This window comes from Kitasatospora sp. NPDC001683, from assembly GCF_053596495.1.
Genome location: NZ_JBSFGK010000033.1, coordinates 1 through 84856 on the forward strand (window position 1 = coordinate 1; position 84856 = coordinate 84856).

At 73.0% G+C, this 84856-nt stretch carries 71 protein-coding genes, 5 pseudogenes and 1 riboswitch; of the genes and pseudogenes, 43 read left to right on the top strand and 33 right to left on the bottom strand.

Annotation, left to right across the window (positions count from 1 at the left end; translation table 11 throughout):
- The 9 genes and pseudogenes from ACWCYO_RS19345 to ACWCYO_RS19385 all read right to left on the bottom strand — a co-directional run.
- Positions 1-84: pseudogene (locus ACWCYO_RS19345) on the bottom strand (class I tRNA ligase family protein); the annotation flags it as partial.
- Between the two features lie 6 nt (positions 85-90).
- Positions 91-1173 carry a glycerate kinase gene (locus tag ACWCYO_RS19350; protein WP_449784864.1) on the bottom strand — a complete coding sequence of 361 codons (1083 nt, stop codon included), beginning with the start codon at positions 1171-1173 and terminating at the stop codon, positions 91-93.
- Positions 1170-1988, bottom strand: a complete 819-nt coding sequence (locus tag ACWCYO_RS19355; RefSeq protein ID WP_449784865.1) for a sugar phosphate isomerase/epimerase family protein — start codon at positions 1986-1988, stop codon at positions 1170-1172. Before ACWCYO_RS19355 ends, ACWCYO_RS19350 begins: the two co-directional genes overlap by 4 nt.
- Entirely contained in the window at positions 1988-3136 is a 1149-nt protein-coding gene (locus ACWCYO_RS19360) for a dihydrodipicolinate synthase family protein (protein WP_449784866.1), read from the bottom strand. Before ACWCYO_RS19360 ends, ACWCYO_RS19355 begins: the two co-directional genes overlap by 1 nt.
- The gene (locus ACWCYO_RS19365; protein WP_449784867.1) at positions 3136-4287 is read right to left on the bottom strand and encodes a Gfo/Idh/MocA family protein; all 1152 of its coding nucleotides are present in this window, start codon (positions 4285-4287) and stop codon (positions 3136-3138) included. The genes ACWCYO_RS19360 and ACWCYO_RS19365 overlap by 1 nt, the downstream gene beginning before the upstream one ends.
- 137 nt (positions 4288-4424) lie before the next feature.
- Positions 4425-5405: a hydroxyacid dehydrogenase gene (locus ACWCYO_RS19370; protein ID WP_449784917.1), complete on the bottom strand. Its 981-nt coding sequence runs from the start codon at positions 5403-5405 to the stop codon at positions 4425-4427.
- Between the two features lie 122 nt (positions 5406-5527).
- Positions 5528-6442 carry a carbohydrate ABC transporter permease gene (locus ACWCYO_RS19375; RefSeq protein ID WP_449784868.1) on the bottom strand — a complete coding sequence of 305 codons (915 nt, stop codon included), beginning with the start codon at positions 6440-6442 and terminating at the stop codon, positions 5528-5530.
- On the bottom strand, positions 6439-7386 hold the full coding sequence (locus ACWCYO_RS19380) for a carbohydrate ABC transporter permease (RefSeq protein WP_449784869.1): 948 nt from the start codon (positions 7384-7386) through the stop codon (positions 6439-6441). Before ACWCYO_RS19380 ends, ACWCYO_RS19375 begins: the two co-directional genes overlap by 4 nt.
- An 11-nt stretch (positions 7387-7397) precedes the next feature.
- Positions 7398-8741: an ABC transporter substrate-binding protein gene (locus ACWCYO_RS19385; protein WP_449784870.1), complete on the bottom strand. Its 1344-nt coding sequence runs from the start codon at positions 8739-8741 to the stop codon at positions 7398-7400.
- Positions 8742-9031: 290 nt separating this feature from the next.
- Between ACWCYO_RS19385 and ACWCYO_RS19390 the strand changes: the two genes are divergently transcribed.
- A complete protein-coding gene (locus tag ACWCYO_RS19390; RefSeq protein ID WP_449784871.1) occupies positions 9032-10969 on the top strand; it encodes a DUF2264 domain-containing protein in 1938 nt (645 codons plus the stop codon).
- Between the two features lie 5 nt (positions 10970-10974).
- Complete coding sequence (locus ACWCYO_RS19395) at positions 10975-11754, top strand: sugar phosphate isomerase/epimerase family protein (RefSeq protein WP_449784872.1); 780 nt, start codon at positions 10975-10977, stop codon at positions 11752-11754.
- Positions 11755-11779: 25 nt separating this feature from the next.
- Here the strand turns inward: ACWCYO_RS19395 and ACWCYO_RS19400 are convergent, their stop codons facing one another.
- A complete protein-coding gene (locus ACWCYO_RS19400; RefSeq protein ID WP_449784873.1) occupies positions 11780-12847 on the bottom strand; it encodes a substrate-binding domain-containing protein in 1068 nt (355 codons plus the stop codon).
- 244 nt (positions 12848-13091) lie between these two features.
- Here ACWCYO_RS19400 and ACWCYO_RS19405 point away from each other — a divergent pair, with 244 nt between their 5' ends.
- The 7 genes from ACWCYO_RS19405 to nagA all read left to right on the top strand — a co-directional run bounded on the left by ACWCYO_RS19405 (position 13092) and on the right by nagA (position 19845).
- Positions 13092-14222 (top strand): LacI family DNA-binding transcriptional regulator, encoded by a 1131-nt coding sequence (locus ACWCYO_RS19405; protein WP_449784874.1) that lies wholly within the window; start codon positions 13092-13094, stop codon positions 14220-14222.
- Positions 14223-14360: 138 nt separating this feature from the next.
- Positions 14361-14525 (top strand): hypothetical protein, encoded by a 165-nt coding sequence (locus ACWCYO_RS19410; RefSeq protein WP_449784875.1) that lies wholly within the window; start codon positions 14361-14363, stop codon positions 14523-14525.
- 78 nt (positions 14526-14603) lie between these two features.
- Positions 14604-15482, top strand: a complete 879-nt coding sequence (locus ACWCYO_RS19415) for an SIS domain-containing protein (protein ID WP_449784876.1) — start codon at positions 14604-14606, stop codon at positions 15480-15482.
- Positions 15479-16552 (top strand): ROK family protein, encoded by a 1074-nt coding sequence (locus tag ACWCYO_RS19420; RefSeq protein WP_449784877.1) that lies wholly within the window; start codon positions 15479-15481, stop codon positions 16550-16552. The genes ACWCYO_RS19415 and ACWCYO_RS19420 overlap by 4 nt, the downstream gene beginning before the upstream one ends.
- A complete protein-coding gene (locus ACWCYO_RS19425; protein WP_449784878.1) occupies positions 16549-17493 on the top strand; it encodes a 1-phosphofructokinase family hexose kinase in 945 nt (314 codons plus the stop codon). Before ACWCYO_RS19420 ends, ACWCYO_RS19425 begins: the two co-directional genes overlap by 4 nt.
- Positions 17484-18347 (top strand): class II fructose-bisphosphate aldolase, encoded by an 864-nt coding sequence (locus ACWCYO_RS19430; protein WP_449784879.1) that lies wholly within the window; start codon positions 17484-17486, stop codon positions 18345-18347. Before ACWCYO_RS19425 ends, ACWCYO_RS19430 begins: the two co-directional genes overlap by 10 nt.
- 337 nt (positions 18348-18684) lie before the next feature.
- Entirely contained in the window at positions 18685-19845 is a 1161-nt protein-coding gene (gene nagA / locus ACWCYO_RS19435) for an N-acetylglucosamine-6-phosphate deacetylase (RefSeq protein WP_449784880.1), read from the top strand.
- Positions 19846-19929: 84 nt separating this feature from the next.
- Here nagA and ACWCYO_RS19440 read toward each other — a convergent pair.
- The 3 genes and pseudogenes from ACWCYO_RS19440 to ACWCYO_RS19450 form a co-directional block, all read right to left on the bottom strand.
- Positions 19930-20043: pseudogene (locus ACWCYO_RS19440) on the bottom strand (IS630 family transposase); the annotation flags it as partial.
- Positions 20044-20197: 154 nt separating this feature from the next.
- Positions 20198-20476, bottom strand: a pseudogene (locus tag ACWCYO_RS19445) (hypothetical protein); the annotation flags it as partial.
- A 1170-nt stretch (positions 20477-21646) separates the two neighbouring features.
- Positions 21647-22615, bottom strand: coding sequence for a pirin family protein (locus ACWCYO_RS19450; protein WP_449784881.1), 969 nt, complete (start codon positions 22613-22615; stop codon positions 21647-21649).
- 120 nt (positions 22616-22735) lie between these two features.
- Here ACWCYO_RS19450 and ACWCYO_RS19455 point away from each other — a divergent pair, with 120 nt between their 5' ends.
- The 3 genes from ACWCYO_RS19455 (at position 22736) to thrS (ending at position 25635) form a co-directional block, all read left to right on the top strand.
- Positions 22736-23224 carry a carboxymuconolactone decarboxylase family protein gene (locus ACWCYO_RS19455; protein ID WP_449784882.1) on the top strand — a complete coding sequence of 163 codons (489 nt, stop codon included), beginning with the start codon at positions 22736-22738 and terminating at the stop codon, positions 23222-23224.
- A 171-nt stretch (positions 23225-23395) separates the two neighbouring features.
- The gene (locus ACWCYO_RS19460; RefSeq protein ID WP_270150763.1) at positions 23396-24130 is read left to right on the top strand and encodes a leucine-rich repeat domain-containing protein; all 735 of its coding nucleotides are present in this window, start codon (positions 23396-23398) and stop codon (positions 24128-24130) included.
- A 230-nt stretch (positions 24131-24360) separates the two neighbouring features.
- Entirely contained in the window at positions 24361-25635 is a 1275-nt protein-coding gene (gene thrS, locus ACWCYO_RS19465) for a threonine--tRNA ligase (protein WP_449784918.1), read from the top strand.
- A gap of 307 nt (positions 25636-25942) precedes the next feature.
- On the opposite strand, the gene ACWCYO_RS19470 is transcribed toward thrS, so the two are convergent.
- Complete coding sequence (locus tag ACWCYO_RS19470; RefSeq protein WP_270140729.1) at positions 25943-26353, bottom strand: VOC family protein; 411 nt, start codon at positions 26351-26353, stop codon at positions 25943-25945.
- A 67-nt stretch (positions 26354-26420) separates the two neighbouring features.
- Between ACWCYO_RS19470 and ACWCYO_RS19475 the strand changes: the two genes are divergently transcribed.
- Positions 26421-26897, top strand: coding sequence for a MarR family winged helix-turn-helix transcriptional regulator (locus tag ACWCYO_RS19475; RefSeq protein WP_270140728.1), 477 nt, complete (start codon positions 26421-26423; stop codon positions 26895-26897).
- Positions 26898-26899: 2 nt separating this feature from the next.
- Here ACWCYO_RS19475 and ACWCYO_RS19480 read toward each other — a convergent pair whose 3' ends face one another.
- Positions 26900-27514: a C40 family peptidase gene (locus ACWCYO_RS19480; RefSeq protein ID WP_449784883.1), complete on the bottom strand. Its 615-nt coding sequence runs from the start codon at positions 27512-27514 to the stop codon at positions 26900-26902.
- A 194-nt stretch (positions 27515-27708) separates the two neighbouring features.
- Here ACWCYO_RS19480 and ACWCYO_RS19485 point away from each other — a divergent pair, with 194 nt between their 5' ends.
- The 4 genes and pseudogenes from ACWCYO_RS19485 to ACWCYO_RS19500 all read left to right on the top strand — a co-directional run bounded on the left by ACWCYO_RS19485 (position 27709) and on the right by ACWCYO_RS19500 (position 32907).
- Positions 27709-28152 (top strand): RidA family protein, encoded by a 444-nt coding sequence (locus ACWCYO_RS19485; protein ID WP_449784884.1) that lies wholly within the window; start codon positions 27709-27711, stop codon positions 28150-28152.
- Positions 28153-28884: 732 nt separating this feature from the next.
- The gene (locus tag ACWCYO_RS19490) at positions 28885-29607 is read left to right on the top strand and encodes a ScbR family autoregulator-binding transcription factor (RefSeq protein ID WP_449784885.1); all 723 of its coding nucleotides are present in this window, start codon (positions 28885-28887) and stop codon (positions 29605-29607) included.
- A gap of 186 nt (positions 29608-29793) precedes the next feature.
- Positions 29794-31860 (top strand): annotated as a pseudogene (gene ligA, locus ACWCYO_RS19495) (NAD-dependent DNA ligase LigA).
- 255 nt (positions 31861-32115) lie between these two features.
- Positions 32116-32907, top strand: coding sequence for a putative protein N(5)-glutamine methyltransferase (locus tag ACWCYO_RS19500; RefSeq protein ID WP_449784886.1), 792 nt, complete (start codon positions 32116-32118; stop codon positions 32905-32907).
- A 118-nt stretch (positions 32908-33025) separates the two neighbouring features.
- On the opposite strand, the gene ACWCYO_RS19505 is transcribed toward ACWCYO_RS19500, so the two are convergent.
- Both ACWCYO_RS19505 and ACWCYO_RS19510 read right to left on the bottom strand, forming a co-directional pair.
- Entirely contained in the window at positions 33026-33454 is a 429-nt protein-coding gene (locus ACWCYO_RS19505) for a PPOX class F420-dependent oxidoreductase (RefSeq protein ID WP_449784887.1), read from the bottom strand.
- A gap of 245 nt (positions 33455-33699) precedes the next feature.
- Positions 33700-35097 carry a pyridoxal phosphate-dependent decarboxylase family protein gene (locus ACWCYO_RS19510; protein ID WP_449784888.1) on the bottom strand — a complete coding sequence of 466 codons (1398 nt, stop codon included), beginning with the start codon at positions 35095-35097 and terminating at the stop codon, positions 33700-33702.
- A 152-nt stretch (positions 35098-35249) separates the two neighbouring features.
- Between ACWCYO_RS19510 and ACWCYO_RS19515 the strand changes: the two genes are divergently transcribed.
- Positions 35250-35456, top strand: a complete 207-nt coding sequence (locus ACWCYO_RS19515; RefSeq protein ID WP_449784889.1) for a hypothetical protein — start codon at positions 35250-35252, stop codon at positions 35454-35456.
- Positions 35457-35774: 318 nt separating this feature from the next.
- Here ACWCYO_RS19515 and ACWCYO_RS19520 read toward each other — a convergent pair whose 3' ends face one another.
- From ACWCYO_RS19520 to ACWCYO_RS19550, 7 genes are all read right to left on the bottom strand, one after another.
- Positions 35775-37757, bottom strand: coding sequence for a HEAT repeat domain-containing protein (locus ACWCYO_RS19520; protein ID WP_449784890.1), 1983 nt, complete (start codon positions 37755-37757; stop codon positions 35775-35777).
- A gap of 11 nt (positions 37758-37768) precedes the next feature.
- Positions 37769-39046, bottom strand: coding sequence for an MFS transporter (locus ACWCYO_RS19525; RefSeq protein ID WP_449784891.1), 1278 nt, complete (start codon positions 39044-39046; stop codon positions 37769-37771).
- Positions 39047-39078: 32 nt separating this feature from the next.
- A complete protein-coding gene (locus ACWCYO_RS19530; protein ID WP_449784892.1) occupies positions 39079-39672 on the bottom strand; it encodes an ArsR/SmtB family transcription factor in 594 nt (197 codons plus the stop codon).
- A 126-nt stretch (positions 39673-39798) separates the two neighbouring features.
- Complete coding sequence (locus tag ACWCYO_RS19535) at positions 39799-42642, bottom strand: poly(A) polymerase (RefSeq protein ID WP_449784893.1); 2844 nt, start codon at positions 42640-42642, stop codon at positions 39799-39801.
- On the bottom strand, positions 42642-44426 hold the full coding sequence (locus tag ACWCYO_RS19540; protein WP_270140705.1) for an RNA ligase family protein: 1785 nt from the start codon (positions 44424-44426) through the stop codon (positions 42642-42644). Before ACWCYO_RS19540 ends, ACWCYO_RS19535 begins: the two co-directional genes overlap by 1 nt.
- A 183-nt stretch (positions 44427-44609) precedes the next feature.
- Positions 44610-45965 carry a M1 family metallopeptidase gene (locus ACWCYO_RS19545; protein ID WP_449784894.1) on the bottom strand — a complete coding sequence of 452 codons (1356 nt, stop codon included), beginning with the start codon at positions 45963-45965 and terminating at the stop codon, positions 44610-44612.
- Positions 45966-46098: 133 nt separating this feature from the next.
- On the bottom strand, positions 46099-46491 hold the full coding sequence (locus tag ACWCYO_RS19550) for a cupin domain-containing protein (protein ID WP_270140703.1): 393 nt from the start codon (positions 46489-46491) through the stop codon (positions 46099-46101).
- A 52-nt stretch (positions 46492-46543) separates the two neighbouring features.
- On the opposite strand from ACWCYO_RS19550, the gene ACWCYO_RS19555 reads away from it, so the two are divergent.
- A complete protein-coding gene (locus ACWCYO_RS19555; RefSeq protein WP_270140701.1) occupies positions 46544-47536 on the top strand; it encodes a GlxA family transcriptional regulator in 993 nt (330 codons plus the stop codon).
- A gap of 229 nt (positions 47537-47765) precedes the next feature.
- On the opposite strand, the gene ACWCYO_RS19560 is transcribed toward ACWCYO_RS19555, so the two are convergent.
- The gene (locus ACWCYO_RS19560) at positions 47766-48587 is read right to left on the bottom strand and encodes a class I SAM-dependent methyltransferase (RefSeq protein WP_449784895.1); all 822 of its coding nucleotides are present in this window, start codon (positions 48585-48587) and stop codon (positions 47766-47768) included.
- A 75-nt stretch (positions 48588-48662) separates the two neighbouring features.
- Here ACWCYO_RS19560 and ACWCYO_RS19565 point away from each other — a divergent pair, with 75 nt between their 5' ends.
- Together ACWCYO_RS19565 and ACWCYO_RS19570 are read left to right on the top strand one after the other, a co-directional pair.
- Complete coding sequence (locus tag ACWCYO_RS19565; protein WP_449784896.1) at positions 48663-49265, top strand: TetR/AcrR family transcriptional regulator; 603 nt, start codon at positions 48663-48665, stop codon at positions 49263-49265.
- 97 nt (positions 49266-49362) lie between these two features.
- A riboswitch (SAM riboswitch) is annotated at positions 49363-49505 on the top strand.
- Positions 49506-49714: 209 nt separating this feature from the next.
- Complete coding sequence (locus ACWCYO_RS19570) at positions 49715-50428, top strand: IclR family transcriptional regulator (protein ID WP_270150761.1); 714 nt, start codon at positions 49715-49717, stop codon at positions 50426-50428.
- A gap of 17 nt (positions 50429-50445) precedes the next feature.
- On the opposite strand, the gene ACWCYO_RS19575 is transcribed toward ACWCYO_RS19570, so the two are convergent.
- The gene (locus tag ACWCYO_RS19575) at positions 50446-50589 is read right to left on the bottom strand and encodes a hypothetical protein (protein WP_449784897.1); all 144 of its coding nucleotides are present in this window, start codon (positions 50587-50589) and stop codon (positions 50446-50448) included.
- On the opposite strand from ACWCYO_RS19575, the pseudogene ACWCYO_RS19580 reads away from it, so the two are divergent.
- Positions 50581-50895: pseudogene (locus ACWCYO_RS19580) on the top strand (zinc ribbon domain-containing protein); the annotation flags it as partial. The gene ACWCYO_RS19575 and the pseudogene ACWCYO_RS19580 sit on opposite strands and share 9 nt — an antisense overlap.
- 75 nt (positions 50896-50970) lie before the next feature.
- Here ACWCYO_RS19580 and ACWCYO_RS19585 read toward each other — a convergent pair.
- Positions 50971-52587, bottom strand: a complete 1617-nt coding sequence (locus ACWCYO_RS19585; protein ID WP_270140696.1) for a sialidase family protein — start codon at positions 52585-52587, stop codon at positions 50971-50973.
- A gap of 415 nt (positions 52588-53002) precedes the next feature.
- Complete coding sequence (locus ACWCYO_RS19590; protein WP_449784898.1) at positions 53003-53752, bottom strand: FadR/GntR family transcriptional regulator; 750 nt, start codon at positions 53750-53752, stop codon at positions 53003-53005.
- A 215-nt stretch (positions 53753-53967) separates the two neighbouring features.
- Between ACWCYO_RS19590 and ACWCYO_RS19595 the strand changes: the two genes are divergently transcribed.
- The 5 genes from ACWCYO_RS19595 to ACWCYO_RS19615 are packed head-to-tail and all read left to right on the top strand — an operon-like array spanning position 53968 to position 59741.
- Complete coding sequence (locus tag ACWCYO_RS19595; protein ID WP_449784899.1) at positions 53968-55533, top strand: amino acid permease; 1566 nt, start codon at positions 53968-53970, stop codon at positions 55531-55533.
- Positions 55530-56888, top strand: a complete 1359-nt coding sequence (locus tag ACWCYO_RS19600) for a glutamine synthetase family protein (RefSeq protein WP_270140692.1) — start codon at positions 55530-55532, stop codon at positions 56886-56888. Before ACWCYO_RS19595 ends, ACWCYO_RS19600 begins: the two co-directional genes overlap by 4 nt.
- On the top strand, positions 56885-57598 hold the full coding sequence (locus ACWCYO_RS19605; protein WP_449784900.1) for a gamma-glutamyl-gamma-aminobutyrate hydrolase family protein: 714 nt from the start codon (positions 56885-56887) through the stop codon (positions 57596-57598). The genes ACWCYO_RS19600 and ACWCYO_RS19605 overlap by 4 nt, the downstream gene beginning before the upstream one ends.
- Complete coding sequence (locus ACWCYO_RS19610) at positions 57595-58968, top strand: aldehyde dehydrogenase family protein (RefSeq protein ID WP_449784901.1); 1374 nt, start codon at positions 57595-57597, stop codon at positions 58966-58968. The genes ACWCYO_RS19605 and ACWCYO_RS19610 overlap by 4 nt, the downstream gene beginning before the upstream one ends.
- Positions 58969-58973: 5 nt before the next feature.
- On the top strand, positions 58974-59741 hold the full coding sequence (locus tag ACWCYO_RS19615) for a 3-oxoacyl-ACP reductase (RefSeq protein WP_449784902.1): 768 nt from the start codon (positions 58974-58976) through the stop codon (positions 59739-59741).
- A gap of 173 nt (positions 59742-59914) precedes the next feature.
- Here the strand turns inward: ACWCYO_RS19615 and ACWCYO_RS19620 are convergent, their stop codons facing one another.
- Positions 59915-60214, bottom strand: a complete 300-nt coding sequence (locus ACWCYO_RS19620) for a hypothetical protein (protein ID WP_449784903.1) — start codon at positions 60212-60214, stop codon at positions 59915-59917.
- A 374-nt stretch (positions 60215-60588) separates the two neighbouring features.
- On the opposite strand from ACWCYO_RS19620, the gene ACWCYO_RS19625 reads away from it, so the two are divergent.
- Positions 60589-61884: an esterase/lipase family protein gene (locus ACWCYO_RS19625; protein WP_449784904.1), complete on the top strand. Its 1296-nt coding sequence runs from the start codon at positions 60589-60591 to the stop codon at positions 61882-61884.
- A gap of 11 nt (positions 61885-61895) precedes the next feature.
- Entirely contained in the window at positions 61896-62924 is a 1029-nt protein-coding gene (locus ACWCYO_RS19630) for an alpha/beta fold hydrolase (protein ID WP_270140685.1), read from the top strand.
- A 448-nt stretch (positions 62925-63372) separates the two neighbouring features.
- Here ACWCYO_RS19630 and ACWCYO_RS19635 read toward each other — a convergent pair whose 3' ends face one another.
- Positions 63373-63786 (bottom strand): MMPL family transporter, encoded by a 414-nt coding sequence (locus ACWCYO_RS19635; protein WP_270150759.1) that lies wholly within the window; start codon positions 63784-63786, stop codon positions 63373-63375.
- Positions 63787-64067: 281 nt separating this feature from the next.
- Here ACWCYO_RS19635 and ACWCYO_RS19640 point away from each other — a divergent pair, with 281 nt between their 5' ends.
- Genes ACWCYO_RS19640 through ACWCYO_RS19675 form a run of 8 tightly spaced genes read left to right on the top strand, consistent with a single transcriptional unit; the run spans position 64068 to position 72067 of the window.
- Positions 64068-65750 (top strand): ABC transporter substrate-binding protein, encoded by a 1683-nt coding sequence (locus tag ACWCYO_RS19640; protein WP_270140684.1) that lies wholly within the window; start codon positions 64068-64070, stop codon positions 65748-65750.
- Positions 65747-66628, top strand: coding sequence for an ABC transporter permease (locus tag ACWCYO_RS19645; RefSeq protein WP_449784905.1), 882 nt, complete (start codon positions 65747-65749; stop codon positions 66626-66628). The genes ACWCYO_RS19640 and ACWCYO_RS19645 overlap by 4 nt, the downstream gene beginning before the upstream one ends.
- Positions 66625-67617 (top strand): ABC transporter permease, encoded by a 993-nt coding sequence (locus ACWCYO_RS19650; protein ID WP_449784906.1) that lies wholly within the window; start codon positions 66625-66627, stop codon positions 67615-67617. The genes ACWCYO_RS19645 and ACWCYO_RS19650 overlap by 4 nt, the downstream gene beginning before the upstream one ends.
- Positions 67614-68426, top strand: a complete 813-nt coding sequence (locus tag ACWCYO_RS19655; RefSeq protein ID WP_405000584.1) for an ABC transporter ATP-binding protein — start codon at positions 67614-67616, stop codon at positions 68424-68426. Before ACWCYO_RS19650 ends, ACWCYO_RS19655 begins: the two co-directional genes overlap by 4 nt.
- Positions 68423-69388: an ABC transporter ATP-binding protein gene (locus ACWCYO_RS19660; protein ID WP_449784907.1), complete on the top strand. Its 966-nt coding sequence runs from the start codon at positions 68423-68425 to the stop codon at positions 69386-69388. The genes ACWCYO_RS19655 and ACWCYO_RS19660 overlap by 4 nt, the downstream gene beginning before the upstream one ends.
- On the top strand, positions 69385-70668 hold the full coding sequence (locus ACWCYO_RS19665) for an alpha/beta fold hydrolase (protein WP_405000583.1): 1284 nt from the start codon (positions 69385-69387) through the stop codon (positions 70666-70668). The genes ACWCYO_RS19660 and ACWCYO_RS19665 overlap by 4 nt, the downstream gene beginning before the upstream one ends.
- Before the next feature lie 22 nt (positions 70669-70690).
- On the top strand, positions 70691-71863 hold the full coding sequence (locus ACWCYO_RS19670) for a M6 family metalloprotease domain-containing protein (protein ID WP_270140677.1): 1173 nt from the start codon (positions 70691-70693) through the stop codon (positions 71861-71863).
- Between the two features lie 45 nt (positions 71864-71908).
- The gene (locus ACWCYO_RS19675) at positions 71909-72067 is read left to right on the top strand and encodes a hypothetical protein (RefSeq protein ID WP_270140675.1); all 159 of its coding nucleotides are present in this window, start codon (positions 71909-71911) and stop codon (positions 72065-72067) included.
- Here ACWCYO_RS19675 and ACWCYO_RS19680 read toward each other — a convergent pair.
- Positions 72058-73032, bottom strand: a complete 975-nt coding sequence (locus tag ACWCYO_RS19680) for a LysR substrate-binding domain-containing protein (RefSeq protein WP_449784908.1) — start codon at positions 73030-73032, stop codon at positions 72058-72060. The two genes, ACWCYO_RS19675 and ACWCYO_RS19680, sit on opposite strands and share 10 nt — an antisense overlap.
- Positions 73033-73050: 18 nt before the next feature.
- Positions 73051-74331 (bottom strand): citrate synthase, encoded by a 1281-nt coding sequence (locus ACWCYO_RS19685; protein ID WP_449784909.1) that lies wholly within the window; start codon positions 74329-74331, stop codon positions 73051-73053.
- A gap of 143 nt (positions 74332-74474) precedes the next feature.
- On the opposite strand from ACWCYO_RS19685, the gene ACWCYO_RS19690 reads away from it, so the two are divergent.
- Entirely contained in the window at positions 74475-75626 is a 1152-nt protein-coding gene (locus ACWCYO_RS19690) for a citrate synthase/methylcitrate synthase (protein WP_449784910.1), read from the top strand.
- 349 nt (positions 75627-75975) lie between these two features.
- On the opposite strand, the gene ACWCYO_RS19695 is transcribed toward ACWCYO_RS19690, so the two are convergent.
- The gene (locus tag ACWCYO_RS19695; RefSeq protein ID WP_449784911.1) at positions 75976-76110 is read right to left on the bottom strand and encodes a hypothetical protein; all 135 of its coding nucleotides are present in this window, start codon (positions 76108-76110) and stop codon (positions 75976-75978) included.
- 793 nt (positions 76111-76903) lie between these two features.
- On the opposite strand from ACWCYO_RS19695, the gene ACWCYO_RS19700 reads away from it, so the two are divergent.
- The 5 genes from ACWCYO_RS19700 (at position 76904) to ACWCYO_RS19720 (ending at position 84697) form a co-directional block, all read left to right on the top strand.
- Positions 76904-78799, top strand: a complete 1896-nt coding sequence (locus ACWCYO_RS19700) for a putative Ig domain-containing protein (RefSeq protein ID WP_449784912.1) — start codon at positions 76904-76906, stop codon at positions 78797-78799.
- 136 nt (positions 78800-78935) lie between these two features.
- Complete coding sequence (locus tag ACWCYO_RS19705; protein WP_449784913.1) at positions 78936-79394, top strand: hypothetical protein; 459 nt, start codon at positions 78936-78938, stop codon at positions 79392-79394.
- Positions 79395-79525: 131 nt separating this feature from the next.
- Positions 79526-80503, top strand: coding sequence for an ABC transporter ATP-binding protein (locus ACWCYO_RS19710; protein ID WP_449784914.1), 978 nt, complete (start codon positions 79526-79528; stop codon positions 80501-80503).
- Positions 80500-81879 carry an ABC transporter permease gene (locus ACWCYO_RS19715; protein ID WP_449784915.1) on the top strand — a complete coding sequence of 460 codons (1380 nt, stop codon included), beginning with the start codon at positions 80500-80502 and terminating at the stop codon, positions 81877-81879. The genes ACWCYO_RS19710 and ACWCYO_RS19715 overlap by 4 nt, the downstream gene beginning before the upstream one ends.
- A gap of 67 nt (positions 81880-81946) precedes the next feature.
- On the top strand, positions 81947-84697 hold the full coding sequence (locus tag ACWCYO_RS19720; RefSeq protein WP_449784916.1) for a bifunctional YncE family protein/alkaline phosphatase family protein: 2751 nt from the start codon (positions 81947-81949) through the stop codon (positions 84695-84697).
- Positions 84698-84856: the final 159 nt, after the last annotated feature.

Genomic DNA, 84856 nt, shown 5'->3' on the forward strand with positions numbered 1-84856 from the left:
GTACGGGTAGCCGTACTGGGCGAAGGGCATGGAACCCGAGTCGTACCAGGCGTCGATGACCTCGGGCACGCGGGTGGCGGCTCGCCGTGTTCAGTTCCGTACGCCGGCTTCGGTGGCGAGTGCGGCGCCGGCCCGGTGGAGCCAGTGGGCCGCGTGTGCGCGAGCCGAGGAGGAACCACCGGCGAGCCGGGTGAGCGTCAGTACGCTCTCGTCGGGCGACTCCCCGGCGACGATCCGGGCGGCGACCCCGGCCCGCTCGGCGCGCGACAGGACCTCGCCGACGACTTTGCCGAACAGGCTGGTGGTGTCGAACCTGCCCTCGCCGGTGACGACCAGGTCGGCCCCGGCCAGCGCCTCGTCCAGGCCGAGCAGGTCGGCGACGGCGGCTGCGCCGGGTGTGACGGTGGCGTCCCAGGCGGCCACCAGGCCGTAGGCCGTGCCGCCGGCCGCGCCCGCTCCGGGCTGCTGCGGGTCTCCGCCGAGCATCTCGGTGAGGCGGGTGAGGCCCTGTTCGAGCCGCTCGATGTCGGCGGGGGAGGCACCTTTCTGGGGGCCGTAGACGGCGGCGGCGCCGTCGGGGCCCAGCAGCGGGTTGGCGACGTCGGAGAGCAGTCGCACGCCGCCGGCCGGCGCGGACCGGAACCGGCCGCGGTCGATCCGGTGAGCGCGTCGCAGTGCACCACCGCCATCGGGGAGGGGCAGGCCGTCGGCGTCGAGCAGGTGCAGGCCGAGGGCCGCCAGCAGGCCGGTTCCGCCGTCGGTGGAGGCGGAGCCGCCGAGGGCGACCATGAGCCGCCGCGCGCCTGCGTCGAGGGCGGCGGCGATGAGCTCGCCGGTGCCCCGGGTGGTGGCGGTGAGCGGGGCGGACCGTGCCATGAGCGGCAGGCCGCTGACGGTGGCGAGTTCGACCACGGCGGTGCCGTCCGGAAGGAGCGCGTACTCGCCCTCCGCCGGGCGGCCGTCGGGGCCGGTGCAGCCGACCACCCGGGTCAGGGCGGTTCCGGTGTGGGCGGCCGCGACGGCGGCGAGAGTGCCTTCGCCGCCGTCGGCCATGGGGCGGATCACCAGGTGATCGTCCGGTCTGACGAAGCGCCAGCCGTCGGCCAGCGCCTGAGCCGCGTCGGCGGCGGTGATGGTTCCCTTGAAGGAGTCGGGCGCGAAGACGACCTTCACGCGGTCTCCACGTGGGCGCGGTGGCGCTCGATCATCGTCCGCAGGGTCTGCTCGCCAGGGGTGTCCCAGACCCGCTCGTTGAAGATCTCGACCTCGATCCAGCCGGTGTAGCCGGCGTCGGTGACCATGGCGGTCATCGCGGCGAAGTCGATGTGGCCGTCGCCGACGTGGCCCCGGCCGAGCAGCGCGTTGGCGGGCAGCGGAAGGGTCCAGTCGCAGACCTGGTAGGAGGCGATCCGGTTTCCGGCGCGGGCGATCTGCTCCGCCAACTGCGGGTCCCACCAGAGGTGGTAGCTGTCGACGACCACGCCGACCTGCTCGACCGGGAACTGCTCGGCGAGATCGAGCGCCTGGCCGAGGGTGGAGACCACCGCACGGTCGGCGCAGAACATCGGGTGCAGTGGCTCGATCGCCAGACGGACCCCGAAGTCGCCTGCGTGGGGCGCGAGTTCGCCGAGGAGTTCGGCCACCCGGGCCCGCGCGCCGGCCAGGTCGCGGCCGCCCTCGGGCAGGCCGCCGACCACCATGACCAGGGTGTCGGTGCCGAGTTCGGCGGCTTCCTCCATCGCGCGGAGGTTCTCCGCCAGGGCGGCCCGGCGGCCCTCGGGCCCCTGGGCGGTGAGGAAGCCGCCGCGGCACAGGGTGCTCACGGCGAGGCCCGCGTCGCGGACCAGCTTGGCGGCCGTTGCGACGCCGGTCTCGGCGACCTTGTCCCGCCACAGGCCGATCGCCGGGATCCCGGCGTCCACGCAGCCCTGGACGGCCTCGGGCAGGCTCCAGTGCTTGGTGGTGATCTGATTCAGCGACAGCTTCATCAGGCCTGCACCCCTGCCACGGCGAGGAACCGGCGCATCCGGTGGACGGCGAGGTCAGGGTCGGGCAGGACACCGGCCGCGTCGGCGAGCCGGAACAGCTCCACCAGGTGCGGGACGGAGCGACCGCTCTGCGCGCCGGCCACCATCGTGAAGTGGTCCTGGTGGCCGGCCAGCCACGCCAGGAACACGATGCCGGTCTTGTAGTGGTACGTCGGTGTGGCGAACAGGTGCCGGGCCAGCGGCAGGGTCGGGGCCAGCAGCGCGTCGTAGCGGTCGAGGTCGCCCGCGTCCAGCGCGTGCAGGGCGGTGGCGGCCTTGGCGGCGATCGGGTCGAAGATGCCCAGCAGGGCATGGCTGTGGCCGAGTTCGTCGCCCCGGATGAGCTGTGGGTAGTTGAAGTCGTCGCCGGTGTAGAGCTTGACGCCGTCGGGCAGGGCGCGGCGCAGGGCGACTTCCCGGTCCGCGTCCAGCAGCGAGATCTTGATCCCGTCGACCTTGTCGGTGTGCTCCTTGATCAGGGCGAGCACGGTGTCGGTGGCCTGGTCCAGGTCGGTAGAGCCCCAGTAGCCGGCCAGGGCGGGGTCGAACATGTCGCCTAGCCAGTGCAGGATGACGGGTTGCTGGGACTGGGTGAGCAGGCGGCCGTAGACGCGCAGGTAGTCCTCGGGGCCCTCGGCCGAGGCGGTGAGCGCCCGGCTGGCCATCAGGACGGGCTGGGCACCGGCCTCCTCCACCACGGTGAGCTGCTCCTCGTACGCAGCCGTGATCTCCGGCAACGAGGCTGCGGGGGTTTGGAGTTGGTCAGTGCCGACGCCGCAGGCGAGCTTGCCGCCGACGGCGCGGGCCTCGGCGCCGGAGCGGGTGATGAGCTCCTTGGTGGCGGCCCAGTCGAGGCCCATGCCGCGCTGGGCGGTGTCCATGGCGTCGGCGATGCCGAGCCCGAGCGACCACAGGTGGTGGCGGAAGGCGAGGGTGGCGTCCCAGTCGACGGAGGCGGGCTCGCCGGGGGCGTTGTGGCCGAGCGGGTCGGCGACGACGTGGGCGGCGGCGAAGGCGGTGCGGTAGGCCGGGGCGGTGCCGGGCAAGTCCAGCGGGTCGGGGGTGCTCAGTCGGAAGGCGCCGATGCCGGGGAGGTTCAGCTCGGGCATCAGATCTCCAGCTCGGGCACGTCGAGGCGGCGGCCCTCGGCGGCGGAGCGCAGGCCCAGCTCGGCGAGCTGGACGCCCTTGGCGCCTTCCAGCAGGTCCCAGTGGTACTCGGAGTCGGTCGTCACGTGCTTGAGGAAGAGCTCCCACTGCACCTTGAAGCCGTTGTCGAACTCCTCGTTGTCCGGCACCTGCTGCCACTGCGAGCGGAAGGACTCGGTGGCGGGGAGGTCCGGGTTCCACACCGGCTTCGGGGTGGCCGCGCGGTGCTGGAAGCGGCAGTTGCGCAGGCCTGCCACGGCGCTGCCCTCGGTGCCGTCCACCTGGAACTCGACCAGCTCGTCGCGGTCGACGCGTACCGCCCAGGAGGAGTTGATCTGGGCGGTGATGCCGCCCTCCAGCTCGAAGACGGCGTAGGCGGCGTCGTCGGCGGTGGTCTTGTAGGTGCGGCCCTGCTCGTCGACGCGCTCCGGGATGTGGGTGGCGGTGTGGGCGTAGACCGAGCGGATCGGGGCGATGATGCCTTCCAGCACGTACTGCCAGTGCGGGAACATGTCGAGGACCATGCCGCCGCCATCCTCGGCCCGGTAGTTCCAGGACGGGCGCTGGGCGGACTGCCAGTCGCCCTCGAAGACCCAGTAGCCGAACTCGCCGCGCACGGACAGGATCCGGCCGAAGACGCCGCCGTCCACCAGCCGCTTGAGCTTCAGCAGGCCGGGCAGGAACAGCTTGTCCTGCACCGCGCCGTTGCACACCCCGGCCTCGCGCGCCAGCCGGGCCAGCTCCAGGGCGGCCTCGACGGATTCGGCGGTCGGCTTCTCGGTGTAAATGTGCTTGCCGGCGGCGATGGCCTTGCGGATCGCCTGCTCCCGGGCCTCGGTGACCTGGGCGTCGAAGTAGATCTCGGCGAGCGGGTGGGCCAGCGCCTCGTCGAGCGAGGTGGTCCAGTGGGCGAGGCCGTGGCGCTCGGCGAGCTCCTTGAGCTTGGGCTCGCTGCGGCCGACCAGGATTGGCTCGGGCCACAGCGCTTCGCCGTTCCCGAGGGCGAGGCCGCCCTGCTCGCGGATGGCCAGGATGGAGCGGACCAGGTGCTGGCGGTAGCCCATCCGGCCGGTGACGCCGTTCATGACGACGCCGATCACTCTACGGGACATGGGGCGGTTCTCCTCGTGTGGTGCGAAGTCTCGGAAGGTGGGACCGACGCTGCGGTGAGCGCTTCGCGGATCGGAAGCGGAATCCCGCCGGGGGCTTGCAGCGTCCCCGGCGGGGGGTCGGGCGGCACGACGATCCGTCAGGCCGTGCGGTGGACCGATTCCGGCAGGACGGGGTGCGTGAAGGGCAGACCCGCTGTGTAGCAGGCGAGTTCGTCCGCCGCGGCGGCGGCCATCCGGTGCAGTTCGTTGCCGAGCGAGCCGGCGATGTGCGGGGTGAGCAGGACGTTGGGCAGGTCATAGAGCGGTGAGTCGGCGGGCAGCACGAAGGGACTGGTGACGTCGAGTACGGCACTCAGGCGGCCGGTCACCAGCTCCTCGATCATCGCGTCCTGGTCGATCAGCGACCCGCGGGAGGTGTTGACGAGTGTCGCGCCGTCGGGCATCAGCGCCAGCATCCGGCGGCTGATCAGGTGCCGGGTGGCTGGGAGTTCGGGGGCGTGGACGCTCACCACGTCGCTGAGGGCGCAGAGCTCGTTCAGTGCCACGGAACGGGCACCGAGTGCGGCCGCCTCGTCCTGTTCCACGTAGGGGTCGTGGAGCAGCAGTTCGAGGTCGTACGGCTGGAGCAGCGCCATGACGCGCCGTCCGATCTGGGATGCGCCCACGATGCCGACCGTCCGGCGGTAGTTGCCGATGTCCGGATTGGCGGCCTGCCAGTCGTGCGGAGCGCGGAGCCGGCGGTAGTCGGCACTGAGCCGCAGGACCTGCTTGTTGGCGAACAGGATGGCGGCGACGGTGTACTCGGCGACCGGCAGGGCGTTGGCCCACGCCGCCGAGGTGACCTGGATGCCGCGTGCCCAGCAGGCGTCGGTGATGTGGTGCTTGACCGAGCCGGCGGCGTGGAGGACGGCGCGCAGCCGGGGTGCGGCGGTGAGCACGATCTTGTCGATCGGCGGGCAGCCCCAGCTGCTGACGATGACCTCGGTCTCGGCGAGGGCGGCCAGGGCTTCGGGGGTGCTGAAGTCGTCGAGGACGAGCGTGGGGTCGAGGTCGGCGAGGCTGGTGAGCCGTTCCAGTGTGCGGGGGGCGATCAGGTGGCGGGCGAGCCCTGGGTGCATGGCCAGCAGGGCGCGGGGTCGGGTCCGTCCGGGCGGGGCCGGCTCCGTGTCGTCGGTGGACGCGGTCTTCGTGGTGGACACTCGATTCTCCTGGGTGTCTTCGAAGTGGCCTGGAGGGACGGTCACTTGACGGCACCTGCGGTGAGGCCGGCCTTCCAGTGGCGCTGCAGGGCGACGAAGGCGACCACGAGCGGGATCACCGCGAGCAGCGAGCCGGTCACGACCAGGGGGTAGAAGGTGGGCTCGGCGTGGGTCTGGGTGTTCCAGGAGTAGAGGCCGAGGCTGACCGGGAAGAGCCGGTTGTCGGAGAGCATCACCAGCGGCAGGAAGAAGTTGTTCCAGATGGCGGTGAACTGGAAGAGGAACACGGTGACGAAGCCGGGCATCACCATCTTCAGGCCGATCGACCAGAAGGTGCGCAGTTCGCCCGCGCCGTCCATCCGGGCGGCCTCCAGGACCTCCCCGGGAACGTACCCGGCGCAGAACACCCGGGAGAGGTAGACGCCGAAGGGGTTGACCAGGCTGGGGATGAAGACGGCCCAGAAGGTGTTGACCACACCGGCCTTGGAGGCGAGCAGGTACATCGGCAGCGCGAGCGCCGTGGTGGGCACCAGCACGCCGAGCAGGACCAGTCCGAACAGCTTCTCCTTGCCGCGGAAGGCGTAGACCTCGAAGGCGTAGCCGGCGCAGACGCAGACGAAGGCGCAGAGCAGGGCTCCGAGCCCGGCGTAGAGCAGGGAGTTGAGGTACCAGCGGAAGTAGATCCCGCCGTCGGCGGTGGCCAGGTCGTGCAGGTTCTGCCCGAGCTGGAAGTTGGACGCGGTGAGCGCGTTGCCGCCCAGCAGGTCCGGGGTGTTCTTGGCGGCGGCGGTGACCAGCCAGCCGAGCGGCAGCAGGGTGTAGAGCGTGAACAGCAGCAGGGCGCCGTTGACGGCCGCCTTGGACAGGCTCCACGGCCGCCGCGCACTCCTGCCGGGCACGGGAGTCGGCTGGGGCGTGTGCGCGGCGGCCTGCTCGGGGGGAGAGAGCGTGGTCATGCGGTGGCCTCCGCCCGGCGATCGGATCGGCCACGGGTGGCCCGGGTGACGATGAAGGACAGCGCGGCGGCCACCAGTGCGAGCAGCACGGACGAGGCCGCGGCCAGGCCGTAGTCGTTGCGATCGAAGGCCGCGGTGTACGCGAACATGTTGGGCGTCCAGGAGCTGACCACTGCGGGCGCGGTGCGGTAAAGGATCATCGGCTCGGTGAACAGCTGGAGCGAGCCGATGACGGTGAACATGCCGACCATCGTGATCGAGGCACGGATCAGCGGGATCTTGATGCTGAGCGCGGTGCGCAGCGGGCTCGCACCGTCGACCACGGCGGCTTCCAGGACCTCGCGGGGGATGGCCTGCAGCGCGGCGTAGAAGATCACCATGTTGTAGCCGGTCCACTCCCACACCGCCATGTTGACCACGGCGGGCAGCGGGTGGCCGAGCAGGTCCGGATGGCTGCCGGCCGAGTTCAGCGCGTCGATCACCGGGCTGATGCCGGGGGTGTAGAGGTAGGTCCAGATCAGCGCGGCGATGATGCCCGGCACGGCGTGCGGCAGGAACAGGGCCAGCTGGAAGAATCGCTTGGCCCGCGCGAGGACGGAGTCCAGCAGCAGGGCCACCAGGAGCGACAGGCCGAGCATGACCGGGATGTAGAGCAGGCAGTACTCGACGATGGTCAGGAAGCCGGCTCGGTAGGCCGAGTCGCCGAGCGCGCGGGCGTAGTTGCCGAGACCGGTGAAGACCGTCTCGGCGTCGCCGAAGCCCAGGCCGGAGCGGTGCTCGGTGAACAGGCTCAGGTAGACCGCGTAACCGATCGGGAACAGCATCACGGCGGTGAAGAGGAGGAAGAACGGGGTGAGCAGGAGAGCGGGGGCCCCGATCCTCCCGCGCCGCCTGACGGTGACGGCGCGGGAGGGGGCGGTGGTGCGGCCACGCGGCGTGGCCACCGGTCGATTCGTCACTGGGCGACCTTGAGTCCGCGGTTCTTGAGCTCGGCGACGGTGGCCTGCTGGGAGGCGTCGACGGCCGCGCTGACCGTGCCGCCGCTCGCGAGCTTGGCGAAGGCGTCCTTCATGGTGTTGTTGGTGACGCTCATGGCCGGGCCCCATTGCCAGTTGGGCTTGATGGTCTTGGAGGCGTCGACGAAGACAGAGTAGATGTCCTGGCCGCCGTAGAAGTCGGTCTTGAACGCCGCCTTGGCGGTGGCGATCAGCTCCGGGTCGGCGGGGAACAGCGAGGAGGTGCCGGAGGCGATCCGGGCCTGGATACCCTCGGGCGTGGTGGTGGCCCAGGTCGCGAACTCCACGGCCGCCTTGGCCTTCTTGCTGTCCTTGGAGACGGCGAAGGTGGTGCCGCCGAGCATGCCGCCGGCGGGCTGGCCGTCCCAGGACGGGATCGGGGCGACGGCCCACTTCCCGGTGGCCTCGGGGGTGCTGGCCAGGGTGGACTGGAGTACGCCGCCGCCCCAGGCAGCGCCGAGGTACGCGGCGGTCTCGCCCTTCTGCAGCGAGGCGGTCCACTGCTGGCTGAACGAGGGCTGGACGCGCACCAGGTCGTCGGAGATCAGCTGCTGCCAGTAGTCGGCGACGCGCTTGGTCTCGGGGGAGCCCACGTTGACGCTCCAGGCGCCGTTGACGGCACCGAACCAGTGCGCGCCGTTCTGCCAGGACAGCGCTTCGAGGGTGCCCGGGTCGTCGGGGAAGAAGGTGCCGATGCGGGTGTTCGGGTCGGTCTGCTTCAGCTTCTCGGCGTCGGCGCGGTACTCGTCCCAGGTCTTCGGTGGGGTGCTGATGCCGGCCTTGTCGAAGAGGTCCTTGCGGTAGAACAGCGCCTGCGGAGCGGCGTCCAGCGGGAGACCCCAGCTCTTCCCGGCGAGGGTGGTCAGCTCGACGGACTGCGGCAGGTACTTCGACTTGAGGCTGTCCGGGACGAGCTTGGTGATGTCCTGGACAGCGCCCTGGCTGACGAAGTCGGGCAGGGCCGCGTACTCGACGTTGAACAGGTCCGGGGCGTTGCCGGCCTTGACCGCGTCCGAGATCTTCGCGTAGCCGCCGGAGATGCCGGACGGGATCTGCTGGAAGTTGACCTGGACGTCCTTGTGCGAGGCGTTGAACGCGTTGACCACGTCCTGGGTGCCCTTGGCCCATCCCCAGAAGGTGATCGTGACCGGGCCGGAGCTCGCGGTGCTGTCGCTGGAACCGCTGCTGCCGCAGGCCGCGACGAGCGAGAGGGAGAGCGCGCCAAGGGTGGCGGCGGCGAGGCGCGCTCTGCGCGAGCGGGCGGTGGTGGGGGTGGTCGACATGGCTCGGCTCCTGAGGAGGGGGCAGTGTGCCGGGAGTGCCGAGCATTGAACGGTCAACGGTCGGCGAGGTGTCGCTATCCTGCGACCAGCTTCGATCAGAGTCAAGAGTATTGGATCAAATGATCCGATGTGATCTGATTGTGACCGCTCCCTGGATCACTAATTGGCTGGCCACCTCAACTTCGGTGGATCACTGGCGGGATGAGGTTGATCATTCGGTCGATCTGCCTTGACCAATGATCTGGGTGTTTCTAGATTCGACCAGCCCGCCCCGACAAGGAGCACAACACATGCCCTCGATCGCGCTTCCGCCCGAAGACCGGACACTCAGTCCGCACACAGGATGGACCAGGGCTCACTGGGAGGCCGTCGCGGACGGTCTGCTGGCCGCCGCCGGGCGGTTCGCGGGCCCGGAGCACGCCCTCCTCGATCTCCCCGGCGAACGGCCGAGCATCTCGGGGCGGCGTTCCGACGCTCTGGAGGGCTACGCCAGGACTTTCCTGCTCGCGGCCATCCGGGTGGCCGGCGCGGGCGGCGAGGACCCGGACGGCGTGCTGCGGAGGTACGCCGAGGGACTCGTCGCCGGCACCCGGACCCCGACCACCGAGGGCGACCTCGCCGACGGGGACCTGATCTCCTGGCCGCTGATCGCCGAACGGCGCCAGGCCCTGGTCGAGGCCGCCTCCATCGCCCTCGGCCTGCGCCTCACCCGTCCATGGCTCTGGGACACCCTCGACGAGGCGACCCGCGAACAGGTCCGGGCCTGGCTCGCTCCAGGCCTGGAGCACTCACCGGTCGACAACAACTGGTGGCTCTTCCCCGCGATGGTGGGCGCGTTCCTGGTGGAGGCCGGGCTCGATCACGACGGCTCCGCCCAGAGCGCCGTCGACCGCGGGCTGGAGCGGATCGAGCAGTGGTACCTCGGCGGCGGCTGGTACACCGACGGCCGCCCCCGCGCCTTCGACCACTACAACGGCTGGGCCTTCCACCTCTACCCCGTCCTGCACGCCCATCTGAGCGGCGACCAGGGACTGCTCGCCACCTACGGCCCCCGGCTCGCCGCATACCTGGACGGCTACTCCCGCACGTTCGGCGCCGACGGCGCCCCGATGCACCAGGGCCGCTCCCTTGCCTACCGCTTCGCGGCCGCGGCGCCGCTCTGGGCAGGCGCCCTCACCGGGCACACCCCACTGTCGCCAGGCGCCACCCGCCGCCTCGCCTCCGGAGCACTGCGGCACTTCGTCGACGGAGGGGCGCTCGACACCAACGGCCTGCTCTCGCTCGGCTGGTTCGGCCCGTACCCGCCCATGATCCAGGAGTACTCCGGCCCCGCCTCGCCGTACTGGGCGAGCAAGGGCTTCCTCGGCCTGCTGCTGCCCGCCGACCACCCGGTGTGGACGGCAGTCGAGGATCCGGGCCCGGCCGAGACGGCGGACGCGGTCGTCGCACTCCCACAGCCGGGGTGGCTGATCCAGTCCACCGCGACGGACGGCCTGGTCCGCCTGCACAACCACGGCAGCGACGACCAGCCCGCCGACCAAGTGCTCCCCGACAACCCGCTCTACGCCCGCCTCGCGCACTCCACCGCGACCGGGCCGGCCTTCGACTGCATCCCGGACAACCACGTCGGCCTGGTGGTCGACGGCGAGCTCAGCGAGCGCGGCCGGATCCGACCGCTCGGCGCCGGGGACGGCTGGGCCGCCTCCACGCACCACCCGCGCATCGGCGGCCGCGAACTGCCCGGCGTCACCATCACCTCCCTGGTCCTCGCGGCCGGCGCCGACGAGATCCACGCGCACCTCGTCAGCGGCGCCGAACCGGGCACCGAGGTCCGGCACAGCGGCTGGGCGGCGGCCGGCGCCGCGACGGAGAAGCAGTCGGACGGCCTGCGTGCCCGGGTGACCGCCACCGACCCCGAGGGCGTGCGGGTGACCTCCGTCGTGGAGAACATCCACGGCTTCGCCTCCGCAGGCTGCTCCCGGCTGCCCGGCGGCACCGCGTTCGGACCGGCGGCCGCAGTACCGGTGCTCACCGGCAGCATCGGCGCCGACACCGCCCTGTTCGTCAGCGCGGCCAGGCTGGACCGATCCGCGCCCGGGCCCTCCCGGGAGCTCCGCGTGCACGTGGACGGCAACCGGATCCATGTGCACTGGCCGGATGGCGCCGAGCACGAGGCCGTCCTCGCGCCCGGCGAGGTCACCGTCACCACCGTCCACCCGGAGGCCTGAGCGGCATGCGTCTCGCCTTCTCCACTCTCGGCGTGCCGGGCCGCCCGCTCGCCGGCGTCCTCCGACTGGCGACCACGCACGGCTGGGCCGGCCTGGAACTGCGCTGCGCGCCCGGCGAGCCGGTGCACCCGGAGCTGACCGTCACCGAACGGAGGGCGGCCGCTTGGGCGTTCGCCGTCACCGGCACCACGCCGCTGACCCTCGCGGGCTACACCGGCGTAGCGGCCCCCGGCGACGATGCCGAGCCGATCGGTGAGCTGTTGGAGCAGTTGCGCCTGGCCGCCGATCTCGGCGCCCGGAACGTCAGGGTGTTCACACGCGGCGGCGACGGGCCGGCGGCCGAGGCCGACGAGCGCGCGGCGGCCCGGCTCACGGCCGTGGCCGACACGGCGCGGTCCCTGGGCGTACGGATCCTGCTGGAGACCCACGACTCGCACCGCGGCGGGCGGGACGTGGCCCGGGTGCTGGACCTGGTGGGCCACCCGTCCGTCGGTGCGCTGTGGGACGTGATGCACACGTACCTCGCGGGCGAGTCGCCTGCGGAGTCCTACGCCGCCCTCGCGCCGCATCTCGGGTACGTCCAGGTCAAGGACATCGCCGGCCCGGACGACCTCGCCCCGCTGCCGCTCGGCGCGGGCGTGCTGTCCCTCGCCGAGTGCGTGGGCCTGCTGCCCTCCGACTGCTGGGTGTCCTGGGAGTACGAGGCGCCGTGGTTCCCGTCGGCCGCGCCGCTCGACGGTCTGCTCGGGCCCGGGGCGGCCCTCCTGTCCCGGCTGTCCGGCTGACGGACCGCCGGGCGCGGAGGCGTGCTCAGCCGGCCTGGCCGTTGGCGGCGCCTCCGCAGGACGTCCGGACTTTGAGCTCCGGCAGCAACTGGACGTGGTGGACCGGCAGTTCAGGACTGTCGATGCGGCGCAGCATCAGCTCGACCGCCGCTGCGCCCACCGCGCGCTTGGGCGGGGCGACGGCGGTCAGCGGCGGCGCGGCGAGCGCCGCGAAGACGTCGTCGTACGAGATCAGTGCCAGGTCGTCGGGCGCGCGCAGCCCGCGGGCGCGCAGCAGCGGCGCCAGCTGGATGGCCTCCTGGTCGTTGTGGACCAGGAACGCCCGCACGCCCCGGGTGACGGCCTCGGCGATCCGCGTGGCGAGGATGTCCGTTTCGATTCCGGGGCGGTTGATGTCGATCACCGGCTGCGGCTTGAGCCCGAGCAGCCGGACGCCCTCCTCGTAGCCCGCTCTCACCTGGCCGGCCGTCCAGGAGTCGAGCCGGGCGGCCAGCGCCACGGACTCGTGCCCGAGCGAGTGCAGGTGCCGCAGGGCCAGCAGAACGCCGTGCCGGTGGTCCGAGCCGACCGAGTCCAGCTCGGCGGCGGCGCTGTTCGCAGGCGCGAGGCGCTCGACGAGGACGGCGGGCACCGGCAGGTCGTGCACCCAGGCCGTGTCGGCGGGACCGGTACCCGGGCTCCAGTTGGGGCTCAGCAGCAGGCCGTCGAGCCCGGCGTCCAGCAGCTGTTCCGCCTGGGCGCGGTCGTCCGCCGACTCGTACGAGGCGATGCCGAGGACCAGCCTGGCTCCGGCCCCGGAAGCTGCGGAGCGGGCCCCGTCGATGATCTCGTCGAAGTACGAGCCGATCGTGGGCACCAGCATGCCGATCACCCGATCGCGGCCCTCCTGGCCGGGGGACGAGGTGTCGTGGGGGAGCGAGACGGCGCCGTGCGAGCGGCGCAGGAGGCCGGCCTCGGCGAGAGCCGCCACATCCCGGCGCACGGTGACCGGGGCGGTGCCGATCCGGGCCGCCAGATCCATCACCCGCACCGTGCCCAGCTCGCGGACGGCCTCCAGGATCCGAGCCCGCCGCTCCTCCGCAGTGATGGTCATGGCTTCCCTTCCCCTCGCCTGGCACACCGAGGCAAGATGGTGCGCCGTCCTGACCACTTAAGTATCACTTGCTCAGGTGCTGATCGAGCACACAGTAGGCGACTGGCCCCGTAGCCGGAAGGCCTGGCCAGGGCGAGTGCCGTCCGACGGCGAGGCACCGCCTCGCGAACTCCCGGAAGATCCCGGCAGGAGCGGCACCCGCAGTCGCGTAGGCGTCCGACACGTAATGGACAGGGGAGTGCGCATGACCGGATCGGCTCGCCGACCGGTGGAGGCCACGGCCCCGGAGGCCAGAGAACTGAAGTTCCGCATGCTCGCGGGCCGCCTGCGCCGGGAGATCGGCGAGGGCCTCTGGCCGCCGGGCAGTCGGCTGCCGACCGAGCAGGAGCTCGCCAGGGCGCACGGGGCCTCCGTGAGCACCGTCCGCCGCGCCGTCGCCGAGCTGGTCGCCGAGGAGCTGGTGGTACGCCGCCAGGGCTCGGGCACCTATGTCCTCGCTCCGAAGGCGGGCAGGGCCCGCTCCACCCTGATCGGCGTCATCGTTCCCGACACCGCCTTCTACTACCCCCGTGTCCTGGAGGGCATTGAGGAGGAGCTCGCGGCGGCGGGTGCGCGGCTTGTGATCGCCTGTTCGAGCTATGACCAGGCCCGGGAGATCAGAGCCGTCGCCGACATGCTCGACGCGGGCGCCGAGGGTCTGCTCCTCGCGCCCACCCTGGCCGGGCCGGAGACTCCCGAGGCCTATCTGACCCGGCTGGCCGGACTTCCGGTACCGGCGGTCCTGGTGGAACGGAGGGGAACGAGCCTCGGGGACGCCACCGAGAGCGTCTGCACCCACCACGAGGCCGGTGGCTACGACGCCGTCCGCCACCTGGCCCGGCTCGGCCACCGGACCATCGGCCTGGTGCTGCGGCTCGACAGCCCGACCACCGAGCCGGTGAGACGGGGTTTCCACCAGGCCGTCCGCGAACTCGGCCTTCCGGGCACCGAGTTCGGGGCCGCACTGGAGGAGTGGAGCCCTGCCGCGGCCGACCGTTGCCTGGCCGGGCTGCACCAGGCAGGTGCCACTGCTGCGGTCTGCTTCGGGGACCGGCAGGCGGCCCTCCTGGAGGCCGCCGCCCGTCGGGCCAGGCTGCGTGTTCCGGATGACCTGGCCCTGATCGCCTACGACGACGAGATCGCCGACATCGCCGAGATCCCGCTCACTGCCGTGGCGCCGCCCAAACACCTGTTGGGCCGCACCGCGGCCGCGGTGCTGCTGAACCGGCTGGAACACCCGGAGGACCCTCGTCGGCAGGTCCTGCTCCGGCCGACGATCACCGTCCGTGACTCCTGCGGAGCCGCTCGGTCGAAGCTCGCGCCGGTCCCGGACTGACCTGCGCACCCGCTCGGCGGGTCAGCACCGCACCGTCCCACGTCGGGGCCCTCAGCACGGTCGGCAGCCGGACAGGTCGTGCTCGACGACTCCGCGAGTGCCGGTTGACCAATCCGGCCCGGTCTGTGGTCAGGCGCGGTGCACGTCGATGCGGAGGAAGGCCAAGGGGACACCCAACTCGTCCGGCGCACCCTGGCCGGGATCGAGATACCGCCGGACGCGCCGACCCTCGCGAAGGCGCGCCTGCCGAGCCGCCGTACCGTCGCCACTCCTCTCGCACTGCGACACGGGATCACCACCTGATCAGTATTGCTCATTTCTGATTGATAGGAGTATAACCAGATCAAGTTCGATCACATGATCTGATTCGGGAGAGACGCCATGAGCCATGTAGCCCACGAGATCGCCAGCCAGCCGGAGTGCTGGCGCCAGGCCATGGAGCTCACTCCGCCTGGCCTCCCCGAGCCCGGAGAGCGCGTGGCCGTTCTCGGCTGCGGCACCTCGCTGTACATCGCCCAGGCGTACGCGGCCCTGCGGGAGGCCGCCGGCCTCGGGGAGACCGATCCCTTCGCCGCCTCCGAGTTCCCGGCGAACCGCCGCTACGACCGAGTGGTGGCCATCACCAGGTCCGGCAACACGACCGAGGTGCTGACCGCCCTCGGCGAGGCCCGCTCGGCGGGCATCCCCACGACCGCGATCACGGGCGATCTCGCGACCCCGGTCAGCTCGGCCGCCGACACCGTCGTCGACCTGGAGTTCGCCGACGAGAAGTCAGTGGTGCAGACCCGCTTCGCCACCACAGCCCTGGTGCTGCTCCGCGCCCACCTGGGCCTCGTGCCGACCGACCTGCCGGAGCAGGCCGCGCAGGCCGTGCTCGCCGGACTGCCCCACGGTGCCGTCGAGGCCCGCCAGTTCACCTTCCTCGGCACCGGCTGGACGGTAGGCCTGGCCAACGAGGCCGCGCTCAAGCTCCGCGAGGCCTCCAGCGCCTGGACCGAGTCCTACCCGGCGATGGAGTACCGGCACGGCCCGATCAGCGTCACCGGGCCCGGCAGCGTCGTCTGGTTCTTCGGCGAGCCTCCGGCCGGCCTGCTGGACCAGGTCGTCGCGACCGGTGCCGTAGCCGCGGTCTCCCCGCTGGATCCGCTGGCCGATCTGATCCGCGCCCAGCGGCTGGCCGTCGAACTCGCCGAGAGCGAGGGCCTCGACCCCGACCAGCCGCGCAATCTCACCCGATCGATCATCCTGGCTCAGCCATGACCGAGCGCAGCGAGGGCACCGGGGACGCTGTCGAGCGCGGCGAGGGCACCGGGGACGCTGTCGAGCGCGGCGAGGGCACCGGGGACGCTGTCGAGCGCGGCCGGGCTCGCGGTGATGCCCCCGTCCTCGCTCTCGACCTCGGCGGCACCCAGCTCAAGGCCGGCGTGATGGCGGCGGACGGCTCCCTGATCCACACCGAGCGCCGCCCCACCCGCGCCGAACGCGGCCCGGACGCGGTCATCGACACGCTGCTCACCTGTGCCTCCGACCTCGCCGAGCGGTACCGGCCCGCAGCGGCAGGCATCGTCGTCCCAGGAATCGTCGACGAACCGTCAGGCGTGGCCGTCTGCGCCGTTAACCTCGGCTGGCGCCGGATACCGGTACGGCAGTGGCTGGCCGAAGAGCTCGGTGTACCGGTCGCGTTCGGACACGACGTCCGGGCCGGCGCTCTCGCCGAGGCCAGACTCGGCGCGGGCCGAGGCTGCGACTCGTTCCTGTTCGTCCCGGTCGGCACCGGTATCGCGGCCGCTGTCATGCACAACGGACAGGCACTCGCCGGCGCGCACGGGGCGGCCGGCGAACTCGGCCACCTGGTGGTGCGGCCCGACGGCGAACCCTGTCCCTGCGGAAGCCGGGGCTGCCTGGAGACCCTCGCCTCCGCCTCCGCCATCGCCCGCCGTTACCGCCACGCCACCGGCGAGGACGGAGTCAGCGCCAAGGACGTCCACGAGCGCGCCCAGGCCGGGGACGCAGCGGCAGCCGAGATCTGGTGCGACGCCGTCGACGCGCTTGCCGACGGACTGACCGCCGGGATCACCCTCTACGACCCCCAGGCCGTCGTCGTCGGAGGTGGCCTGGCGAGGGCCGGCAAGCCCTACTTCGATGCCCTGAAGGCCGCTATCGCCAAGCGACTCACATTCCAGAGTGGACCGAGGATCGTCCCTGCCTCACTCGGTCACCAGGCCGGCTGCCTCGGAGCCGCCCTGCTCGCCCAGGACCTGCAACGGGCGGCCGGAGCCACATCGGCCGGACAGCCACCACGGCGACGGGCCGCCAGGAGGGCCGGATGATCCTCACCGTCACGCTCAATGCAGCACTGGATGTCACCTACCGGTTGGACCGGTTGCGACCACATGCGAGCAACCGGGTCCGCGGGACAGCCGCGCGGGCCGGCGGCAAGGGCGTCAACGTCTCTCGCGTCCTGCACGCCCTCGGTCAGGAGACGGTCGTCACCGGCCTTGCCGGCGGACCCGTCGGGGAGGCCGTGCGCCGTGACCTCGCGGCAGCCGGGTTGACCGATCGGCTCGTGCGGATCGCGGCCGAGACCCGCCGCACGGTCGCCGTCGTCGACGAAGCCGAGGGCGACACGACCATCCTGCTGGAACCCGGGCCGGTGGTCTCGGCAACCGAGTGGGCGGGCTTCCTCGACCTTTACGATCGGCTGCTCGCCCGCGCCTCGGCCGTCGTGCTCTCCGGCAGCCTGCCCGGCGGCATGCCCACCGACACGTACGCCGTCCTGACCCGGCTCGCGCACGCCCATCGCGTGCCCGCCATCCTCGACGCCGACGGCGAGGCCCTGCGTGAAGGTCTCGCCGAGGCACCCGCGATCATCAAGCCCAACGTCCATGAACTCGCCGCCGCGAGCGGGAGTACCGACCCCCGTGCCGGTGCCGAGGCGCTGCGGGCCGCCGGCGCGCAGTCGGTGGTCGCCTCCCTCGGGTCCGACGGCCTGATCGCCACGACCCCGCAAGGCAGTTGGCACGCCCGCCCGCCGCAGGCAATCGCAGGTAATCCGACCGGTGCCGGCGATGCGGCCGTCGCGGCCCTCGCCCTTGGCCTGATCACCGGCAACCCGTGGCCCGACCGGCTCATCCAGGCGGTGGCCCTGTCCACCGCCGCCGTCGCGGCCCCGCTGGCCGGCGACTTCGACGCCGAGGTCCACCGCCGCCTGCTCGGCGAAGTGACCGTCCAACGCCTCACCACCCGTCAAGGAGAATCTCCATGCCCCTGACCGGAACCGGCGAGATCGTCGCCACCGCCGTTGCCGCAGGCTGCGGCGTCGGCGCGTTCAACGTCATCCAGCTCGAACACGCCCAGGCCATCGTCGCCGGCGCCGAGGCTGCCGGATCCCCCGTGATCCTCCAGCTGAGCGAGAACGCCGTCCGCTACCACGGCGCGCTCGGCCCGATCGGCGCCGCCGTTCTGGCAGTCGCCCGAAAGGCCGATGTGCCCGTCGCCCTCCACCTGGACCACGCGACCTCCGTCGAGCTGGTCCACCAGGCCGTCGAAATCGGCTTCACCTCGGTCATGTTCGACGCCTCCGTCCTGGAGTACGCCGAGAACGTGCGGACCACAGCCGAGATCGTCGGCTACTGCCACGACGCCGGGGTGTGGGTGGAGGCGGAGCTCGGCGAGGTCGGAGGCAAGGACGGCGTCCACGCCCCCGGCGCGCGAACCGACCCCGCGGAGGCCGCCGCCTTTACCGCCGCCACCGGCGTCGACGCACTCGCCGTCGCCGTCGGCACGTCCCACGCCATGCTGAGCCGGGACGCCGTGCTCGACTTCGACCTGATCGCCGCCCTGCGCGCCGCCGTCACCGTGCCGCTCGTACTGCACGGCTCCTCCGGCGTCGCCGACCGCCACCTCACCGCCGCCGTCGACCACGGCATGACCAAGGTCAACATCGCCACCCACCTCAACCAGGTGCTCACCACCACCGTCCGCGAGGCCCTCACCGCCGACCCCCGCCTGGTGGACACCCGCCGCTACCTCGGCGCCGGCCGCACCGCGATGGCGGCCGAGGTCACCCGCCTCCTCGGCGTGCTGCGGGCTCCGACCCGGAGTTGCCCGCCGCTCGCCTCCTGACGGGAAGAACAGGCGTAGCTGATGCGGCGTCAAACCTCCCGGCTCATGCAAGGACGGCTGCCGAGTGGCGCGCCCGTCCCTGGAGCCGGACCGGGCGCGAACGCGACGGTCCGCGCGCCGCTGCTGCGCAGGAACGCGTGGTCCGGTACGCGCCTCCATCACGTCGTAGGTGGCGCAGCTCTCCTGGACCGGTCCGGTGCACGGCCTTTCCATTGTCAACAATCGGCGCACACACTACTTTTCCTGGACCTATGAAGATATACAGGCGCAATCGCACGTCCAGACGGCCATCTGCTCGCGGCAGGGAACGGAAGAGGTCGTGATCGTCACGGATCGCATGACCCTGGCCAGTGCCTGTCTGATCCTGCCCGGCGGCGTCATCGAGGGTGGCCGCCTGGCCGTCGAGGGCGACCGGATCGCCGCCATCACGAGCGGCGAGAGCGAGCCGGGCGACCTGGACCTGACCGGCTACACCGTGGTGCCCGGCTTCGTGGACCTGCACGTTCATGGCGGCGGCGGCGCCTCCTACGCCTCCGGCATCGCCGAGGAGGCCCTGCGCGCCGCCCGCACCCACCTCGAACACGGCACCACCACCACGATGGCCTCCACCGTCACCGGCGAGATCGACGACCTCGCCCGCCAGGCCGCCGTCCTCTCCGAACTCGTCGAGGACGGCGTCCTGGCCGGCATCCACTTCGAGGGCCCCTTCATCTCCCCGGGCCGCTGCGGCGCCCACCGCCCCGACCTGCTCCGCGACCCCGACCCGGCCCTCGTCCGCAAGCTCGTCGACGCGGCCCGCGGCCACGCCAAGATGGTCACCCTCGCCCCCGAACTCCCCGGCGGCCTCGACTCGGTGCGCATGCTCGCCGACCTCGGCGTCATCGCCGCCGTCGGCCACACCGACTCCGACTACGCGACCACCCTCGAAGCCGTCGAGGCCGGCGCCAGCGTCGCCACTCACCTCTTCAACGCCATGCCCGGCATCGCCCACCGCGCGCCCGGCCCGATCGTCGCCCTTCTCGAAGACGAGCGGGTCACCGTCGAACTCATCAACGACGGCGTGCACCTGCACCCGTCCGTCCTCGACCTCGCCTACCGGACCGCCGGCCCCACCCGCGTCGCCCTCATCACCGACGCCATGGGCGCCGCCGGCATGGGCGACGGCCTCTACCCCCTCGGCCCCCTCCAGGTCCGGGTCAAGGACGGCGTCGCCATGCTCCCAGACGGCAGCTCCATCGCCGGCTCCACCCTCACCCTCGACCAGGTGCTCCGAAGAGCGGTCACCGCCGCCAGGTTGACACTCCCGCAGGCCGTCGAGTCGCTCTGCGCTACCCCGGCCCGGCTGCTCGGCCTCTCCGACTCGATCGGCTCGCTGGAGACCGGCAAGCTCGCCGACCTGGTCGTACTCGACTCCGACAGCTGCGACCTGGTCGCCGTGATGCGCCACGGTCGATGGGTCCTCGGCGGCGACAAGTTCCCCACCGTCAAGTCCGCTTGACAAGGTATGTCGCACGCATGCCGCCCAGGCACGGCCTGGGCCGCGAGACCCAGCCACCGGCCCGGCCCGATCCTGTGACCCGAAGTAAGTCGGGGGATGCCACTCGGACGGGACCTGCTCGGCCCGGCACGACCCGACCGTGGGACGGATGCCGAGCGGATCGAACTCGTCGAACGCGAAGACCCGGTCGGGAAGGCGCCTCCCTCGCCAGAGATGAGCTGTAGCGCCCATCCTGCTCTATGGCTCCGGCATCCGAGGCCACATCGGCAGGACGCCGAGGATCGACGGGTTGGCCGACACGGGCCCTTTACGCGGTGCACGTGCCTCGTCCGCCCTGGAGTCACACCGGCAGTCACACTCCTGGCCACTGCTGCTGGAGAACCGTGGCGAGTTCCACCGTGGCCAGGTACCACCAGAAGATCCAGTCAAGGAACACCGGATCATAATCATCTTGCGGAGAGGCGTCACGGTGACGGATCTCGAACCTGTTGGCGATCTGGAAGAGAGCGCCGTCGTCAGGCTTTCCGAGCTCGCCACGAATGAGGTCGCGCTGCTCCTCGAGTATCCCTGCCAGGTTTATGATTGCCGAACGCTTCTCCTCGACGGCCGCTCCGCATCCCCGATAGAGGGCAAATCTCGTCCAAGCAGTATCCCCAAAGGCGGTTCGCATGGCGGACGCTCTGCCCCGGAGACGAAGGATCGCTGCTGCGCTCGGCACCATCAGAAGCGATTCCTAATCCGAGTGACACTCCGGGTGAAAGGAATTATCGACTGATGAGCATTAATTCACGGGGTGTGAATACTGCGGATCGTTTGGCTGGGTTCGGCTGGTGGCCACGCCGGGGTCGGGAACGGAATGAGGCGCCCGAGGGCGCTGGTCGCGACATCATGGGGGCGTGAGGCAAATCACTCCCGAACTCCCCCTCGCTCGCTGCCTCTCACGCGCCTCTCACGGACTGGGTGTCATGATGTGTCATCAGGCGCCATGCCCGATGGACGAGATAGGCCCTGACCTGCGGGATTCGGACTGGTGAACGCCGGTCGGACGCCCTTTCGACCGCTGGGGGTCAAGTGGTTCTCGGAGAGTGGTAGGTTTCCGGGCCGTTTTGGTGTTTCGGTCTGTGGGACAGGGGTCCTGTCGCCAGGGCCGGCCGGTCGGTCGTCCGAGTCCACGCTACGAGGTCCGGGCCCTCGTGGGGTCTGGACCTGCGGATGAGAGGGTTTCGTTGGTGCGGCCGGCGGCGTAGTCGTCGATGTTGCGGGCGGTGGCGTCGATGATCTGGCTGACGGCGGTGTGGGTTCTTCGTAGATGTCGAGGCGCATGGTGGCTGTCTCCTCCGGCATGCCCTCCGGGGTGGTGACCGTCCTTCGGCAACTGGCGAGGGGCGTGCCGGGGTGTCCGCAGGCCCTCACAGCGGCACCCTCCGGGTGTGCTGCCGCTGCGGGTATGAGCCGTCGAACATTGCGAACCGGAAGGACTGCGAGTCCTGGCACGGGGCAACGTCGCGGCAGTGCGGTCGGCACCGAATCGACGATCCGGGCTGGGCGCCGTGGTGGCGACTTCCCCAGGCTCCGCGAGTGCGTGACGTGGACCGTCCTGAAAGGCCTGACGGAGCGTCAGTAAAGTCAGCATTGGGTCAGCATTGGTCCTGGCAGGCGCTGTCACAGATGGTCGAACCGTGTCATGCGTCGAGGGCGGAGGCGGGTGCCGACAGGGCCGCTTCGGGGTGGGCGTAAGGGGGCTCGGGCTCGGGGGTGCGGTGGACCCGACCGCCGCACCCCCGATCGGCAAACACCCAGGTCAGCGCGCGCGTCCGCGCGGTTTCAGGGGGATGGCGGGAAGCTCCGGGGCAGGCAAGCGGTCGCCCGGATAGCCCTGGACTCCGCCGAATCGGTCGGGGTTCTCGGAGGCCATCCAGTCTTCGCGGGCTCGTGTAATGTCTTCGTTCGACCGGCCGATGAAGTTCCACCACATGACGATCTGCTCCTCGAAGGGCGTGCCGCCGAGGAGGATGAGGCGGGCGGGGGCGTCGGTGGTGTTGGTGACGGCCAGGGTGCTGGGACCGGGGGAGAGGTAGCCGAGGTCGCCGTGGTGGAGGACGGTGGCGGTGTCGGCGAGGCGTACCTCGCCGCGGTCGACCAGGACGCCGTGTTCGAAGGCGGGGTCGACGGTGAGGATGACGGTGGCGTGCGGGTGGAGGGTGAGTTCGGCGCCGAGGAGTGGGGTGAAGGTCGGCACGGGGGAGGTGCGGCCGGCCAGGGTGCCGAGGAAGACCCGGGCCTCGCCGCCGTCCAGGGCGACCGGCTCGGGTGCGTGGTGGTGGAAGTCCCGTGCGGTGTCGCGGTGTTCGTCGGGCAGGGCGACCCAGAGCTGGACGCCGTGCAGCACCGTGGTCGCGGGGGTGGAGACCTCCGAGTGGCAGATGCCGTGGCCGGAGGTCATCAGGTTGAGCTCGCCGGGGCGGACGAAGGCGTGGACGCCGAGGCTGTCCCGGTGCTCGATCTCGCCGGTGAAGAGCCAGCTGACGGTCTGCAGGCCGGTGTGGGGGTGCGGGGCGACATCCATGCCGCCGGTCCGGGCGACGTCGTCGGGGCCGTAGTGGTCGACGAAGCACCAGGCGCCGATCAGCCGGCGGGAGCGGTGCGGGAGGGTGCGGCGTACGGTCATCGCACGCGGTCCGCCGAGCGGGACGTCCCGGGCGGACAGCACCTCGACGTACGGGTCCTGCGGCTGGGCGGTGAGGTGCGGCTCGGTCTCGGCGGTGCTCATGGCTGTGGGCCCTCCCATGGCGGATGTCGCTTCCATGTAGTTCTAGATTCAACTATTATGGCACGGCAGCGCGCCGACCGGCAGCGCGCCGATGGTGTCCGTGGGAGTCGAGGAGTTCAGGTGAGTGACGTGACGGTGGTCCCGGCGGATCGGCGGGTGTTCATCGACAAGCAGAGCCCCAAGGCCTACAAGGCGCTGCTCGCGGCCGCCGAGGTGGCGCGGGCGGGCGCGGCGGAGGCCGGGCTGGACCGGCGGCTGGTGGAGCTGGTCAATCTGCGGGTCTCGCAGATCAACGGCTGCGCCTACTGCCTGAACGTGCACACCCGGGCCGCGCTGCGCGAGGGCGAGACCACCCAGCGGCTGGGCGTGCTCCCGGCCTGGCGGGACACCGAGCTGTTCACCGCGCGGGAGCGGGCCGCGCTGGCGTTGGCGGAGGCGACCACGAACCCGTCGGACGCCGCCGCGCAGCACGCCGCCTACGCGCTCGCGCGCGAGGCGCTGACCGAGGAGGAGATCTCGGCGGCGGTCTGGGTGGCGATCACCATCAACTCCTTCAACCGGGTGTCGATCATGAGCAAGCACCCGGTCCGCCCGACTCCGGGGATGTAGGGCGGACCGGGCGGGCGTTGGCCGGTGGGTCCCTCCCGGTGGATCTCGGATCGCGGGCCGGTCGGCTCCCCCGTTCGGCGTAGTGCCTACGGTGGTGGGAGCGCACGCCGGGGGCGCGCGTGGGTGGGGGCCACGGGGTGGCGGTGACGGAGAATGGCGGGCGTGACAGACATGACGCTCAACCTGTGGCGGCAGCCGCTCGGTCCGGCGGCCGGCGAGGTGCTCACCACGGTGTGGGATCGCGACGACCTGACCGTGCTCATCCTCGCCGAGGGCGCGCTCTCCGAACTCCCGCCCGGCATCAGCCGGTTGCTCAGGCTCCGCACCCTCGACCTGGGCCACAACCTGTTCGCCGAGGTGCCCGCCGAACTGACCGCGCTCACCTGGCTCCGGGACTTCCTCTACCTGCACGACAACCAGCTGACCGCCCTGCCGGACTCGATCGGGCGGCTCACCCGGCTGCGCTACCTCAACGTTGGCGAGAACCGGATCTCCGAACTCCCGTCCAGCATCGGGAAGATGGCCGAGCTGGTCGAACTGCGCGCCCAGCACAACCGGCTCACCGCGCTGCCGGAGTCGATCGGCGCCCTCGGCGAGCTGCGCGAACTCTGGCTGCGCGGCAACCGGTTGACCGCCCTGCCGGCCTCCTTCGGGCTGCTGTCCGAACTGCGCGAGCTGGAACTGCGGGAGAACGCCCTCGCCGAGTTCCCCGCCGTCCTCGCCCGGCTCCCGCGGCTGCGCCGCATCGACCTGCGCGGCAACGACATCTCCGGACTGCCGGACTGGCTGGCCGACCCGGCCGTGCTGCCCGCGCTGGAGAAGCTCGACCTGCGGTGGAACGACGTCCAGGTGCCGGACCGGGTGCGGGACGCGCTCGCCGAGCGCGGCTGCGTCGTTCTGCTGTGACCTTGCCCATGAAGATCAACACGGGCGGCGAGGACCTGCTACCGTGGAACGCATGAAGCGCGCTGCACTCGTCACGACGACGCCGGAGAGAGTCCCGGCGCGCTGACTGCTGACCAAGTCCGAAGCCCCGGGGCGAGTGCCCCGGGGCTTCGTCGTTCCCGGCTCCACTCGCCCGCGGATCCCGAGTGGAGACCACCCTCATGAACGACCAGTCCATGAACGACCAGTCCATGAACGACCAGCCCGTGAACGACCAGCCCGTGAACGATCGGCCCGCGCACGACCACCGCAAGCTCGGCCGCGAACTCGACCTGTTCGACACCGACCCGCTGATGGGCTCCGGCCTGCCCTACTGGCTGCCCGACGGCGCCGCGATCCGGCACACCCTGGAGGAGTTCATCCGCGGCCGCGAGCGTCGGGCCGGCTACCGCCACGTCTACTCGCCGGTGCTCGGCAAGCGCGAGCTGTACGAGATCTCCGGCCACTGGGACCACTACCGCGACGACATGTTCCCACCCATGGAGCTGGGCTCGGAGGAGATGGTGCTGCGCCCGAGCCTGTGTCCGCACCACGCGGTGATCTTCCGCTCCCGCCCCCACAGCTACCGGGAACTGCCCTTGCGGATGGCCGAGTTGGGCGGAATGTACCGTTCCGAGCTATCCGGCGTGCTGGGCGGGCTGACCAGGGTCCGGGCGATCCAGCTGAACGACGCCCACGTCTTCTGCACCCCCGAGCAGGCCGCCGACGAGGCCGTCGCCGCACTGGAGTTGATCCGCGAGGCGCACCGCGCGCTCGGCGTCGTGCCGGTCCGCTACCGGCTCTCGCTGCCCGGCGAGGGCGGCAAGTACGTGGCCGATCCCGGGCTCTGGCGGCGCGCCACCGCGCTGCTGACCGACGTGCTGGAGCGCTCCGGAGTGCCCTTCGAGGCGGCCGAGGGCGAGGCCGCGTTCTACGGTCCCAAGATCGACGTGCAGATCGCCGACGGCGCCGGGCGCGAGTTCACCCTCTCCACCGTGCAGATCGACTTCCACCAGCCCGAGCGCTTCAGCCTGCACTACATCGGCCCGGACGGCGCCAAGCACCGCCCGGTGATGGTGCACCGCAGCGTGATCGGCAGCGTCGAGCGGGTGGTCGCCCACCTGATCGAGTTGTACGGCGGGGCGTTCCCGGCCTGGCTCGCACCCGTCCAGGTGGTGCTGCTGCCGATCTCCGACGCCGAGCTGCCGCAGGCCGAGCGGCTGCGGCAGCGCTGCCTGGACCTCGGGCTGCGGGCCGAGGTCGCCGGGCCCGAGCACGGCAGCCTCGGCGCCCGGATCCGGGAGGCCCGGCTGGTGCCCTACCAGGCGGTGATCGGCGCCAAGGAGGCCGTGGACGACCGGGTCGCGCTGCGGGTGCGGGACGGCCGCCGGCTGGAGCCGATGCCGGCCGAGGAGGCGTGGTCGCGGATCGGCGCGCTGGTCGCGGGCTGCAGCGCCGAGCTGTGGCGGGACGCGCCCGGCCGGTGAACCGGGGGCATGCGTACGACTGGTGCGGTGCACGGCGTGTCGGCGGTGCCGGGGGCCGCGGCCGCCCGTCGGGAGCGCGGCGGCCGAGTCCACGGCCGCCGCTGTTCCCATGGTTCCGGAGGTACCCATGCGTAGGCCGCGCAGGTTCGTCGCTCCCGTCCTCACCGCCCTGCCTCGCCCTCGCCGGGGCGGTGGCCGCCGCCCCGGCGGGCTCGGCCGGGCTCCGCCCACTGCCCGTACCCCGGGCGTCGTCGGCCGGCGGGGAGTGCGCCTGCGGCGGCCGCGCCTGCGCACGGAGCTTCCGGGGTCAGTACGACTGCAGCTCGATCAAGTGCCCCTCGGGGTCGCGCAGATGGGCGCTGCGCAGGGTGGGGCCCCACTCCGGGCGGTCGGTGGCCGGGGCGGCGAGGACGCCGCCGTGTTCGAGGCAGAGGGCGAGCGCCTTGTCCACGTCGTCGACCCGGAAGACCAGCATCGCGGCGTCCTGGACGGGGGCGGTGGGCCGGGCGGGCAGTCCGGTGGTGCCCAGGGCGGTGGCCATCGCGGTGCGGTCGTAGAGCACCAGGACGGCCTGCTCGTCGACGTCCCAGTTGGCGTAGGGGCCCTCGGGCGCGCCCTTGACCAGGGTGGCGCCGGTGAGCGCGGGGAGGACTGCGCGGTAGAAGCCGAAGCACTCGGCGAAGCGGGTGACGAGCAGGCGCGGGTAGAGGGCGTCCACGGTCGAACTCCTGGGTCGAAAACAGTGGGTCAGCACCCACTATAGGGATGGACCCTAGAATGGCGCCATGGCCTCCGAGACCCCCGACCCGTCCGGCGGACTGCCGCCGACCCTGCTGGACCTCAGCACCTTCCTGCTCGCCCGGATCGGCCGCACCGCGCGCGCCCGGCTCGCCGACCAGCTGGCCGAACGCGGCCTGCGGCTCTGGGACATGGCGGTGCTCGCGGCGCTGGCCGACTTCGGGCCGCAGGCGCAGCGGGACCTGGTGCAGCGGCTGGGCATCGACCCGAGCGACCTCGCGAAGGTCGCCGACCAGCTGGGCGCGGCCGGGTACGTCGAGCGCGGCCGGGACGCGACGGACCGGCGACGGGTCTCGGTCTCCGTCACCGCCGCCGGGCGGGCGCTGCTGGCCGAACTGGAGGCGCGGGCCCGGGCGGTGCAGGACGAGGTGCTGGCGCCGCTGGACCAGGGGGAGCGGCGGGTGCTGCAGGAGCTGCTGCGGCGGGTGAACGAGGGGATGGCGGTGCGGCGGGGCGCCGTCTGAGCTCAGGCGGTCGGCGGCCCGGGGCGGCGGCCGCCCGCGAACTCGCCTGCCCAACGCGGGACATCGAGCACCTTCTCGACCCGCGCGACCAGCGTGCCGGTCCGTTCGGCGTGGATCATCGCGCCGTCGCCCGCGTAGATGCCGACGTGGTGCAGCGGGGCGTCGGGGCGGGAGAAGAACAGCAGGTCGCCGGGGGCGAGGGCGTCGCGTTCGACCGGCGCGCTGCGGTTGAACTGGGCGACGGTGTAGTGCCCGAGCTCGACGGTGCCGTGGCTGGCGCGGTACCAGCAGTAGAGGGACAGGCCGCTGCAGTCGAAGCCGACCGTGCTCTCGCCCAGGCAGACGCCGTTGAGGTAGCCGTTGTCCGCGTCGCAGAAGCCGAGGCCCGGGCCCAGCCGGTCGCCGCCGCCCCAGGCGTACGGGACGCCGATCTGCGCGGCGGCGACGGCGGCGACCCGGTGTCCCAGGGTCGCGGCGGGTTCGGACGGCCGTGCGGCGTGGGCGGGTTGGGCCGCGGGAGCCAGGGCCGGGACGAGGCCTGCGCCGAGGGCGAGGCCGAGCACGCGGCGGCGTCCGACTCCGGAGGCCTGGTCGCGGTCGGGCGGTTGGGGCTCCATCGGTCGACTCCCGGGGGCTGGTGGCGGCGTTGGTGGCGGTGGCGGTCGCGCCATTGGCGTGGGCGGGCACCAGGATTGCGGTCCGGAGGCTCCGTCCGCCATCACCCGCAACGGTGAATCGTGGGCACACGGGCCTTGGCGGGGGCGGGAGTTCGCCGGAAAACGGTTTGACGGTCGTTCGTGAGGGGCCAACGATGAGCGCGAACGTTCGGTTGCACCCCCCGGAGGTCCTCATGAGCAGCGCCGTCAAGCTGGTCCGCAGCACGCGGCTGACCCAGGCCGTCGACTACGCCTACGCGGCGGTCGTCGACGCGCCGGCCCGCTCGCTCTGGCTCGCCGGTGCCTGCCCGCTGGACGAGGACGGGCGCACGGTCGCCGTCGGTGACTACGAGGCGCAGGCGCACCAGGTGATGCGCAATCTGATGACCGTGCTGGAGGATGCCGGCGCGGGGCTCACGGACATCGCCCGGACCACCGTGTACGTGGCCTCCAGCGATCAGGCGGACCTGGTGAAGGTGTGGAACGTGTACCGGGAGTACCTGGGGGAGCACGACGCCCCCAGCACACTGCTCGGCGTCGCGGTCCTCGGCTACTCGGACCAGTTGGTGGAGGTGGAGGCGGTGGCCGTGCTGCCATGACGGCCGGGCGGGGAGCCGATCCGTGGGGCGGACGCGGGGCGGGGCGGCCCCGCGAGTCCGTGCGCCGGAGGACGGCTCGGTCCACGCGGTGTACGGCGTCGGGGGCTAGAACGCGAACTGGGCCTGCACGCCCGGCGATTCGGGCCGTCTGGTCTTCACCATCACCAACGACACCGACCGCGAGGGACCCGGCATCGTCTCCGCCAACTCGGCGGGCGAGGACGCGCCCAAGGTCATGTACTGGGCCCAGGCCCCCGACGTCCTCAACATCGTCCGCCAGCGGCTGAATCCGCACATCTGACGGTTTCCGGCACCAGGGACTTCGGGGGGCTCGGGGGCGGCTCGGGAATCGAAGTGTTCCGGCGTTCAGGAGGAGGCCGCGGCGAGCAGGGCAACGCTACTCCCCTCCTCGCGTCCTCGACCGTTTGGTTGTGGAGTCGCCCGAGGGGTGGTTTCGAGGTCGATGTGATCAGTAAATAAGAAACCGATCGTTCGGTTTCTGGTTGAGGATGGCGGAACGGCAGTGGTGTTCGTCGGCGGGCTGCCCGGGAGGTCCGGCTGCCCACCGCCTAGTGGAGAGATGACTGTTCGTCAGAATGAGAAAGAGGGGGTGGGGGAGCAGGTTCAGCTTGAGCTGACGCCCCGACAGCACCTTGTCGCCCGTGGCCCGCCCGCCGCTAAGATACGGGGTATTTGGTTTTCTCTTCCGGAGCACAGGGCGGGGTGGTTGCGGTGGTACGGCAGGAAAGGGCGCTCCGGACGCGTCGGCTGATCCTGGAGGCCGCGGCGTCGGTCTTCGACGAGTTCGGCTACGAGGGCGCCACCATCGGGGAGGTGGTCTCCCGGGCGGGCGTGACGCGCGGTGCGGTGTACTTCCACTTCGCCTCGAAGCGGGATCTCGCGCAGGGTGTCGTCGAGGAGCAGTTCGTCCAGGACGGAGTGCCGGAACGGAGCTGCAAACTCCAGGAGTTCGTGGACACCGGGATGGTGATCGCGCACCTGATGCCGCGTGACCCGCTGCTCAGCGCGGGTGCCCGGCTCTCGCTCGGCCAGGACGTGTTCGACGACTTCGGCGGCGGCGCGATCCCCGGCTGGATCAGCCGGATGGAGGCGCTGCTGGCCGCCGCCGGCGAGCGCGGTGAACTGCTACCGCACGTCGTCCCGGCCGACACCGCGTGGCTGTTCATCGCCGCCTGGACGGGTGTGCAGATCCAGTCGCAGAAGCTCTCCGGCCGGGCCGACCTCGAGCGGCGGGTGTCCGGCCTGTTCCAGCACCTGATGCCGAGCGTCGCGGTGCCCGGCGTGCTCGGCTCGCTCCAGATGGGCCCGGACCGCGGTGCCCGGGTGGTCGCCGAGGCCGCGGCGGCCCGGGTGGCGGAGGGCGGCGGCGGGGAGTCGTCGACGGAGCCGCGGGGCGCTGCGGAAGCGGTCGCGGCCGGGATCGGCGTGGGCTGACCGTCCCGTGCGCGGGGCGAGGTATCGACCCGCACGGGTGCGCGGGGCGCGGTGCCGATCCGCCGACTGCCGGGCGCGCCCGCCGCGGGTGGGTCGAATGCGGGCGGGGCGAATGCGAGCGGGGCGAATGCGAGCGGGGCGAATGCGAGCGGGTCGAATGTCAGTGCGGCTCGCCATGATGGCGTTATGAAGGACGCAGCCACCACGGCCACCCCCGCCGCCCTCGCCTCCCCGGAGGCCTACGCCGACACCGTCGCCACCGCCGTACGGGCCGCCGCAGCCTACTACGCCGACGGCTCCACCCCGCTCGGGGACGACGAGTACGACGCCCTGGTCCGGGTGATCGAGGCCTACGAGCGCGAGCACCCCGACCAGGTGCTGCCCGAGTCGCCCACCGGCAAGGTGGCCGGCGGCGCGGCCGTCGGCGACGTCCCGCACAGCACGCCGATGCTCTCGCTCGACAACGTCTTCTCCGCCGAGGAGCTGGAGTCCTGGGCCGCCGGGCTGGAGCGCCGGCTCGGCCACCCGGTCGCCGCCTGGTGCGTCGAACCCAAGCTGGACGGCCTCGCCGTCGCCGCCCGCTACCGGGAGGGCCGCCTGCACCAGGTGCTCACCCGGGGCGACGGCCTGGCCGGGGAGGACATCACCCACGCCGCCGACGCCGTGCTCGGCCTGCCCGCCCGGCTGGCCGAGCCGCTCGACGTCGAACTGCGCGGCGAAGTGCTGCTCACCCATGCACAGTTCGAACAGGCCAACGCCGTGCGCACCGCCCACGGCGCCACCCCCTTCGCCCACCCGCGCAGCGGCGCCGCCGGCACCCTGCGGGCCAAGGACCGTCCCTACCGGGTCGAGCTCACCTTCTTCGGCTACGACGCCCACGGCCTGCCCGGCCTCGGCCACGCCGAACTGCTCACCCGCCTCGCCGAACTCGGCGCCAACACCGCCGCCAGCACTCCGGCCGCGCCCCTGCGCTGCGCCACCCTCACCGAGGCCGAGTAGCGGATCGAGGAGATCGCCGCAATGCGCGCCGCGCTGCCGTTCGGGATCGACGGCGTGGTGGTCAAGGCGGACGCGGTCGCCGACCAGGAGGCGGCCGGCTCCGGCTCCCGGGCGCCGCGCTGGGCGGTGGCCCGCAAGCTGCAGGCCCAGCACAAGGTCACCCGGCTGCTCGGCGTGGAGTGGAACGTCGGCCGCACCGGCATCATCGCGCCCCGCGCCGTGCTCGACCCAGTGGTGATCGACGGCGTCACCGTCACCTACGCGACCCTGCACAACCCCGCCGACATCGAGCGCCGCGGACTGATGATCGGCGACCAGGTCTTCGTCTACCGTGCCGGGGACGTCATCCCGCGAGTGGAGGCGCCGCTGGTCGACGAGCGCACCGGAGCCGAGCAGTCGATCGTCTTCCCCGAGGTCTGCCCGCGCTGCGGCGACGCCATCGACCGCGCGGAGCAGCGCTGGCGCTGCGTGCGCGGCCGGGGCTGCCAGGCCGTCGCCTCGGTGATCTACGCGGCCGGGCGCGACCAGCTCGACATCGAGGGGCTCGGCGGCACCCGGGCCGTCCAGCTGGTCGAGTCCGGGCTGGTCGCCGACCTCGCCGACCTGTTCACCCTGACCAGGGACCAGCTGCTCACCCTGGAGCGGATGGGCGACACCAGCGCCGACAACCTGCTCGCCGCCATCGAGACCGCCCGCACCCGTCCGCTGAACCGGGTCTTCTGCGCCCTCGGCATCCGGGGCACCGGGCGGACGATGTCGCGCCGGATCACGGCCCATTTCGGCAGCATGGCCGCGATCCGGGCCGCCGACGCCGAGGCGCTGGCCGGCGTGGACGGCATCGGGGTGGAGAAGGCGGCCGTGATCGTCGCCGAACTCGCCGAAGTGGCAGGGCTGTTGGACCGGCTGGTGGCGCAGGGGGTGGGGACGCAGGTGTCCGAGCCGGCCGTCGCGGCGGCACCGGCCGGGGCTGCCGCGGCTGCCACGGAAGGGAGCGCGGCGGCCGGTCCGCTGGCGGGGCAGAGCGTCGTGGTGACCGGCAGCATGACCGGCGTGCTGGCCGAACTCTCCCGCAACGAGATGAACGAGCTGATCGAGCGCGCGGGCGGCAAGGCCTCCTCCTCGGTGTCCAAGCGCACCAGCCTGCTGGTCGCGGGTGAGAAGGCGGGCTCCAAGCGCACCAAGGCGGAGGAGCTCGGGGTGCCGATCAGCACCCCGGAGGAGTTCGCCGTCCTGGTGGCCGACTTCCTCGGCTGAGCCGGGTGCCGACGAGCCGCCAGCTGCGCCCGCAGCTCGAGCAGGCGCGCGGGTGCGGTAGGGTGACCGACGCTGAACACGACCACGAGCCAGGGAGGTGAGACCCATTACCGGTATGTCCGAGCGGGTGCTCCCGGAGCGCGGCCGTGCGGGCGCACCGCGCGCGTAGCGCGGGCGCACCGACGCGGCGTCGGCCCTGGCGGGAGCCCTGACGGAAGTCCTCCGTTCTCCTCCCGTCCTCCCCAAGGGGTCCCCTTGCGCGTCTTCACCTCCGCTGCTCTCCGTTCCTCGGTCGTCTCCCGACTGCGCGCCGCCGGTTGCGTGTTCGCCGAGGACGAGGCACGGATCCTGCTCAGCACCGCCGCCACCACCGCCGAACTGGCCGCCATGGTCCGGGCCCGCGCCCAGGGCCGCCCGCTCGAACACGTCGTCGGCTGGGCCGAGTTCGCCGGTCTGCGGATCGCCGTCGACCCCGGCGTGTTCGTCCCGCGTCGGCGCAGCGAGTTCCTGGCCGCCGAGGCCGCCCGACTCGCCGGCCCCGGTGCGCTGGTGGTCGACCTGTGCTGCGGCAGCGGTGCGCTCGGCGCCGCCGTCGCGGCGACAGCCGGCCACCCGATCGAGCTGTACGCCGCCGACGTCGACCCGGTGGCCGTCCGCTGCGCCCGCCGGAACCTGGCCGGAACGGGCGCGCTGCTCTTCGAGGGCGACCTGTTCGCCGCCCTGCCCGAAGCGCTGCGCGGCCGGGTGGAGGTGCTGATCGCCAACGTCCCGTACGTACCGACCGGCGACCTCGAGCTGCTGCCGCCCGAGGCCCGGCTGCACGAGGCGCGGCCCGCGCTGGACGGCGGGGCGGACGGGCTGGACGTGTTGCGCCGGGTGGCCGCGGCGGCGCCGCGGTGGCTGGTGGCCGGCGGGGCGCTGCTGTTCGAGACCAGCGAGCGGCAGGCGGCCGGCGCGCTGGCGGTGGCGCGGGCGGCGGGTCTGGCGGCGGCGGTGAGCCGCGAGGAGGAGCTGGACGCCACGGTGGTCACGGCGATCCTGGGCTGACCTGCGAAGGGGTCCTACGAGGGTTTCCGTGAGGATTTCCGTGAGGGTTTCCGCGAAGTGCCTGACGCGGCGCCCGCGTCCGGCCACCGGACCCCCGTGCCGGTGGCCGGACGGCCGGTCAGATCCTGGCGCCGTACACGTGGTCGACCGGAATGGTGAGCAGCACCCGGCGGTCGGCGACCATCGTCTCGCGGTACTCCGTCCAGTCCGGGTGCTCCCCGGCGGCCCGGCGGTAGTAGTCCACCAGCGCCTCGACCTCGGGCCCGTTCGGGTCGGTACCCGGACCGGTGAGGGTGGCGACGCCCTCGGCGGTGGCCCAGGACCGCCCGTCCGGCCCGGTCACCTCCAGGCTGACCCGCGGGTCCCGGCGCAGGTTCGCGGTCTTCGCCCGCCCCTCCGTGGTGGAGATCAGGATGACGTTCGCCTCGCGGTCGTAGAACGGCATGATCGGGGAGAGCTGGGGACGTCCGTCCGCCTTGATGGTGGCGAGGACGCCGAGGCGGCTCTGCGCGAGCAGGGCGTACGGGTCGTGAGCAGTGGCGGTCATGGAGCAATCATCGGGCTTCACACCGGTGTGAAGGTCAAGTCCCGACGGGCGTGTTGCACCTGTTGGCCCCGAAAGGCGGGAATCCGCGGAACCGCCGGTGGCGGCCGCCGTCCGGGGCTGGCGAGCCTGTCGGATTCGGCGGGCGGCGTGTACGGGGACGGGCGCATCCGTGAGCGGTCGCGGACGGCACGGGTCGGGCGGTCACCGGCCCGGACCGGCCGGTGACCGCCCGAACCTCCTGCGCGTCAGGCGGTCTCGAGCTTGTGGACGGCCCCGGCGAGCGCCTCGGCCGTCCGTCGCACATCCGCCTCCGTGGTGCGCCAGTTGCTGAACGCGGCGCGCAGGGCGGGCCGGCCGGCGTAGCGGGTGGGAGTGAGGAAGGCCTCGTCGGAGAGCTCGGTGGCGAGGGCGGCGAGGCGCTCGGGGGTCGGGTCCTCGGCGAGGGTGAAGCAGACCACGTTGAGGCGGACCGGGGCGAGCAGTCGCAGGCCGTCGATGGTGCCGATCGCCTCGCCGAGCGCGTGGGCGCCGGCGATGCAGCGCTCCACGATCTCCCGGTGGCCGGCCCGGCCGTAGGCGCGCAGGGTGAACCAGGCGGCCAGGGCGCGCAGGCGGTGCGAGTTCTCCGGGGTGAGGTGCACCAGGTCGGGGTGGTCGCCGATCGGGCCGAGGTAGGCGGCGGCGTTCTGGAAGACCCGGGCCTGGAGGTCGCGACGGCGGGTGAACTGCACGGCGCTGTCGTAGGGCACGTTGAGCCACTTGTGCAGGTCGACGCAGACCGAGTCGGCCAGGTCCAGTCCGGCCACCAGCTCGGCGTGCTCCGGCGAGAGGGCCGCGAAGGCGCCGAAGGCGGCGTCGACGTGCAGCCAGAAGCCGTACCGCTCCCGCAGCTCGGCGATCGCGCGCAGGTCGTCGAAGTCGACGGTGTTCACGGTGCCCGCGTTGGCGACCACGACGCACGGGCCGTCGGCCTCGGCGAGCGCCCGCTCCAGCGCGGCCACGTCCACGGCCTCCCGGCCGGGCAGGGCGGGGACGGTCGTCAGTGCCGTACGGCCGAGGCCCAGCACGGACAGCGCCTTGGACACGCTCGAGTGCGCACTGCCCGACAGCACCCGCACCCGGCCCAGAGCGGCCACCCCGTCCTCGGCCACGTCCACCCCGAGCCGCTCGCCCAGCCACTCCCGGGCGATCGCCAGGCCGACCGTGTTGGACATGGTGGCGCCGCTGACGAGGGTGCCGCTGTGCGCGGCGGAGAGCCCGAAGAGCTCGCGCAGCCAGCCGATGGTCTCCCGTTCCAGGTGCTGACCGGCCGGGTCGAGGGAGGAGTTGGAGTTCTGGTCGGCGGTCGCGGTCAGCCAGTCGCCCACCAGCGCGGCCGGGGTGGCCCCGCCCGTCACGAATCCGAAGTAGCGCGGCCCGGCACTGGCCGACAGCCTCGGCTCCCAGCGCTCGGCGAACTCCGCCAGGGCCGCCCGCAGACCCCCGCCCTCCTCGTGCAACGCCCCCGCCGGCGTCGGCCGGTCCGCCTGCGGCGGGATCACCGGCCGCTCGTCGAGTCCGGCGAGGAAACCGACCGCCCGCTGCCGGGCCTCCTCCAGGAGGGCGGGCAACTGCTCGAGGTCGGCGGCGAGGTCGGGGTGCATGGCGGTTCTCCGTTGATCGATGGTCAGGCCGAGGGTAGTGCGGGACGCGGATCGTGTCGCAGGCCAATTCGCAGCCGGTGGCCTGGGCGGATCTCCGGCGGCCGCTGAGACGTGCTGAGGCGGTCGTCGCGGGGGAGGACCGTGGCGCGGACGTGCCGGACGTGCGGGACGTACCGGATGTAGCGGATGTAGCGGACGAGCGGGCGGCGGACGTCCTGCTCGCCTGGGAGCGGTTGAGCGCCCGCTGCGGGCGGGCCCAGGCGTACTGGTACGGCGCGCAGAACGACGGCTCGGCGGTCCTGGCCGCCGAACGGGGTGTGGTCGTACCGCGGTTCGGCGTGTTCCGGGTGAGGAGGTGAGCCACCTGGAGCTGGGTGCGTCACTGGCCTACGAGCAGCGGCGGCGTGGCCGAGTCGGGGCTGCCCGCGCTGGCGGCGGGGCGGGTGGACTCCGAGGAACAGGCGGACGAGTGGGAGTGGGAGCTGCTCGAGCTGGCCCCGGGCTGGCGGGTGAGTTGAGCCTCGACCCCAGGTCGATCGGGCCGACGACACCGGTGCGCGGGACGGGCGTGCTGGCGCTCACGGAGGCCGGCCGGAGGCTGGGGGCGTAGCCGTGGCGAGCGGTGCGGGAGAGTTCGCTGGATGGCCACATGACCGCGCGGACCGGACAGCTGACGGTCAGTGGGCTGGTCCACGGTGCGCGGGGGCGAGCAGGTCGGTGATGGCGGCGCGGACGGTGTCGTCCTCGACGAAGGCGGGCCAGCCGGTGGAGGTGGTGAGGCGTTCGTCGCGGGGGAGGGCCTCGGCGAGGACGGTGACGGCGGGGTGGGCGGCCGGGCCGATGCGGGCGAGGTGGCGGACGGCGGCGAGCATTGCCGGGAGGTAGCTGCCCTGGAGGAGGGGGCGGCAGACGGCGAGCAGGGCCGGGACGGTGGTGTCGGCGTCGCCGGTGGCGGACCACAGGGCGTGGGCGGCCTCGACGCTGGTCCAGTGGTCGGGGTCGGCCGTCAGTTCGCGCAGGCGGTCCGCGTACGGGGCGGCGTACGGGCCGAGGTCGGCGAGGCGGCGCAGGGCCGGGGCCGGGAACCGGCCCTCGGTGGCGGCCGGGCCCAGGAGGGCGAGGGCGGGGCCGGGCTCGCCGCCTACCCGGTAGGCGGACCAGGCGGCCAGAGCGGCGTCGCGCCCGCCGGCGGCGGCGCGGGAGCGCAGGGCGTCGTGCGCCGCGTTGCCGGCGGGGCCGATGCCCGCCAGCGCGGTCGCGGCGTGCGTCCAGGTGGACTCGCCGTCGAGCAGGGCGAGCAGGTCCGGCAGCGCGGCCTCCGCGACCGGGCCCCAGGCGGCGAGCACCTCGCAGAGGGAGCGGACCAGCAGCGGGTGGTCGGCGCGCAGCCGGACGCCGATCGCGGGGACGAGCTCCTCGGCGTGCTCCCGCAGTGGGATCAGCCGTTCGTGGAGGGCGGGGAGATGGGGCCAGTGCGAGTTGCCGAGCCGGGAGTGGCGGCTGGAGGAGCTGTCGAAGCCGAGCCGGGGGCCGGTGAGCCGGTCGACGAGGGCGGGAACGCAGCGCGGGTCGCCCATCCGGGCGAGCGCCCACACGGCCGCGTCGGCGACGGTTCCGTAGCTCCGGAACGTCCCGGGGTCGTCCAGGAGTTCGGCCACCGCGTCGCGGTGGTCCGCCGCGGCTGGGCCGAGGCAGGCCAGCAACTCGGCGGCGCGGTAGCGCACTTCGGGCACCGGGTCGGCCAGCCGGGCGGCGATGTCCGGCAGTAGCAGGGGTGTTGGCGAGCGCCGGTGGGAGAGCAGCGCGCCGGCCACGGACAGCGCGCTGGCGCGCTGCTCCGGGTCGGGGTGGTCGGCCAGCAGCCCGAGGGCGTACGAGGGCGACGGGCCCGGGTAGAAGTCGGCCGTCCAGGACTGCATTCCGAAGACCCCGCAGCCTGCCGCGCTGGTCTGCCGCCACAGCTCCACGCTCGGGTCGCGGAGCGCCTCCAGGACGACGTCGAGGTGCCGGGGCGCGAGTCCGGGGTCGGTCGGGGCGAGGGCGTGGACGGCGGCCAGCCGGAGCTGGGGCTCGGGGTCGTCCAGCAGTCCGTGCAGGAGGGCGAGGGTCTCGGCGCCCCGGTGACCGGTCGGCTGCTGTCCTGCGGCGTGTCCGAGCGCGAGGACGAGGTCGAGTCGGGTGCCCGGGTCCTGTTCGGCGTCCCAGCACGTGAGCAGGGCCGGCAGGGTGAGCTCTCCCGGGCTGGCGCACCGGCCGAGGGTGTCCGCGACGACGCGGCGGATCGCGGGGTCCGGATCGGCGAGCAGCCGCAGGAGCTCGGGCAGTGCGCGCTCCCAGGCCGGGCCCCAGGCCCGGTCGACCCGTTCCTCCGCGACGAGCGCGGCCGTGTCGCAGAGGTTCGTCAGCAGCTCCAGGACGTCCAGCCGGATCGGACTCTCCGGTCGGGCGGCCAGTTCGACCAGGTACGGGAGCGCGGCGGGGGCGGCGGAGCAGATCCAGCCGCCCTGGTGGAAGACCGCGGCGTCCAGTCTTCCGACGGCTTCGGCGGCGTCCTGCCGGTCCGGCCCGGCACAGCGGCGCAGCAGGCCGGGTACGTCCCGCGCAGAGCCGTGGTTGTGGCGCAGCGCCGCCCAGTCGATCGCGTCCAGTTCCTCCCCCATGGTGCGGGACTCTACCGTCGGGGCAGTTCGGCCCGCCGGACCGTCGGGGAGGCGAGGGCGTAGGCGGCGCCGAGGCAGGAGAGGCCGCCGCAGCCGAGGAACACCGGGGCGGCGCCCCAGGCGCCGATGGCGGCGCCGACCAGCGGGTAGCTGAGCGGGGCGAGGCCGACCGTGGTGAGCATCACGACGGAGGTGGCCCGGCCGAGGTAGGCGGGGTCGGCGGTGGTCTGGATGAGGGCGCCGTCCAGGCTGCCGAAGACACCAGCGCTCAGTCCGACGAACGCGGCCAGCACGGCGGCCGACCACAGGGCGGGGACCACGCCCATGGCACCCGCGCCGAGGCTGCCGAGCAGCAGGGTGGTGGCCATGGTGAGGCCGGCCCGGGGCAGCCAGCCGGCGACGGCGAGCAGGGCGGCGCTGGCGGCGGCGCCCGCGCCGAAGCAGGCGACGATCAGGCCGAGGCCGGACGGGCCCCAGCCGCGTTCGGCGTTGAGGAGCACCATGCCGACGTTGAGGGTGCCGGTGAGGCCGAGTTCGCAGATGGCACCGACCAGGACCAGCGGGCCGAGCAGGCGGTGGCGGCGGAGGTAGCGCAGGCCGTCGAGCAACTCGGCGCGGGCGGTGCCGGGTCCGTCGGGCGTGGCCTGGTTATCGGGCATGGTCTGGTCGTCGGGCGAATCCAGGGGCCGGATCCGGACGGACAGCAGCAGGGGCAGCGACAGGGCGAACAGTCCGCCCGCGACGGTGAAGGCGACGGCCGGACCGCCGAGGCCCATGGCCAGGCCGCCGATCGGCGGGCCGGCGATCTGGCTGAGGCGCATCGCGAGGGAGCGCAGGCCGGTGACGCGGGCGAGCTGGTCGGGGCTGGTGATCCGGGGCGGGAGGGCGCCGACGGCGGGGACGAACAGGGCGTCCACGGCGCCGAAGACCAGGGCGACCGCGACCAGCAGCCATAAGGCGGGCGTGGTCAGGGCGACGGCGGCGGCGACGGAGAGGATGAGCAGGCAGCGCAGGGTGTCGCTGCCGAGGATCACCCGGCGGGGGTCGAGGCGGTCGGCGACCACCCCGCCGCCGAGCATCAGCACCGCCCGGGGCAGCGCACCCGCGGCCATCACCAGGCCGACCTCGGTGGGGCCGGCGGTCTTCTGAACGGACCAGCCGAGGGCGAGGAAGTAGACGGTGTCGCCGACCAGGGAGGCGGTGTAGGCGGTGAGCCAGCGCAGGACGTTGGCGTCGCGGTGCGCGGGGACGGCGGGGCGTAAGGAGGTGGTCGTCTCCAATGTGGCCATGGGGCGGGGCTCCTGTGGGTCGGCGGGATGCGTCAGGGGCGGAACGGGAAGCCGTACAGGTGGACGGACACGTGCTCGCGGTTCTCGGTCTGGCCGGCCGTCTTGGCCGCCTTGCCGCGCTTCCGCCAGCGGCGGCCCACGGCCTGCAACTCATCGTTCAGTTCGGCGAGTTCGGCAGGCGTGAGGTCGAGCAGCCACTCGGAGGTGAAGGCCGCGTCGGTCCACTCCGGGCCCCAGGTGGCGCCCTGGTCCAGGTAGGTGCGGTACTGGGCGGCGCGGCTGTCGACCAGGCCGCGGGTGACCGCGCCGACCGCGGCCGCGCCCTCGGGTGTACCGGCGAGGTCCGACTCGCGGAAGCCCCAGCCCTCCTCGGAGGAGACCTGCCACCACCGCTCCCGCCCGTCGGTGCTCTGTGCGGTCGCCTCGGTGACGAAACCGAGCTCGGCGAGCTTGCGCAGGTGGTAGCTGATCAGGGACGGTGCCTGGTCGACCTGTTCGGCGAGCTGGGAGGCGGTGGCGGTACCGGCCGCGTAGAGCAGGCGGTAGAGCTGCATGCGCAGGGGGTTGGTGAACGCCTTGAGGCGGGAGAGGTCGGTGATCCGCTCTGGCCGGGGGGTTTCGGGCATGCCTCCACGGTAGGTTCGAAGGGAAAGTTGCGCAATGAAAACTGCGCAATAAAATTTTCGGATCTAGCGGATGATGAGGTGTCAACTGTCGTGCCGCAGGACTCGCAACACGGTTTGGAGGCGCTGTCAGCGGGTGAGGGTCGGGACGGCGCCGCACTCGGCGTAGTTGACGTGGACGTCGGGCAGCCCGCGGGACCAGCTGGTGGCGATGGGGGTGAGCTGGGCGCGGGGGAGTGGGGCGGGGCCGAGGCCTATCGGGAAGTGGATCCGGCCGTCGCCGGTCCGGTAGGGGTGGGGCCAGGCGTGGAGGTGGGTGGCGCCGGCTTCCTCCAGGGCGGTGAGCAGGGAGCGCAGGCGGCCGCGGACGGGGCCGGCGGACTGCTGGTCGGCGCTGATGACGGCCCAGGCGGCGTGCCGCCGGTGCAGCGGGGGCTGGGTGAGCAGGGCGGGCCAGGGGTCGGGGCTCGCGGTGGTGAGTTCCCAGGCGCGGTAGAGCTCCTCGGTGAGCAGGTCGCGGGTGTCCGGGCCGACCTGGGAGGTGCAGCTGCGGACGGGTGCGGAGGGGGTGAGGACGGTCAGCGGGGCGGGGCTTCGGTCGGTGAACTCGCTGAACCCGGTGAACTCGGCCGTGAACTCTGGATCGAGGGCGACGGGTTGGCGCCAGTCCCAGGAGGCCCAGGTTTCGGTGAAGCGCTGGAACAGGTCGTCGTCCTCGTCGGCGTCGGACGCGTCGAGGACGGTCCGGGCGGCGAGCACCGACCAGGCCAGCGAGGGCAGTTGGCCGAACGGTGCGCCGTCCAGGCCGCGTGCCCGGGCCCAGGCCTTGACCTGTCGGGCCAGTCGGACGAAGCGGGCGTGCCGGTTCCCGAGTGCCGACAGGATCGCCTCGGCGTCCGTCACGGCGCTCAGCGCGATCGCCGCAGCCTCGCCCGACTCGGCCCGCTGGGGCACCGCTTGGGCCGGATCGAGCGCGCCGGTGAACACCACCACCAGGTCGACGGTCAGCCCGTCCGCCTCCAGCCGCAGCCCCGGCACCCGGGCGCCGCGCACCTCGCGGACCCGCCGGGCCTGCGGTACGGCTTCCGCCACCCGGGCCAGCACCCCGGGCAGGTCGGCCGGGCCGGGCAGGGCGGCCACCAGGTCCAGGTCGCCGCCGTCCAGCTGACAGCCCAGCCGCCGCGAGCCGACCGTGTGGACGACGCCCTCCGGCAGTGCGGAGGCGATCCGCCGGGCCAACTCGACGGCAGCGGCGGTGCGTTCGGGCGACTCGGGACGCAGCGACAGCACCGGTTCCGCCGACACCGCCCGCACCTCGCCCGTCCCCAGCGTGACCACCGCGCGCGGGTGCATCGGCTCGTCACCCCGCCGGGAGAGCACCACCAGCTCGCCCACCCGGGCGTCCATCCCGCTCAGCCGGGCCGTGCAGTCGGCGGCCACCCGCTGCGGGTCGGCGCTGCGCCCGAGGCTCAGGTGCGGGGTGTAGCCCGCGGCGCGGCCCCGGCAGCGGGGGAAGCGGCGTTCGAGGGCGTGCCGCAGCGCCGCCCAGGGCTCGGGCGCGGCGGCGGCCGGGTCGAGCCAGATGGTGGCGTCCTCGCGGTGGCCGAAGGTGTGCACGCCGTCCAGCCGGGCGGTGAACGGGGCGACCTCGGCGGCGGCCGTGCCGAGCAGCGGCAGCGCGCGGTCGAACTCGGACTCCGGGACGAAGCCGAAGAGCAGGTTGACGTGCGGGGGCCAGCGGCGCAGCTGCGGGTCGTAGGCGGCGCGCAACTGCTGGATCGGGGGCCACAGTTCCTCGGGCGGCAGCCAGGCGACGGCGGTCCGGGGGGTGGGTGCGGTGTCGAGCGTCTCCGGGGAGGAGGCCTCGCCGAGGGCGAGGTCGACGGCCACGCCGTAGTGGTCGGAGGGGTGCAGGCCGTCGGGGCCGGGCCGGTCGCCGAGCAGGGCGGCTCCGGTGACGCGGGCGCGCTCGCAGCGGTGCAGGACGCGGTCGAGTCGGCCGGGCCGGCCGGTGAGTGAGGAGACGGCGGCGAGCGGGTTGACGGTCGGGTCGAAGGTGGGGGTGTCGTCGGCCGGGCCGTGCACCTGGGTCCAGGCGTCCCGCAGGCCGAGGGCGGCGGCGGGGCCGGCCGGGCCGGAGCGGGCGTCGTTGAAGTCCCCGAGCAGCAGCAGTTCGCCCTCGACGGCGGCCAATCCCTCGGCCAGAAGGGCGAGTTCGGCCTGGCGGCGGGCGGGGCCGTCGGTCGAGTGGTCGCTGCTCAGGTGGACGGCGGCGACGGTCAGCGGTCCGTCGGAGGCCTGGACGGTGACGGCGGTGACGGCCTTGTGCGGGCCGAGCACCTGGCGTCCGGCCTCGAGCACGGGGAGGCGGCTGAGCAGCAGCAGGCCGTACTCGGCGACGTCGCCGCCGGACGGGTCACCGCCGAGGGTGTAGCCGTCGCGGACCCAGGGGGCGGCGAGCAGCTGGGCGAGCAGGGCCGGCTCCACCTCCTGGAGTGCGATGACGTCGGCGTCGGCGGCCTCCAGCTCGGTGAGCAGCAGCGGTCGGCGGCGGGCGGTGGCGATCCGTTCGGCGTCGTAGCGGTCCCACAGGGTGTTCCAGGTGACCACGCGCAGGGAGTCCGGGCCCGTCGTGCCGGTGCGGGCCTCGTACGGCTGCCAGCCGCCGTCCGGCCGCCAGGCGTACGGGGTGGCGGCGGTGAAGAAGGGCGAGGGCAGGTGGCGCGGCGCGGTGCGGCGCCCGGCCTCGGTGGTGTCCAGGACGTCCACGCCGGTGGTGCGGTCCCACACCACGACGCCGTCGGCCTCGACCCAGCGGACCCGGTGCCAGGGGACCTCGCCGGAGGCGGCGAAGGCCTCCAGCGGGACGCGCTTGGTGCGGTCGTCGCGCTGGCGCACGCCCAGGGTGAACCGGGCCGGGTCGAAGCGGGCGTCCCAGCGGATGCGCTGGCAGACCTGTTCGATGGGGCGCATCAGTCCTCCTCGGAGTCGAGCGTGCCCGCCGTGTCCTCCACCGTGCCACCCGGGCCGACGTACCAGGTGCGGTGCGCCTGGCCGGGGTGGGGCGGGCGGTAGCGGTGCAGTTGGGCGGCGAGCACCTCGGGCGGCACCGGGTGCGGGCGGACGGTGTTGCGGCGCAGCAGTTCCCGCTCGTCGACCAGCAGCACCACCTGGGTGACCAGGGCGTCGCGGCGCCGGGCCACGGCGTGGACGTGGGAGCGCTGCTCGCGGTTGAGCGAGGTGGCGTCCCAGACCACGGTGGCGGCCGGGTCGGCGAGGGCGGCGTCCAGCCGGGCCAGCGCGGTGCGCAGCACCTCGGGGTTGTTGCGCTGGTCGGTGCGCGAGCCGCGGGCGGCGCGCAGGTCGTCCAGGCTGATCCGGGCGCGCACGCCGGGCAGCGCGGCGGCGAAGGTGCTCTTGCCGCTGCCGGACGGGCCGCTCAGGTGCACCAGCCGGGGGAAGCGGGCGTCGCGCCAGCGCCAGGTGGCGGCGACCGCCTCCTCGACGGTGGTGATCCGGCCGAGCGCGTACGCCTCGCGGGCCTGCGCCCAGCAGCGGTCGGCGCTGTCGGGGTCGAGGTCGGCCAGGGCCTCGCGCAGGCCGCTGCGCAGCCAGGCCAGCGGGTCGGCGTCGAGCAGCCCGGCGTCCTCGGCGTGCAGGGCGGACCAGGCGACCTGTTCGCGTTCGGCGGGGCCGGGGGCGGCGGTCGCGGCCACCGCGTGCAGCACGCCGAGGTCGGCGGCAGCGGCGAGCCGGACCAGGCCGGCGCGGCGGTCCTCGTCCGGGTACGGCTGGTGGAGGCCGGGGTGGAGTGCGACCAGGTCGGCGACCCGGCGGGCCAGCGGCAGGCCGAGCCGGGCGGCCAGGCGCGGCGCGAGCTGGGGTGCGGACTGGGGTGCCGACTGGGGCGTGAGTTGGGGGGCGGGCTGGGGCGCGAGCGGCTTCCGGTGGGTGGTGCGCAGGGCGGTGGCGAGCACGCCGGCCAACCGGGCGTCGCCGGTGCGGCCGAGCTCGTCCAGCCGCGCCGACACGTCCGCCAACTCCTCGGTCGGGCAGTCGAGTTCGGGCATGCTCAAGGCCTCGGCCAGCAGCGGGAGTTCCGGCAGTTGGCCCGAACGCACGTCCCACAGTGCGGCGTTCGGGCCGAGACCGTTCTCCACCACGGCCGCGTGCATCCAGTGGGTGTCGGTGCGGACGTGTTGCGGGCGGACCCACTTGGCGATCCGTTCGCCGAACTCGGCCCGGGGGAAGCCGCGGACCGTCCGGACGACGTAGCCCTCCTGCCGCTCCAAGTCCAACCGCAGGGCGCGCAGCGCCCGTTCGTCGTAGTGGCCGCGCCACAGCACCCGGGGGGTCGGGATGCCGAGGCGGCGCAGGAAGCGGACGGTGTCGTCCCAGTCCAGGCAGCGGTCCCGGTCCGTCCAGACCGAGAAGCCGTGGAACCAGCTGTCGAGGTCGGTGTACGCGATGGAATGCCGGGCGAACAGGTTCTCGCCGCAGATCCGCCAGCCGGCCGGGATCCGGGGGCCGATCCGGCTCTGCAGGCCCTTCACCCAGGCCCGGGAGGGATGGTGGGCGGAGTCCAGCGAGCGGGCGTGCAGGCCGTCGGCGTAGAGCGTGGTGTTCTCGCCGTCCAGCTTCTCGGTGACGACGACCTCCGCCCCGGCCAGGCCGGAGAGGTCCCCGGTTCGTACGTCGTCCGCCGCAGCCCCCGGTGACCAGGGGAGATGCGGCGTCCGGGGGTAGTGCACACGCATGTCCGGCTCCCTGAACGTCCTTGATCCGGCGGACACTGTAGGAGCGGGCGGGAGGGGCGGGCCACCGAATATCTGACCACTGTTCGTCGGACCGTGTCCGTCCCCGTCGGACCGTGCTCGTCCCCGTCGGGCCACGTCGGGCCACGTTGGGCCACGTCGGGCCCCGTCGGACTCCTGGGCGACTCAGTCGATGCGGTGCTCGCGCCAGAAGGGGGTGAGGTCGACGGAGGTCGCGGCCTGGGCGGCGGCCTTGAACTCGGCGGTGGTGGAGACGCCGTACCAGTGCGCGCGGGCGTAGTCGCGCAGCAGGGAAGCCATCGTGTCCGCGCCGATCAGGCGGCGCAGTTCGTGCAGGGCGCAGGAGCCGCGGTCGTAGACGACCGGCACGTAGCGGTCCGGGTGGGTGTCCCAGTAGCTCATCGGGTTGGTGAGGCGTTCGTCCGCGGACTGCCAGGGCGTCCGGGCGGTGCAGCCCTCGCCGGTGTCTCCCATGGCGACGGCCATGGCGTACTCGGCGAAGGACTCGTCCAGCCACGGCGCGCGGTACTGGTCGTCGCCGACGATGCCGTACCACCACTGGTGCGCCAGCTCGTGGATCACGGCGGAGGGCCGGATCCGGTCCAGGACGAAGCCCGGGTACTCCATACCGGCGAAGTCGAAGCGGTTGTCGAGCACCGTGGCGAGGTCCCCGTACGGGTAGGGCCCGTAGCGGGCGGCGTGGTCATCGATGGTCCGCAGGGACAGGTCCAGCATCGCCCGGGCGTCCGCGGGGGTGATGTCGGCGACCGAGTAGACGGCGATCCGGACGCCGCCCGCGGACCGGCCCTCGATGCGGTTGAACGGCCCGGCGGCCCAGGCGAATTCACGGACCTTGCGGGCGCCGATCCGGGTGATCGTACGGCCCGGCTCGCCTGGGGTGTCCACGGCGGTGCCGGTGGCGGGGACCAGCAGGTCGGTCGGGTGGTCGAGGGTGACGGCGAAGTCGGAGCTGAGGCCGAAGAAGGACTCGCCGAGCTCGCTGTACGGGTCGAGGTGCCAGCCCGTCCCGTCGCGGACGGCGAGGACGGGCAGGGCGTTGCCGACGAAGCTGAAGGCGCCGTCGCGGCCGAAGCGGTCGATGCCGTCCGGGACGTCGACGGTGAGGTCGAACTCGACGGTGTCGGAGGCGCCTTGGGGCAGCGGGCGGGGCAGGGGGACGCGCAGGGCGGTGCAGCCGACCTCGTAGTGGTCCGGGACGTCGTCGGCGCCCTGGGCACCACCCAGGCCGGTCACCCGGACGGACGGGTGCGCGCAGCCGCCGCGGAAGTTGTCCCAGAGCCGCAGGTACACCTCGTGGAGCGGCTCGGGCGAGGTGTTGCCGAAGGTGATCCGCTCGTGGCCGCGCCAGTGCGCACCGGTGGCGTCGCTGCGCAGCTCGACGGTGTAGGCGGGCGTGCCGGGGGTGCGCGTCGGGTCGGCGGCAGCGGCGCGACCGGGCGGGGCGGCGGCCACCGTCAGGAGGACGGCGAGGGCAGTGAACAGGGGGTGGAGGCGTCGCACGCCGTGACAACGCCCCAACCACCCCGGGGACACGCAGCAGCTCCTCCGCCGGAGTGATCAGCCGCACCCTTCCGGCGCCGAAGGCCTCCTGGCGGACACCGGGGCGGCGGCTTCCACCGCCTGCGTGTCGACCTCAGTCGAGCGGGTGCCCGGTGGTCGCGTCCACGTGGTCGGGGATCTCGTCGTGGCGGTCGCCCACGGTCGGCGTCCCGGTCGGCTCGAACATCAGGATCGCGGCGCCGGACGGCGCGTACGGCTTGTGCTCCGTACCCGCGGGGACGGTGAAGACCGCCCCCTGGGGCAGCAGGACCGTGCGCTCGCCCCCGGGCTCGCGCAAGGAGATGTGCAGCTCCCCGTCGAGCACCAGGAAGAACTCGTCGGTGTCGTCGTGGGCGTGCCAGACGTGCTCGCCCTGGACCTTGGCGATCCGGACGTCGTAGTCGTTGACGCGCGTGACGATGCGGGGGCTCCACAGCGCATCGAAGGAGGCCAGAGCCTGGTGCAGGGGGATGGGGTGGTTGGTCATGGGCTCATCCTGTGTCGTTTCGTCGGGTCGATGTGAGTGCTAGGAATTGCACATGGCGAAAGAATCCTCGCACCGGGCTCATCCGGCGGGCGTCCACCGGGTCGTCGTGATCGTGGACGAGAACTCGAACCCGTTCGAGCTCGGCTGTGCTACCGAGGTCTTCGGCCTCCGCAGGCCGGAACTCGGCCGCGAGCTCTACGACTTCAGGCTCTGCTCCCCCGAGCCCCGCACCGCGATGCGCGACGGATTCTTCACGCTCACCGGAGTCGCCGGCCTGGAGGCGGCCGAAACGGCGGACACGTTGATCGTCCCCAACCGCCCCGACGTCGACGTGCCCCGCCGACCCGCCGTGCTCGACACCATCCGACGGGCGCACGCCCGCGGTGCACGCCTGATCGGCTTCTGCAGCGGCGCCTTCACCCTGGCCGAGGCCGGAGTCCTCGACGGGCGCCGGGCCACCGCCCACTGGCAGTGGGCGGATGCCTTCCGTGCCCGCTTCCCCGCCGTCCACCTCGAGTCGGACGTGCTGTTCGTGGACGACGGTGACATCCTGACCGCTGCGGGAAGCGCCGCCGCACTCGACCTCGGGCTGCACGTGGTCCGCCGCGACCACGGCGCCGAGGCCGCCAACTCGGTCAGTCGGCGACTGGTCTTCGCGGCGCACCGCGACGGCGGGCAGCGGCAGTTCGTGGAGCGTCCGATGCCCGACCTCCCCGACGAGTCCCTCGCCCCCGTCATGGCCTGGGCGCAGGAACGGCTCGACGAACCGCTGACGGTGTCCGACCTCGCGGCGCGGGCGGCGGTCAGCCCGGCGACGCTGCACCGCCGCTTCCGGGCGCAGCTGGGAACGACCCCGTTGGTGTGGCTCACGGGAGAGCGGCTCGCCCTGGCCTGCCGACTGATCGAGCGGGGCGAGTCCCGTTTCGAGGTCGTCGCGCGGCGAAGCGGGCTGGGCACGGCCGCCAACCTGCGGTCGCTCATGCGTCGCGAGACGGGCATCACCCCGTCGGCCTACAAGCGCCGGTTCGGGCGGGAGGTGAGCTGATGGCAGGGGCGTCCTCCTGGACCAGGAGTTGGAGCAGGGCGTCGGCGACTGCGGTCGGCGCGGTGCTGCGGGTGGCTCCGCCGCCGGCGAGGCGCCAGGGCGCTGACCGTACCGACCGGGGCTCGGCCGCCGCCCGCAAGGGCCGGCGCTGCGGCCCCCCAAAGGGCGAGCGCTGCGGGCGAGTTGGAGCCGCCCTCCGGAAAGCCGCGCGCCTGTTCGCGGCGACGCCTCAAGGAGTGCCGGCGCGTACGGCGGTGGTCGCCAGGGTGGTGTAGTTCATGGTGAAGCGGCCGCCCAGGGCGCCGATGGCTCGGCCGACCGCGCCCAGTGTCTCGGCCAGTTGATCGGGGCGGAGCCGGGTGAGGGCGCCGGTGGTGGGGAGCAGGTCCAGCCACTGCTCGCGGGTGTAGGGCCGCTGCCAGTCGAATCGCCACTGTTCCGGATCGTCGAACCGCCCGGTCTCGCGGATCGCGTCGGCGATCTTCGCGTAACCGGCCAGGTACGTCTCCAGCGGACGCCGGGCCGGCTGGCTGCTGAACGGGGAGTCGGGCGCGACCCGCCGGTAGGCCGCGGCGAACGCCTCGGCCACCTCGGCGGGCGGTTCGAAGACGTGCCCGAAGATCGCCAGGCGCCCGCCGGGGCGCAGCACCCTGGCCGCCTTCGGGGCGCCGACGGCCGGGTCCACCCAGTGCCACGACTGGGCGGCGATCACCGTGTCGAACCTTCGGCCGGCCGGCTCCCAGGCTTCGAAGGTCGCCACCTCGACCCGCAGGCCGTGGGCTCGCGCGGCGTCGGCCATCCGGGCGTCCGGGTCGATGCCGAGCACGGTGCAGCCGGCGGCCTGGAACTGGCGGGATGCGATGCCGGTGCCGCAGCCGACGTCGAGTACGTGGGGCCCCGGGCTTCCGGCGACGATGCGTGACACCAGGTCATCGGGGTAGCGGGGGCGGGCCTGGTCGTAGCGTTGCGCGTCCGTGCCGAACGATTCGGCGGTCTGCCGGGCCTGGTGCGGCCGCGCCGGGTCGGGGTGCTCCCGCGGTAAAGTGGGCATGCGTTCACTTTAGTGGGCAAGCGCCCACCTGCCAATGGGCGCACCGGAGTCCGTGTACACGAGAGGATCTGCGAGTTGCCGACCGGGGTGCATCTTCGCGACGCGCGCCAGCAACTGTTCGACGCAGCCGAACGCGTGCTGCTGCGGGACGGCCCGAACGGGCTGACCAGCCGGGCCGTCACCGACGAGGCAGGCTGCGCCAAAGGCGTGCTGCACCGGCACTTCACCGATTTCGACGCCTTCCTCACCGAGCTCGTGCTCGACCGGGCCGCACGGCTCGAGGCGCAGGCGCGGGCGCTGCGCGAGACCGTCGGCGCCGGCACCGTGGCCGACAACCTCACCGGCGCGCTGATCACCCTGTTCGGACCGGTCCCGGTGGCGATCATCCCGCTCATCACCTTCCGGGACGAGCTGCGCGCCCGGCTGCGGCAGGCCACCCCCGGTGGCGGCATCGCGGTCCTCGCCCAGGTCGCGACGGCGGTCTCCGCCTACCTGACGGACGAACGGGCCCTGGGCCGCATCGCAGCCGATGCCGACATCGACTCGCTCACCCTCTCCCTGGTCGGAGGCGGGCACCTGCTGTTCGCGGACCGCGATCCGGACCCGCCGACGAAGGCGACCGTCAACAAGCTGGTGACCACGGTGCTCGCCGACGTCGTGCAACGGCGGCCTCGCTGAAACCGACGGGCCGCCCGCGACGGCGCTGATCGCCGCCGGTTGTGCGGGTGGGGAAAGTTTTGGCGGGGCGCCCGGGGAATCTTGTATGGTTCGTCGCGAATCATCCAGAGGGGTGGAGGGACCGGCCCTACGAAGCCCCGGCAACTCCCCGGTCGAACCGGCGTCCGAAGTACGCGCCGTGCCGCCCGGGATCAGTGCCAACTCCGGCCTGTCGCCAACGTGGCGCGGGAAAGATGAGGAGACACGGTGCTCTCTGTGCTGTCCTTCGCCCGGGCGCTTCCCGCCCCGGCCCTTTCGCGTACCCGTCTCGTGTCCGGCGCAGGCAACCGGCTGCATTCGCAGGCCTGTCCTCGCTGACCACCCCGCTCCCCACCCCACCGGAGCGTCCGTGAGCCGAACCCACCCACGGCACACGGGATTCGAGACTGGAGTACCCGTCCATGGAGAACCTGGAGAACACGAGCGGCGTCGGCGTGCTCGACAAGATCACCTCGATCCTCGGCACCCTGGAGGCCGGTCCGGCCACCCTGGCCGGACTCGTGGACGCCACCGGCCTGGCGCGGCCGACCGCCCACCGGATCGCCGTCGCGCTGGAGCACCACCGCTTGCTCGGCCGGGACCTGCAGGGCCGGTTCGTCCTCGGCCCGCGACTCGCCGAGCTCTCGGCCGCCGCCGGTGAGGACCGCCTGCTGACCGCGGCCGGCTCGGTCCTCACCCACCTGCGCGACGTCACCGGCGAGACCGCCCAGCTCTACCGCCGGCAGGGCGAGGTGCGGATCTGCGTGGCGGCGGTCGAGCGCCTCTTCGGCCTGCGCGACACCGTTCCGGTCGGCCTCGCCCTTCCGATGAAGGTCGGATCCGCGGCCCAGGTCCTGCTCGCCTGGGAGGAGCCGGAGCGCCTCCACCGCGGTCTGCAGGGCGCCCGCTTCACCGCCACCGCGCTCAGCGGGGTACGGCGCCGCGGCTGGGCCCAGTCGATCGGCGAACGCGAGCCGGGGGTGGCCTCCGTCTCGGCACCCGTCCGCGGGCCGTCCAACCGGGTGGTGGCGGCCGTGTCCGTCTCCGGCCCGATCGAACGGCTCACCCGCCACCCCGGCACCCACCTCTCCAAGGCCGTCATCGAGGCGGCCGCCCGCCTCACCGAGGCCCTGCACCGCCCCTGACCCGGCCGCGGTGCCGCCTACTGCGCGGCCTTGTCGACGAGGGCGGCGAACCGCGCCAGCGGGTCCCCGGTGAACGGGCGCAGCGCGGGGGCGAGGAAGCGCGGGCTGCGGAACCGCAGGCCGCCGAGGAAGGCGAAGCGGGTGGTGCCGTCGCCCGGCACGGCGGCACCCTGGTCAAGGTCCCCGCCCCCGGCGCCTCCCGGCGCTGCTCCGCGTGCGGCTTCACCACGCCCGGCAGCAGGAAGTCCCAGGCCGTGTTCGTGTGCAAGAACCCGGACTGCGGCTGGTCGGGCGACGCCGACCACAACGCGGCCCGGAACGTCTTGCACCTGTACCGGATGGGCCTCGCGCTCATCCCGGCTGCCGGAAGGGCAGTCGTCAGGCGCGCGAAGCGCGTCAAGCCCGCTACCGCACAGGTCGCCGCCTCGGCGACGGCGGCGGCGGTGGACGGGACGGTGCGGGCCTGAGCCTCCGGAACCCGAACGGTGTCCCGCGGCTCGCCTTCGAGAGCCGCAGGACGCCGTCCGTCCATTCGGAGGGTGTCAGCGCCGCAGGTGCTGGACGGCGCGCGGGCCGGTGACGGGCGCTGCGGCGTGCGCGGCCTGTGCGCCGGGCGCGCCGGCGGCGGGGCTGCGCAGGGTGCCGGGCTGGAAGCGGCCGCTGTACACGTCGGTGGAGTTCAGCGGGTCGGCGCTGTTGGCGGTCACCATGACCGGGCGGATCTGGTGGCCGTCGTTGATCAGCGCCTGGTAGTCGCCGAGGAAGTGGCCGCCGGCGAAGGGCGCCTGCAGCCAGTCGAAGACCGGCGAGACCTGCCGTTCGATCGGGCTGTCCTCGCCGCCGCGCGGGAAGCTGAGCAGCCAGGCGGCGGTGGGTAGCGTGGTGGTGTTGCCGGGGGTGAGGTAGCGCAGGTCGTAGTAGCTGACGGCGACGGTGCCGTTGGCGGTCACGATGATGGACGGGGTGAACGCCGGGGCGCCCGGGGCCTGGCTGATCCGGGTCGGACCGCTCCAGGTCTGGCCGCCGTCCGTGGAGTGCACCAGCTGGATCGCGTCGTACTGGCCGCCGGTGAACTCCGAACCCTCGTAGGCGAGGTAGAGCTCGCCGGTCTGCGGGTCGACGGCCACGCTCGGCAGACCGCCGCCGGCCCGGAGGGACTTGGTGGCGTCGGCGGGCGCGTTCGGGTCGACCTCGGGGACGGAGGTGTCGGTGGCGACCCGGACCGGTTGGCTCCAGGTCTCGCCCTGGTCGGTGGAGCTGACCATGCCGAAGTGCACGTCGCTGACCGTGGTGGCGGTGCCGTCGGTGAAGGTGATCCAGTCGAAGAAGTCGTACAGCGTGTCGGTCCGCGGGTCGACCACGATCTGGTTGCCGATGGTCTGGGTGTTCGCAGTCGTGCTCGTGATGACGAAGGGCTTCGCCGGGGTCCAAGTGCGGCCGTGGTCACGGGTGATGGAGATGTAGCCCGGTCCGTCGAAGTAGGGGGTCGGGCCGGTGACTTGGTCCACCCGGTCCCAGACCTGGTAGGCGACGCCCGGGTGCACCGGGTCGGCGGTGACGGCGTTCTTGTCGTCGGTGATCGCCGGGTCGTTGTCGCTGATCAGCTCGGTGACGTGCTGCCAGCTGCGGCCGCCGTCGGTCGAGGTGGCGGCGGCCACCGCGCTGCGCGCCGTGGTGGCGTCGAAGACCAGGGCGCTGGCGTAGGCGGCGCCGTCCGGACCGAAGCTCACCCAGCCGTCGGAGGCCCGCTGGTAGGCCAGCCCGCCGGGTGCGCAGTGGGTGAACGGCAGGGCCGTCTGGGTGAAGTGCGAGCCGTCCGTGGTGTAGCTCGAACTCAGGCCCCGGGCGCCGCCGTTGGACCAGCGATCCTGCTGGTAGATGGTGATCGTGTTGGCCGGGTCGAGCGGATTGGCGGCGGCGAACGGTTCGTCCTCCGCGGACGGGTGGTTGGTGCCGGGGCCGTCCGCGGCGAGGTTGCAGGCGGCGTACGGATCGCCGGGCGAGATCAGGGCGAGCGGCGGGCGGGCCGTGCTGGTACTACCCGTACTCGCGCTACTCGTGCTGCCCGTACTCGCACCGGCCGCGGTGCTGCCCGCGACGGAGGCGAGGACGAGCGCTGCGGTCGCGGTGGCGAGAGATGCTCTGGTGCGGAACTGCATGGATACCCCCATGGTCGTCGGCGGCGGAGTGCCTGGTGTCCTGGGTGGTGCTGTGCTGTTCCGGTACCGAACTGGAGTTGATGTTCGGTCGGCCGCGCGAGTCTATCCAGACACGCCTCCCGCCAGTAGTAGCCGGTCGGGATGCGGAAGTCGGCGAAGCCGTCGAGGGCGGCTTCCCGCGGACCGTGGTCGTCGATGACCCGCAGCGGGCCGTCGGGCGGGCGGACGGTCTGGCCGGGCTCGAGCAGGCCGAGGCGTCGGAGCAACGACGCCCGAGCCGAACAGCTCCTCATCGTCTATAGCTGCGCCACCACTCACTCGGACCAGGAGTTCGTCCGGCCGGGCCGGGCCGGGCCGGACGGGAGCGGGGACTGCTCCCCAGGTGCCGACGACTTGAGCCGGCCACGGCGGAACCTCAGGCCAGGAAGCCCCGCAGCAGTGCGGCCGTAGCGGCGAGGTGTTCCTCGGTGGCGCGTCGGGCGGCGTCACCGTCGCCGGCGAGGATCGCCCGGGCCATCGCCCGGTGCTGCTCGGCGGCGTGCTCGATGTTGCGGTCCAGCATGGGGATGGCGTTGAGCAGGTCGTTGAGGCGCATCCTGGCCTCGGCGATGGCCGTGGCCAGGGTGGGGGAGCCGGTGAGCTCGCCGATGGCGAGGTGGAAGCGCGAGTCCAGCTGGCGGTACTGCTCCGGCGGGGCTTCCTCCAGATCGGTCAGGCGGCTCTCCAGGTGGGCCCGCTGGTGGGGGGAGAGGGGGCGACGGGCGGCCGCCTCGGCGGCGCCGACCTCCAGCACCTGGCGGTAGGTCAGCGCGTCCTCCAGCGCGCCGCCGAGGTCGCGGGCCGCGCGGCGCAGGTCGGCGACGTCCGGCTCGGGCAGCCGATAGGTGACGAAGGTGCCGCCGTAGCGGCCCCGGCGGGGTTCGACGCAGCCGGCCTGCTGCAGCGTGCGGAGCGCCTCGCGCAGGGTCTCCCGGCTGACGCCGAGCCGGGCGGCGAGATCCCGTTCGGCGGGCAGTCGGTCGCCGAGGTCGAAGACGCCGAGCTTGATCGCCTGGAGCAGCCTTTCGACGGTCTCCTCGAAGGCGTTGCCGGTCCGGACCGGGCGGAAGATCGCCCCGGCCTGCCAGTCGAGCCGCGCCTGCTCACGTGTTTCGTCCACGTCCACGCCGGAATCGTACCTATGAACGGGTTCCCCGGACTCGTTCCCTCCTCGCTCTTGACGCGGCCCCGATCCAGCCGGAACGATGCTGCTCACCCACCCCAATGGACTGATTCCAGGCCATTGAAGAGCCGTCCGACCGTCGAACTCGTCGGGGCGACCGCGCCACGCCGTCGTGGCCGTGTGCTCCCCGGCACACCCTCAACCCCCAGGGGTGCCCCATGACCGACGCACGCTCGCCCGACCACCCTGCCCCCGAGGTGTTTCCGGAGAACACCGCCCCCGTTTCCGCCGACGAACAGCGGCTCCGCGAGCTGGGCTACACCCAGGAACTGGCCCGCTCGATGTCGGGCTTCTCCAACTTCGCCGTCTCCTTCTCCATCGTCTCCATCCTCTCCGGCTGCCTGACCCTGTACGGCACGGGGATGAAGACCGGCGGCCCCGCGCTGATCGTCTGGGGCTGGCCCGTGGTCGGCCTGCTCACGCTCTGCGTCGGGCTGGCGATGGCCGAGATCTGTTCCAGCTACCCGACGGCCGGCGGGCTCTACTACTGGTCCGCCAAACTGACCCGCAGCCGCGGCCCGGCCTGGAGCTGGTTCACCGGCTGGTTCAACTTCCTCGGTCAGGTCGCGGTGACCGCCAGCGTCGACTACGGCGCCGCCTTCTTCACCAACGCCTTCCTCACACTCCGCTTCGGCGTCGCGGCCACCCCCGCGCACACCATGGAGATCTTCGCCGTCATCCTGCTGGTGCACGGCCTGCTCAACACCTTCGGGGTGCGCCTGGTCGCGGTCCTCAACAGCGTGTCCGTGTGGTGGCACCTGGTCGGCGTCGCGATCATCGTCGGCGCGCTCGCGTTCCTCCCCGAGCGGCACGCCTCCGTCACCTTCGTCCTCACCGAGTTCGTCGACCAGACCGGCTTCCACAACCAGTTCTACGTCGCGATGCTCGGCCTGCTGATGGCCCAGTACACCCTCACCGGCTACGACGCCTCCGCGCACATGACCGAGGAGACCCACGACGCCGCCCGCTCCGGCCCGCGCGGCATCGTCAACGCCATCACCGTCTCCCTGGTGGCGGGCTGGATCCTGCTGCTCGGCATCACCTTCGCGATCCGCGACTACGACGGCGCGCTCAACAGCGACACCCAGGTCCCGCCCGCCCAGATCTTCATCGACGCGATCGGTTCCGGCGGCGCACAGTTCCTGCTGCTCATCGTCATCGGCGCCCAGTTCTTCTGCGGCATGGCCTCCGTCACCGCCAACTCCCGTATGATCTACGCCTTCTCGCGCGACGGCGCGCTGCCCGGCTCCCGACTGTGGCACCGCATCTCCCCGCGCACCCAGACCCCGACCAACGCGGTCTGGCTTGCGACGGGCGGCGCGTTGCTGCTCGGGCTGCCCGCGCTCTGGAACGACACCGCCTACACCGCCGTGACCTCGATCTCCGTCATCGGCCTCTACATCTCCTACGTCATCCCGGTGTACCTGCGGCTGCGCCAGGGCGAGGACTTCCCGCGCGGCCCCTGGCACCTGGGCCGATGGAGCCGGCTGATCGGCACCGTCGCGGTCGGCTGGACCGCGGTGATCACGGTCCTGTTCATGCTCCCCACCGCCAGCCCGATCACCGCCGAGAGCTTCAACTACACCCCCGTCGCCGTGGCCGTCGTGGTCGGCTTCGCCGGCGTGTGGTGGCTGGCCTCCGCCCGGCACTGGTTCACCGGGCCCCACGTCAGCGCCGCGCCGCCCGCCCCCGACACCCCGGCCACCGAACTGGAGACCCGATGACCACCCTCCGGCTCACCCTCGACGAGCTGCGCACCCGCGTCGCCGACGGGTCCGTCGACACCGTCGTGCTCGCCATGACCGACATGCAGGGACGCCTCCAGGGCAAACGCGTCGCCGCCGAGTACTTCCTCGACGACGTGGTGCCCGGCGCCGCGGAAGGCTGCGGCTACCTGCTGGCCGTCGACGTCGACATGAACACCGTCGACGGGTACGAGATCTCCTCCTGGGAGAACGGCTACGGCGACCTGACGCTGCGCCCCGACCTCGCCACCCTGCGGGTCGTCCCCTGGCACCCCGCCACCGTCATGGTGCAGTGCGACGTCACCCACCACGACGGCAGCCCGGTCGCCGTCTCCCCGCGCCAGGTCCTCCAACGCCAGCTGGAGCGGCTGGCCGGTCACGGCTGGCAGGCCCAGGCCGCCACCGAGCTGGAGTTCATCGTCTTCCGGGACACCTACGAACAGGCCTGGGACAAGGACTACACCCGGCTCACCCCGGCCAACCAGTACAACGTCGACTACTCCATCCTCGGCACCGGCCGGATCGAGCCACTCCTGCGCCGCCTGCGCAACGGCATGGCCGGCGCCGGCCTCACCGTCGAGTCCGCCAAGGGCGAGTGCAACCTCGGCCAGCACGAGATCGCCTTCAAGTACGCCGACGCCCTCACCACCTGCGACAACCACGCCGTCTACAAGACCGGCGCCAAGGAGATCGCCGCCCAGGAGGGCTGCAGCCTCACGTTCATGGCGAAATACGACGAACGCGAGGGCAACTCCTGCCACATCCACCTGAGCCTGCGCGACGAGCAGGGCGCCCCGGTGTTCGCCGGTGACCGTCCGCACGGCTTCTCCCGCACCATGGAGCACTTCCTCGCCGGACAGCTCGCCTGCCTGGCCGACTTCGCCCTGCTGCTCGCACCCACCGTCAACTCCTACAAGCGCTACGTACCCGGCAGCTTCGCACCCACCGCCATCGCCTGGGGCCGCGACAACCGCACCTGCGCCCTGCGCGTGGTCGGTCACGGCCCCTCGCTGCGCTTCGAGAACCGCGTCCCCGGCGGCGACGTCAACCCCTACCTCGCGGTCGCCGCCCTGATCGCGGCCGGACTCCACGGCGTCGAGCAACAGCTCGAACTCGAACCGGAGTTCACCGGCAACGCCTACGCCTCCGACGCGCCCCGGGTGCCCGCCACCCTGCGCGACGCGGTCGACGCCTTCGAGCGCAGCGCAGTCGCCACCGAGGCCTTCGGCAAGGACGTCGTCCGGCACTACACCCACGCCGGACGCACCGAACTCGCCTGCTACGAACGGGCGGTGACCGACTGGGAGCGGCGCCGCGGATTCGAGCGGCTGTGACGCGCGACGACCGCCGACGACCGCTGATCGGCATCACCAGCTACCAGGACGACGCCGCCTGGTCGGTCTGGAACCAGCGCGCCTCCCTCGTGCCCCAGACGTACGTCGACGCCGTCGTCCGCGCGGGCGGCACCCCGGTGTTGCTGCCGCCGCAACCCGGCGGTGCCGACCACCTGCTCGACGCCCTGGACGGACTCCTCCTCGCCGGCGGACCGGACGTCGACCCGGCCCGGTACGCGGCGGACGCCGACCCGCGCACCGGCCCGCCGCACCACGCCCGCGACGGTTGGGAGAGCATGCTCCTGCACACCGCCCTCACCCGTGACCTGCCGGTGCTCGGCGTCTGCCGCGGCATGCAGCTGCTCAACGTCGAACTCGGCGGCACCCTCCTGCAACACCTGCCCGACGGGAACCACCAGATCGTCCCCGCCCGCTACGTCCGCCACCGGGTCGGCGTGGTGGCGGGCAGCCGGCTCGCCGACGTCCTGGGGCCGACCACCGAGGTCTCCTGCTACCACCACCAGGCCGTCGACCGGCTCGGCGCCGGTCTGCGGGTCACCGCCCGCAGCGCCGACGGCACCGTCGAAGGGCTCGAACTGGCGGGCCACCGCTTCGCGTTGGGCGTCCAGTGGCACCCCGAGACAGATTCCGACGACCTGCGCCTGTTCCACGCGTTCATCACCGCCAGCCAGAGGGAGACCGCCCGATGACCGAACCGGACCTCTTCGAGGTCGTCAACCCCGCCAGCGAGGAGGTGATCACCACCGTCGAACTGGCCGGCCTCGCCGAAACCGATGCCGCCGTCGCCCGCGCCCGCGCCGCCTTCGACGCCTGGCGCCGGGTGGCCCCCGCCGACCGGGCCCGGCTGCTGCGCTCCTTCGCCGCCGCCGTCGACGCCGACCGCGAGCACCTCGCCGCCCTGGAGGTCGCCAACGCCGGCCACACCATCGGCAACGCCCGCTGGGAGGCGGGCAACGCGCGTGACGTCATCGAGTACTACGCCGCCGCGCCGGAGCGGCTGTTCGGCCGACAGATCCCGGTGTCCGGCGGCATCGACCTCACCTTCCAGGAACCGATCGGCGTGGTCGGGGTCATCGTGCCGTGGAACTTCCCGATGCCGATCGCCGCCTGGGCCCTGGCCCCGGCGCTGGCCGCCGGCAACACCGTCATCGTCAAACCGGCCGAACTCACCCCACTCACCGCCCTGCGCCTCGGCGAACTCGCCCTCCAGGCCGGGATCCCGGAAGGCGTGCTGCAGATCCTGCCCGGCCGCGGCCCGGTCGTCGGACAGCGCTTCGTCACCCACCCCGACGTGCGCAAGGTGGTGTTCACCGGGTCGACCCGGGTCGGCAAGGAGATCATGGCGGGCTGCGCCGCCCGGGTGAAGCCCGTCACCCTCGAACTCGGCGGAAAGAGCGCCAACATCGTCTTCGCCGACGCCGACCTCGCCAAGGCCGCCGCCACGGCCCCCTACGCGGTCTTCGACAACGCAGGCCAGGACTGCTGCGCCCGCTCCCGGATCCTGGTCGAGGCCTCCGCCTTCGACGACTTCATGGCGCTCCTGGAGCCGGCCGTCCGCGGCGTGCGGGTCGGCGACCCGACCGACGAGAAGACCGAGATGGGCCCGCTGATCTCGGCCGCCCACCGGGCGCGGGTCTCCTCCTACGTCCCGGAGGGGTCGGCCGTCGCCTTCCGCGGCAGCGCCCCCGACGGGCCCGGCTTCTGGTACCCGCCGACCGTGCTCGCGCCCGTGCGGCACGACGACCGCGTCTTCACCGAGGAGATCTTCGGCCCGGTCGTCGCGGTCGTCCCGTTCCGCGACGAACAGGACGCCCTGCGCATCGCCAACGCCACCGAGTACGGGCTGTCCGGCTCCATCTGGACCAGGGACGTCGGGCGCGCACTGCGGGTCTCGCGCGGCGTCGAGGCCGGCAACCTGTCCGTCAACTCGCACTCCTCGGTGCGCTACACCACGCCGTTCGGCGGCTTCAAGCAGTCCGGACTCGGCCGCGAGCTCGGCCCGGACGCCCTCGACGCCTTCACCCAGACCAAGAACGTCTTCATCTCCACGGAGGAGTGATCAGCATGACCCAGCGACTCGACGGCCGGGTGGCCGTCATCACCGGCGCGGGCAGCGGCATCGGCCTGGCGACCGCCCGCCGCTTCGCCGCCGAGGGCGCCAAGGTGGTGTGCGTCGACCTCGACGCCGAGACCGGCGCCAAGGCCGCGAACGAGGTCGACGGCCTGTTCATCCAGGCCGACGTCACCGACGAGGACGCGGTGCGCGACCTCTTCCAGCGGGTCGTCGACGAGTACGGGCGGCTCGACATCGCCTTCAACAACGCGGGCATCTCCCCGCCGGACGACGACTCCATCCTCACCACCGGCCTGGAGGCCTGGAAGCGGGTCCAGGAGGTCAATCTGACCAGCGTCTACCTGTGCTGCAAGTACGCGATCCCGCACATGCAGCGCCAGGGCAAGGGCTCGATCATCAACACCGCCTCGTTCGTCGCCGTGATGGGCGCGGCCACGTCGCAGATCTCCTACAGCGCCTCCAAGGGCGGAGTGCTGGCCATGTCCCGCGAGCTGGGCGTGCAGTTCGCCCGCGAGGGCATCCGGGTCAACGCGCTCTGCCCCGGCCCGGTGAACACCCCGCTGCTGCAGGAACTGTTCGCCAAGGACCCGGAGCGGGCCGCCCGTCGACTGGTCCACATCCCGCTCGGCCGCTTCGCCGAGCCCGAGGAGATCGCCGCAGCGGTGGCCTTCCTCGCCTCGGACGACTCGTCCTTCATGACCGCCAACACCTTCCTCGTCGACGGCGGCATCTCCGGCGCCTACGTGACGCCGCAGTAGCGGCGTCCTCCCCCCGGAGGGCACCGACGGCTCGTCCCCCTCGTGACAGGGGCGGGCGAGCCGTCGGTGGTGCGGTGCTGACACGCCGACCGCATGCGGACGGCAGGTCGTCGTCGTACGCCAGGCACAGCGCCGACCCGGCCGGCATCTTCGCGGTCTCCTGGTAGCCGGGGTCACCCCCGGACACTTCGGTGAGGGCGCCCACCACCCGCCCGCGCCACGAACCGGACGACGAACCAGGACCGCGCCTGCTGCTCCGCGCTCGGCCCGTCACCGGGCTTGCGCAGCCTCCCCAGGGCCCGGCGCAGCAGTGGCAGTCGGGCGGCGAAGGCGACCGTCGCCACCGCGGCGACACCGCCGAGGGCGATCGGCAGCCGTCGCACTACCGCGTAGTGGGTGTAGCCGAGGTCCGGGCCGTAAGCGTCCAGGGCGGCGGCGGAGCGGGACACCACCTGCGGGTCGATCGAGGGCAACGGCAGCGCCCAGGCCCGGGCCGCCCGCGACCGGTGCGGCCGGCCGACCGGGGTGCGCCCGTGCGCCCGGTGCGTGGCGCGTTCGTACCCGGTGCGCGATGACGTTGACGGGTTCTTGGGCGCCCTGCTGTTTCAGGGCGAGGGCGGTTGAGGTGCTGACGTGGCTCGGCGGCTTCCGCCGACTGCACCGCCGCTACGAACGCGAGGCCGACCACTTCGCCGCGATCGCCGGCATCGCCGCAGCCCTCCGGAGTGGACCAGGTGGCGGACGCCCACATCGTGATGACCGAGGTATGTGTCACAACCATAGGGACGGCACCCCGGCATCCGTACCGTGTCGCGCAGTCGATCCGGGCGTGGAGGAGTGAACGCGTATGCGGAGGAACGGACGTCGTGGGCGAAGAGGCCTGGGCTGGATGCTCGCGGGCGTGCTGGCGCTGATCGGTGCGGTGATGGCCCCGTCGGGGACGGCCGCGGCCGCGGTGCCCGGGGCGGTGCCGTCCTACCTGACCCTGGAGGCCACCTACAGCAGCGTCGCCAACGGTTGGGACCACGTCGAGCGGTACCTCGACACCACCACCGGCTTCCGGCAGGAGCAGTACCCGCCGGACGGCCGCGGCGACCAGGACGGCCAGCGGCTCACCTTCTTCGGCGGCGTCAAGCAGCCCTTCTCCGGCCGTTTCCTGCTCTACTCCGCCCCGGGCTGGAACACCGGCGCGCACCAGGTCCCGGTGCTGCTGGTGCACGGCGCCAACGACAACCCGGACCGGGCCTGGGCCAACCCCGGCGAGTCCGGCGGCTACGGCTGCGGCGCCGCCTCCTGCCCGAACACGGGACTGATGCAGTACCTGGCAGGTCGCGGCTACCGGGTCTTCGCGATCGGCTTCGCCCACAAGCAGGGCGACAACCTGATGCAGGCCCAGGAGGTCGGCGACGCCGTCGCGCTGATCCGCGCCAAGCTCGGCGTCCCGCAGGTGGACGTGGTGGGCTGGAGCAAGGGCGAGATGTCCACGCGGGCCTACGTCTCCTCGGTCAAGCCCGCCTGGGGCCGCCCGTACGCGGGTGACGTGCGCAAGCTGATCACCCTCGGTGGTCCGAACGGCGGCTACGACTACCCGTTCGCGCACGGCTGGGCGCACGACTTCTCGATCTGGCCGCAGTGCGGCGGTGCCGTCAACGCCCCCTCCCCGCACCTGCACATGACCTGCTACGGCACCTACACCGCGCACCCGGAGTTCTCCTTCACCCCCACGAGCGGCTACGACGACTACCCCGGGCAGCGGCAGATGCTGGCCCGCTGGGACTCGGTCTTCGGCGTCGACCAGACCCAGCAGGACTGGTACACCACCTACTACGGCGGGCAGGGCTTCTACACCGACGGCGGCGGCATCCAGGCCGCGATCGACGCCGGCTCGCTGATCGCCCCGCTGCGCCAGGCCGGGGTGCCCGCCTCGGTGACGGCCTACCTCCTGGCCGGCGGCACGCCCAACGTCCTGGGGATCTTCAACGAGGACCGCGGGCCCAGCGACGGAGTGGTCTTCGTGGCCAGCGCACTGGACACCTCCGGCTTCGCCACCGTCGGCGGCACGGCGCTGATCGCCTCCGCCAATCACCTGGAACTCGGCTGGGACGGCACGGCGAGCGCGCAGGTCACCGGCTGGCTGAACTGAGGACCCGTCGGATGATCACCGATCGACCGATCGCCACCGACCGACTCACCGTCAACCACGCCGAGATCGAGGGCCGCACCGGCGAACCCGTGGTCCTGGTGCACGGCAACGTCTCCTCCAGCGTCTTCTGGCACTCCACCATGACCGCGCTGCCCGCCCGCTACCGCCCGCTGGCACCCGACCTGCGCGGCTTCGGCGGCACCGAGCCCCTGCCGGTGGACGCCACCCGCGGCCTGCGCGACCACAGCGAGGACCTGCTCTCCTACCTCCGGGCGCTGGCCCTCGGCCCGGTCCACCTGGTCGGCTGGAGCATGGGCGGCGGCGTGGCGCTGCAACTGCTGCGCGACCACCCGGAACTGGTCCGCTCACTCACCCTGGTCAACCCGGTCTCCCCGTACGGCTTCGGCGGCACCCACGGGCCGGACGGGCGGCTCAACTCGCCCGACGGCGCGGGCTCCGGCGCCGGCGGTGCGGCCCCCGAATTCGTCCGGCTACTGGGCGAGGGCGAGGCGGGCGCCGGGTCACCGTTCGCGCCGCGCTCGGTACTGGACACCGCCTACGTCAGCGAACCGCTGGCAGAACCGAACCCCTACGTGGCCGCGATGCTGACCACCCGGACCGGGGTCGACCACTACCCGGGAGACAGCCGTCCCAGCGACGCCTGGCCGGGGTTCGCGCCCGGCGACCGCGGGGTGCTCAACTCGCTGGCACCGACCCACTTCCGGATCGACGACCTGGAACTGGTCGAGCCGAAGCCGCCCGTCCTGTGGATCCGCGGGTCCGCCGACGTGATCGTCTCCGACACCTCGCTCTTCGACCTCGCCCACCTGGGCGCGATCGGTGCGGTTCCCGGGTGGCCCGGCGCGGACGCGTGCCCGGCGCAGCCGATGGTGGCACAGACCCGTTCCGCACTCGACCGCTACGCCGCGGCGGGCGGGCGGGTGCGCGAGGTGGTGGTCGAAGGGGCCGGGCACAGCGTGCAGTTGGAACGGCCGGAGGAGTTCCTGGCGGCTCTGGTGGAGGCGTTGGACGGGGCGTGACAGCACGGCCGGGCGGGACTCCGCGACTGCCGGCGCGGACCGCGGCCCCGGAACGGCCCTCGGCGGTCCCGGCTGGCACCTCTTGGCGGCAACCGTGCTGCTGGTCCGTCCGGCTGGGCAGGCCCTTCGGTGACCGGGCGACGGCCACGAGGGCCTCCGGCTCGCGCACGGCCCCGGTCGGGGCGGCCGGCTCCGGGCTCCGGGTGGGGGCAACGCGATGCTGTGGGCGAATCCGGTCATGGCCACTCCGGCCCGTCGGTTCATCCGACGGGCCGGAGCGCTGCCGGATGTGAGGGTCGGGGAGCGGGATGTCGTGATGCGCCAGGCGTCGATTCCGGCGAGGTTGATCGCGAGTCCGGTGAGCGGGTGTCGGAGACTGGTCCTGGCCAGGGGCCGACCGTGCGACGGCCCATGTGGAATGGTCACCGGGGCGAGCCGCGGAGGCGAGTCAATCGGCTGGCCTCGGCGCTGCCGCTACGTTCGGGTGTGGGGTGAGCACGGCCAGGGTGGCGAAGGCGTACCGCGCCGGTCGGCGCATGACCCGGCCCGCCAGTCGTTCCCAGCCGCCCGGCCCTTGCCCGGCGGACTTCGGGTGCGGCCGCCGGGGGAGCGGTACCCGCAGGGAGTCGATCCGCCGTCCGAGGACGGCGAGCGCCGCGGGCAGGACGGTGAGCGCCCCGGCCATCGCCACCAGGACGGCGGCCGTTCCGCCGAGGGACATCGACCGGAGGAAGACCTCGGGGAAGACCAGCATGCTGGCCAGGGCGAGCGTGACGGTGAGGCCGGACAGGAAGACCGTCCGCCCCGCGGTGGCCACGGTCCGCGCGACCGCCTCGCGCGGCTCCCACCCGGTCCGTAGCAGCGCCGGCCCGGGCCGCCGACCGCCCGAGGAGGGGGCGCGCGCTGACGTAGCCGGGCAGCCGGGTCACGGCGAGGCGATCCGGCTGCCCGACCACGGAGGCCGTTGATCAGTCGTCCGCCTCCGGGCTGAGGACGGTGGCGTGGAGGGTGCCCGGCTGGTGCGGTCGGCCGCCCTCCGGCTGTCATAACGCGATGTGATGGGGTGCTGGGATCTTCTGGCGGGCTCCCCGGTCGGCCACTCTTCTCCCACGCATGAAATGTCACATCATGCCTGGAGGAGACGTGGGACAACGAAGAGTCGGGCCGGCCCTCGCCGTGGCCCTGGGGCTGCTGTCGGCCGCCGGTTGTACGGGAGCCGGCGGCGCCGCCACCGGGGCGAACACGGCCGCGGTGAAGGGCGGCACGCTGCACGTGCTGTCCACCCTCGACCTGGAGCACCTGGACCCGGCGCGCAACTACGTCACGTCCTCGCAGGACGTGAGCCGGCTGATCTACCGGACGCTGACCACCTTCGCCGCCGCGCCCGGCCAGGCGGGCGGGAAGATCGTGCCGGACCTGGCCACCGACACCGGTCGGCCCAGCGACGGCGCGAGGACCTGGACCTTCACCCTCAAGCCGGGGGTGAAGTTCGAGGACGGCCGCCCGATCACCAGCGGGGACGTCAAGTACGGGGTCGAGCGGACCTTCGCCGCCGAGCTGCCGGAGGGCCCGCCGTACGCCCGGATGTGGCTGGCCGGTGGCGACTCGTACAAGGGGCCCTACCAGGATCCCGCCGGGCTGGCCTCGATCGAGACCCCGGACGACAGCACCGTCGTCTTCCATCTCAACCGCCCGGTGGCCGACTTCGGTTCGGCGGTGGCACTGCCGATGTTCGCCCCGGTGCCGAAGGACAAGGACACCGGCGTCGGCTACGACTCCCGCCCGTTCTCCTCCGGCCCGTACGAGATCGAGAGCTATGAGCCCAAGAAGCGGCTCACCCTGGTCCGCAACCCCAGCTGGGACCGGGCGACCGACGGCGTGCGCAAGGGCCTGCCCGACCGGGTCGTCATCGACCTGGGCCTGGACGCGGCGGTGGTCGACCAGCGGCTGATCGCCGGTCAGGGCGAGGACGCGAACGCCGTCGCGCTGGAGCCGATCGGCCCCGCCTCGGTCGGGCGGGTGCTGAACGATCCGCGGCTGAAGAGCCGGCTGGTCACCGGCGACTCGATCAACACCCGCTACCTGAGCATCAACACCAGGCACCAGCCGCTCGACGACGTCCGGGTGCGCCAGGCCATCGCCTACGCGCTGGACAAGGACGCCCTGCGCACCACCCGCGGCGGTCCGATCGCCGGTGACCTGGCGACCAGCCTGCTGCCGCCGTCCCTCGGCTATCCGGCCGAGGACCCCTACCCGAGTCAGGACGGCAAGGGCGATCCGGACAAGGCCAAGGCGCTGCTCGCCGAGGCGGGCCACGCCTCCGGCCTCACCCTGACCCTCGACGCCCCCGCCTCCACCGCCGGCAAGGCGCAGGCCGAGGCGGTGCAGGCCTCGCTCGGGCGGGCCGGCATCACCGTGAAGATCAACGAGATCAGCTCCTCGGCCTTCTACAGCACGGTCGGCAACACCGCCCAGGAGCACGACCTGGTGATCGCCGGCTGGTCCCCGGACTGGCCGGGCGCCTCCACGTACCTGCCGATCGTCTTCGACGGCCGGCTGATCACCGCTCAGGGGAACAACAACTACGCGCAGTACGACTCCCCGGCCGTCGACGCGCGGATCGACGGGATCGCCGCGACCGACGACCCGGCCGCGGCCCGGGCGGCGTACGGGCAGCTCGCGCAGCAGATCATGCGGGACGCCCCGGTGGTGCCGTTCCTCTGGGACAAGGCGCCGGTCCTGACCGGCCCGAACGTCACCGGGGCGTACGGGCACATCGGCTACGTCGGCCGGCTCGACCTGGTCTCCCTGGGTGTGCGCAAGTGACCGCCGTCCGCAGGCTGTTGGCCCAGCGCTCGGCCGCCCTCGCACTGGCCGTGGTGGCCGCGCTGGTCCTGGTCGCGGCCGCCGCGCCGCTGATCACCTGGATCACCGGGAGCTCTCCGACCGCCTTCCACGGCGACGCGGTGGACCCGGCGCTCGGCGGCCTGCCGCGCGGCGCGGCGGGCGGGATCAGCGCCCGGCACTGGCTCGGCGTCGAGCCGGTCAACGGCCGGGACGTGCTCGCCCGGGTGGTGTACGGCGCACAGGTGTCACTGCTGATCGCCGTGCTCGCCACCGCGCTGTCGGTGGTGCTGGGCACGGCGCTGGGCCTGGTCGCCGGCTTCTCCGGCGGGTGGGTCGACACCGCGATCGCACGCACCATGGACCTGCTGCTGTCCTTCCCCAGCCTGATCTTCATGATCGCGCTGATCTCGGCGGCGCCCGGCACGGACCGCCGACTGCTGCTGGTCGTGGTCCTCGGCTTCTTCGGCTGGCCGTACGTCGGCCGGATCGTCCGCGGACAGGCGATGGTGCTCGCGCGGGGCGAGTTCGTCGCGGCCGCCCGGGTGCTCGGCGCCTCCCGCCGGGCGCTGCTGCTGCGCGAGGTGCTGCCCAACCTGACCGGACCGGTGCTGGTGGTGGCCACCATGTCGATCCCCGGCTACATCGCCACCGAGGCCGGCCTGTCCTTCCTCGGCGTCGGCGTCCAGGCCCCCACCCCCTCCTGGGGCCAGATGATCGCCACCGCCGTGCCCTGGTACGCCGCCGACCCCGCCTACTTCCTGATCCCCGGCGCCTTCCTGTTCGTCACCGTGCTCGCCTTCAACGTGCTCGGCGACGCCGTCCGGGACACGCTCGACCCCCGGAGCCAGCGACGATGATCCTCTACCTGCTGCGCAGACTGGCCGTCACGGCCGCCATCCTGCTGGTGATCTGCGCCGCCACCTTCGCCATCTTCTACCTGATGCCGGCCGACCCGGCGCAGGGCGCCTGCGGCAAGGCCTGCAGCCCGGAACGGATCGCCGAGATCCGCACCACCCTCGGGCTGGACCACTCGCCGCTGCGCCAGTTCGGCGACTACCTGACCGGCATCGTCTCCGGCCGGACGTACGGCAGCGGACCGCAGGCCGTCGACTGCCCGTTCCCGTGCCTGGGGTTCAGCTTCCAGACCGACCAGCCGGTGTGGCAGCTGCTCACCAGCCGGCTGCCGGTCAGCTTCTCGATCGCCGTCGGCGCCGCCGTGCTGTGGCTCGCCGTCGGCGTCGGCGCCGGGGTGGTCTCGGCCCTGCGGCGCGGCAGCCCGTGGGACCGGGCCGCGATGACGGCCGCCCTCGGCGGGGTCTCGCTGCCGATCTACTTCACCGCCCTGGTACTGCAGTACCTGCTGGTGGTGCGGCTCGAGCTGCTGCCGTACCCGCAGGTCGTGCCGTTCACCGCCGATCCGCTCGGCTGGGCGCAGTCGATGCTGATGCCCTGGATCACCCTCGCCCTGCTGTACGCCGGGATCTACGCCAGGGTCACCCGCGGCGAGATGCTGGAGAGCCTCGGGCAGAACTACGTGCGCACCGCCCGGGCCAAGGGCCTGCCCGAACTCACCGTGGTGCGGCGGCACGCCCTGCGGCCCGCCCTGATGCCGATCGTGACCATCTTCGGCATGGACCTCGGCGCGCTGCTCGGCGGTGCGCTGATCACCGAGTCGGTGTTCGGGCTGCCGGGCGTCGGCAAGCTGGCGGCCGACGCGATCGCCTCCGCCGACCAGCCGGTGATCCTCGGGGTGACGCTGTTCGCCGCCTCCTTCGTGGTGCTCGCCAACCTGCTGGTGGACCTGGTCTACGCCGTGCTCGACCCGAGAGTGAGGGCCGTCGGATGACCCTGCTGACGGTACGTGACCTGGCCGTGGAGTTCCGCTCCGGCGTCCGCGCCGTGGACGGGCTCGACCTCGACCTGGAGGCCGGACAGGTGCTCGGCGTGGTCGGCGAGTCCGGCAGCGGCAAGTCGGTCACCAGCCTCGCCGTCCTCGGCCTGCTGCGCGACGCCCGGGTCAGCGGCGAGATCCGCTTCGACGGGCGGGAGTTGACCGCCCTCGACCAGCGCTCGCTGCGCCGGCTGCGCGGCGACCGGATCGCGATGATCTTCCAGGACCCGCTGTCCTGCCTCAACCCGTACTACTCGGTGGCCTTCCAGATCGCCGAGGCCTACCGGGCGCACCACCGCGCCGGACGCCGGGAGGCGCACCGGGTCGCGGTGCGGATGCTGGACCGGGTCGGCATCCCGGAGCCGGAACGGCGCGCCCGCTGCCACCCGCACGAGTTCTCCGGCGGGATGCGCCAGCGGGTGATGATCGCGATGGCCCTGTGCCTGGAACCCGACCTGCTGATCGCCGACGAGCCGACCACCGCGCTGGACGTCACCGTCCAGGCCCAGATCCTCCAACTGCTGCGCGAACTCCGCGAGGAGGCGGGCACCGCCATCATGCTGATCACCCACGACATGGGCGTGGTCGCCGGACTGGCCGACCAGGTCGTGGTGATGCACCACGGCCGCGCGGTCGAGCGCGGCCCGGTCCGCGACGTGTTCCACCGACCGAGGGAGCCGTACACCCGCGGCCTGCTCGCCTGCGTCCCGCGCATCGACGGGCCCCTGCCGGACCGGTTGCCGACCCTGGGAGTCGCGGAATGAGCCTGCTCGACGTACGGAACCTGGTCAAGCGCTACCCGGTCCGCCACGGCCTGACCCGGCGATTGGCCGGCCACGTCGCGGCCGTCGACGGGGTCTCGCTGGCCGTCGGGCCCGGCGAAACCCTCGGCCTGGTCGGTGAGTCCGGCTGCGGGAAGTCCACCCTCGCCAAACTGATCACCCGCCTGGAGCGCCCCACCTCGGGCGGCATCCACTTCGCCGGGCACGACCTCGCCGGGCTGGACGAGCCGGCGCTGCGCCCGCTGCGCCGCGACCTGCAGATGGTCTTCCAGGACCCGTTCTCCTCGCTCAACCCCCGGCACACCGTCCGCCGGATCCTCGCCGGACCCTACCGCTACCAGGGCCTGGAGCCCGACCAGCCGGCCGAGGCACTGCTGGCCCGGGTCGGCCTGCGGCCGGAGCACGCCGACCGGCACCCGCACGAGTTCTCCGGCGGTCAGGCCCAACGCATCGGGATCGCACGGGCGTTGGCGTTGCGGCCGAAGCTGGTGGTGTGCGACGAGCCGGTCTCGGCCCTCGACGTGTCGGTCCAGGCGCAGATCCTCAACCTGCTCAGGGACCTCCAGGACGAGTACGGGCTGAGCTACCTGTTCATCGCCCACGACCTCGGCGCCGTCCGCCAGATCAGCACCCGGATCGCCGTGATGTACCTCGGCGCGGTCGTCGAAACCGCCGACCGCGACACCCTGTTCGCCCACCCCGCCCACCCGTACACCCACGCCCTGCTGTCCGCCGTGCCGCTGCCCGACCCGGACCTGGAGAGCGCCAGGGAACGGATCGTGCTCCACGGCGACCCGCCCAGCCCGCTCGACCCGCCCAGCGGCTGCCGCTTCCGCACCCGCTGCCCCACGGCCGACGAACTCTGCGCAGCCGAACGACCGCAGCTGCGCACGATCGCCCCCGGACAACAGGTCGCCTGCCACCATCCCGAGAGGACACCGTGATCCACGCCCAGTACCGGCTGCCCGGACTCGCCGTGACCGACCACGTCTTCACCGCACCGCTCGACCACGCCGAACCCGCCCGCGGAACCATCGAACTGTTCGCCCGCGAGGTCGTCGACCCGGTCCGCTCCGGCGAGCGACTGCCCTGGCTGCTCTACCTCCAGGGCGGACCGGGCGGAAAGTCCCCCCGCCCGCTGAACGCCACCTCCGGCTGGCTCGGCCACGCCCTCAAGACCCACCGGGTGCTGCTACTGGACCAGCGTGGCACCGGGCGCTCCAGCCCGCTCACCGCCCGGGCCGCCATCCGCTTCCCCTCGGCCCACGCACTGGCCGACCACCTCGGCCGCTTCCGCGCCGACTCGATCGTCGCCGACGCCGAACTGATCCGCCGCCGGCTGTGCGGCGACGACCCCTGGGAGGTCCTGGGCCAGAGCTACGGCGGCTTCGTCACCCTCAGCTACCTCTCCTTCGCCCCCGAAGGCCTGCGCGCCTGCTACGTCACCGGCGGCCTGCCCGGCCTCGACGCCACCGCCGACGACGTCTACGCCGCCACCTACCCCCGGGTGCGCGACACCGTGGGCGCCTACTACGCCCGCTACCCCGGGGACCGCCCCCTGGTCCGCCGGATCGCCGACCTGCTCGAGGGCCGGGCCGTCCACCTCCCCGACGGCGACCGGCTGACGGTCCGCCGACTGCGCACCCTGGGACTCGCGCTCGGCATGGGCGACGGCTTCGAACGCCTGCACTGGCTCCTCGACGAGGCCCTCGCCCCGGACGGCCAGCCCTCGGCCACCTTCCTCCAGCAGGTGGCGCAGCTGACCGGCTTCACCGACAACCCGCTCTTCGCCGCCCTCCAGGAGTCGATCTACGGCCGCCCCGGAGCCGCCACCGGCTGGGCCGCCGCCCGGGCCCTGGCCGGGCAGCCCGGGTTCGCCGAGGACACCGACCCCCTGCTGTTCACCGGCGAGATGTTCTACCCGTGGATGTTCGAGGAGATCGCCGGGCTGCGCCCGTTCGCCGGGGCCGTCCACCTGCTCGCCGAACGCACCGACTGGCCCGCCCTGTACGACCCGGCCCGGCTCGCCGCCAACCGGGTGCCAGTGGCCGCCGCCGTCTACCACGACGACATGTACGTCGACGCCGGCCTCTCGCTGCGCACCGCCCGCACGGTCGGCGCCCTGCGCTCCTGGGTCACCGGCGAGTGGCAGCACGACGGGGTGACCGCCTCCGGCGAGCGGGTGCTCGCCCGCCTGATGGACCTGGCCTCCGGCCGGTGCTGACCCACCACTTCGAAGGAGAACGATGAGACCGCACCCGCTCGCCGCCGCCCTGGCGCTCACCCTGCCCCTGCTCGCCGCCACCCCGGCGGCGGCCGACCCGGCCCGGCCCGGCGCTCCGGCCGCCGACTGCGCCCTGGCCGGAGCCACCGGCTGGACGGACGAGGGCCACAACACCGACCACACCCAGTTCCAGCAGCCGCTCGGCACCAAGCACGTGCTGATGGTCTTCGTCGACTTCCCCGACGCCCCGGCCACCGGCACACCCGACGACTACTACCGCCAACTCGCCCCGGCCGCCGACTGGATGAGGCAGGACTCCTACGGCCGGGCCCGGCTGGACATCGACCCGCTGAAGCGCTGGATCCACATGCCGCAGGCCGCCTCCTCCTACGGCTTCGAGCGCGGCATCACCTTCGAGCAGCACGAGCTCTACGTGAAGCAGGCCGTCCAGGCGGCCGACCCGTACGTGGACTTCTCCCGGTACGACATGCTCTACATCGTCCCGACCAGGACCGCCTCCGCGATCACCTTCTCGCCCACCTACCTCTACGACCCGACCACCGCGGGCATCACCGCCGACGGCCGGCGGATCAAGTGGGCGGTCACCTTCGGCCAGGACATGTACCACTGGGGCTACAAGGTCGCCGACCACGAGACCTCCCACACCTTCGGCCTGCCCGACCTCTACGCCTTCACCGCCACCGACTACCACCGCTACGTCGGCGGCTGGGACCTGATGGGCGACATCGCCGGCCCCGCACCCCAGCACCTCGGCTGGGAGCGCTGGAAGTTCGGCTGGATCGACGACCGCCAGGTCGCCTGCCTGCCCGCCGCCGGCAGCCGGACCGTCCGCCTCAGGGCGGTCGAACGCCCCGGCGGCACCAAGATCGCGGTGATCCGGACCGGCCCGACCACCGCCTACGTCGCCGAGTCCCGCCGGGCCGTCGGCGGGGACGCCAGGGCCTGCTCCACCGGCGTGCTGATCTACCAGGTCAACACCGCCACCCCGACCGGCGAAGGCCCGATCCGGGTGGTCAACGGCAACCCGGGAGCCACCCCGCCGGCCGGCTGCACCGCCCTCGATCTGGCCGCCTACCAGCCGGGCCAGTCCTTCAGCGACCCGACCACGGGTGTCAGGATCGACGTCGTCGAGCGCGGACCGCTCACCGACACCATCAGGGTGACCAGGCAGTAGACCCGGCGGGCCTCGACCACCACCGGCAACGGGCCGATCCGGGTGGTGAGCAACCCCAACGCCACCGCACCCAGCGGGAGTTGCACCGTGCTGGACAGGCAGCGCTGGCAACCCGGCCAGTGTTTCCAGGACGACACCGCCCGGATCCGGATCCGCGTCAACGCCTCCGGCGCCGCCACCGACACGGTCTGGACCTACAGGTGATGACCGGTCAGCGGTGCGGCGCCCGCGCGCCTTTCGAGCCAGCCCCGGTAGACCGGGCTGCGGGCGCACGCCGCCCGGTACGCCTCGGTGACGTCCCGCACGAGCGAGGGGCCCAGCGCCGCCAGCGGCCCCTCCTCGTGCCAGGCGAGCAGATGCCGGTACCAGAGCGGGTTCCCGGCGACCGGCCGTACGGCGATGCCCGGCACCTCCTCGTACGTGGCCTGGCAGAAGCTCACCGCGTGACCGTTGCGGACCACGTCCAGGAGGAGCCTGCCCTCCGCCTCGTGGACGACGCGCAGGCGGTGGCCCAGGACGAGCAGGGTCCTGGACCAGTACTCACGGATCCGGTCGTTGTCCGGAGGAGGAGCCGCCCAGTCCTCCTCCTCGAGGTCCGCCAGCCCGACCTCCTCCAGCGCCGCCAGCGGATGGTCCGCGGGCAGGGCCACGAAGAGCGGCTCGGTGGCGACCGGCTCGACGGCGACCCCCGGCGGGAGCGCCAGCTCGTAACCGGGGCTGTCGCCCACCACGGCAGCTTCCAGCCGGCCGCCCGCGACGTCCTCGACCAGCGGGACGGGCGAGCCCTGGCCGCGCGAGCTGATCTCGGCCTCCGGGTGGTGCGACCTGATCGCCGCGATCAACCCGCCGAGCAGCGGAGCGTTGACGGAGCCGAGCCGGAAGCGGTGCGGCGAACGGCCGCTGCGCGCGGCGAGGGCGGAGACCCCCAGCAGCTCGTCGACGGTCGGCAGCACCGCCCGGGCCCGGCTGAGCACCACCTCCCCGAACGCGGTCGGCACGACCCCCGACGGCGCGCGGCTGAACAGCTCACCCCCGAGCACCCGCTCGATCCGCGTCAACTGGGCACTCAGGCCGGGCTGGGTCAGCCGCAGCGCCGCGGCGGCCCGCGTCAGACTCCCGCTGTCCGCGATGCTGCAGATGATCCGGAGGTGCCGGAGTTCGAGCTCCATGGCGAGATGGTACGGAGATCAGCTCGGCTTCGACAGGGGTGCGTTCGGGGCGGACCGCGGGCGCGGGCCGGTGTAGTGGCCGCGGGCGCGCATCCGCAGTGGTTCCTCGCGGTACTCCTCGACCGCGTGGGCGATCCAGCCCGGGGTGCGGGCCACCGCGAAGACCACCTCGCCGGCCTGCGCCGGCAGTCCGGCGGCCAGGGCCATGGCGGCCAGGGCCAGGTCGATGTTGGCCCGCAGGGCCGGCCGCCCGGCCGGGCCCGCCGCCGTCTCGACCTCGGTGACCGCCGCGACCACGGCCGGGCCGCCGTCGAGCCGGCCGACCGCGTCGAGCAGGGCGACCGCCCGGGGGTCGCCCTGCGGGTAGAGCCGGTGGCCGAGGCCGGGGATCGGCCGGCCGGTGCGCAGGTAGTCGGAGACCACCGGCACCGCGCCGTCGGCCAGCACCTCGGCGAGCATCCGGTGCGCCAGGGGGCTGGCCGCGCCGTGCAGCGGGCCGTCGGTCGCGCCGAGCCCGGCGGAGACCACCGCGTACGGATGGGCCCGCGCCGAGGCCGCGACCCGGGCCGCCACCGTGGACACCGCCAGCTCGTGGTCGATCAGCAGCACCAGGGCGCGGTCCAGGCAGGTCAGCGCCTCGGGCGCGGGCGCGGTGGTGGCCAGCCGGCTCCACAGCCGCGCGGCGAGCGGGGCGTCGGGGCCCGGGTCGGGGTCGGGCGCGGTGCGGGGGAGCGCCTCCACCATGCCGGCGATCAGGGCCGCGCCGGCCGCCAGCACGGTCTGTTCGCGCAGGTCGAAGCGGAGCGGGTCGAGCGCGGCGGCGACGGTGGCCGAGATCCGCAGCCGGTCGGGCAGCCGGATCCCGTCGGGCAGTGCGGCGGCGGCCCGGGTGAGCGCGTCGGCGGTGGTGGGCGGCACCCGCAGCGCCACGGGGGCGTCGGTGCCCAGCCCCCAGAGCCAGCCGATCGCGGCCTCGAAGCCGTGCTCGGCGGCGAGTTCGACGGCGTCCCGGCCGCGGTAGTAGAGCCGGCCGTTCTCGATCAGGGTCAGCTCGGTCCGCACGGTGACCGGTCCGCCGGCCCAGGGCTCACCGGCCGGCGCTTCGCCCGCCGGCGGGCGCACCGGGGCGCGGCGGCCGCGGGCGGCCAGCTCGGCCACCTCGCGGGCGTCGAAGGTGCTGCCCTTGCCGCCCGGGGCCCGCTCGCTGCTGAGCTGGCCGCGGCTGGCGTAGGCGTACACCGTCTCCACCTTGACTCCGAGCTGCTCGGCGACCTGCTGGGTGGTCAAGCGTTCGGTCATGGTCTGCCCTCGTCCTCGTACCGCGTCCGGATGATGATCCACAGTATTCCACATTGATTACGATCAACGTTGACAACATGGATCAATGATCGGAGAGTACAGATCGTCACCCCGAACGAACACCCATCAGGAGGACAGCAGCCATGCCGAGCACCACCGAGATCGACGTCCCGCGCGGCCTCAAGGGCGTCGTCGTCACCGAGACCGAACTCAGCGACGTCCGCGGGCTGGAGGGCTTCTACCACTACCGCCAGTACTCGGCGATCGACCTCGCCGAGCAGCGCACCCTGGAGGACGTCTGGCACCTGATGCTGCTCGGCGAGCTGCCCGACCCGGCCCGCCGCGCCGCCTTCCTGGCCCGCACCGCACCACTGCGCCGACTGCCCGACGCGCTGCGCCCGCTGCTGCCCGCCCTGGCGGCGAGCACCGCGCACGGCGGCCCGCTCACCGCCCTCGGCGCCGCGCTGTCGATCGCCGCCGCCGACCGCGGCATCCGGCCGCTCTACGACACCGCGCCCGACCAGCGGGTCGAGGACGCCCTGTTCGCCACCGCGCTGGTGCCCACCGTCCTGACCGCGCTGCACCGGCTGCAGCAGGGCGAGCAGCCGATAGAGCCGCGCGACGACCTCGGCTACGCCGCCAACTACCTCTACATGCTGACCGGCGAGGAGCCCACGCCGGCCAAGGCCCGGGCGATCGAGCAGTACCTGATCTCCACCGTCGACCACGGCTTCAACGCCTCCACCTTCACCGCCCGGGTGATCGCCTCCACCGGGGCCGACCTGGTGGCCTGCCTGGTCGGCGGGCTGGGCGCGCTCTCCGGGCCGCTGCACGGCGGCGCGCCGAGCCGGGCGCTGGACACCCTGGACGCGATCGGCACCCCGGAGCGGATCGACGGCTGGATCCGCGAGCACGTGCTGGCCGGCGACCGGATCATGGGCTTCGGCCACGCCGTCTACCGCACCGAGGACCCGCGCTCCCGGATGCTGCGCGGGGTCGCCGAGTCCTTCGGCGGCGAGCTGGTCGACCTCGCCGTCCAGGTCGAGGCCCGGGTCGAGGCGATCCTGGCCGAGCTGAAGCCGGGCCGCGAACTCCACACCAACGTGGAGTTCTACGCCGGCGTGGTGATGCACCTGTGCGGCCTGCCCCGGGAGATGTTCACCCCCACCTTCGCCGCGGGCCGGGCGATCGGCTGGAGCGCCAACATCCTGGAACAGGCCGCCGACTCCAAGATCATCCGTCCCTCCGCCCGCTACACCGGCCCCGCCGCCCCGGCCCCGCTGCCCGCGGCCTGAAGTCCTTCGGCTCCGGCGGGTCCGGGCCGTCACGGTGGGCGCGCCGCGTCGGTGGCCCCGGTGCAGGAGGCGGGCGACCCGGGGCCGGGGGGCGGCGGTGAGGAGGAACGCCGCTGCCGTCAGCAGCCAGGCGGCGACCGCGATCCAGAGCAGGACCTGCCCGAGCGGGCGCAGCCCGGCGAGGTGGGTGGCGGTGGCGAGGGCGGCGGGGCCGGGCAGTCGGGACCGGTGGCCGCGGCGAGGGTGGCGGCCAGGACGGGGAGCGCCTGGGTGGAGACGCACGACGACGCCGGACAGCCCGCGCCCCGGGTGCACCCCGGAGCGCGGATGCCGCTCGGGCGGGACTCACTCACGGAAGGGTGACGAGGGCGCAGAGGGCGACGGTCGCCAGCAGCTGCGGCCACGGGACCACTGTCGGCGCGCCGGCCACCAGCCGGTCCAGGGCGGCGTGTTGGGTCAGCGCGGCGGTGCGCCTTGCGCACACCGGCGAGCCGGACGACGTCGCCCCCACCGCCCCCGCTCGCCGTGCCGTCGGAGGACGGACCCGAAGTCCGTGCCGGTAGAGCCTTGTTGCGGAACACGCGTACGCCTTTTCGCTGAGGGATGGCCAGGCGGGGACCTGCGTCACCCCGCCGCACCGAAGCCAGGGCTCGGCACGAGGCCGGCGCCTCCGGAACCCACCCTGATCTCGACCCTGAAGGGGCCCCTGAGGCGCGTCGGGGAAGGGCGTCCGGTCGGCGAGTGGCCTCCGGCTTCAGCGCTCATGCGCTCATCGTGGTACGCCCGGGGCCCGCGTCAACGGCCTTCCACCGGACGGGTCGCGCCCGAACCGGCCGGTTCCGGCACGGTGGCCGGCGGTTGCCGCGGAACGTTCCCGGAGGGTGGGTCCGTGCCCCGGGGCGGGTGCCGAAAACCGTTCACGGGCCATGACGGAATGTTGAAGCCGCGACGTTTCACTGAATGCGGAAACAGTCTTTCGGGCGGTATTCAGTGAATGCGGAGGGCTTGCGAGAGGCCGCCGACCGGGCGGTTCACCTGCTGGAACCCCGTTCTTAATGTTTCCTTACCCTTGTCCGTTGACCTGCATTCATCAACTCTGCTTTCCTTCATGCCCAGCGGACATCCCCCACCGAAAGACAGTCAATTCCGGTTGCCCGGAAGAAACGACCGGATTTGGCGAGCGGGTGGAATCCGCCGTCTGCTCCCTTCCCCACAAAGGGATCGCTCGCGGCCCCCAGCCGTACGGGCGATCGGTACCAGAGAGGCACCCTCACCCCATGGGTCACTCCCGCAGAATGCGGCGCGCGAAGTACGCGGCGCTCACCGGCATGGCGTCACTCGCCCTCGCCGCCGCCGGCCTCGCCGGCGCGGCCGGTCCCGCCGCCGCGCAGGACATCTCCAGCTCCTCGGGCAGCATCGGCAACGAGTTCAACCCCTGGAGCCCGCAGAACGGCCACCCGTACCGCCACGGCGCGGTGCCGGGCAAGCAGCAGCACGAGAACTACAAGAAGTGGCTCGCCGCCCACAAGCAGGCCGCGGCCACCGGCCAGCAGACGCTCTCCTACGGCGGCGGCGTCGACGGCATCGGCGTGCAGAGCGGTCACTCCAAGGTCTACCTGGTCTTCTACGGCAACCAGTGGGGCACCCAGACCACCGACGCCAACGGCAACGCCAAGTTCTCCGGCGACTCGGCCGGCGCGGCCGGTGCCACCCAGCAGATGTTCAAGGGCATCGGCACCAACGGCGAGACCTGGTCGGCCGACCTGACCCAGTGGTGCGACGGCCCCAACGTCGCCTCCGGCGCGGTCAGCTGCCCGTCCAACGCCAACTTCATCCCGTACCAGAGCGGCGGCGTCCTCTCCGGCGTCTGGTACGACAACGCGGCCGCCTCGCCCGCCCAGGCCACCGGCAACCAGCTCGCCCAGGAGGCCGTCAAGGCCGCCGGCCACTTCGGCAACACCACGGCCGCCGCCAACCGCGACGCGTACTACATCATCCTGTCGCCGCACGGCACCAACCCGGACGACTACCAGAACCCCACCACCGGGTACTGCGCCTGGCACGACTGGAACGGCGACACCACCCTCACCGGCGGCGCGGCCAGCTCGCCCTACGGCGACATCGCCTTCTCGAACCAGCCGTACAACATCGACCAGGGCGCCAGCTGCGGCGTCGGCTTCGTCAACTCGCCCGGTACGCTGGACGGTTGGACGATGACCCTCGGCCACGAGTGGCACGAGATGATGTCCGACCAGAACCCGGCCGGCGGCTGGACCAACCACGTGTCGGGCAGCTCGTACAACGGCCAGGAGAACTCCGACGAGTGCGCCTGGATCAAGCCCGGCTCGCCCGGCGGCGCCGCGAACGTCTCCTTCGGCTCCTTCGGCACCTTCGCCGAGCAGGCCAGCTGGTCGAACGACACCAACTCCTGCGCGATCTCGCACGCCATCCTGACCCACGGCAACACCGTCACCGTCACCAACCCGGGCAACCAGTCCGGCACCGTCGGCACCGCGGCCAGCCTGCAGATCAGCGCGAGCGACTCGGCCTCCGGCCAGACCCTGAGCTACTCGGCCACCGGCCTGCCCGCCGGCCTGTCGATCAACTCCTCGACCGGCCTGATCTCCGGCACGCCGACCGCCGCCGGCACCTCCAGCGTGACGGTCACCGCGACCGACACCACCGGCGCCTCCGGCAACACCACCTTCACCTGGACCGAGTCCTCCACCTCGGGCGGCAGCGCCGTCACCAACGGCGGCTTCGAGAACGGCAACGCGACCGGCTGGACCACCACCGGCAGCGCCTCCGTCCTCGGTGCGGCCGCCCACAGCGGCAGCTACGGCCTGCAGCTCGGCTCGACCAGCCCGAGCACGGACTCCACCGCCGCCCAGACCTTCACCGCGCCGACCGGCTCCAGCAAGCTGTCCTTCTGGTACAGCAACACCTGCCCGGACACCGTGACCTACGACTGGGCCACCGCGACCCTGAAGGACAACACCACCGGCACGACCACCACGGTCCTCGCCAAGACCTGCTCCTCCGCCGCGACCTGGACCAACCAGACCGCGTCCGTCACCGCCGGTCACTCGTACACGCTCACCCTGAGCAACCACGACGACGACTACGCGGGTGACCCGACCTACACCTACTACGACGACGTGACCGTCTCCTGACGATCGCCTCGCCGTGACGCACCGGGGTGGGCCTCGCGCCCGCCCCGGTGTGCTTTTCTCGTTTTCGGGGGGATCCGATCCGGCCTCCGGTGCGTCGAACCGGTACCGTCCACAACCCCTGCACTAAGGAACCGCCGTGAACCCGAGAAGACCTGCCGCCCTCGCCCTGACCTGCGCCGCCGCCCTGCTGGCCCTGACCGGTTGCGGCTCGAAGGGAGCCTCGACGGCCTCGTCCGCCGTGGCGCCCACCAGCACGGCGATGACCACCCCGGCCGCCGTGACCGCCGACGAACACGCCAACCACACCACCCTGAAGGTAGCGGTGGGCGCCACCGTCACGGTCCAACTGCACGGCACCTACTGGTCCGCCGCCACCAGCTCCGCCCCCGACGTCCTCGCCCCGGCGGGCTCCCCGACCACCGTGCCGTCCCCCTCCTGCCGCCCGGGCGGCGGCTGCGGCACCGTCACCACCTCCTTCGCCGCCCGCACGGCCGGCACCGCCCACCTCACCGCCTCCCGCACGGCCTGCGGCGAGGCCCTCAACTGCTCGCCGGACCAGCGCACCTACGACGTCACGATCGAGGTCACCGGCTGAGCGCAGGACGGGATCGACCTGACCGTAACCCGCCGAGCCGACCGTCAGCTGTTCCACCGGTGTTCAACCGCGCGATCCTGACTCCACCCCGTCAACCCCCTAGTTTCCCTGGGGGACTGCGAGAAGGAGCCATGGAAGAAACCCAACCTGCCGTACGGGCACGCGGATTGACGAAGTGCTTCGGTGACGTCGTGGCGCTCGACGAGGTCGGGCTGGAGCTGGTGCCCGGGCGGATCCACGGGCTGGCCGGGCCGAACGGGGCCGGGAAGACCACGCTGCTGGGGCTGCTGCTCGGACTGGCGGTCGCCGACGGCGGCGAGCTGGAGGTGCTGGGCCGACCGGTCGGACGGGCACTGGCCGCGCCGGACGGGGTGGCCGGATTCGTCGACGGCCCCGGCCTCTACCCGTCGCTGACCGCGCGGAAGAACCTGTCCGCGCTGGCGGCCCTGCGCGGGCAGGACGCCGGGGCCCGGCGGATCGACGAGGTGCTGGCCGAGGTCGGGCTCACCGACGTCGCCGACGACCGGGTGCGGGGCTTCTCGCTGGGCATGCGCCAGCGGCTCGGACTGGCCGCCGCGCTGCTCACCGAGCCCCGGCTGCTGGTCCTCGACGAGCCCTCCAACGGCCTGGACCCGGCGGGCAAGCAGCACGTCCACGGGGCGCTGCGGCGGCTCGCGGACGACGGCGTCACGGTCGTCCTGTCCAGCCACCGGATGGACGACCTCGAGGCGCTCTGCTCCGAGGTGACGATCCTCGCGACCGGGCGGGTGTGCTTCTCCGGCCCGCTGGGCGGCCTGGAGGCCGGGGCCCGCGAGCTCGACCACCGCCTGCTCACCTCCGATCCCGAGGCCGCCCGGCGGGTGGCCGCCGCGACCGCCGGGGTGCGGGTCGTGGACGGGGCCGCGGTGTGGCGCGGCACCGAGGCGCTGGTGGTGCGCGCCTCCGGGGTGGCCGTCGAGCAGTTGGTGGCCGCGCTGGTGCGGGAGGGCGTACGGGTGCGCGAGGTCGCCCCGGTGGTGTCGCCGCTGGAGGCCGCGTACCTCGCCCTCACCGAGGAGCACCTCACCGAGGAGCACCTCACCGGGAAGCAGCAGGAGGGCGGGCGATGAGCACGGTCGCGGCCGGAAAGGCGGTGGCCGGAGCCGGCCCCGCCGTCGCAGTCGGGGCCCGCCGGGTGCCGGTGGGCCGGGTGTACCGCTTCGAGCTGGTCAAGCTCGTCTCGCAGTGGCGGATCCGGCTGCTGGTGCTGGCCTGTTGGGCGCTGCCCGGGCTGTTCGTTGCGGCCGTGGCCCAGCAGGGGACGCTGCCCTCCGACACCCTGTTCGGCCGCTGGATGCACGCCACCGGCTGGGCCGGCCCGCTGGTGGTGCTGGGCTTCGCCGGCTCCTGGGCGCTGCCGCTGCTGACCTTGGTGGTCGCAGGCGACGTGTTCGCCGCCGAGGACCGGCTCGGGACGTGGCGGCACCTGCTGGTGGCGGTCCGCTCACCGCGGCGGATCTTCCTGGCGAAGACCCTGGCGAGCGCGACCGTGCTCGCGCTGCTGGTGGCCGGGCTGGTGGCCTCCAGTACGGTCGGCGGGCTGGCGGCGGTCGGCGACCAGCCGCTGGTCGGCGTCGACGGCCACCAGCTGGCGCCGTCCGATGCGGCCACGAGCGTCCTGCTGGCCTGGGCCTGCGCCCTGGCGCCCACCCTGGCGCTGGCGGCGCTCGGTCTGCTCGGCTCCGTCATCCTGGGCCGCTCCCCGATGGGGCTGCTGGTCCCGGCGCTGTCCGCGGTCGCGATGCAGCTGGCCCAGCTGCTGCCGCTGCCGGTGGCGCTGCGCCTGGCGCTGCCCGGTTACGCCTTCGTGTCCTGGAACGGGCTGTTCGCCGACCCGGCCCGCCTTACGGAGCCGCTGATCGCCGTCGCGGTGAGCCTGTTGTGGGCCGTGGTGGCGGGCACCGCGGCCTACCTGCTGTTCGTCCGGCGGGACTTCACCGACGGCAGCGAGGACGGCGGCGGGCGCCGGGCGCTCGTCCTCGGGGTGGCGCCGCTGGCCGGGCTGCTGGTGCTGGCCTTCGGGGCGGTCGCGGTGGCCGCGCCGTCGACCGGCTCGGGGATCACCCGGGCGAAGGTGCAGCGCACGGTCGCCACCGTGTTCGCGCACCTGTACCGGCTGCAGACCGAGCGGCTGCACCGCCCCGCCGTCACCGAGGCCGACCTTCGGGTCACGGCGGAGTGCAGCCGGGGCGACGGCCAGGTCGACCCGGAGGGGCCTGGCAACGACTGGCGCTGCGCGGTCACCTGGCACCTGCCCGGTACGGCGGCCCCGGGGACGGCGGTCTACCAGCTGGACGTGGCCTCGGACGGGCGGGTGACGGCGGACGGTGACGGTCCGAAGGAAGTGAACGGCTACTTCCTGGTGCACACCCCGACCGGGGACGCGCCCAACCCGCTGTGGCAGTTCGACGGCCAGATCGACCTGCTCGCCCCCGCGACGGGCTGACCAGGCCCGGCTAACCCGAACCTCCCCCCAACGCACCTCCACGCACTCACAACGAAGGGCTGACGCCATGCAGGTAACGCGTCGTCGACGTGTCCAGAAGGAGCACGCCGCGCTGCCCGGCCGGCGTGCGGGCCGCCGGTCCGTCCTGGCCACGGCGTGCATCACGGCCGTGGCCGTGGCCACGGGCACGGCTTTCGCGGCCACCCAGCAGTTCGGCACCGACCAGGTCGGCCAGGTCACCGCCGACGGCCAGGTGATCTCCAGCGACCAGTACATCGCCCCGTACGGCGACCGGCTGGTCATCGACAACGGCAAGATCATGGGCTCCCGGGTCAGCCCGGACGGCGGTCACCTGGCCGCCACGCTCGCCGACGGCGACGCCTCCCTGGTCGTGGTGGACCTGAAGACCGGCCGGGTGCAGCAGCGCGCCGGCAAGGCCAAGACGGCCGACCTGCACCTGACCGACGGCTCGGTCGGCCAGGAGGCCCCGGTGTACTCGCCGGACGGCAAGCAGCTGTGGCTGGGCCAGCTCGACGGCTACACCCGGTTCACCGTGAAGGCCGACGGCACCCTGGCCGACCCGGTGAAGGTGGCGATCCCGGCCGACGGCGACAAGCACGCGCTGGCCTCCGGCGCGGTGTTCTCGGCCGACGGCTCGACGCTGTACGCCGCGGTCAACGGGCAGAACCGGGTGGTCGCGATCAACACGGCCACCGGCGCGCTCGGGCAGAGCTGGACGACGGGCAACGCGCCGCGCGGCATCGTGGAGGTCGGCCACAAGCTGTACGTCAGCAACGAGGGCGGGCGCCCCGCCACCTCCGACGACGACACCCTCAACTCCTACGGCACCCAGGTCCCGGCCGACCCGGACACCGGCGCCGCGACCTCGGGCACCGTCAGCGTGATCGACCTCTCCGACCCGGCCGCCGCCGTCGGCTCGATCGACGTCGGCCTGCACCCGACCGCGGTGTACGCCAAGAACGGGACGGTCTTCGTCGCCGACACCTCCTCCGACCAGGTGTCGGTCATCGACACCGGGCGCGACGAGGTCGTCCAGCGGATCTCCACCAGACCGTGGCCGGAGGCCTCGGTGGGCTACGAGCCGACCGCGGTGACGCTCACCGACGACGGCCGCCTGCTGGTCACCCTGGGCCGCGCCGACGCGGTGGCCGTCTACCGCTTCACCGGCGCCCAGGAGCCGGTGAGCTACGTGGGCCTGCTGCCCACCGACTACTTTCCGGCCGAGGTCACCACCGTCGGCTCGAAGGTGGTCGTCTCCAACACCCGCGGCATCGACGCCCGCCGCCCCAACTCCACCGGCGCCCACAGCACCCACGACACCACCTCCAGCCTGACCTGGTTCACCCTGCCGGGGGACAAGGAGATCCGCTCCCAGACGGCCAAGGTCTTCCAGCAGAACGGTTGGACCAGGAACGCGGTCCGCACGGCCGACCGGCACAAGGCCAAGCCCGTACCGGTGCCGGCCCGGATCGGCGACCCGTCGCCGATCAAGCACGTCTTCCTGATCGTCAAGGAGAACCGGACCTACGACCAGGTCTTCGGCGACATCGGCAAGGGCGACGGCGACCCGAAGCTGGCCCAGTTCGGCGCCAACGTGACGCCCAACCAGCAGGCGCTGGCCCGGCAGTTCGGGCTCTACGACAACACCTACGACATCGGCACCAACTCCGCCGAGGGCCACAACTGGCTGATGCAGGCGGACAACCCGGAGTACACCGAGTCCTCGGCGGGCGAGTACGAGCGCAGCTACGACACCGAGGACGACGCCCTGGGCCACCAGCGCTCCGGCTTCCTGTGGACGGGCGCCCAGGCGGCCGGCCAGGACGTGCGCGACTTCGGCGAGTTCCACCAGTTCCTCACCAAGCCCGCCGGCGCCGACTGGCAGAACCTGTACTGCGACGCCAAGCACATGGAGGCGACCGGCGACGCCACCGCCTACCCGCTCAACTCCTCCTCGCCGATCCCCTCGCTCAACGACGTCTCGGTGCCCGGCTTCCCGAAGTTCGACCTCGACGTGCCGGACCAGTACCGCTACCAGATCTGGAAGCAGGACTTCGAGCGGAACGGCCCGGCGGCGCTGAACATGCTGTGGCTGTCCAGCGACCACACCGGCGGCCCGGCCAGTCCGGCCGCGCAGGTCGCGGACAACGACCTGGCGGTCGGCCGGATCGTCCAGGAGATCTCGCACAGCGAGTACTGGAAGGACTCCGCGGTCTTCGTGGTCGAGGACGACTCCCAGGCCGGCCTCGACCACGTCGACGGCCACCGCGCCCCGATCCAGATCATCAGCCCCTGGGCGCAGCACGGCGCCGTCGACAGCCGCTACTACTCGCAGATCACCATGGTCCGCACCATCGAGCAGATCCTCGGGATCCACCCGATGAACCAGAAGGACAGCGCGGCCACCCCGATGGCCACGGCCTTCACCGACAAGCCGGACTTCACGCCGTTCGACGCGGTGCCCAACCGCACCTCGCTGACCGACGGCCTGAAGACCCCGCCCTCCTGCGGCGTCGACGTGCCGGCCCAGCAGGACCGCGGCGCGGCGCCGGCGCCGGTGACCGTCGCCCCGCCGGCGGCCGAGCAGGGTGTCGCGGCCCAGTGGGACGCCTGGAAGGCCAAGCAGCACCTGACCGGCCCGAACGCGGCGCCGGACCGTGCGAACCCGGCCCAGCTGAACCACCTGACCTGGTACCAGACGCACAACTGGACCGCGCCGTACCCGGGCGAGGACGCGATCCACACCCCGGACGACGTCCCCGGTGCCTACGTCCCCTCCGCGGAGAACGACGGCTGATCCACCCGGCTGCCCCTCGGCGAGCGGGGGCCCGGCCCGGGCGGGGGCGGCCCGGGGGCGGGGCGGGGGCGGCCCCCCGGGCCCGCCGCGGCCCCCCCGGGGCCGCGCCCCCGCCCCACCGCCGCGTCCAGGTCCAGCCGGCCGCCCGCCCGGTAGCAG

What these genes read in the sequence shown, in the direction of transcription:
- ACWCYO_RS19355 (WP_449784865.1), bottom strand. Translation starts at nt 1,988, where the DNA reads ATGAAGCTGTCGCTGAATCAGATCACCACCAAGCACTGGAGCCTGCCC.
- ACWCYO_RS19360 (WP_449784866.1), bottom strand. Translation starts at nt 3,136, where the DNA reads ATGCCCGAGCTGAACCTCCCCGGCATCGGCGCCTTCCGACTGAGCACC.
- ACWCYO_RS19365 (WP_449784867.1), bottom strand. Translation starts at nt 4,287, where the DNA reads ATGTCCCGTAGAGTGATCGGCGTCGTCATGAACGGCGTCACCGGCCGG.
- ACWCYO_RS19370 (WP_449784917.1), bottom strand. Translation starts at nt 5,405, where the DNA reads ATGCACCCAGGGCTCGCCCGCCACCTGATCGCCCCCCGCACACTGGAA.
- ACWCYO_RS19375 (WP_449784868.1), bottom strand. Translation starts at nt 6,442, where the DNA reads ATGACCACGCTCTCTCCCCCCGAGCAGGCCGCCGCGCACACGCCCCAG.
- ACWCYO_RS19385 (WP_449784870.1), bottom strand. Translation starts at nt 8,741, where the DNA reads ATGTCGACCACCCCCACCACCGCCCGCTCGCGCAGAGCGCGCCTCGCC.
- ACWCYO_RS19390 (WP_449784871.1), top strand. Translation starts at nt 9,032, where the DNA reads ATGCCCTCGATCGCGCTTCCGCCCGAAGACCGGACACTCAGTCCGCAC.
- ACWCYO_RS19395 (WP_449784872.1), top strand. Translation starts at nt 10,975, where the DNA reads ATGCGTCTCGCCTTCTCCACTCTCGGCGTGCCGGGCCGCCCGCTCGCC.
- ACWCYO_RS19400 (WP_449784873.1), bottom strand. Translation starts at nt 12,847, where the DNA reads ATGACCATCACTGCGGAGGAGCGGCGGGCTCGGATCCTGGAGGCCGTC.
- ACWCYO_RS19405 (WP_449784874.1), top strand. Translation starts at nt 13,092, where the DNA reads ATGACCGGATCGGCTCGCCGACCGGTGGAGGCCACGGCCCCGGAGGCC.
- ACWCYO_RS19415 (WP_449784876.1), top strand. Translation starts at nt 14,604, where the DNA reads ATGAGCCATGTAGCCCACGAGATCGCCAGCCAGCCGGAGTGCTGGCGC.
- ACWCYO_RS19420 (WP_449784877.1), top strand. Translation starts at nt 15,479, where the DNA reads ATGACCGAGCGCAGCGAGGGCACCGGGGACGCTGTCGAGCGCGGCGAG.
- ACWCYO_RS19425 (WP_449784878.1), top strand. Translation starts at nt 16,549, where the DNA reads ATGATCCTCACCGTCACGCTCAATGCAGCACTGGATGTCACCTACCGG.
- ACWCYO_RS19430 (WP_449784879.1), top strand. Translation starts at nt 17,484, where the DNA reads ATGCCCCTGACCGGAACCGGCGAGATCGTCGCCACCGCCGTTGCCGCA.
- nagA (WP_449784880.1), top strand. Translation starts at nt 18,685, where the DNA reads ATGACCCTGGCCAGTGCCTGTCTGATCCTGCCCGGCGGCGTCATCGAG.
- ACWCYO_RS19450 (WP_449784881.1), bottom strand. Translation starts at nt 22,615, where the DNA reads ATGAGCACCGCCGAGACCGAGCCGCACCTCACCGCCCAGCCGCAGGAC.
- ACWCYO_RS19460 (WP_270150763.1), top strand. Translation starts at nt 23,396, where the DNA reads ATGACGCTCAACCTGTGGCGGCAGCCGCTCGGTCCGGCGGCCGGCGAG.
- thrS (WP_449784918.1), top strand. Translation starts at nt 24,361, where the DNA reads ATGAACGACCAGCCCGTGAACGACCAGCCCGTGAACGATCGGCCCGCG.
- ACWCYO_RS19475 (WP_270140728.1), top strand. Translation starts at nt 26,421, where the DNA reads ATGGCCTCCGAGACCCCCGACCCGTCCGGCGGACTGCCGCCGACCCTG.
- ACWCYO_RS19480 (WP_449784883.1), bottom strand. Translation starts at nt 27,514, where the DNA reads ATGGAGCCCCAACCGCCCGACCGCGACCAGGCCTCCGGAGTCGGACGC.
- ACWCYO_RS19485 (WP_449784884.1), top strand. Translation starts at nt 27,709, where the DNA reads ATGAGCGCGAACGTTCGGTTGCACCCCCCGGAGGTCCTCATGAGCAGC.
- ACWCYO_RS19505 (WP_449784887.1), bottom strand. Translation starts at nt 33,454, where the DNA reads ATGACCGCCACTGCTCACGACCCGTACGCCCTGCTCGCGCAGAGCCGC.
- ACWCYO_RS19510 (WP_449784888.1), bottom strand. Translation starts at nt 35,097, where the DNA reads ATGCACCCCGACCTCGCCGCCGACCTCGAGCAGTTGCCCGCCCTCCTG.
- ACWCYO_RS19520 (WP_449784890.1), bottom strand. Translation starts at nt 37,757, where the DNA reads ATGGGGGAGGAACTGGACGCGATCGACTGGGCGGCGCTGCGCCACAAC.
- ACWCYO_RS19525 (WP_449784891.1), bottom strand. Translation starts at nt 39,046, where the DNA reads ATGGCCACATTGGAGACGACCACCTCCTTACGCCCCGCCGTCCCCGCG.
- ACWCYO_RS19530 (WP_449784892.1), bottom strand. Translation starts at nt 39,672, where the DNA reads ATGCCCGAAACCCCCCGGCCAGAGCGGATCACCGACCTCTCCCGCCTC.
- ACWCYO_RS19535 (WP_449784893.1), bottom strand. Translation starts at nt 42,642, where the DNA reads ATGCGCCCCATCGAACAGGTCTGCCAGCGCATCCGCTGGGACGCCCGC.
- ACWCYO_RS19540 (WP_270140705.1), bottom strand. Translation starts at nt 44,426, where the DNA reads ATGCGTGTGCACTACCCCCGGACGCCGCATCTCCCCTGGTCACCGGGG.
- ACWCYO_RS19550 (WP_270140703.1), bottom strand. Translation starts at nt 46,491, where the DNA reads ATGACCAACCACCCCATCCCCCTGCACCAGGCTCTGGCCTCCTTCGAT.
- ACWCYO_RS19555 (WP_270140701.1), top strand. Translation starts at nt 46,544, where the DNA reads ATGGCGAAAGAATCCTCGCACCGGGCTCATCCGGCGGGCGTCCACCGG.
- ACWCYO_RS19560 (WP_449784895.1), bottom strand. Translation starts at nt 48,587, where the DNA reads ATGCCCACTTTACCGCGGGAGCACCCCGACCCGGCGCGGCCGCACCAG.
- ACWCYO_RS19585 (WP_270140696.1), bottom strand. Translation starts at nt 52,587, where the DNA reads ATGCAGTTCCGCACCAGAGCATCTCTCGCCACCGCGACCGCAGCGCTC.
- ACWCYO_RS19595 (WP_449784899.1), top strand. Translation starts at nt 53,968, where the DNA reads ATGACCGACGCACGCTCGCCCGACCACCCTGCCCCCGAGGTGTTTCCG.
- ACWCYO_RS19600 (WP_270140692.1), top strand. Translation starts at nt 55,530, where the DNA reads ATGACCACCCTCCGGCTCACCCTCGACGAGCTGCGCACCCGCGTCGCC.
- ACWCYO_RS19610 (WP_449784901.1), top strand. Translation starts at nt 57,595, where the DNA reads ATGACCGAACCGGACCTCTTCGAGGTCGTCAACCCCGCCAGCGAGGAG.
- ACWCYO_RS19615 (WP_449784902.1), top strand. Translation starts at nt 58,974, where the DNA reads ATGACCCAGCGACTCGACGGCCGGGTGGCCGTCATCACCGGCGCGGGC.
- ACWCYO_RS19625 (WP_449784904.1), top strand. Translation starts at nt 60,589, where the DNA reads ATGCGGAGGAACGGACGTCGTGGGCGAAGAGGCCTGGGCTGGATGCTC.
- ACWCYO_RS19630 (WP_270140685.1), top strand. Translation starts at nt 61,896, where the DNA reads ATGATCACCGATCGACCGATCGCCACCGACCGACTCACCGTCAACCAC.
- ACWCYO_RS19650 (WP_449784906.1), top strand. Translation starts at nt 66,625, where the DNA reads ATGATCCTCTACCTGCTGCGCAGACTGGCCGTCACGGCCGCCATCCTG.
- ACWCYO_RS19655 (WP_405000584.1), top strand. Translation starts at nt 67,614, where the DNA reads ATGACCCTGCTGACGGTACGTGACCTGGCCGTGGAGTTCCGCTCCGGC.
- ACWCYO_RS19660 (WP_449784907.1), top strand. Translation starts at nt 68,423, where the DNA reads ATGAGCCTGCTCGACGTACGGAACCTGGTCAAGCGCTACCCGGTCCGC.
- ACWCYO_RS19670 (WP_270140677.1), top strand. Translation starts at nt 70,691, where the DNA reads ATGAGACCGCACCCGCTCGCCGCCGCCCTGGCGCTCACCCTGCCCCTG.
- ACWCYO_RS19680 (WP_449784908.1), bottom strand. Translation starts at nt 73,032, where the DNA reads ATGGAGCTCGAACTCCGGCACCTCCGGATCATCTGCAGCATCGCGGAC.
- ACWCYO_RS19685 (WP_449784909.1), bottom strand. Translation starts at nt 74,331, where the DNA reads ATGACCGAACGCTTGACCACCCAGCAGGTCGCCGAGCAGCTCGGAGTC.
- ACWCYO_RS19690 (WP_449784910.1), top strand. Translation starts at nt 74,475, where the DNA reads ATGCCGAGCACCACCGAGATCGACGTCCCGCGCGGCCTCAAGGGCGTC.
- ACWCYO_RS19700 (WP_449784912.1), top strand. Translation starts at nt 76,904, where the DNA reads ATGGGTCACTCCCGCAGAATGCGGCGCGCGAAGTACGCGGCGCTCACC.
- ACWCYO_RS19710 (WP_449784914.1), top strand. Translation starts at nt 79,526, where the DNA reads ATGGAAGAAACCCAACCTGCCGTACGGGCACGCGGATTGACGAAGTGC.
- ACWCYO_RS19715 (WP_449784915.1), top strand. Translation starts at nt 80,500, where the DNA reads ATGAGCACGGTCGCGGCCGGAAAGGCGGTGGCCGGAGCCGGCCCCGCC.
- ACWCYO_RS19720 (WP_449784916.1), top strand. Translation starts at nt 81,947, where the DNA reads ATGCAGGTAACGCGTCGTCGACGTGTCCAGAAGGAGCACGCCGCGCTG.